At 69.3% G+C, this 99858-nt stretch carries 87 protein-coding genes and 1 pseudogene (1 of these 88 only partly in view); 48 read left to right on the top strand and 40 right to left on the bottom strand.

Translation table 11 applies throughout. From position 1 onward, the window contains the following. The 3 genes and pseudogenes from ABZ420_RS21360 to ABZ420_RS21350 form a co-directional block, all read right to left on the bottom strand. Nucleotides 1–219 (bottom strand): annotated as a pseudogene (locus ABZ420_RS21360) (lytic transglycosylase); the annotation flags it as partial. Nucleotides 220–335: 116 nt separating this feature from the next. Continuing rightward, nucleotides 336–965 carry a DUF1003 domain-containing protein gene (locus tag ABZ420_RS21355; protein WP_357125345.1) on the bottom strand — a complete coding sequence of 210 codons (630 nt, stop codon included), beginning with the start codon at nt 963–965 and terminating at the stop codon, nt 336–338. A gap of 58 nt (nt 966–1023) precedes the next feature. Further along, nucleotides 1024–2304, bottom strand: a complete 1281-nt coding sequence (locus ABZ420_RS21350; RefSeq protein ID WP_357125322.1) for a CBS domain-containing protein — start codon at nt 2302–2304, stop codon at nt 1024–1026. 62 nt (nt 2305–2366) lie between these two features. On the opposite strand from ABZ420_RS21350, the gene ABZ420_RS21345 reads away from it, so the two are divergent. The 3 genes from ABZ420_RS21345 to ABZ420_RS21335 are packed head-to-tail and all read left to right on the top strand — an operon-like array spanning nt 2367 to nt 4412. Beyond that, on the top strand, nt 2367–3323 hold the full coding sequence (locus tag ABZ420_RS21345) for a CoA ester lyase (RefSeq protein WP_357125319.1): 957 nt from the start codon (nt 2367–2369) through the stop codon (nt 3321–3323). Between the two features lie 12 nt (nt 3324–3335). Beyond that, the gene (locus ABZ420_RS21340) at nt 3336–3827 is read left to right on the top strand and encodes a general stress protein (RefSeq protein ID WP_040869460.1); all 492 of its coding nucleotides are present in this window, start codon (nt 3336–3338) and stop codon (nt 3825–3827) included. A gap of 3 nt (nt 3828–3830) precedes the next feature. Continuing rightward, a complete protein-coding gene (locus ABZ420_RS21335) occupies nt 3831–4412 on the top strand; it encodes a suppressor of fused domain protein (protein WP_357125316.1) in 582 nt (193 codons plus the stop codon). Between the two features lie 12 nt (nt 4413–4424). Here ABZ420_RS21335 and ABZ420_RS21330 read toward each other — a convergent pair whose 3' ends face one another. Then, nucleotides 4425–5504 carry a magnesium and cobalt transport protein CorA gene (locus tag ABZ420_RS21330; RefSeq protein ID WP_357125342.1) on the bottom strand — a complete coding sequence of 360 codons (1080 nt, stop codon included), beginning with the start codon at nt 5502–5504 and terminating at the stop codon, nt 4425–4427. A 75-nt stretch (nt 5505–5579) separates the two neighbouring features. Between ABZ420_RS21330 and ABZ420_RS21325 the strand changes: the two genes are divergently transcribed. From ABZ420_RS21325 to ABZ420_RS21310, 4 genes are all read left to right on the top strand, one after another. Continuing rightward, complete coding sequence (locus ABZ420_RS21325) at nt 5580–6434, top strand: PHP domain-containing protein (protein ID WP_357044586.1); 855 nt, start codon at nt 5580–5582, stop codon at nt 6432–6434. Next, entirely contained in the window at nt 6431–6697 is a 267-nt protein-coding gene (locus tag ABZ420_RS21320) for a hypothetical protein (RefSeq protein ID WP_357125313.1), read from the top strand. Before ABZ420_RS21325 ends, ABZ420_RS21320 begins: the two co-directional genes overlap by 4 nt. A gap of 51 nt (nt 6698–6748) precedes the next feature. Further along, nucleotides 6749–8281, top strand: coding sequence for an FAD-binding protein (locus ABZ420_RS21315; RefSeq protein ID WP_357125310.1), 1533 nt, complete (start codon nt 6749–6751; stop codon nt 8279–8281). Between the two features lie 530 nt (nt 8282–8811). After that, complete coding sequence (locus tag ABZ420_RS21310) at nt 8812–9999, top strand: NADP-dependent malic enzyme (protein WP_357125307.1); 1188 nt, start codon at nt 8812–8814, stop codon at nt 9997–9999. An 81-nt stretch (nt 10000–10080) separates the two neighbouring features. Here ABZ420_RS21310 and ABZ420_RS21305 read toward each other — a convergent pair whose 3' ends face one another. From ABZ420_RS21305 to ABZ420_RS21290, 4 genes are read right to left on the bottom strand one after another with little or no spacing between them, the layout of a single operon-like run. Beyond that, nucleotides 10081–10797 (bottom strand): ABC transporter permease, encoded by a 717-nt coding sequence (locus ABZ420_RS21305; RefSeq protein ID WP_357125304.1) that lies wholly within the window; start codon nt 10795–10797, stop codon nt 10081–10083. Then, a complete protein-coding gene (locus tag ABZ420_RS21300) occupies nt 10794–11462 on the bottom strand; it encodes an ABC transporter permease (RefSeq protein ID WP_062976456.1) in 669 nt (222 codons plus the stop codon). The genes ABZ420_RS21305 and ABZ420_RS21300 overlap by 4 nt, the downstream gene beginning before the upstream one ends. A gap of 6 nt (nt 11463–11468) precedes the next feature. Beyond that, a complete protein-coding gene (locus tag ABZ420_RS21295) occupies nt 11469–12617 on the bottom strand; it encodes an ABC transporter ATP-binding protein (protein WP_357125300.1) in 1149 nt (382 codons plus the stop codon). Nucleotides 12618–12630: 13 nt separating this feature from the next. After that, nucleotides 12631–13575, bottom strand: a complete 945-nt coding sequence (locus ABZ420_RS21290; protein WP_357125339.1) for an ABC transporter substrate-binding protein — start codon at nt 13573–13575, stop codon at nt 12631–12633. A gap of 182 nt (nt 13576–13757) precedes the next feature. Between ABZ420_RS21290 and ABZ420_RS21285 the strand changes: the two genes are divergently transcribed. The 3 genes from ABZ420_RS21285 to ABZ420_RS21275 all read left to right on the top strand — a co-directional run bounded on the left by ABZ420_RS21285 (nt 13758) and on the right by ABZ420_RS21275 (nt 17166). Next, nucleotides 13758–14648 carry a glycine betaine ABC transporter substrate-binding protein gene (locus ABZ420_RS21285; RefSeq protein ID WP_357125297.1) on the top strand — a complete coding sequence of 297 codons (891 nt, stop codon included), beginning with the start codon at nt 13758–13760 and terminating at the stop codon, nt 14646–14648. Between the two features lie 329 nt (nt 14649–14977). Then, nucleotides 14978–15673 (top strand): PadR family transcriptional regulator, encoded by a 696-nt coding sequence (locus ABZ420_RS21280; protein WP_357125295.1) that lies wholly within the window; start codon nt 14978–14980, stop codon nt 15671–15673. Between the two features lie 11 nt (nt 15674–15684). Further along, nucleotides 15685–17166, top strand: a complete 1482-nt coding sequence (locus tag ABZ420_RS21275; RefSeq protein WP_357125292.1) for a DHA2 family efflux MFS transporter permease subunit — start codon at nt 15685–15687, stop codon at nt 17164–17166. A gap of 83 nt (nt 17167–17249) precedes the next feature. Here ABZ420_RS21275 and ABZ420_RS21270 read toward each other — a convergent pair whose 3' ends face one another. The 5 genes from ABZ420_RS21270 to ABZ420_RS21250 all read right to left on the bottom strand — a co-directional run bounded on the left by ABZ420_RS21270 (nt 17250) and on the right by ABZ420_RS21250 (nt 24547). Next, nucleotides 17250–19106: a molybdopterin-dependent oxidoreductase gene (locus tag ABZ420_RS21270; RefSeq protein ID WP_357125289.1), complete on the bottom strand. Its 1857-nt coding sequence runs from the start codon at nt 19104–19106 to the stop codon at nt 17250–17252. 232 nt (nt 19107–19338) lie between these two features. Further along, the gene (locus ABZ420_RS21265) at nt 19339–21132 is read right to left on the bottom strand and encodes a long-chain fatty acid--CoA ligase (protein ID WP_357125286.1); all 1794 of its coding nucleotides are present in this window, start codon (nt 21130–21132) and stop codon (nt 19339–19341) included. 118 nt (nt 21133–21250) lie between these two features. Then, complete coding sequence (locus tag ABZ420_RS21260; protein ID WP_357125283.1) at nt 21251–22168, bottom strand: alpha/beta hydrolase; 918 nt, start codon at nt 22166–22168, stop codon at nt 21251–21253. Nucleotides 22169–22190: 22 nt separating this feature from the next. Continuing rightward, the gene (locus ABZ420_RS21255; RefSeq protein WP_357125280.1) at nt 22191–23021 is read right to left on the bottom strand and encodes an SDR family NAD(P)-dependent oxidoreductase; all 831 of its coding nucleotides are present in this window, start codon (nt 23019–23021) and stop codon (nt 22191–22193) included. Next, entirely contained in the window at nt 23018–24547 is a 1530-nt protein-coding gene (locus ABZ420_RS21250) for an NAD(P)/FAD-dependent oxidoreductase (RefSeq protein WP_357125277.1), read from the bottom strand. The genes ABZ420_RS21255 and ABZ420_RS21250 overlap by 4 nt, the downstream gene beginning before the upstream one ends. Before the next feature lie 70 nt (nt 24548–24617). Here ABZ420_RS21250 and ABZ420_RS21245 point away from each other — a divergent pair, with 70 nt between their 5' ends. The 6 genes from ABZ420_RS21245 to ABZ420_RS21220 all read left to right on the top strand — a co-directional run bounded on the left by ABZ420_RS21245 (nt 24618) and on the right by ABZ420_RS21220 (nt 30631). Beyond that, nucleotides 24618–25250, top strand: a complete 633-nt coding sequence (locus tag ABZ420_RS21245) for a TetR/AcrR family transcriptional regulator (RefSeq protein WP_357125275.1) — start codon at nt 24618–24620, stop codon at nt 25248–25250. A 548-nt stretch (nt 25251–25798) separates the two neighbouring features. Beyond that, the gene (locus ABZ420_RS21240) at nt 25799–27772 is read left to right on the top strand and encodes a hypothetical protein (protein WP_357125272.1); all 1974 of its coding nucleotides are present in this window, start codon (nt 25799–25801) and stop codon (nt 27770–27772) included. 388 nt (nt 27773–28160) lie between these two features. Continuing rightward, nucleotides 28161–28481, top strand: coding sequence for a WXG100 family type VII secretion target (locus ABZ420_RS21235; RefSeq protein WP_357125269.1), 321 nt, complete (start codon nt 28161–28163; stop codon nt 28479–28481). A 13-nt stretch (nt 28482–28494) separates the two neighbouring features. After that, nucleotides 28495–28809, top strand: a complete 315-nt coding sequence (locus ABZ420_RS21230) for a WXG100 family type VII secretion target (protein WP_357125267.1) — start codon at nt 28495–28497, stop codon at nt 28807–28809. Continuing rightward, complete coding sequence (locus ABZ420_RS21225; RefSeq protein ID WP_357125264.1) at nt 28806–30284, top strand: hypothetical protein; 1479 nt, start codon at nt 28806–28808, stop codon at nt 30282–30284. The genes ABZ420_RS21230 and ABZ420_RS21225 overlap by 4 nt, the downstream gene beginning before the upstream one ends. 11 nt (nt 30285–30295) lie before the next feature. Beyond that, entirely contained in the window at nt 30296–30631 is a 336-nt protein-coding gene (locus ABZ420_RS21220; protein WP_357125261.1) for a hypothetical protein, read from the top strand. A 140-nt stretch (nt 30632–30771) separates the two neighbouring features. On the opposite strand, the gene ABZ420_RS21215 is transcribed toward ABZ420_RS21220, so the two are convergent. Continuing rightward, entirely contained in the window at nt 30772–31749 is a 978-nt protein-coding gene (locus ABZ420_RS21215; RefSeq protein WP_357125259.1) for an ADP-ribosylglycohydrolase family protein, read from the bottom strand. Between the two features lie 368 nt (nt 31750–32117). Here ABZ420_RS21215 and ABZ420_RS21210 point away from each other — a divergent pair, with 368 nt between their 5' ends. The 9 genes from ABZ420_RS21210 to ABZ420_RS21170 all read left to right on the top strand — a co-directional run bounded on the left by ABZ420_RS21210 (nt 32118) and on the right by ABZ420_RS21170 (nt 36895). After that, entirely contained in the window at nt 32118–33023 is a 906-nt protein-coding gene (locus tag ABZ420_RS21210; protein ID WP_357125256.1) for an aromatic prenyltransferase, read from the top strand. Between the two features lie 131 nt (nt 33024–33154). Beyond that, nucleotides 33155–33346, top strand: a complete 192-nt coding sequence (locus tag ABZ420_RS21205; RefSeq protein WP_357125253.1) for a hypothetical protein — start codon at nt 33155–33157, stop codon at nt 33344–33346. Between the two features lie 22 nt (nt 33347–33368). Next, nucleotides 33369–33707 (top strand): ESX-1 secretion-associated protein, encoded by a 339-nt coding sequence (locus ABZ420_RS21200; protein ID WP_357125251.1) that lies wholly within the window; start codon nt 33369–33371, stop codon nt 33705–33707. Next, complete coding sequence (locus ABZ420_RS21195; RefSeq protein WP_357125248.1) at nt 33704–34003, top strand: WXG100 family type VII secretion target; 300 nt, start codon at nt 33704–33706, stop codon at nt 34001–34003. The genes ABZ420_RS21200 and ABZ420_RS21195 overlap by 4 nt, the downstream gene beginning before the upstream one ends. Before the next feature lie 5 nt (nt 34004–34008). After that, the gene (locus ABZ420_RS21190) at nt 34009–35388 is read left to right on the top strand and encodes a hypothetical protein (RefSeq protein ID WP_357125245.1); all 1380 of its coding nucleotides are present in this window, start codon (nt 34009–34011) and stop codon (nt 35386–35388) included. Nucleotides 35389–35403: 15 nt separating this feature from the next. Beyond that, nucleotides 35404–35700: a hypothetical protein gene (locus ABZ420_RS21185; protein WP_357125242.1), complete on the top strand. Its 297-nt coding sequence runs from the start codon at nt 35404–35406 to the stop codon at nt 35698–35700. Between the two features lie 304 nt (nt 35701–36004). After that, a complete protein-coding gene (locus ABZ420_RS21180; RefSeq protein ID WP_357125239.1) occupies nt 36005–36151 on the top strand; it encodes a DUF397 domain-containing protein in 147 nt (48 codons plus the stop codon). A gap of 94 nt (nt 36152–36245) precedes the next feature. Then, on the top strand, nt 36246–36503 hold the full coding sequence (locus tag ABZ420_RS21175; protein WP_357125236.1) for a hypothetical protein: 258 nt from the start codon (nt 36246–36248) through the stop codon (nt 36501–36503). Next, nucleotides 36503–36895, top strand: coding sequence for a DNA-binding protein (locus ABZ420_RS21170; RefSeq protein ID WP_357125233.1), 393 nt, complete (start codon nt 36503–36505; stop codon nt 36893–36895). Before ABZ420_RS21175 ends, ABZ420_RS21170 begins: the two co-directional genes overlap by 1 nt. A gap of 138 nt (nt 36896–37033) precedes the next feature. Here the strand turns inward: ABZ420_RS21170 and ABZ420_RS21165 are convergent, their stop codons facing one another. The 6 genes from ABZ420_RS21165 to ABZ420_RS21140 form a co-directional block, all read right to left on the bottom strand. Beyond that, a complete protein-coding gene (locus tag ABZ420_RS21165; protein ID WP_357125230.1) occupies nt 37034–40834 on the bottom strand; it encodes a multifunctional oxoglutarate decarboxylase/oxoglutarate dehydrogenase thiamine pyrophosphate-binding subunit/dihydrolipoyllysine-residue succinyltransferase subunit in 3801 nt (1266 codons plus the stop codon). Nucleotides 40835–40940: 106 nt separating this feature from the next. Next, a complete protein-coding gene (locus ABZ420_RS21160) occupies nt 40941–44759 on the bottom strand; it encodes an ABC transporter ATP-binding protein (protein ID WP_357125227.1) in 3819 nt (1272 codons plus the stop codon). A gap of 50 nt (nt 44760–44809) precedes the next feature. Then, a complete protein-coding gene (locus ABZ420_RS21155) occupies nt 44810–45592 on the bottom strand; it encodes an ABC transporter permease (protein ID WP_357125225.1) in 783 nt (260 codons plus the stop codon). Beyond that, entirely contained in the window at nt 45589–46578 is a 990-nt protein-coding gene (locus ABZ420_RS21150; protein ID WP_357125223.1) for an ATP-binding cassette domain-containing protein, read from the bottom strand. Before ABZ420_RS21150 ends, ABZ420_RS21155 begins: the two co-directional genes overlap by 4 nt. Then, nucleotides 46575–47300: a hypothetical protein gene (locus ABZ420_RS21145; protein WP_357125220.1), complete on the bottom strand. Its 726-nt coding sequence runs from the start codon at nt 47298–47300 to the stop codon at nt 46575–46577. Before ABZ420_RS21145 ends, ABZ420_RS21150 begins: the two co-directional genes overlap by 4 nt. Nucleotides 47301–47449: 149 nt before the next feature. Then, nucleotides 47450–48475, bottom strand: a complete 1026-nt coding sequence (locus ABZ420_RS21140) for a glutathione S-transferase C-terminal domain-containing protein (RefSeq protein WP_357125217.1) — start codon at nt 48473–48475, stop codon at nt 47450–47452. A gap of 38 nt (nt 48476–48513) precedes the next feature. On the opposite strand from ABZ420_RS21140, the gene ABZ420_RS21135 reads away from it, so the two are divergent. After that, entirely contained in the window at nt 48514–49308 is a 795-nt protein-coding gene (locus ABZ420_RS21135; protein WP_357125214.1) for an enoyl-CoA hydratase/isomerase family protein, read from the top strand. A 92-nt stretch (nt 49309–49400) separates the two neighbouring features. After that, complete coding sequence (locus tag ABZ420_RS21130) at nt 49401–50648, top strand: long-chain fatty acid--CoA ligase (RefSeq protein ID WP_357125211.1); 1248 nt, start codon at nt 49401–49403, stop codon at nt 50646–50648. Nucleotides 50649–50655: 7 nt separating this feature from the next. Here the strand turns inward: ABZ420_RS21130 and ABZ420_RS21125 are convergent, their stop codons facing one another. Then, on the bottom strand, nt 50656–51402 hold the full coding sequence (locus tag ABZ420_RS21125) for a tyrosine-protein phosphatase (protein ID WP_357125209.1): 747 nt from the start codon (nt 51400–51402) through the stop codon (nt 50656–50658). 416 nt (nt 51403–51818) lie between these two features. Here ABZ420_RS21125 and ABZ420_RS21120 point away from each other — a divergent pair, with 416 nt between their 5' ends. Beyond that, on the top strand, nt 51819–52301 hold the full coding sequence (locus tag ABZ420_RS21120; RefSeq protein ID WP_357125206.1) for a TetR family transcriptional regulator: 483 nt from the start codon (nt 51819–51821) through the stop codon (nt 52299–52301). 43 nt (nt 52302–52344) lie between these two features. Continuing rightward, nucleotides 52345–53523, top strand: coding sequence for an alanine racemase (locus ABZ420_RS21115; protein WP_357125203.1), 1179 nt, complete (start codon nt 52345–52347; stop codon nt 53521–53523). Here the strand turns inward: ABZ420_RS21115 and ABZ420_RS21110 are convergent. Both ABZ420_RS21110 and ABZ420_RS21105 read right to left on the bottom strand, forming a co-directional pair. Beyond that, on the bottom strand, nt 53493–56870 hold the full coding sequence (locus ABZ420_RS21110) for an AAA domain-containing protein (protein ID WP_357125336.1): 3378 nt from the start codon (nt 56868–56870) through the stop codon (nt 53493–53495). The genes ABZ420_RS21115 and ABZ420_RS21110 overlap by 31 nt on opposite strands. Nucleotides 56871–56986: 116 nt before the next feature. Further along, nucleotides 56987–58777, bottom strand: coding sequence for a DEAD/DEAH box helicase (locus ABZ420_RS21105; protein WP_357125200.1), 1791 nt, complete (start codon nt 58775–58777; stop codon nt 56987–56989). A 62-nt stretch (nt 58778–58839) separates the two neighbouring features. On the opposite strand from ABZ420_RS21105, the gene ABZ420_RS21100 reads away from it, so the two are divergent. Both ABZ420_RS21100 and ABZ420_RS21095 read left to right on the top strand, forming a co-directional pair. After that, nucleotides 58840–59694: a carbon-nitrogen hydrolase family protein gene (locus ABZ420_RS21100; protein ID WP_357125197.1), complete on the top strand. Its 855-nt coding sequence runs from the start codon at nt 58840–58842 to the stop codon at nt 59692–59694. A 12-nt stretch (nt 59695–59706) separates the two neighbouring features. Beyond that, a complete protein-coding gene (locus tag ABZ420_RS21095) occupies nt 59707–60330 on the top strand; it encodes a phosphoribosyltransferase family protein (RefSeq protein WP_357044672.1) in 624 nt (207 codons plus the stop codon). Nucleotides 60331–60336: 6 nt separating this feature from the next. On the opposite strand, the gene ABZ420_RS21090 is transcribed toward ABZ420_RS21095, so the two are convergent. From ABZ420_RS21090 to ABZ420_RS21070, 5 genes are all read right to left on the bottom strand, one after another. Further along, the gene (locus tag ABZ420_RS21090) at nt 60337–60861 is read right to left on the bottom strand and encodes a gamma carbonic anhydrase family protein (RefSeq protein ID WP_357125194.1); all 525 of its coding nucleotides are present in this window, start codon (nt 60859–60861) and stop codon (nt 60337–60339) included. A 108-nt stretch (nt 60862–60969) separates the two neighbouring features. Then, the gene (locus ABZ420_RS21085; protein ID WP_357125191.1) at nt 60970–61785 is read right to left on the bottom strand and encodes an ESX secretion-associated protein EspG; all 816 of its coding nucleotides are present in this window, start codon (nt 61783–61785) and stop codon (nt 60970–60972) included. Continuing rightward, nucleotides 61782–63089 (bottom strand): hypothetical protein, encoded by a 1308-nt coding sequence (locus ABZ420_RS21080; RefSeq protein ID WP_357125189.1) that lies wholly within the window; start codon nt 63087–63089, stop codon nt 61782–61784. The genes ABZ420_RS21085 and ABZ420_RS21080 overlap by 4 nt, the downstream gene beginning before the upstream one ends. Continuing rightward, complete coding sequence (locus tag ABZ420_RS21075) at nt 63082–63516, bottom strand: hypothetical protein (protein WP_357125186.1); 435 nt, start codon at nt 63514–63516, stop codon at nt 63082–63084. The genes ABZ420_RS21080 and ABZ420_RS21075 overlap by 8 nt, the downstream gene beginning before the upstream one ends. A 34-nt stretch (nt 63517–63550) precedes the next feature. After that, entirely contained in the window at nt 63551–64267 is a 717-nt protein-coding gene (locus tag ABZ420_RS21070; RefSeq protein WP_357125183.1) for an alpha/beta fold hydrolase, read from the bottom strand. Nucleotides 64268–64375: 108 nt separating this feature from the next. Here ABZ420_RS21070 and ABZ420_RS21065 point away from each other — a divergent pair, with 108 nt between their 5' ends. After that, the gene (locus ABZ420_RS21065; RefSeq protein WP_357125180.1) at nt 64376–65287 is read left to right on the top strand and encodes a hypothetical protein; all 912 of its coding nucleotides are present in this window, start codon (nt 64376–64378) and stop codon (nt 65285–65287) included. A gap of 22 nt (nt 65288–65309) precedes the next feature. Here ABZ420_RS21065 and ABZ420_RS21060 read toward each other — a convergent pair whose 3' ends face one another. Then, nucleotides 65310–66296: a YafY family protein gene (locus ABZ420_RS21060; RefSeq protein WP_357125177.1), complete on the bottom strand. Its 987-nt coding sequence runs from the start codon at nt 66294–66296 to the stop codon at nt 65310–65312. A 97-nt stretch (nt 66297–66393) separates the two neighbouring features. Between ABZ420_RS21060 and ABZ420_RS21055 the strand changes: the two genes are divergently transcribed. Beyond that, nucleotides 66394–67530 carry an epoxide hydrolase gene (locus tag ABZ420_RS21055; RefSeq protein ID WP_357125174.1) on the top strand — a complete coding sequence of 379 codons (1137 nt, stop codon included), beginning with the start codon at nt 66394–66396 and terminating at the stop codon, nt 67528–67530. 85 nt (nt 67531–67615) lie between these two features. Here ABZ420_RS21055 and ABZ420_RS21050 read toward each other — a convergent pair whose 3' ends face one another. Together ABZ420_RS21050 and ABZ420_RS21045 are read right to left on the bottom strand one after the other, a co-directional pair. Beyond that, nucleotides 67616–67963 (bottom strand): hypothetical protein, encoded by a 348-nt coding sequence (locus ABZ420_RS21050; RefSeq protein WP_357125171.1) that lies wholly within the window; start codon nt 67961–67963, stop codon nt 67616–67618. 46 nt (nt 67964–68009) lie between these two features. Then, nucleotides 68010–68699 (bottom strand): hypothetical protein, encoded by a 690-nt coding sequence (locus ABZ420_RS21045; RefSeq protein WP_357125168.1) that lies wholly within the window; start codon nt 68697–68699, stop codon nt 68010–68012. Between the two features lie 205 nt (nt 68700–68904). On the opposite strand from ABZ420_RS21045, the gene ABZ420_RS21040 reads away from it, so the two are divergent. Together ABZ420_RS21040 and ABZ420_RS21035 are read left to right on the top strand one after the other, a co-directional pair. After that, nucleotides 68905–70077 carry an acyl-CoA dehydrogenase family protein gene (locus ABZ420_RS21040; RefSeq protein WP_357125165.1) on the top strand — a complete coding sequence of 391 codons (1173 nt, stop codon included), beginning with the start codon at nt 68905–68907 and terminating at the stop codon, nt 70075–70077. Between the two features lie 9 nt (nt 70078–70086). Beyond that, nucleotides 70087–71211 (top strand): acyl-CoA dehydrogenase family protein, encoded by a 1125-nt coding sequence (locus tag ABZ420_RS21035; RefSeq protein WP_357125162.1) that lies wholly within the window; start codon nt 70087–70089, stop codon nt 71209–71211. A gap of 39 nt (nt 71212–71250) precedes the next feature. On the opposite strand, the gene ABZ420_RS21030 is transcribed toward ABZ420_RS21035, so the two are convergent. Beyond that, entirely contained in the window at nt 71251–71685 is a 435-nt protein-coding gene (locus ABZ420_RS21030; protein ID WP_357125159.1) for a hypothetical protein, read from the bottom strand. Nucleotides 71686–72033: 348 nt separating this feature from the next. Here ABZ420_RS21030 and ABZ420_RS21025 point away from each other — a divergent pair, with 348 nt between their 5' ends. Then, nucleotides 72034–72258, top strand: a complete 225-nt coding sequence (locus tag ABZ420_RS21025) for a hypothetical protein (RefSeq protein WP_051175497.1) — start codon at nt 72034–72036, stop codon at nt 72256–72258. A gap of 89 nt (nt 72259–72347) precedes the next feature. After that, the gene (locus tag ABZ420_RS21020; RefSeq protein WP_357125156.1) at nt 72348–73178 is read left to right on the top strand and encodes a GNAT family N-acetyltransferase; all 831 of its coding nucleotides are present in this window, start codon (nt 72348–72350) and stop codon (nt 73176–73178) included. On the opposite strand, the gene ABZ420_RS21015 is transcribed toward ABZ420_RS21020, so the two are convergent. From ABZ420_RS21015 to ABZ420_RS21000, 4 genes are all read right to left on the bottom strand, one after another. After that, nucleotides 73163–74110, bottom strand: a complete 948-nt coding sequence (locus ABZ420_RS21015; protein WP_357125153.1) for a MerR family transcriptional regulator — start codon at nt 74108–74110, stop codon at nt 73163–73165. The two genes, ABZ420_RS21020 and ABZ420_RS21015, sit on opposite strands and share 16 nt — an antisense overlap. A gap of 33 nt (nt 74111–74143) precedes the next feature. Beyond that, on the bottom strand, nt 74144–75769 hold the full coding sequence (locus ABZ420_RS21010; protein ID WP_357125150.1) for a serine/threonine-protein kinase: 1626 nt from the start codon (nt 75767–75769) through the stop codon (nt 74144–74146). Between the two features lie 3 nt (nt 75770–75772). Further along, nucleotides 75773–77596 (bottom strand): protein kinase, encoded by a 1824-nt coding sequence (locus ABZ420_RS21005; RefSeq protein ID WP_357125147.1) that lies wholly within the window; start codon nt 77594–77596, stop codon nt 75773–75775. A gap of 124 nt (nt 77597–77720) precedes the next feature. Then, nucleotides 77721–78854 (bottom strand): serine/threonine-protein kinase, encoded by a 1134-nt coding sequence (locus ABZ420_RS21000; RefSeq protein ID WP_357125144.1) that lies wholly within the window; start codon nt 78852–78854, stop codon nt 77721–77723. Nucleotides 78855–78977: 123 nt separating this feature from the next. Here ABZ420_RS21000 and ABZ420_RS20995 point away from each other — a divergent pair, with 123 nt between their 5' ends. From ABZ420_RS20995 to ABZ420_RS20960, 8 genes are all read left to right on the top strand, one after another. Next, nucleotides 78978–79748: a deoxyribonuclease IV gene (locus ABZ420_RS20995; protein ID WP_357125141.1), complete on the top strand. Its 771-nt coding sequence runs from the start codon at nt 78978–78980 to the stop codon at nt 79746–79748. A 95-nt stretch (nt 79749–79843) separates the two neighbouring features. Then, entirely contained in the window at nt 79844–80773 is a 930-nt protein-coding gene (locus ABZ420_RS20990; RefSeq protein WP_357125138.1) for a TauD/TfdA family dioxygenase, read from the top strand. A 153-nt stretch (nt 80774–80926) separates the two neighbouring features. Then, nucleotides 80927–82147, top strand: a complete 1221-nt coding sequence (locus ABZ420_RS20985) for a CaiB/BaiF CoA-transferase family protein (RefSeq protein ID WP_062973860.1) — start codon at nt 80927–80929, stop codon at nt 82145–82147. Further along, nucleotides 82144–82311, top strand: coding sequence for a hypothetical protein (locus ABZ420_RS20980; protein ID WP_157106853.1), 168 nt, complete (start codon nt 82144–82146; stop codon nt 82309–82311). The genes ABZ420_RS20985 and ABZ420_RS20980 overlap by 4 nt, the downstream gene beginning before the upstream one ends. Further along, nucleotides 82308–83234 (top strand): hydroxymethylglutaryl-CoA lyase, encoded by a 927-nt coding sequence (locus ABZ420_RS20975; protein WP_357125135.1) that lies wholly within the window; start codon nt 82308–82310, stop codon nt 83232–83234. The genes ABZ420_RS20980 and ABZ420_RS20975 overlap by 4 nt, the downstream gene beginning before the upstream one ends. Nucleotides 83235–83318: 84 nt before the next feature. After that, nucleotides 83319–84095 (top strand): ABC transporter ATP-binding protein, encoded by a 777-nt coding sequence (locus tag ABZ420_RS20970; RefSeq protein WP_357125132.1) that lies wholly within the window; start codon nt 83319–83321, stop codon nt 84093–84095. 34 nt (nt 84096–84129) lie between these two features. Next, nucleotides 84130–86658 carry an FtsX-like permease family protein gene (locus tag ABZ420_RS20965; RefSeq protein WP_357125129.1) on the top strand — a complete coding sequence of 843 codons (2529 nt, stop codon included), beginning with the start codon at nt 84130–84132 and terminating at the stop codon, nt 86656–86658. A gap of 732 nt (nt 86659–87390) precedes the next feature. After that, nucleotides 87391–88212, top strand: a complete 822-nt coding sequence (locus ABZ420_RS20960; RefSeq protein WP_357125126.1) for a phosphatase PAP2 family protein — start codon at nt 87391–87393, stop codon at nt 88210–88212. Nucleotides 88213–88468: 256 nt separating this feature from the next. On the opposite strand, the gene ABZ420_RS20955 is transcribed toward ABZ420_RS20960, so the two are convergent. The 4 genes from ABZ420_RS20955 to ABZ420_RS20940 form a co-directional block, all read right to left on the bottom strand. Continuing rightward, on the bottom strand, nt 88469–89626 hold the full coding sequence (locus tag ABZ420_RS20955) for a VWA domain-containing protein (RefSeq protein WP_357125123.1): 1158 nt from the start codon (nt 89624–89626) through the stop codon (nt 88469–88471). Nucleotides 89627–89761: 135 nt separating this feature from the next. Beyond that, a complete protein-coding gene (locus tag ABZ420_RS20950) occupies nt 89762–92170 on the bottom strand; it encodes a DUF5682 family protein (RefSeq protein ID WP_357125119.1) in 2409 nt (802 codons plus the stop codon). After that, a complete protein-coding gene (locus tag ABZ420_RS20945) occupies nt 92167–93267 on the bottom strand; it encodes an AAA family ATPase (protein WP_357125115.1) in 1101 nt (366 codons plus the stop codon). The genes ABZ420_RS20950 and ABZ420_RS20945 overlap by 4 nt, the downstream gene beginning before the upstream one ends. Continuing rightward, nucleotides 93264–96131 carry an SWIM zinc finger family protein gene (locus ABZ420_RS20940; RefSeq protein WP_357125112.1) on the bottom strand — a complete coding sequence of 956 codons (2868 nt, stop codon included), beginning with the start codon at nt 96129–96131 and terminating at the stop codon, nt 93264–93266. Before ABZ420_RS20940 ends, ABZ420_RS20945 begins: the two co-directional genes overlap by 4 nt. 433 nt (nt 96132–96564) lie before the next feature. On the opposite strand from ABZ420_RS20940, the gene ABZ420_RS20935 reads away from it, so the two are divergent. From ABZ420_RS20935 to ABZ420_RS20925, 3 genes are all read left to right on the top strand, one after another. Next, nucleotides 96565–99009 carry an AAA family ATPase gene (locus ABZ420_RS20935; protein ID WP_357125108.1) on the top strand — a complete coding sequence of 815 codons (2445 nt, stop codon included), beginning with the start codon at nt 96565–96567 and terminating at the stop codon, nt 99007–99009. Between the two features lie 7 nt (nt 99010–99016). Then, complete coding sequence (locus ABZ420_RS20930; protein ID WP_357125105.1) at nt 99017–99505, top strand: hypothetical protein; 489 nt, start codon at nt 99017–99019, stop codon at nt 99503–99505. 116 nt (nt 99506–99621) lie between these two features. Then, a protein-coding gene (locus ABZ420_RS20925; RefSeq protein ID WP_357125102.1) for a YchJ family metal-binding protein crosses the window boundary here: on the top strand, nt 99622–99858 show its 5' portion. Its footprint extends 153 nt past the window's final position; only the first 237 of its 390 coding nucleotides appear in the window; it begins with the start codon at nt 99622–99624; its stop codon lies beyond the right edge, outside the window.

The following is a 99858-nucleotide window of genomic DNA, read 5'->3' as shown; positions in this document are numbered from 1 at the left end:
CTCCTGCAACGGAACCACACCCGCGAACGGCGCCACCCCCGGCGTCACCGCCCGCAACCGCCGCGGCCCCTCCGCCGCCACCGGCAACAACCCCACCTCCCGCGACGCCGCGCCCTGCGCACCCGACGCCGCCGCCAACACCTCCGGCGCCTGCGGCGCCGACACCCCCACCGGCGACTGCACGCCCGAACCACTCACCACCACACCAGCAACAACCAAAGCCGAGACCGTTATCGGAGCAGATACACGCATTCGGCCACACCCAATCCTCGACGTCGTGGGAGCAGCCGTCGCGACAACCCCTGCGCCGGCCACTCTGGACAACGTTGTCCAGGTTACCCACCAGTCAGGTCCTTATTCGGTATTTTCGGTTGATCACTGGTTCCCGACGGTGAAACCGCTGCTGGAGCGGGCTTTCGGCCGGAGCTTTTCTTGCGGCCACCCTTTCCGCCGCTTTCCGTTCGGGTCTCGTGATCAGGGGATTCCCCGTACTCCATTCGGTCCAGAATCCCTTTCAGTTCTTCCAATTCCCGGCGCAGGTAATCGCGGGTGGCAACTTCGCCGACGGCGATGCGCAGCGCCGCGAGTTCCCGGGCGAGGAACTCGGTGTCGGCCTTGGTCTGCGCGGCCCGTACCCGGTCCTCCTCCAGGGCGACCCGGTCCCGGTTGTCCTGCCGGTTCTGCGCCAGCAGGATCAACGGCGCCGCGTAGGCGGCTTGGGTGGAGAACGCCAGATTCAGCAGGATGAACGGGTACGGGTCCCAGCGCAAAGCGACCACGAAGATGTTCAGCAGAATCCAAACCAGCACCAGGATCGTCTGGACCGCCAAATACCGTCCGGTCCCCAGGAATCGCGCCACCCGTTCGCTGCTGCGGGCCAAAGCCTCGGCGTCCCACTCGAACCGGAACCGGCTTTCCACCGGTGTTTCCAAACGCTGGCGCGCCCTGCTGGGACCGAGCCGCACGCCCGGGTCGTTCTCGCTCACGGTGTGTCCTTTCGGGCGTGAGCGGGGCCCCGCGCGGTCACGCCCTGCCCCTCTCGTCGGTCTCTTCCTGGTCGCGCCAGTCCTCGGGCAACAGGTGGTCGAGGACGTCGTCGACGCTTACCGCGCCGAGCAGATGGTTCTCCTCGTCCACCACCGGTCCGCAGACCAGGTTGTAGGTCGCGAAATATCGGGTCACCGCGGCCAAGGGGAGATCGGGGCGCAGCGGCGACAGGTCGGTGTCGAGAATGCCGCCCACCAGGTGGGCGGGAGGTTCGCGCAGCAATTGCTGGATGTGCACCGAACCGAGGTAGCGGCCGGTCGGCGTCGCGGTGGGCGGACGCACCACGAACACCATGGAGGCCAGCGCCGGGGTGAGGTCCGGGTTGCGCACCCGCGCCAGCGCTTCGGCCACCGTCGTCGACGGCGTCAGGATGATCGGCTTCGGCGTCATCAGACCGCCCGCGCTGTAGGGGGAGTGCTCGAGCAACCTGCGCACCGGTTCGGACTCCTGGGGGTCCATCAGGGCGAGCAGCGATTCGGCCTCGCCCTCGGGCAGCTCGCCCAGCAGGTCGGCGGCGTCGTCGGGGTCCATCGCCTCCAGCACGTCGGCGGCCCTGCGCACCTCCAGGTGACCGAGCAACTCGACCTGCTCGTCGTCGGGGAGTTCCTGCACCACGTCGGCCAGGCGTTCGTCGTCCAGCGCGACGGCCACCTCGATCCGCCGTTTCTCCGGCAGCTCGCGCAACCGCTGCGCCACGTCGGCCGCGCGCATGCCTTCGAACTGTTCGAGCAGTTGCGTGACGTCCTGCCCCGGCCTGCCGATCTCGTAGGGCGTCAGGCCGGACACCATGGTCCAGTCCACCACGTGCACCGTGCGCCTGCGGCCCAGCCTGCGGTGCCCGCGCACCGCGACCCGGCTGACCAGCCAGTCCCTGGAACGGGTCTGCTCGATGCCGAGATCGACCACGTGGACGTCCACGTCCGCCAGATCGGGCAGGTCCGGGTCCTCGACCCGCACCACCGAGTCGACGATCTGTGCCATGGCGAGCATCTCGCCGGGTCGCTGGTTGAAACGGCGCAGGCTCACCGTTCCGGTGTTCAGCGTGACCACGCCGGGTTCGATCGCGGTGATCCGCAGGATCGGCACGAAAATACGCCGCCGGGTGGGCAGTTCGACGACCAAGCCGTGCACCCGCGGTTGCTGGCGGTCGGAACGGACGGCCACGACGACGTCGCGAATCCGGCCGATAGACTCGCCGTCCGGTCCCAGCACCGCCAAACCGGCCAGCCTGGCGACGTACACCCTGGTAGCTGCCATGCTGTCAGGCTAGATGTTCGCGGGCGGGTGTTCGCACCCCGCCACGATCGACGGGAGTGATCATGAAGCCGCGCCGTTCGGTGCTCGCCTGCCCGGGCAGCAACACGAAGATGATCGCGAAGGCCAAGACCTTGCCCGTCGACGAGGTGTTTCTCGATCTGGAGGACGCGGTGGCCCCGGTCGCGAAGGCCGAGGCGCGGGCGAACATCGTCGCGGCGCTCAACGACTCCGGGTGGGGAACGCAACTGCGCGTGGTGCGGGTCAACGACTGGACCACCGAATGGACCTACGCGGATGTCATTTCCGTGGTCGAGGGCGCGGGCGCGGCGCTGGACGCGATCCTGCTGCCCAAGGTGACCGACGCGGGCCAGGTGCGCGCGCTGGACCTGCTGCTGACCCAGCTGGAGAAGGCCTGCGGCCTCGACGTCGGGCGGATCGGTATCGAGCCGCAGATCGAGAACGCGGCGGGGCTGCGCGTGATCGACGCGATCGCCACCGCGAGCCCCCGGGTGCAGACGCTGGTCTTCGGCCCGGCGGACTTCATGGCCAGCATCAACATGCGCACCTTGGTGGTCGGCGAACAACCGGAGGGCTACGACACCGGCGACGCCTACCACCACATCCTGATGACCATCCTGCTCGCGGCCCGTGCGCACGGCTTGCAGGCGATCGACGGCCCGTACCTGCAGATCCGGGATGTGGAGGGTTTCCGGCGGGCCGCGGCGCGCACGGCCGCGCTCGGATTCGACGGCAAATGGGTACTGCACCCCGGCCAGATCGAGGCGGCGAACGAGATCTTCAGCCCGCGCCAGTCGGACTACGACCGTGCCGAGGAGATCCTCGACGCCTACGCCTTTCACACCTCGGCGGCGGGCGGCGCGCGCGGCGCGGTGATGCTCGGCGACGAGATGATCGACGAGGCCAGCGCCAAGATGGCGCACGTGATCGCGGAGAAGGGCCGTGCCGCCGGAATGACGCGCACCACGCGTTTCACACCACCGCGGGATGCGTCGGAATAGCAGAATGGAACCATGACGAATCCCTTGGGGAACTCGAGCCGTGCGCGGCAGGGCCTCCCGACACCCCCGTCGGGCTGGCCGGTCGGCTCGTATCCGACCTATGTCGAGGCGCAGAAGGCGGTCGACTACCTGGCCGACAACCAGTTCCCGGTGCAGGACGTGACCATCGTGGGCGTCGACTTGATGCAGGTCGAGCGGGTCCTCTATCGGCTGACCTGGGGCAAGGTGATCGGCGGCGGCGTGGTGTCCGGCGCTTGGCTCGGCCTGTTCCTCGGTCTGCTGCTGAGCCTGTTCACCACCAGTGGCGCTTTGGGTCCGCTGCTCGTCGGCCTGATCGGCGGCGTCATCTTCGGCGTCATCTCGACCTCCATCCCGTACGCGGCCACCAGGGGCCAGCGCGATTTCGCCTCCACCATGCAGTTGGTGGCAGGCCGCTACGACGTGCTGTGCGATCCGAAGTCGGCGGAACAGGCTCGGGACATGCTCGCGCGGCTGGCGATCTGAGGCATGGAAGTACTGGAGACGGTCCGCACCGAGGTGCTGGGCCATTTCGGGGTGGAGGCCGCGCACGTCGACGCCGCGTCGGTCACCTTCCTGGGCTTGGAGCCGATCGAGATCCTGCGCATCGCCGAGGACGATCTGGTGCACTACGTGACGCTCGGCGCCAGCAGGCATCCGATGGGCGATCCCGCCGCGGTGCACGCCGACCCGGTCCGCGGGCCGCGCGCCGAACTGGTGCTGACGTTGCGGTCCGGCGTCGGCGCCAGCTCCGGCCTGGCCAAATCACTCGGCGTGCTCGCCGCGGCTCCGGTCGTGGAAGGCGTTGTGCTGCAGGCGGACGCGCTGCTGGATCTGGGTGAGCCGATGTGGCGCGACGCGCCGTTCACCGCGGTTCTACTCGGCGACAGCGAGATTCCGGCCGTGTCGCTGCCCGACCCGGCCGAGCCGGTGCGGTACTTCGCGGTGACGCCGGTGACCGCGACGGAGGCGGCGTGGGTACGCGTTCGCGGCGCGCAGGCGTTGCGGGAGGCGTGGCAGGAGGCGGGGATCGACGTGCGTGACCCGAGGCGTGGCGCTGCCAGCTTGTGATCCGTCGCCCGGCTACAGCCACTTGTTGCGGCGAAAGGTGAAGAACAAGCCCGTGCAGATGGCGAGGATGAGCACCCACACCATCGGATAACCCCAGACCTGGTGCAGTTCGGGCATGTGATCGAAGTTCATCCCGTAGATGCCCGCGATCATCGTCGGCACCGCCGCGATGGCGACCCAGGCCGAGATCTTGCGCATGTCGGTGTTCTGCTGCACGCCGATCCGGGCCAGCGCTGCGCTGATCAGCGCGCTGAGCGCCTCGTCGAAGTCGTTGATCCGTTCCGCGACGGCGGCGTGCTGTTCCGCCACGTCGCGCAGATAGCGCCGGACCTCCTTGGGCACCGGCAGATCCGGTTTGTGACTCAACTGGTCGAGTGGCGCTGCGAGCGGATTCACCGCGCGCCGTAACTCGACCACCTCGCGTTTGAGCTGGTAGATGGATTCCACGGTGACCCTGCTGCGCGGAGTGAAGATCTCCTCTTCCATCTCGTCGATGTCGTCCTCGACCGACTGGGCCACCTCGATGTAGGAGTCCACCACCCGGTCGGCGATCGCGTGCAGCACCGCGCCGGGGCCGAGCGCCAGTTGCGTGGGGTCCTCCTCCAACGCCTTGCGCACCTCGGCCAGCCCGGAATGCTCACCGTGCCGGACGGCGACCACGAAGTCGGGGCCGGTGAACACGATGATCTCGCCGGTTTCCACGATCTCGCTGACGCTGTTCAACTCGTGCTCGACGTAGCTGACCGTGCGCAGCAACAGCAGCAGCGAGTCGTCGTAACGTTCCAGTTTCGGCCGCTGGTGCTTCTCCAAGGCGTACTCCACGGCCAGCGGATGCAGCCCGAAGGTCTCGGCGATGTCGGCCATCTGCGTGCGGTCCGGATCGTGCAGCCCGACCCAGACGAATCCGTGTTCCTCCCGGGCTCGCGCGAGGGCCGCTTCATGCGTGAAGCGCCCGGACAGGCGCTTGCCGTCCACGTACACCGCGCAGTCGACGATCGCCTGCGCCGTCGGAACCGGGATGAAACGGTGCGCGGGCGTTCGGCTGGATCCACGAAGTGAGGAGAGCGGAGAAAAGGACGGCACCTTGACGATGCTACGTCGCCGCAGGCTGCCGGAAGGTCGCCTGCGCGTGCGGGAAGACGCCGCCGCACTGTAAGACTTGAAGGCGTGCGCATCGACCTCCATACCCACTCGACCGCGTCCGACGGCACCGACACCCCGGCCGAACTCGTGCGGAACGCGGCCGCCGCGGGCCTGGACGTCGTCGCGATCACCGATCACGACACCACGGCGGGCTGGGCGGAAGCGGTCGACGCGCTACCGGCGGGCATGACGCTGGTCCGCGGCATGGAGATGTCGTGCGTCGGCCTCGGCGAGGACGGCTGGCCGGTGCCCGTGCATCTGCTGGCCTACCTGTTCGACCCGGCCCATCGCGGCTTCGCCGAGGAACGCGAGCGGCTGCGCGCCGAACGGGTGGAGCGGCTGCGCGCCATGGCCGAGCGGATGGCCGCCGACGGACTGCCGATCGATCCCGATGCCGTGCTGGCCTCGGCCGGTCCATCGGCGGGGCGACCGCACCTGGCCCGCGCGCTGGTCGCCGCCGGTGTGGTGCCGAGCGTGGACGCGGCGTTCGACGAATTGCTCGCCCCGCACGGCCGCTACTACGCCGAGAAGGCCGATACCCCGCTGCGCCGGGCGGTGCAGATGATCGCGACCGCGGGCGGGGTCAGCGTGCTGGCGCACACCAGGGCGCGCAAGCGGGGCAGGCTGCTCGCGCTCGACGACATCCGCGAACTGGCCGCGCTCGGGCTCGGCGGCCTGGAGATCGCGCACCCCGACCACTCCGCGGCCGACCGCGCGGTGCTCACCGATCTCGCCGCCGAACTCGGCCTGCTCACCACCGGTTCGTCGGACTACCACGGTACGAACAAGACCATCCGGCTCGGCGACTACACCACCGATCCCGCGCAGTTCGAGAAGCTCGTCGGCAAGGCATCCGGCGTGCCGGTGGTCACCCCGTGAGACTCCTACGCGGACTCAGCGGCATCGTCGCCGGGGGCACCGTGGTGGGCATGCTGATCGTCGTCGGCGCCGCTGTGCTCGCGGATCGGCGCGGCTTCCCCGGTCCCGGCGGTGAATCGGTCACCTGGCATGTCGCGGCCGCGGTGGTCGCCCTCGCGGCGCAGATATATTCGGACCGGCACCGTGGGCTGGCCGCCTGCGCCGCGTCCATGATCGTTTTTCTGGCTGCTGGACTATTGCTGTGGACACAATGGTGGAGCTGATTTCCGGGCATTGGTTGCGAGGGAATGAATTGTGCCGGAACATTTTTCTTTGTGACTGAACTCGAGACGGATGTACTGGTCATCGGCGGTGGTCCCGCCGGTGCCTGGGCGGCCGTCTCGGCCGCGGCGGCGGGCGCCACCGTCGTGCTCGTCGACAAGGCGCACTGCGGCTCGAGCGGGCCGACCGCGCGCGGCGCGATCTCCCTGTGGCACATCCCGCCCGGTCCGGCGCGGGAGGAGGCGGTACGGCGCGCGCACGCGCACGGCGGCCGGCTGGGAGATCCCGACCTGATGCACCGCGTGCTCGAGGAGACCCATCAGCGGGTCGAGCAATCGGCCCGGTGGGGTAGTCGCATCGCCGGCGACCCGGCGCGACGGCGGATGCATCTGGACGGCGCCCGCTACCTGCGGCGGATGCGCCGGGTGCTGCGGGAAGCCGGGGTGCGCGTACTCGACCATCACCCCGCGTTGCAATTGCTGGTCGATCGCGAAGGGGTGGTGGCGGGCGCGGGCGGACTGAGCGGGCACGAGGGGTTCCGGCGCTGGAGCGTGCGTGCGGGCGCGGTCGTGGTGGCCACGGGAGGCTGCGCGTTCCTGTCCGGCGCCGCCGGCACCGACGTCGATACCGGCGACGGCCTGTTGTTCGCCGCGGAAGCGGGCGCCGAGCTGTCCGGAATGGAATTCTCCTGCGCCTACGGCCTGACCTCGCCGGGCAAGGCCGAGCAGGCGGCGCTCCGCGGTTTCGTCTCGCGATCTGCCCCCCTCTACGACGAATCCGGCGCCGAGTTGCCCGGCCATCGCTCGGCGGCGCTCGCGGCCATCGCCGATGGACAGCGCGTATTCGCCGCCTTGGACGGCGTGCCGGTCGCCTTCCGGTCCCGGCCGACGCACCAGGGCCACGTCGACCGCGCCACGCGGGTGCCGCTGCGGGCCGTGCTGGAGGGCACCGTGCGCGGCACCGGGGGACTGCGCGTCACCGGGCCGGATTGCGCGACGACCGTCGCCGGCCTGTTCGCCGCGGGCGACGTCGTCAGCAGGGAGGCGATCACCGGCGCGGTGAGCGGATCCGGCGGACTGAGCGGGGCGTGGGCGATCGCGTCGGGCGTGTGGGCGGGCACCGCCGCGGCGAAGTTCGCGCGGACCTCGGATCGCCGCGCCCCGGCGCGCGAGGTGCCGGGAGCCGGGCTGAACGCTGTGGCGCGGATCGATCCCCGAGCGGTGGTCGGCCTCGTCCAGGAGCACACCTTGCCGTTGCGGCGCAGCTACTGGCGCAGCGCGGGCAGCCTGCGCGACAGCATCGGCGAACTCGACGGGATGTGGCCCGGTGCGGAATTCGACCTCGGCGGTAGCGGTGTGGACCTGCTGCGCGCCCGGCAGGCCGCCGCACTGCTCGCGGTGGCGCGCTGGACGAAATACAGCGCGCTCATGCGCACCGAGAGCCGCGGCATGCATCGCAGGACCGATCATCCCGGCGCGTCCGACACCTGGCGGATGCGGCTGATTTCGGGTGGCGTGCGCGGTGTCTGGGTGCGTCCCGACGCGCCGCCGAGCCTGCCGGAGCAGCCCCGCGATATCGTGGCATGATCTTTGCCGGGCGTTGCCGTGGCCACGCCCGCCCGCCGCCGCGCGGGACTCACACCGGCAATGCCGCGAGCGGTGCGATCACTCACCGCGCCGGGCTCGTGAACGGGGAGTTTCCGCTTACCTGAAGGTAATTCCCGCCTCCTACCGTTGGGTGATGGAGCGCGACACGGCCCAGTGGGTAACCGGTTTGGCAACTTGCCCACCGGACTGGCAGAATGTGTCGGATTCCTTACCTCCGCCACCGCCGGGTGAGGGAATCACGGAGGTCTCCGCCTCGCCGACGTACCGTCGCGACCCGCGAGATCACACCGCATGTTCTGTCCGGGCCCACCCGTCCGGTTTCGGTTTCGCGGATCAGTGCCGCGCCCGCCATCGAGATACCGGCAAGTCGTGTTCGCCCGCTCGCATCCGTCTCGAAACATACCGGTCAGCGCACTCGATGAGCGTAGTGAAACGACTTATACCCATTACCCAGGGGTAACCGTCCCCCGGTTTAGCCCGACCTGAGCAGGAGTGAAATCGTGTCACCTGTGACTGATGCACCGAATTCCACCGCAAGCCTGTCCGAAATCACAAACGACGAAATCTTCGCGGGACATCTCGGCGGCAAGCTCTCGGTCGAACTCAGTGCGCCGCTGGAGACCCAGCGTGATCTGTCGATCGCCTACACCCCGGGCGTCGCCCAGGTCAGCCGCGCGATCGCCGAGGACGAGGCGCTGGCGAAGCGCTACACCTGGACCGATCGGCTCGTGGTCGTGGTCAGCGACGGCACCGCCGTGCTCGGCCTCGGCGACATCGGCCCGCGCGCCTCGCTGCCGGTCATGGAGGGCAAGGCGGCGCTGTTCAAGAAGTTCGCCGGCCTGGACTCGATCCCGATCGTGTTGGACACCAAGGACGTCGACGCGATCGTCGAGACACTGATCCTGCTGCGCCCGAGCTTCGGTGCGGTGAACCTGGAGGACATCTCCGCGCCGCGCTGCTTCGAGATCGAGAAGCGCGTCATCGAGGCGCTCGACTGCCCGGTGATGCACGACGACCAGCACGGCACCGCCATCGTGGTGCTCGCGGCGCTCAACGGCGCGGCCAAGGTGCAGGGCCGCGGCATCGAGGGCCTGAAGGTTGTGGTGTCCGGCGCGGGCGCGGCCGGTGTCGCGTGCACGAACATCCTGCTCGCCGCCGGTGTCCGCGACGTCACCGTGCTCGACTCGAAGGGCATCGTCAACCGCGAGCGCGGCGACCTCAACGACGTGAAGGCCGAGCTGGCCACCCGCACCAACCCGCGCGGCCTCACCGGCGGCGCGGCAGAGGCGCTGGCGGGCGCCGACGTGTTCCTCGGCCTGTCCGCCGGTCTGATCGCCGAAGAGCTCATCGCGTCGATGGCGCCGGAGTCGATCGTGTTCGCCATGTCCAACCCGGACCCGGAGATCCACCCCGAGGTGGCGCGCAAGTACGCCGCGATCGTGGCCACCGGCCGCAGCGATTTCCCGAACCAGATCAACAACGTGCTGGCGTTCCCCGGTGTCTTCAAGGGCGCGCTGGACGCGGGAGCCCGGCGGATCACCGAGGGCATGAAGATCGCCGCCGCCGACGCGATCCTCGGCGTCGTCGCCGACGAGCTCGGTCCGGACAAGATCGTGCCCAGCCCGCTGGACCCGCGGGTCGCCCCGGCCGTCGCCGAGGCGGTCGCCGCTGCTGCCCGCGCCGAGGGCGTCGCGTAACCCGCATTCTCACGCAGCTACGAGGACGCCCCGTTCATATCGAACGGGGCGACCTCGGCGTAGGAACGGTGTTCGCCGAACTCAGCCGGTGGTCTGCAACTCGGCGGCGGGTGCGGCCACGGGGCGTGGCGCACGGCGCAACCGGTCCACACCCGGCGCGCTCGCCCACACCGCGAACGCGAGCAGGCCGTCCAGCACCATCGCCAGCACGGCCACCAGCAGCGCGCCGACCAGCACCCGGTCGTAGCGGTAGAGGCTGATGCCGTCGAAGATGTACCGGCCCAGCCCGCCGAGGTTGACGTAGGCGGCGATCGTCGCGGTGGCCACCACCTGCAAGGTCGCGCCGCGCAGCCCGGTGAGCAGGATGGGCAGCGCGTTGGGCACCTCCACCCGGAACAGGATCTGCCGCTCGGTCATGCCCATGGCGCGTGAGGCGTCCACGACGTCGGCGGGAACGTTCGCGATGCCTGCGTACGCGCCCGCGAGCAGCGGCGGAATGCCGACGGTGACCAGGGCGAGCAGCGGCGGGGCCAGGCCGAGGCCGAGCAGCAGCACCAGGAACGTCAGCAGGCCGAGGGTCGGCAGCGCGCGCATGGCGTTGGCGAACCCGACCAGCACCGCCGCCCCCCGCCGGGTGTGGCCGATGATCAGGCCCAGCGGTACCGCGATCACCGCCGAGACGGCGATGGTCAGGAAGCTGTACCAGAGGTGCTGGACGATCCGGGTCCCGATACCGGCCGGGCCGCTCCAGTTGGCGCCGTCGGTGAAGTAGTGCCAGGCGTCGAGGAACAGGTTCATGTGGCAGCGCCTTTCGCCTTCGCCGTTCTGGCATCCGCGCGCACCCACGGCGTCGCCCAGCGGCCCAGCGCGTACACCGCCCGGTCGGCGATCAGCGCAAGCGCGAGCGTCACGATGACGCCCGCGATGATCTCGTCCGGATAATCGCGCTGGTAGCCCTGGGTGAACAGCTTGCCGAGCCCGCCGACGCCGATCAGCGCGCCGACCGAAACCATCGCGATATTGGTCACCAGCACCACCCGAAGGCTGGATACGAAGACCGGCACGGCCAGCGGCATGTCCACGGTGAGCGTGCGCCGCAGCGGGCCGTAGCCGACGGCGTCGGCCGCGTCGAGCACGGTGACGGGCACCGAATCCAGGGCGGCCGGGACCGCGATCACCAGCAGCGCCGTGGAATAGATGGTGAGCGCGATGACCACGTTCAGCGGATCGATGGCCGAGATGCCCACCAGCGGAGGAATGATCACCAGCAGCGCCAGTGAGGGGATGGTGTATGCCAGGCTCGCGGCGGTCACCGTGACCCGGCGCAGCCACGACACCCGCCGCACCAGCGCACCGGCCGGAATCGCGATCACCAAGGCCAGCAGCAGCGGCACCAGCGCGAGATAGAGATGGGTCGCGGTGAATCCCATGATCTCCGAGAAATTCTCGACAAGGTATCTCATGGCCGCCTATCGCACCTGTTCTTCGAAGAAGTGGCGGTTGCGTTCGGCGTCCTCCCGTGCGCGCTGGCCGGCCAACTGCTCGAGTACTTCGGTGGCCAGCACGCCACCGCGCACGGCGCCGGAGTCGTCCACGGCCACGCCCGTTCCGGAGGGCGAGGAGATCGCGGCATCCAGCGCTTGGCGCAGGTCACCGGACGGGGTGAACAGCGAGCCACCCGCCGACATGCTGTCGGCCAGTGCGCGGCCCGCGCGGAACCCTTCGACCCCGGTGACGTCCATCCAGCCGACCGGCTTGTTCGCCGCGTCCACCACCAGCACCCATTCGCCCGCGTCCAGCCGCAGCTCCTTCACCTCGTCCGCCACGGCCGTGCGGATCTCGTGCAGCGGAACGTCGTTCGCGGCACGGAAGGACAAGCCGCGATAACCGCGATCACGGCCGACGAAATCGGCGACGAAATCGGTGGCCGGCTGAGCGAGCAGGCGCTGCGGCGGGTCGTACTGCTGGAGCACTCCGCCGGGACCGAACACCGCCACCCGATCGCCGAGCGTGATCGCCTCGTCGATGTCATGCGTGACGAACACGATCGTCTTGTGCAATTCGGCCTGGAGCCTTTGCATTTCGATCTGCAATTCGGCGCGCACCACCGGGTCGACGGCGCTGAACGGTTCGTCCATCAACAGGACCGGCGGGTCCGCGGCCAGCGCGCGGGCCACGCCGACGCGTTGCTGCTGGCCGCCCGACAGCTGCGCCGGATACCGCTGGGCCAGTGAGCGATCCAGGCCGACCCGGTCGAGCACCTCGAGCGCCGCGGCGCGGGCTGCGCGCCGGGAGTCGCCGCGCAGCACCGGAACGGTCGCCACGTTGTCGACGACCGTCCGGTGCGGCAGCAGGCCGCCGCTCTGGATGACGTACCCGATCCCCAGGCGAAGCCGGACCGGATCGACTGTCGAAATATCTTGTCCGGCAATGGTGATCGTCCCCGAACTCGGAACGATCATGCGGTTGATCATTCGCATCGAGGTCGTCTTCCCGCAGCCGGAAGGGCCGACGAACACGGTGAACGACCCGGATTCGATGCGCAGATCCAAGTCGGTGACGGCGTGGGTGCCGTCCGGATAGGTCTTGCTGATACCGGAGAATTCGATATCGGACAACGGATTCCCCTTCCTAGCCCACCGGCTTGTTCAGCCCCTTGGCGGCGACCCAGGCCGCCGCGGCGGCTTTGGGCTCGGTCTTGCGGGCACCGGAGACGGCCTCGTTCAGCTGGAGCAACTCGTCGGTGGTCAGTTGCGCAGACACCGCGTTCAGCACCGCGAGCGCTCTGTCCGACTTCTTGCTCGCGTTGAGCAGCGGCACCACGTTCTGCGCGGGGAAGTTGTGCTTCGGGTCGCGCAGCGCCACGAGATCGTTCTGCGCGATGGCCGGTGAGGTGGTGAAGATATCGGCCGCGGTCACCTTGCCCTCGACCAGCGCGCGCACCGTGGCGGGACCGCCGCCGTCGGCGATCGGCACGAAATTATCGGCTGCGATGTCGAGGTTGTAGTTCTTCTTCAGACCGGGTAATCCGCCCGCTCGCTCCTGGAATTCGGCGGGGGCGCCGAACTTCACCTCCGCCGAGTGCGCGGCCAAGTCGGCGATGGTGCTCAGGTTCCAGCGCTGCGCGGTGGCGCGGGTGACCACGACGGCGTCCGAATCCTCTCCCGGGGCGGGCACACCGATCGCGAGATCGGAACCGAGGGCCTTGCCGAGGGCGCTCTCCACGTCGGCCGCGCTGGTGGCGGTGGCGTTCTTGTCCAGGTATTGCAGCAGGTTGCCGGTGTACTCCGGGATCACCGAGATGGCGCACTTCCGCAACGCCGGGATATAGGCCTCGCGACTGCCGATATTCAGCTTGGTGTCCACGGTGAAGCCGTTGACGCGCAACGCCTCCGCGTACACGTTGGCGACGGTCTCGGACTCCGGGAAATTCGCCGAACCGACGATCAATCCGTCTCCCGAACAGCTGCCGCCGGTGGCGAGCGGATCGGAATTGCCACAAGCCGACAGGATCATCGCGGCGGCGAGAACGGCTGCGGCGGCGAGGACGCGGGCGGCGCGTAACGTGCCGCGCACGGCGGGCCGCCGACGCGCGGCGGCGTCGGGGGTGCGGGTGGATTTCACGAGAGTCCTTCCGACAGGACGGCGGGCGCGGGCTCGGCACCGAACGGCCGCCGGTACATTCTGGGTGTCCATACTGCCCGCTTCCGGGTTTTCCCGTTGGCTGTGTCGATTCGTCGGAGGGTTGGTGTCGCCGGATGGTGTTGGCCGCGTCACAGCGGGTGCTGGCTCGGTTGCTGGTCGTCGCTTCGGTTGCCTTGGCCGTATCCTGCGGGAACGAGGAGCCGACACCGTCGATCACCGTCGCCGCGGGTGATTCGATCGAGTCGTCGGTACTCGCCGAGATCTACGCGGGCGCACTGGCGCGAACCGGCGCGCGCACCGCGGTCGCCCCGGGCCTGGGCCGCCGCGCGGACTACCTCGCGGCGCTCGACGCCGACCGGGTTCAAGTGGTCGGCGAGCACACCGGGGCGTTGCTGGCCCACCTCGACGAACACGCGACGGTCCGGCGCCCCGAAGAGGTGGTGAAGGCGGTGAGCGCCGCGCTGCCCGAAGGGCTGGTGGTCTCCGACCGTGCCGAGGGCGCCGATCTGCGGCCGCGAGTGCTGCTCACCGCGCAGGCGGCGGCCCAGGACAAGGTGCGGACGGTGGGTGATCTCGCGCCGCGCTGCGGCGGGCTGACCGTGGGTGTGGCGACCACGCCGGGCCTGCTGCCCTCCGCCGGTCGTGAGCGCGTCGACGGGTGCGACTTCGCGGCCACCGTGGCTTTCCCGGATCCGGCCGCGTTACGGAAGGCGTTGCTGGACGGACACGTTCAAGTCGGTCTTCTCGGTGGTCCCCCTGAGCTGGCGCCCGGCGCGACCGACGGATTGGCCGTGCTGGCCGACGACGACTACGCCGTGCGCGCCGAGAACGTGCTGCCGCTGTTCCGCAAAGGCCTGCTCGACCAGCGGCAGATCAAGAAGCTGAACTACGTCGCGGGCGAGCTGATGACCGACGAGCTGGCGGCCATGATCCGCAGCGTCCGGGACGACGGCGCCGCGCCGGGCGAGGTCGCGCGTGCTTGGTTGGACAAGCACGCGCTGTAGTCGCGGGGGTGCGACAGCAACGGCGCTGGACAGGTCGCCGACGGTGTCGACCTTGGGCCGGAGCTGAAATCGAGAGGCCATCGAGAACCTGACGTCTCGATGGCCTCTCGTCGTGTATCCGCGAGGTAATCGGGAACGCGATACGCGAGGCCGGGGATTGTGTGGCTCATCACGGGTCGATCCGTCTTGTCCCCGGACTGTTCCGAGCCGTATATTCCACGTGGAATATTTAGCGTGAAGCATGTCGGTGTCCGGCGATAGCGTGCCGGACGGCGACCGGCCTGCGGCAGCCGAGGGCCGAGACGATTCAGCAACGGAGGTGACCCCGCATGGGGCAAGGGCAGGCGCATCCACCGGTGACTCCGCTGGCCATCGCCGTGCTCGCGCTGCTCGAGGAGCGGCCCATGCATCCGTACGAGATGTTCCAGACGCTGATCGCCCGGCGGGAGGACAGGCTGGTCAAGGTGCGGCCCGGCTCGCTGTACCACACCGTGTCCCGGCTGGCCGACCAGGAACTGGTCCGCGCCGAGGGCGTCGACCGGGCGGGCAACCGGCCCGAGCGCACCACCTATCGGATCACCGGGCGCGGCAGGGACGCGCTACGCAACCGGATCGCCGAGATCGTGCGACGTCCCGTCCCGGAGTATCCGATCTTCCCGGTGGCGCTGGGGGAGTTGCACAATCTCCCCAAGCCGGAGGCGCTCACGCTGCTGCGCGAACGAATCGGCGTACTGGAAACCGAACTGGCCGACACCGACATGCTGAGCGCCTGGGCCGAAGAGCACGTCGTCCCCCGCCGCTACTGGATCGCCCTGCCCTATCTGCGGGCACTGCTCGCCGCCGAACTCGCCTGGGTCAAGGAGTTCACCGCCGAATTGGCCAGCGGCGCACTCGAATGGGAGAACTTCGACCCCGTGACCGGCGCGCGCTCCGCCTCGGACGGCGCCGATTCCGCGGTGTCGCCACCGGTGCCCCCCGGCAGCGTGGCGAAACCCGTCTCGAATTTTTCGGATAATCCGAGTTAGGAACGAAACAGATGTCCACACAACGTAATCCGTGGCCTGCGTTACTGGCGCTGGTTGTCGGCTTCTTTATGATCCTGCTGGATATGACGATCGTCGCGGTCGCCAATCCCGCGATCATGACCAGTCTGCACGCCGACATTTCGCAGGTGATCTGGGTGACCAGCGCTTACCTGCTCACCTACGCGGTGCCGCTGCTGGTCACCGGACGGCTGGGCGACCGATTCGGCCCCAAGAACATCTATCTGATCGGCTTGGCGGTATTCACCGCGGCGTCGCTGTGGTGCGGCCTGTCCGGCAGCATCGCCATGCTGATCGCGGCCCGTGCCGCGCAGGGCATCGGCGCGGCACTGATGACGCCGCAGACCATGGCCGTGATCACCCGGACCTTTCCGCCGGACCGGCGCGGCGCCGCCATGGGCCTGTGGGGTGGCGTCGCGGGATTGGCGACACTGGTCGGCCCGATCCTCGGCGGCGTGCTGGTGGACGGTCTCGGCTGGGAGTGGATCTTCATCGTGAACGTCCCGGTCGGCGTCGTCGCCTTCGCACTGGCGGTCTGGCTGGTGCCCGCACTGCCGACCCACGAGCACAAGTTCGACATCCCCGGCGTGCTGCTCAGCGGCGTCGGCATGTTCCTGCTGGTGTTCGGCATCCAGGAGGGCAACAGCTACGACTGGTCGTTGCGCATCTGGCTGCTGATCGGCGCGGGCATCGTGGTGCTCGCGGTCTTCCTGGTCAACCAGGCCAAGACCAAGGCTGAGCCGTTGCTGCCGCTGAGCCTGTTCCGCGACCGCAACTTCGCGCTGTCCAACGCCGCGATCGCCGCGATGGGTGCGGCGGTGACCTCCCTGATGGTGCCGACGTACTTCTACCTGCAGGCCGTGCGGGAGCTGTCGCCGACCAAGTCGGCGCTGGTCTTCGCACCCATGGCGATCGTGACCGGTTTCTCGGCCCCGCTGGTCGGCAAGTTCGCCGACCGCTTGCACCCGCGGATCGTGCCCACCGTCGGCTTCGGCTTGTTCGCGCTGTCGGTGTTCTGGTTCGCGGCCCTGATGGAACCGCACTCGTCGCTGGCCTGGTTCCTGGTGGCCGCGGCGCTGGCCGGCTTCGCCAACGCCTGCATCTGGGCCCCGCTGGCGTCCACCGCAACGCACAACCTGCCCGTCCAGCAGGCCGGTGCGGGCGCGGGCGTCTACAACACCACCCGCCAGGTGGGCTCGGTGCTCGGCAGCGCGGCGATCAGCGCGCTGGTGGCGGCCCGGATGACGGCGAACGGACTGGGCGGCGGAAAGGTCGCCGAAGGCGGCGCGGGCCAGGGCCCGATCCCGGAGTTCGTCAAGGATTCCTTCAGCACCGCGCTGAGCCAGTCCACCCTGCTCCCCTCCGCCATCCTGCTCATCGGTGTCGCCGCCTCGGTGCTGTTCATCCGCCACGGCAAATCCGCCCCGGCGCAATCCGAGCAAGAACGCGCCAAGGCCGACTCCGTAGCCAGCTGAACTCCCGAAATCCATGCCCCGCAGGAGAGTTTCTTCTGCGGGGCGTTTTCGTCGGATAACCAGGTCGGCGACCGATGTCGTTGTCAGGCCACCTGTACGGTGACGGAAGGGTAGCCGGTGGCGCCGTCGGGGATCACGTCGCGGCGGTCGGCGGTTTGGGTTTCGCCGGAGCCGTCGGTGGCGCGGGCACGGACGGTGTGCGGGCCGGAGGTGGCGTCCCAGTCGAAGACCCACTGGCGCCAGGTGTCGATGGACTGTTCCTCGGAAAGGCGGGCCTGCTGCCAGGGGCCGTTGTCGATCTGGACTTCCACCGCGCGGATGCCGCGGTGCTGGGCCCACGCGACACCGGCGATGGGGACGCGGCCGGACTGGAGGCGGCCGCGGGCGCGGGGGGTGTCGATGCGGGTGCCGGTCTTGATCGGGCCGAGTGCCGACCAGCCGCGGCGCGTCCAATACGCGGTGGCGCGGTCGAAGCGGGTGACTTCCAATTCGGTCACCCACTTGGTGGCCGAGACGTAGCCGTAGAGCCCGGGCACGACCAACCGGGCGGGATAACCGTGCTGCACCGGAAGGGGTTCGCCGTTCATGCCGATCGCGAGCAGGGCGTCGCGTCCGTCGGTGAGCACCGCCAGCGGAGTACCCGCGGTCCAGCCGTCGGCGCTGTGCGAGAGCACCATGTCCGCGTCGGGGTGCGGGCCCGCCTCGGCCAGCAGCCGATCCACGCGGTAGCCGAGCCAGCGCGCGTTGCCGATCAGGTCGCCGCCGATCGGATTCGACACACAGGCCAGCGTGACCAGGTGTTCCTCCACCGGACGATTCGCCAGATCAGCCAAGTCGAGCCGGATCTCGCGCTCGACCATGCCGTGGATGCGCAGCGACCAGCCGTCCTTGGACACCTGCGGCACGATCAGCGCGGTGTCGATCCGGTAGAAGTCGTCGTTCGGGGTCAGATAGGGCGTGAGCCCGGGTACGCGGAGATCGACGCCGGGCGCGACCGGTTCGGCGGGGGCGGAGGGCTCCGGCAGCTGCACCGCGGCGCGCTCGCCGGATACGTCGCTGCGGCGGGCACCGAGCACGCGACCGCCGACGCCGGTGACCACGGCTGATCCGCCGACCACCAGAAGTCCCCGCAAGACTTGCCTGCGCTCCGCAGCGATGGACCGGTTGGTGTCGGCCACCGGCGAGGACGACCCGGTAGCGCTCGATGCCCCCGCTGTTGGTGCGGCTTCGTCGGCCGATGCGGTCGCGTTTGTCACTCCAGCCGGACTTGCTTTGTGCTGTTGTGCGTCAAAAGCTTTCGTGCTCGCAGGAGTTCCCGGCAAATCTCGAGGCGAGCCGGTACCCGTGCCTGCCTGGGCTGCGGCGTCGGACGTATCGCCGACATCGGACGCAGGTCCGGAGCTCCCTCGATTTCCGCCGCCCCTGGTGGACGCCGACTCATCGATCGCGGTCGGCACCTCGGAATCGCCGGTCGGCAGCGTCGCGCCGGTTCGGCTGTCGCCAGAGGGTTTCTCGACCGCCGCATCGATGCGACGGGTCAGCGCGCGCAGCGCGTAGATTCCCGCGGCAACGCCGACGACCGTCGGCAACGCGCCGGACAGACCGGTACGCGTCACCGCCACCCATGCGGTGACCACCCCGAACACCACGAACAACCACGAACCGGCGGCTCGGCCGGTCCGTTCGATCGCACCGGCCAGTCCGGCGACCAGCACGGTGATCACGCCCATGATCAGGTACAGCGCGGCCTTGTCGTTGGTGCCGAAGGTCGTGATGGCCCATTCCCGCAACCCGTCGGGCGTGTGGTCGACCACGGCCGATCCGAGGACGTGCAGCGGCGCGCTGCCGGGATCGAGAACAGCCGTGAGGAGTTCGGCCACGCCCAGCGTCAGGCCTGCCGAGACCATCCCGGCCGGCACGCGCAGTCGCAGATCGGCCATGGCATCGAGACTACTGCGGGTGGGCCGCCGCAACCGCTGACCCGGTCGGCCACCGTCGTCGACGCTCGATCGACGACGAACTCCGACCCGGCCGATTTCGCTCGCGATGCATTCGGTCGCGCTTACGGCGCGTACTCCGGTGGCGGTGGCCGGGCACAGTTCGTCGTGGACGAGCCGGGATATGCGAAAGGCGCTGTCCGCGAACAGCGGACAGCGCCTCGCAGCGATCAGCTCAGTTGTAGATGCTCGCCACGTCGTCGGCGTGCTGCTTCATCACGACCGCGCGCTTGAGCGACATCTTCGGGGTGAGCTCGCCGGTCTCCTGGGTCCAGTCGATGGTCAGCAGACGGATCTTCTTGATCTGCTCGGCGTGCGAGACCTTCTTGTTGGTCTCGGCCACCGCCGCGTCCACCTCGGCGATCAGATCCGGGTTCTCGATCAGCTTCTCGATCGGGGTGTCGGCGGGCAGGTTGTTGCGTTCCTTCCAGCCGGGCAGCGACTCCGGGTCCAGCGTGATCAGCGCGCCGATGAACGGCTGACCGTCGCCGACGACCATCACCTGGCTGATCAGCGGGTGCGCCCGCAGCGAGTCCTCCAGCAGCGCGGGGGAGACGTTCTTGCCACCGGCGGTGACGATGATCTCCTTCTTGCGGCCGGTGATGGTGATGAAGCCGTCGCCGTCGATGGCGCCGAGGTCGCCGGTCTTGAACCAGCCGTCCTCGAACGCGTCCTCGGTGGCTTCCGCGTTGCCCCAATAGCCGTCGAACACGACCGAGCCGCGCAGCAGCAGTTCGCCGTCCTCGGCGATCTTGGCGGCGTGACCCTCGATCGGACGGCCGACCGACCCGACCCGGATCCGCTCCGGGGTGTTCACCGCGATGGCCGCGGTGGTCTCGGTGAGACCGTAGCCCTCGTAGATGGTCACGCCGACGCCGCGGAAGAAGTGACCCAGCCGCGCACCGAGCGGACCGCCGCCGGAGACGGCCGCCTCGCACTGGCCGCCGAGGGCGGCGCGCAGCTTGCTGTAGACCAGCTTGTCGAACAGCGCGTGCTTCAGCTTCAGGGCGATGCCCGGTCCGCCGTTGTCGAGCGCCTCGCTCCACGCGATCGCGGTATCGGCGGCGGCGTCGAAGATCTTGCCCTTGCCGCCGTCGTGCGCCTTCTGCTTGGCGCTGTTGAACACCTTCTCGAACACCCGCGGCACCGAGAGGATGAAGTGCGGCTGGTAGCTGCCGAACTGCTCGACCAGGGTGGACCAGTCGGCGGTGTGCGCGACGATCACCTTCGCGTCGAACGCGGCCAGCGCGACGGCGCGGGCGAAGACGTGCGCCAGCGGCAGGAACATAAGGGTCTTCTTGCCCTCGGTGACGTACTTGTTCAGCGCGATCCGGTCGGACTTGGATTCCGCGTACAGGTTCGCGTGGGTCAGCATGACGCCCTTGGGGCGGCCGGTGGTACCCGAGGTGTAGATCAGGGTGGCGGGCGACTGCGCGCCGACCTGGGCGCGGCGCTCGTGCACGGCCTGGTCGTCCAGTTCGGCGCCGCGGGTGGTCAGCTCGTCCAGCGCCCCCTTGTCGATCTGCAGGGTTTCCCGCAGGTCCGGCAGCGACCCGGATTCGATCTCGTCGATCACCTTGCGGTGCTTGTCGCTGTCCAGGATCAGCAGCTTGGTGGCCGAGTCCTGCAGGATCCACTTGGCCTGCTCGGCGGCGGAACTGTCATAGATCGCGACGGTGCAGCCGCCCGCGGCCCAGATGGCGAAATCGAGGACGGCCCACTCGTAGCGAGTGGGGGCCATGATGGCGACGCGATCGCCGAGTTCGAGCCCCGAAGCGATCAGGCCTTTCGCCACCCCGGTGACGGTTTTCGCGAACTCCGCGGCGGTGACATCCCGCCAGCCGCCACTGCCGTTCGGCACGTTGAACAGCACCGTGTTCGGTGACTGCTCGGCGTGGCGGAAGACGTTGTCGGAATTGTTCGCGTCATCCGGAATGGTGTAGGAAGCCGGGACTTCGAACTCTCGCATCAGTGCCCTTCCACGTGGGTTTACTCGCCAGTAATCTACGACACCTGCGCGAGGGCCGTGAGGTCGACCACCGGAATCGCCTCCGTACATCACCGCAGGCTGGGGACCCGCTCGGGTTTCATCCTAGTTCGCGCAGGTCCGCCGGTTGAATGGCTTCGCGCAGGAACTCCGCGAGTTCGCGCAGCGCGGCCGCCGCGGGCCCCGCCAGCGCGGCCTGCAGCTGAGCGACGTGCCACAAGCCCTTGCTCTCGGTGAAGCGGACGTGTACACCCGCCTCGCGCAGGGCGGCGACCAGTGCGACGCACTGGCGGTGCAGCAGTTCGCTGACGTCCACCTGCACGTAGGTGGGCGGCAGGCCGCGCAGTTCACCGGTCAGCGGGGCGTAGGCCGGGTCGGCCCCGTCGCCGTCGCCCAGGTAGGCGGCCGCGCAGGCTCGTGACCAGGGCTTGTTGATCACCAGATCGCGTTCCCGCTTCGGGATCTCGTTGGGGTCGGCCCAGGGGGCGATCAAACCGAGCGCGGCCGGCGTCTGCCCGTGCCGGGCGATCAGGCGCTGCGCCAGCGCGAGCGACAGTCCGCCGCCCGCGGAATCGCCGGAGACGGCGATCTGATCCGGCCGCAGGCCCGAACTCGCCACGAGCTCCAGGAACGCCGCTTCGGCGTCCTCGAGTGCGGCGGGGAAGGGGTGCTCCGGCGCCAGCCGGTAGTCCAGCACGTAGACGGCGCACCCGGTGTCCCGCGCCAGCCGGGCCGCCAGCGAGCGGTGTGTCGCAGGCGAGCCGACCGCGTATCCGCCTCCGTGCAGATAGAGAACCGCGCCGTGCTCGGAGGTGTCCGCGAAGCCGATCCGCTCGGCGGGCCTGCCGCCGAGGCGCAGGGGCTGCACCACGGCGCCCGCGGGCAACAGCTGCGCCCGCGAAGTGACGTCGAGCAGCCTGCGCTGCATCGTGAACGGCAACCGCTTGTTCAGCGTCACCCGGAAGATCGGATTCAGTATCGCCCGCGCCAGGGGCAGCGGAAGGTCGATGTCACGCATTCGTCGTTCCTCGGGTCCCGGCTCAGGGCAGGAAGCGGCGTTCGACGTTGGCCGCGATCCGCTGGTAGCCCGACGCGGTCACCCGCACGAACAGATCCAGCAGCTTGGCCTCCCAGCCGATCAGCACGCGGCCGTGGCCCTTGCGCACGCCCTCGGTGATGGTCTGCGCCGCCATCTCGGGGGTGTGGATGGCCAGCTTCTTGTCGAACATCGAGGCCGCCGACTTGCTGTCGATGCCCTCGGCGTAGGTGGCGTTGCGCGCGACCGCGGTCTTGATGCCGCCGGGGTGCACGCAGGTGACCTTGACCGGGTGCCGGGCCACCAGCATCTCCTGGCGCAGCGACTCGGTGAAACCGCGCACCGCGAACTTCGCCGCGTTGTAGGCGCTCTGGCCGGGGATCGCGATGAGGCCGAAGAGGCTGGACACGTTGACGATGTGGCCGTCGCCGGACTCGATCACCATCGGCAGGAACGCCTTGGTGCCGTTGACGACGCCCCAGAAGTCGACGTCCATCACGCGCTCGAAGTCCTTGTACTCCGAGCGGATGACTTCGCCGTGGTGGGCGATGCCCGCGTTGTTGTAGACCTGGTGCACGGTGCCGAAGTGCGCTTTCACCGCGTCGGCGTAGAGGATCACCGCTTCGCGTTCGACCACGTTCAGCCGGTCGGACTTGACCTGCGCGCCGAGCTGCTCGCAGCGGCGCGTGGTCTCGGCGAGGCCGTCGACGTCGATATCCGACAGCGCCAGTTTGGCGCCGCGCCGGGCCAGGTTCTCCGCCAGCGCACGGCCGATCCCGGAGCCCGCTCCGGTGATCACACAGACCTTGTTCTTGAAGTAAGCGTCATTGCTCACGATGCCACTGCTTTCACATCGGTTCGGGAAATGGAGATGTCGTATGCCGACACGTCGAATGTCCTGGTCAGGCGACGGAATTCGAAGGTGAAGTCCGGCCACAACGTGGTGTTGTTGCCGTGCTTGTCCAGGTACCAGCTCGAGCACCCGCCGGTCAGCCAGACACTGCCTGCCAGCTTCGCCTGCAAGTCCTTGTTGTAGGCATCCTGCACGTCGCGGCGCACTTCCACGGTACGCAGGTCGAGGCGGTCGATGGTAGCCAGCGCGTCGGCGACGTAGTTGATCTGCGATTCGATCATGTACACCATCGAGGTGTGCCCGAGGCCGACGTTCGGGCCGAGCAGGAAGAACATATTGGGGAAGTTGGCGATCGTGGAGCCCTTGTAGCCCTGCTGGCCGATCTCGTCGAACACCTCCGACAGCGTGCGCCCGTCGCGGCCGAAGATCGTCTCGTAGGTCGGCGAGTCGGTGACGTGGAAGCCGGTCGCCACGATCAGCGCGTCGATCTCCCGCTCGGTGCCGTCCTCGGTGACGATCGAGTTCGCGCGCACCTCGGCGATGCCGTCGGTGACCACGTCGACGTTGGGGCGCGCCAGCGCGGGGTAGTAGTCGTTGGAGATCAGCATGCGCTTGCAGCCGATCCGGAAGTTCGGCGTGACCTTGGCGCGCAACTGCGGATCACGAATCTCGTAGCGCAGTTTCGCCTTCGCGATCGCCTCGAACAGCTGCATCAGGGCCGGAACCTTGGCCAGGCCGACCACCTGGGTCTCGCGCGCGGCGTAGATGGCCGCGCGGGATAGTCGCTGCAGGCCCGGCACGTGCTTGAAGGCGAGTCGCTCGGCCTTCGTGTACGGGCGGTCCAGGCGCGGCAGCAGCCAGGGCGCGGTGCGCTGGTAGACGTCCAGGTGGCCGACCTTCGCAGCGATGGCGGGCACGATCTGGATCGCCGAGGCGCCGGTGCCGATGATGGCGACCCGCTTACCGGTGAGATCGGCGTCGTGATTCCAGCGGGCGGAGTGGAAGATCTCGCCTTCGAAGTCGTTGATGCCTTTGATGTCCGGCAGCGCGGGCTCGCACAGCGCGCCGACCGCCGAGACCACCGTGTCGGCGGTGAAGCTGCCCTTGCTCGACTCGATCTCCCACAGCGCGGTCTCGGTGTTCCAGCGGGCGCTGGTCACGTCGCAGTCGAAGACGTGCTTGTCGCGCACGTCGTAGCGCTCGGACACGTCCCGGATGTACTGCTGGATCTCGCCCTGCTTGGAGAACGACCGCGACCAGTCCGGGTTCAGCGCGAACGAGTACGAGTACAGGTGCGAAGGAACGTCGCAGGCCGCGCCGGGGTAGGTGTTGTCGCGCCAGGTGCCGCCGACATCGCTGCCGCGTTCGAGCACGAGGAAGTCGTTGCGACCCTGCTGGGTCAGCCGGATGGCCAGACCCAGACCCGCGAACCCGCTGCCGATGATGATCGTCCTGGCGTGGCGCGTGGATCGGCCGGCGACAGCTTTGTCTGTAACCTTGCGACTCATGTAATGCAGCCTACGATGCTATTGAGCACGAGTCAACAGTGTATTGACTCCCGTTCAGTAGGATGTGCCGGTGACCAGAACTCAGTCGGACGCCCCCAAGCGCACGCGGCTCAGTCCCGACGAGCGCCGCGAGCAGCTGATCACTCTGGGCGCCAAGATGCTCGGCGAGCGCTCCATCGACGACATCTCCGTCAGCGAGATCGCCGCCCAGGCCGGGATCTCCCGAGGCCTGCTGTTCCACTACTTCCCGACCAAGCAGGATTTCCAGTTGGCGATCGTGCGACACGCCAACGCCGAACTGCTCGAGCGCGTAATCCCGGACCGCTCGCTCGGTCTGTTCGAGATGCTGCGCGACTCCATCGAGCGCTACATCGAGTACGTCACCGAGAACCGCACGTCCTACCTCGCGCTGTTGCGTGGTCCGACCAGCGTCAGCCCCGAGCTGGCCCCGCTGGTCGATCAGACCCGCGACGCCATCATCGGCATCATCCTCGCCGAGACCCCGGTTCCGGTCGCCGAGTCCGACCATCCCCGGCTCATGCTCGCCATGCGCGGGTGGATCGCGTTCGTGGAGGAATCCACGCTCACGTGGTTGCGCACCGAACCCATTTCCCGAGCCGAGTTGATCGACCTGCTGGTCGAATCGTTGATCGCCATAGCGTTCTCGGTGGATCCGGCGCTGGCTTCGGCGCTGCGGGGTTGACGAAGTTCCGGCTTGCTTCTGTCGGATTCGTCAGGTCGACGGTGTGGTCCACAGTGCGCTGATCGGAAGGCGGGACAGCCCCTCGCCGAAAGGAAGCTGCTGGTCGCCGCAGTAGAGGACTAATCCGGCGTGGAATCGATTGCCCAAGCGGCGTTGCAGGGGTCGTCGATCTGCCGAAAAATACGGCGTCGATCTGCCGAAGGGTGTGCCGTCGATCTGCCGAAATTGCTGTCGATAGTCTGCCGAAGGTGTCGGCATGTAGCTGCCAGTGATGTCTGCGAGGGTTACGGAACGTCGGGCATCACGGAGGTGAGAGTGCGCGCCCGGATGTAGCCCCAGTGGGACACCTGCGTTCCTGCGGATCGTCCGAGGCGATACCGCTCGGCTTTGCGATCCAGGCGGAATCACTGTGGCGCTGTCCACACGTCGCACTCCGCATGCCCTTTTGCTGCCAATACCCCGCTGCTCCAGTGTCTTTCGATTTTGCCTTGGATATTCCGGCGCATACCGTTGTGTCGTCCATGGTGTGACGGCGATGGAGGCCGCCGATGTTGGTCATCAACGAACGAACGACGGCACCGCGATCCGAACAGCGTGTGCTCGGCTGGATGCGGTCGTGGACCGGCCAGTACGTCATTGTGGGGCTGGCGATCTCGGGGTGTTACCTACCCGATCGCAAGGGCGAGGCCCGGGAAGCCGATCTGGTGGTGATCACGCCCAGAGCAGCGGTCGTGATCGACGTGCAGGACACCGTGCCGGAAGCCACGGCGGGCGTCCTCTCGGTGCAGGCCAACGGCCGCTGGCGGCTGTCCGGCTTCGCGGGCGACCCGATCCAGCCGCGCCACGACGACAGCAGCCCGTTCGACCGGGTGACGAGCAACGTCGTCAACCTGCAGGCGCTGGTCCGTAAGCAGCACGGCGACGCCTCTGTCGACGGCCTGATCGTCGTGGTGCCACCCGAGGACTCGGCCCTCACGCTGAACGTCGAGTCACGCAGGCGCGGTTGCGCGGTGGTGCTCGGAGCCGGGCAGGCCGACCTGCGCGCCTGGTTCCACCGCACCGCGAGCCGCAAACTCATCTGGACCGCCGAACGCACGCACACCCTGCTCACCGACTTGAACCTGGGCGACCAGGTCACCGTCGACGACCTGGCGGCGGACGGGTTCCCGCTGGAGCAGAAGTTGCGGGCCGGCACGCTGGCGGCGCTCGACAGCGTCACGCGCAAGGCTCCTGAGCTCGAGCACAGGACGTCTACCGCGGGCTCTGACGCCGACGAGTCGGCTGGTTCGGGCGCCCCACCGGCGGATGCCGTGCCCGAGCCGCCGGACGCGGTCCCGGATGCAGCGCGGCTCACCGCATCGCCGCGAGCCGCCGAAAATCCCGACGAGACAGAGGATGTCGACCGTCGTATCTCGGAGGCGGATCAGTCGACTGCGTCGCCCTCTACGCCGAAGCGGAACGACGCGCTGGAACCCGACACCGGGGAGCGCGAGGGCTCGGAGTCCGCGCCGCCACCGCGGTCCGGTGCGGAAGGCGCACCGCAAGTCGACCGATCACCGGCTCGGCCGCCGGTCGTGCATACGGCTGTTACGGACGGCAGCCAGGACGTAACAGCGTCCGAGTCGCATTCCTCGCAGGTGCCCGTTGCCGGGGCGGTGCAGGCGCAACCTACCGAGGCGGATCCTTTCGCACCGGAATTCCTCGCGCCGGAGCCCCCGCCAATGCCTTCGTCGTCGGACACGACAGCTCATTCGTATGCCGGAGAAGTGCGCCAGGCGGCATCGTCTCTCGCGGACGCAGAGCCCGGTGTGCGAGAAGATGATCATTCGCAGCCGCCTCGCTTCGAAGGCCGGCTCGCGGCGAAGTCCGCACAGGAGAACGTAGCCGAGCCGAATTCCTATGTGACGGAACGCTTCGCCACCGGGTACGTGGATTCAATACACCCCTCCGCAGCTGAGCCCACTTCGCCGGAACGAACCGAACCCGGCTTCTCGCCCGCCGACGAGGATTTCGATCCGGCCGCGCAATCGTCGCCCGCACCGTCGTCGTTCACGGACAGTTGGTCGTCGTGGATCGAACCCGAACCCGAACCCGACCGGCCGCTGCGCCCACGTCCGGCGCAGGCGCCTCAGTCCAGCCCGCCCCCAGCGTGGTCCACACCCGCCCCCGAACCGCAGCCACTGCGCCGCCCCGCGCCGGCCGCTGTGCTCGAGCGCCCACGGATCGCGGTTCGCGACCAGATAACCGCACTGTCCGCGCGCATCCCCGGCGGCACCTCCGAGAAATCCAAACCCCGCCGTCACCGCTCGCAACAGCTCGCCGCGATAGCCCTCATCGCGTTCGTGATCGGCACGATCTGGATCCTGGCCGCGTCTTGCTCGACCCCCACCGGCGGCGCAGTGCAACCCACCCAAGCCCCCGTGCTCACCACCGAGGAAGTCCCCCCACCGCCGATCGTCACGGAAACCCCGGGCCGCATGAACCTTCTACCGTTGTGCACTCCGCGCACGCCCAAGTGCTGACTTTCGCGCCGGGCACGCTGTAATCCGCGTATTCCCCCCGTCGGGAGCATACTCGTCGCTGGTATTGACGCAGCGGGGTCGCGATCGGCCCCGACAGCTTCGGTGGCGTCGCATCGTGCGGGAACTCGCGGTGTCCCGTGGCTTTGGAAGCGTCATTCGGTCGTGCACCCGCAGTCGGCGGAAGAAGCTGTCCACTCACGTGTGTTCCGGCACCGGTTCGGGCCCAGTGGATCCCGCGTCTGCTCGAGCATGTCGATGTCGGGCCTCGGCCCCGGATGGAACCGGATGAACGTTAGGTTCGTCCTACTGATCGACTCATCTCGCGCGGACAGGTGGTGAGGTGACCTCGGTCCGGTTCGGGACGGCGAGAAGTAAGGAGAGTCGCGGTATGACAACGGATGGGGCGACGCCGTTCGCGGTGGTGCCGGAGCATGTTTCGGATGCGGGCCGGTACGTCTACGACACGGCGCAAACGCTGATCAGTGGCGTGCGGTCGACCGACGCCGAAGTTGAAGCTCTGCTGGCTACCTGGCGCGGCCCCGCGTCGGATGCGTACGCGGCCGGCTGGAGTGAAGTCCGGCAGGGTGTGGTGGACGTGTTGGAAGCGTTGTCAGAGATGGCCGAGGCGCTCGGAATGGTGAGCACCCGGCTCGACGCGGTCGATCAGGCACGCGTCGAGAGCTTCTCGCTTGATCTGCCCGCATTCTGAGAAGAAGGACACTGTGGAGTACAAGGTGAGTTTGGGGCAGTTGGATGCGATTACGGTGCGGATCGACGCATTGCGGGGATTCCTGGAAGAAAGCTTGATCGAGATCGACGAGCGGATCGCCACGGTTCAGCAGACCTGGAACGGTGCCTCGGCCGCCGCTTACGCCGACGCGCACGCCGACTGGATCGCCGGAGCGCAGAAGGCGGCCCGCGGCATCGAGAAGATGAGGGCCGCTGCGCAGGCCGCGCACGACGCCTACAGCGCGACCGTGACCGCGAACCTGTCGGTGCTGGGGCGCTCTGGGCAGGACGGAGGTCCGGCGCGGTGACCGTGATCGATGTCGATACCGAGGTTTACACCGACTCCGGGCGTGCGCTGATCTCCGCCGCCGAGGCCTGGTTCCGGGCGGTGGACGCGAAATGGACCACCCTGGCCGGCTGCGGGCAGATGTGTGGGTCATATTCGGAGGCGGTCTCCTGGGCGCAGTCCTATGACACTCGCGTCGACGAGCTGATCAGGGGCGCACGGCAGATCGCCGAGGCCGCCGACAACTACGGCCGCATCCTGATCGAACTCGGGCACAATCACGCGATCGGCGATTATTTCGCCACCGTGGGTGCCGGTGGGCAGCCGCCTGCCGCGCCGACCATGCCGCCACCAGCGATGTTCGTGTGCAAAGTACCGCTTCCGGCAGCGGGTGGGCCGGGGCAAGGGCTGGTCGACGGCACCATCGGCTTGGTGGAGAAGGTCGGCATCGTCATCCCGGACGGTGACGCCACCCGGTTGAAAACGGCCTCGGATGCGTGGGCGCAGTTGGCGGCGGCTCCGGAGGTCACGGGGTTCGTCGCGGAGCTGGAGCGCATCGCGGGCATGTTCGCGCCGATCACCGCCCCTGAGCTCGATCATGTGGACGAAGACCTGAGAGCGTTGCGCGCGGCGGCATCAGATGTGGTCACCGGATTCGGCGAAATATCAACGTCGACCACCGAGCACCGTGACGCGCTGGTGGAAATGCGTGACAAAATCGCAGGTTTCCTGGACCAGTTGGCCAAGGACATTGCCCTTGAAATTGCGATCAGCGCCACCATCACGATCGCTGCGTCGCTGGTGACCTTCGGCGCTGCTGCCGCCGGCGGCGCCGCGATCGGCGCGGCTCGGGTCGCGCATATCGTGTCGCGTTATGCGCCGAAGATCCGGCTGCTGGTCGATGCGTTCAAATTGCGCGGGCTCGGGCGCGGATTCTCCGCAGTGCCCGACTTCACCAGACACCGCCAAGAGATGCAGCGACTGCTGGATCTGGGCGCCAAAAACCGGGCGCGTGCCAAGCCTACGAGCTGGGTGAGTGACATCACCGCGCGGGATCGCCACGTGCTCGAACTCGGCCCGGCCGACAGCCGAAGCACCAATCTCACCGAGCTGCTGCGGCGTGGCGATCCCCTCACCCCAGAGCAGCAAAGACACGTCGATGACCTGAATGCGGCGCTGTCCAAGCTGCCCGCGCACGAGGGACCGGTGTTGCGGCATACCAACCTGACGCCCGAACAGCTCGCTCGCTATGAGCCGGGAAAACCGACAACTGAGCTGGGGTTCACGTCTGCATCCAACAAGCCGAGCGGCGTCAATGACGTTTTCGTACAGAACGCCGAGGTCGAGATGCAGATCATCAGCAAGAACGGGCGAGTCTACGGTGACTACGGAACTCCCGACGAGGTGCTGTTTCCCTCGAACACAGAGTTCTTTGTACACAACAAGTTTCGCGATCCCGCCACTGGCAGGATCATCATCCAGATGTCGGAAGTCTAGGAGTGAAATTCATGCCGAAAAAATTCGGAGGCAAACTCTTCTTCAGCAACGCCGAAGCCGCAGCGAGGAGGCCCAGCGACGAGGAGATCGAACGCACCCGCCGACAGCTCGAGGCGTTCAACATCGAACTCCGAGCGGCGGGCCTATCCAGCGAAGGGCATGTCGGTGGGCTCGGCGGAAGGTTCTCCGATGACCTGTCAGGAACGGAGTTCCAAGGCTGGACCTTAGAAGCCGGCACGTGGCGCGACGCGAACGGCGAAGTCGTCTACACGCGGGGCTCGGATGGTGGATGGTATGACGCTGCTGGGAGCTTGGTGTTCGATGCACTCGGTAATCGGCCGCGATGACGGCACCAGCAGCGGAAGTTCTAGTCACCAGGTAGCGCGAAGGCTGCCCAGCGCGGCCATCCACTGAGTTATTTGCCCGGAGCCGTCGAGATAGTGGCAGTGGCAACCCGATGAGGATTACGGCAGCGCCACGGGCGTGCTCACGATGCGCCGGAGAGCCATTGTCGAACGCGGCCGGACGCGGATCTCTTGCGTCGTCGTGTTCGAAGAGTCGGGGTGAACCAGCCGGGCAACGGCTCTCGCGCGGCAAGCCAAGTCTGCGGCACGCCGGCGATCGGAGCGGGGCGGCTTCCGACGCCGGCATAGGCGGCGACGATCCCGCCCACGATGGCGCTCGTGGTGTCGATATCTCCGTCCGCCGCAATACATGTGGTAATCGCGGCCGGGTAGTTGTCCAAATGCGTTGCCGCGACCCACATTGTGAACGGCACGGTGTTCTGTGCGGTTACCAGGGATCCGTTGCCGAGTTCCCTTGCAGCATCCTTCGCCGAGGCTCCGAGCAGGGTGCGAGCACGGCGAATCAGTCGGCTGGTCTCACCGTCGTCGAGGCGGTCGAGGAGGGCAGTGAGGAATCCCTCTGGCGTGGGCGGACTCCCGATCAGGCGAGCACGAGCGGCCTGACCGGCCGCGAGGGCCACCGCGACCGCGCCGAAGACGCCTTCGGGATGCAGATGTGTCACTTGCGCCGACCGTGCCGCCTCGGCGGCGATTCTTTCCGGATCGTCGGCGAAGAAGGCGCCCAGCGGGGCGACTCGCATGGCCGCGCCGTTGCCACAGGAACCCTGATGATCGAAGGCGGCTCCGGCCGCCTCCCGCCAGTGCATGCCATTGCGGATTCGACGCAGGGTGTCGACCGCGAGGAAGCCGTATTCACGGCGCGGGTCGAACCGTTGCGCGAAGGCGGTGGCAAGCCGATCCTGGTCGATCCCACCGTGACTGGAGAGTTGCGCGACCACGGTGCATGCCATCTCGGTGTCGTCGGTCCACCCCCACTGTCGGGCAGGAGGATCTCCTGCCCGAAGATCCGGCATCGACCGGCCCATGATCGAGAATTCCGCGCCCAGCGCATCCCCAACAGACAGTCCATCGAGTGAATCGAGCATCAAGTCAACGTGCATCGTGTCAAATGCTAGCTATGCCGAATGGCGTGTCGCGAATGATTGCGGCGGTGGGGTCGGACCTCGACGGAAGCACGTCGACGCCGGCCTGTCGCCGGTAGTGCCGGTCAGACGCTACTTGTATCGCGGTTGCCCATATAGGTATGGGCAGTCATCCGGGCATCGACCACACCGGCTCGCTCGGCCCGCAACTGGGCCATGCCCTCACCCGCCACCTCCGCTCATCGACCGCGTGACCCTGGAAGGATGCTGCAGCGTAGAGTGCTAGCTGCGGTCCCCGTTCGACTCCAGAATCTGAGTCATGTTCTGCGTAAACCGAATTGGCGGAATCGCGATGTTGCTCGTAGCGCCGATGTCTGGAAGGACGCGTGTTCACCACTACCGAATCCGAACTGGACGATCTCTATGCGGCCATTGAGAAATCCGCGCGGCTATGGGACGTGCCTTGCACCCGAGAAGCTGTCTGGCCCACTCTGACCGCATACGGTGCGATGCTCACGCGCTCCGTGATCTCTTTCCGAGTGGTCACCGACGCCCGCCGCTCGGGCGACCTCGACTACCGCTTCCTGACGCTGCCCAGCGACGTCGACCCTTACGGCATCGCCCTTTCCAACGAACTCGTTCCCGAGACCGATCATCCGGTCGGCGCTCTGCTGGACCAAGTCCGGGAACGGTGCCCCATCCACAGCTACGGGATCGACATCGGTGTAGTCGGCGGCTTCAAGAAAATCTGGCCGTTCTTTCCCGCCGATGGCATGCAGAAGGTATCTGAGCTCGCCGAACTGCCATCCATGCCGCCCGGTCTCGCCGACCACGCCGACATGTTCGCCCGTCACGGCTTGGAGGACAAGGTCGGCTTGCTCGGCATCGACTACCACGACAAGACGATGAACGTGTACTTCCCCGGACTGCCGGCCGACTGCTTCGCACCCCGCGCCATCATGTCGCTGCACCGGGATGCCGGACTTCCGGAACCGAGCGACCAATTCCTCTCGCTCACCGAGAAAGCATTCGATATATACGCCACCTTCAGCTGGGAGTCGCGCCGGATCGAGCGCCTCTGCTTTCCCGTGATCACACCGGACCCGACAACGCTTCCGGTTCGGATCGATCCGCGCTTCGAGCAGCTCGTCGACGAAGTCCCGATCAACACGACAGACCGTCGGTTCACCTATGCCGCCACCTCGTCGCCCGACGGAGAGTCCTATAAATTCAGTTGGTTCTACCAGTGGCAGCCCAGGATTCTGGACCGGATGAAGACTGGGGTTTCATAATCCCGACCGTGTGGTCCGCCAGCTCGGCGCAAACGACGCCCAGCGCATCGACGGCGCCAGCGGTCCCCGCCTGGTCGGTTTCTCCGATCAAGCGCAACCTGCGTATCCTCCCGTGCACCCCAAGCGGCGCAGTGGATCTGGTTTACGCCGACCACGGCCGACGAAGCCCGCATCGCAGCGTTCGAACCGCTCCAGCGAATCGGCATCACCTGGCCCGAGTCGACATCGCCGACACCTCGACCGTGCTGCACGACTCGACCGCCGTCTTCCCGATCGCCGCGGAGATCACCGACCGCACAGTCGTACTGGATCTCGGCGCATGAGGCATCGGTTAGGATCCGCGTCATGAGTGATGGGGGGACACCAGCCTCTGGACAGAACCTCGCGGTGGTGCCCGAGAAGGTGCGCGAGGTCGGCAAGTACGTCTACGAGTTGGCCGAGGCATTGCGCGCGGCATTGGACTCCACCGCGAAGGACGTCGCTTCGCTGACCGATGGCAGCTGGACCGGCGACGCGGCCAACGAATTCTCCGAGGGCTGGACCGACGTCCGCGACGGCGGCGCCAAAATCATGACCGCCCTGACTGGGATGGCGGAGAAGCTCGGCGTCACCGCAGAGACCTATCAGGCACGTGATGAGAGCAACGCTGCATCCTTGAACACTTCGAGTTTGGATCTGCCATGAACTCTCGGTTTTCGGTCGACCTGGAGCATCTCGATGAGATCGTGGTCCGTCTGTCGAGTCTGGCCGGGTTCATCGGCGAGCATCTCGATGAGATCGATGACCGGGTTGCCACCCTGGCCGGCAGCGGGTGGGAAGGCGTTGCCGCCCAAGCGTATGCCGATGCCCATGCTCAATGGATCATCGGAGCAAGGGAATTCGTCGAAGGTGTGAAGGATGTCAGCGACGCGGCGAAGGCGGCCCATGCGCGCTACACCACCGCCCACGCCACGAACTACAAAATGTTCTCCCAGGAATAAGAAACATGGGTGTACTGGTTATCGACTGGCAGACTTACTACGATGCCGGTAAGAAATGCCACGCCCTAGCCACCGACCTACGTACCGCCGACAAACCGGTCCACGACGCGGTCAAAGGTGAATGCGCGGGCATGGCCGGTAATACTGCGGGGTGCGAACAATGGGGAAACACCTACGACCGCGTCGCACAGGAAACGATGCAGACCTGCACGAACCTGGCCGACGCGCTCACCAACTTCGGCAACATGCTCTACGCTGCCGGGTACAACTGGGCACTGGCCAATAACTCCAACCCGATGCCCGACCGGCCCACCGTGACGGCGATGTCGGAATACAAGGTGACCATCCCGACTTCGGTCGGCAACAACGGTGACGGTGTCACCGAGGGAAAGGGCAGTGTCCCCGGATTCTACGATGCCCTGGTCGGAAAGGTCCAGGAAGAGTTCGGAAGCAAGCTGCCCAACGGCAACAAAGAAAAACTCGCCAAGGCCGCGTCGACCTGGAAGACGTTCGCCGAACACAAGTCCATCACCGATGCCGCATCCAGGATCACCGAAGTCATCAACCTGTTCAGCGATATCCAGGACAAAAAAGGCCTCGACCCCCTCCTCGGCCACCTCGATACCCTCAACAGTGGCGCCACGCAACTTGCCTCCGCATCCCTCAACCTCGCCACACCTGTCGCGGAATACAGCACCGCCACCTCCGAAACCCGGGACAAATTCCGGGACGCGGTCACCAATGCGTTGATAGCAGCCGGAACCACTGTCGTCATCGGCGTCGCCGCCTCCTGGATCACCGCTGCCCTCAGCGACGTCGCCGCCGGCGTGGGCGTCGTAGCGATCGCCGGAAATACCGCCAGAGTGCTCAAAAGCACCTACGACACCAGCAAACTCATCAAAATAATCGGCACAGCCTCCGCGGTGGCGGGTACAGCGGCCTTCACCGTCACTGCGTTCGAAAAAGTCCCCAGCCTCACCGATATCGCGCTCAAACTGGGCGCCATCATCGCCATGAAGGTTTACATCGATGACGCGGACAAATTCGAGAACTTGCCGCTGGCTCCGGATAACCCGGCTCCGGGTATGACTGATGAAGTTGAAAAGTACATCCTTGGGAAGCATGTCAAAGGCGCTCCCAACTATAATCCTTCGAAAGGCACCTGGCCTGACATGATTACCGGTGAGGAGCTCGACGAGCTGGCCGAGGCAGCCGAGAATTCGCCGGCACGAGGACCGAATCACGACGGAAATTTTGAACGCGAGGTTGACGCCGGTAAAGTCATCGGCAGCGTGTCGGAGCAGTTGGGCGGTCATGCCACCAGTCGATACAAGATCATTACCGACCGATTCGGCGGCATTATTACCATGTATCCGATCCCGTAGATGTCAGGAGTTGAATTGGGAATCGACATCATCATTCAAAATCAGATCCACGAAAGGATCGGCCTAGTATATGGAGACGCGGAAGATACGCTTGTCAAGTATCGAGAGAATGCTCCGACGGGCTCGATACTCCGGGGTCTTCACGCGCACGCGGACACGATGTTCAACACAACTCAGCTCGCCATGCTGCTAGATGAGATAGCAGATGCTCTGCCGAACAACGACAAAGAAGCGGAGATGCTCTCCGTATTGCGCGATGCCGCCGAAACCGCTATACGGAGGAACGGGTATCTTTGGTTCAGCGGGGACTGAAGTCGTGATCGCATGCCCGGCATAACGGCCGGTATTATTGCCCTTGCGAACGGTACGTTCGAGGCCGGCTCGGGTTCCCAACAGCGATCATCTGCTGCGGTTTTGTATTGAACAGCCGAAATGCAATTTGTGCAATTGTTTCACAGTCGGGGGTGATCACGCTCGAGACATCGGAGCGCTAAGGGTTCGGCTCGGCCGTTCGCAGCAACTGCAGGAGCCCGGTGGCTGCGGCGAACTGTTCTTCCTATGAAGCAGGACTGGAACGAACTGGACTGGCGGAAGTCGAGCTTCACCAGCCGGAAACTTGCGTAGAGGTTGCCGCGCTCCAGGGGGCGTACTGGTCCGCAACAGCAGCGCACCTGACGCCGGGACACTGGAGTTCACCCGAGCCGAGATTGCCGCTTGGCTGGAGGGATGTAAAGCGGGAGAGTTCGACGACCTCGCTGTCTGATGTTGTGGGCGGCATGAGTTTCGCGGCTCGCTCCGATGGCGGAGGGGCTGATCGACGCCACTCAGACGTTACCACCAGTGGTATCATCAGTCGTATGGCTGGTAGTAAGAAATACTCGATCAGTCTGCCGGAAGACCTTGCCGAGCAGGCTCGGGCCTACGTCGGCCCGGGTGGGTTCTCCGCCTACGTCGCGGAGGCGTTGGAACAGCGCGTCGCGATGGACAAGCTCGGTGAATTGGTGGCCGATTTCGAAAAGGACAACGAGCCGCTGACGCGCGCGGAAATCGATGAGGCGCGGGCGGAATTGGGTTTCGAGCGGCGTCGTCGGGGTTCGCGCGGATCGGCCGCCTGATGCCGGATGTGCTGTTTCTCGACAGCCAGGGGCTGTCGATGCTGTATCGGAAGGATCGCCGAATGCTCGCGTGGGTGCAGGCGGCCAAAGAAGACGGCGTGCGAGTGGCAACCACAGCGATGACGACGGTGGAAGCCGACTACAGCAAAGTGCATCCTGCCCGAATCGCCTGGACGCTGTCGCAGATCGATGTCCATGCCGTCACTCGCGAGTTGGCCGCGCGAGCTGCCGCGCTATTGCGGGAACACGGTCTGGCAGGCCATAAGTACGCGATTGATGCCGTTCTCGCGGCCTCGGCCGGCTCGGTTCGAGGTCTGGTGACGGTGGTGACGTCGGACCCGGAGGACATGGCCTTGCTGTGCGGCCCGGAGATCGAGATCGTAAAGGTCTGAGCGCAACGATCCTGGCTCAACGCTCTTCGCTATGGCAGCGAAAGTCGGTTCGGCGTCCAGAACTCGTGTTCGCGAAATGCAAGACCGGGCCGGAGCGCTCTTTCAAGAGAGCGATCCGGCCCGGTCTCGGGTCGAGAACTAGCTGGTCGGCTCGAACGACTCCGCGATGATCTCCGCCTGTTCCACCGCATGCACCTTGCTGGACCCCGAGGACGGGGCCGACATCGCCCGGCGGGAGATGCGGCGCAGCTTGGTGTTGGCGAAGCGGGCGGGGAGGGTTTCGGGGAGGTTGAGGCCGAAGAAGGGCCAGGCGCCCTGGTTGGCCGGTTCCTCCTGGACCCAGGCCAGGTCGGTGGCGTTGGGGTAGCCCTCCAGGGCCTCGTTCAGGCGGCGGACGGGCAGCGGGTAGAGCTGCTCGATGCGCACGATCGCCACGTCTTCGCGCTTCTGCTTGGCCTTTTCGGCGGCCAGCTCGTAGTAGAGCTTGCCGCTGGTGAGCAGGACGCGCTTGACCTTGCTGCGGTCGCCGATGCCCTGCTCGTAGGCCGGCTCGTTGAAGACCGAGCGGAACTTGCTCTCGGTGAAGTCCTTCAGGTCCGAGACCACGGCCTTGTTGCGCAGCATCGACTTCGGGGTGAAGACGATCAGCGGGCGGCGGATGCCGTCGAGTGCGTGGCGGCGCAGCAGGTGGAAGTAGTTGGCCGGGGTGGACGGCACCGCGACGGTCATCGAGCCTTCCGCGCACAACTGCAGGAAGCGCTCGATGCGGCCGGAGGTGTGGTCCGGGCCCTGACCCTCGTGGCCGTGCGGCAGCAGCAGCACGACGTCGGAGAGCTGGCCCCACTTGGCCTCGCCGGAGGAGATGAACTCGTCGATGATCGACTGCGCGCCGTTGACGAAGTCACCGAACTGCGCCTCCCACAACACCAGCGCGTTGGGGTTGCCCAGCGAGTAGCCGTACTCGAAGCCGACGGCGGCGAATTCGCTCAGCGCCGAGTCGTGCACGGCGAACCAGCCCGGGTTCTCGCTGCCGATGTTGTGCAGCGGGGTGTACTCCTCGGCGGTCTTGCGGTCGATGATCACCGCGTGCCGCTGGGTGAACGTGCCGCGGCGGGAGTCCTGACCGGTCAGGCGCACCGCGCGCCCCTCATCGATCAGGGTGCCGAAGGCGAGCAGCTCGGCGAAGGCCCAGTCGACCTTGCCCTCGTAGGCCATCTCACGGCGCTTCTCCAGCACCGGCTTGACGCGCGGGTGCACGTTGAAGCCGTCGGGCACGTTGAGGAAGGCGTCGCCGATGCGCTGCAGGACGGCCTTGTCCACAGCCGTCACGACGCTCGCGGGCACCGGCTGGTCGTCTTCGACCGACGCGCTCGGTCCCGGCGAGTATTTCTCCAGTTCGCGGACCTCGTTGAACACCCGCTCCAGCTGGCCCTGGTAGTCGCGCAGCGCGTCCTCGGCCTCTTTCAGCGAGATGTCGCCGCGGCCGATCAGGCTCTCGGTGTACGCCTTGCGGACCGAGCGCTTGGTGTCGATGACGTCGTACATCCACGGCTGGGTCATCGACGGGTCGTCGCCCTCGTTGTGGCCGCGCCGGCGGTAGCAGATCATGTCGATGACGACGTCCTTGCGGAACTTCTGCCGGAAGTCGACCGCCAGGCGCGCCACCCAGTCGCACGCCTCCGGGTCGTCGCCGTTGACGTGGAAGATCGGCGCGCCGATGAACTTCGCGATGTCGGTGGAGTACTCGGTGGAGCGGCTGTTCTCCGGCGCGGTGGTGAAGCCGATCTGGTTGTTCACCACGATGTGGATGGTGCCGCCGACCCGGTAGCCGCGCAGGCCCGACAGGTTCAGCGTCTCGGCGACCACGCCCTGACCGGCGAACGCGGCGTCACCGTGCAGCATCAGCGGCACGACCGAGAAGCCCTCGGCCCCGTCACCCTTGTCCAGCAGGTCCTGCTTGGCGCGGACCAGGCCCTCCAGGACCGGGTCGACCGCCTCGAGGTGCGAGGGGTTCGCGGTGAGCGAGACCTCGATCTCGTTGTCGCCGAACATCTGCAGGTAGGTGCCCTGCGCGCCGAGGTGGTACTTCACGTCGCCGGAGCCGTGCGTGGCGGCCGGGTTCATGTTGCCCTCGAACTCGGTGAAGATCTTCGAGTAGGGCTTGCCGACGATGTTGGCCAGCACGTTGAGCCGGCCGCGGTGCGGCATGCCGATGATGACCTCGTCGAGGCTGTGCTCGGCGCACTGGTCGATCACCGCGTCCATCATCGGGATGACGGCCTCGGCGCCCTCCAGCGAGAAGCGCTTCTGCCCGACGTACTTGGTCTGCAGGAAGGTCTCGAAGGCCTCCGCGGCGTTCAGCCGGTTCAGAATGTACTTCTGTTGCGCAACAGTCGGCTTCGCGTGCTTCTGCTCGACCCGCTCCTGGATCCACTGCAACTGCTCGGGTTCGAGGATATGGGTGTACTCCACACCGACGTGGCGGACGTAGGCGTCGCGCAGGACGGACAGCACGTCGCGCAGCTTCATCTGGTCCTGGCCGTGGAAGCCCGCCACATTGAACGTGCGGTCCAGGTCCCACAGCGTGAGGCCGTGCTGGGTGACGTCCAGGTCCGGGTGACTGCGGAACTTCTCCTTGACCAGCCGCAGCGGATCGGTGTCGGCCATCAGATGGCCACGGTTGCGGTAGGCCGCGATCATCTCCAGCACGCGCGCGCTCTTGTCGACGCCGCGTTCGCGGATGTCCTTGCGCCAGCGGATCGGCTCGTACGGCACGCCGAGGCCGTGGAAGATCTCGTCGAAGAAGTCGTCGGAGATCAGCAGCTGGTGGATCGTGCGCAGGAAGTCGCCGGACTCCGCGCCCTGGATGATGCGGTGGTCGTAGGTGGAGGTGAGCGTCATCAGCTTGCCGACGCCCAGATCGGCGATGCGCTCGTCGCTCATGCCCTGGAACTCGGCGGGGTACTCCATCGCGCCAGCGCCGATGATCGCGCCCTGCCCGTTCATCAGGCGGGGCACCGAGTGCACGGTGCCGATGGTGCCCGGGTTGGTCAGCGAGATGGTGACGCCGGAGAAGTCCTCGGCGGTGAGCTTGCCGTCGCGGGCGCGGCGCACGATGTCCTCGTAGGCGGTGTGGAACTGCCCGAAGGTCATCGCCTCGCAGCCCTTGATGGCCGCGACGACCAGCGACCGGCTGCCGTCCTTGCCGGGCAGGTCGATGGCCAGGCCGAGGTTGGTGTGCGCGGGGGTGACCGCGTTCGGCTTGCCGTCGACCTCGGCGTAGTGCCGGTTCATGTTCGGGAAGGCCTTGACCGCCTGCACGATGGCGTAGCCGAGCAGGTGGGTGAAGGAGATCTTGCCGCCCCTGGTGCGGGCGAGGTGGTTGTTGATGACCAAGCGGTTGTCGATCATCAGCTTGGCCGGGATGGCGCGCACGCTGGTCGCGGTGGGGATGCTCAGCGAGGCGGCCATGTTCTTCGCCACCGCCGCCGCGGCGCCACGCAGCACCTTCGACTCGTCGGCGGCGGTGTCGGCCTGCTTCGGGCCGGAGGTCGGCGCGGCGTTCGACGTCGGCGCCGGGGTGGTCTGCGGGGTGCGCGCGTTCACCGCGGCCGGCTTGGCGGCGGCCGGTGCGGGCTTTGCGGCGGCCGGTGCGGGCGCTTTCGGAGCCGCGGGGGAGGCGGGCTTGGTGCCGGCGGGCTTGGCGTCGTTGCGCTTCGCGGCCGCTGGAGCCGGTGCGGGAGCGGCGGCCTGCGCGGGGGCGGACTGGTTGTTGCCGGAGTCGCCACTTACCTCAGGCGTGTAGTCGGCCAGGAATTCGTGCCAGCTCTCGTCGACCGAAGATGGATCTTGCTTGAACTTCTGATACATCTCATCGACTAGCCACTGGTTCTGTCCGAACTGGGAAGTTGAGCTGCTCACAGCAGGTGTTCGCCTCATTTCGTTCTTCGCGCTGCGACGTTTGTGACGTGCCCGGCACGGGGATCAGCGGATTGCGCGCCGATGCGCCCTATCTGAGGATAGGCCCAGCAGCGAATCGGCGAATTCACCGACCACCCGACACCCCCGACCCTATTGGTGATGACCCGGCGTCACCTGAGAATATTCCCTCCGACGCCTGCGCCGCTGCCCACAGCCGGGTATACGGGCCGCCCGCCGCGAGCAGCTCCGCGTGGGAGCCGATTTCCACGATTCGCCCATGATCGACGACGGCGATCCGGTCGGCGCGTGCGGCCGTGCCGAGCCGGTGCGCGACGAGCACCGTGGTGCGGTCCCGGCTCAGCGACCGGCTCGCTGCCAGCACCGATGCCTCGGCGTCCGGGTCGAGCGTCGCGGTGGCCTCGTCGAGCAGCAGCAAGTCCGGAGCGACCAGTTCGGCGCGGGCGAGGGCGATCAGCTGCCGCTGCCCGGCCGACAGGCCGCGCCCGCGCTCACCGACCGGCTGGTTCATCCCGAGCGGAAGGGCGGCGATCATCTCCGTCGCGCCCACCGCGGCGGCGGCCGCGGCGATCTCCTCGGGTGTCGCGAATGGTTTCCCGAATGCAATGTTGCTCGCCACGTCGCCGGTGAACAGGTGAGCTTCCTGGGGGACGATGCCCAACCGAGAGCGGTATTGGGCGAGGCGGTAGTCGCGCACGTCGACGCCGTCCACCCGGATCGCGCCTGGGGCATGCGGGACTACGCCGGCTTCGCTTTTCGATGCGGCGGCCGCAGGCCCTGCCTCACCGGCGGAACCGGAGTCCGGGGGCAGGTCGTACAGCCGTGCCAGCAGCTTGACGACGGTCGACTTGCCCGCGCCCGTCGGCCCGACCAGGGCCAGGGTGGAGCCCGCCGGAATGTGCAGCGAGACGCCGTCCAGCGCGGGAACGCGACTGCCCGCGTAGTGGAAGCGGACGTCGTCGAACATCACCTCACCGCGCAGCCCGCCGTCGATGAGCACCGGGTCGGCCGAATCGGCGGCGATCGAGGAGGGCGTGCGCAGCAGGTCCCCGATCCGGCGCAGGCCGACCCTGGCCTGCTGGTAATTGTCGAAGACTTGGGACAGCTGCAGGATCGGCACGAACAGCAGCTCCAGATACAGCACGAACGCCACCAGAGTGCCCGCACTGGTGGCGCCGGTGGCGACTTCGCGCGCCCCGAAGTACACCACCACCGCCAAGGCCACGTCCGCCCATCCGACGACGAACGCGAAATACAGCGCGATCGCCCGCTGGGCCCGCAACCGGCTGTTGCGGTACCGCTGTGAGTACTCGGCGAATCGACGGGCGGCGCGTGGCTCGTGCAGGTTGGCCTGCACCGCGCGCAAGCCCGTCACGTTCTCCTGGAAGTCGGCGTTGACCGCCGACACATGCTCGCGCGACACGGTGTAGGCGGTGGACGACACCCGCCGGAACAGCACCGTCGCGATCGCCAGGGCGGGCACCGTCGACAGCACGGCCAGCGCCAGTGAGACGTCGATGACCAGCAGCGCGGCCGTGATGCCGACCAACGTCAGCAGGCCGATCAGGCTGGTGGCGACTCCGGTCTGCAAGAAGGTCGACAGCGCGTCGACGTCGGTGGTCATCCGCGTCATGATCCGCCCGGACAGCTCGCGCTCGTAATAGTCCAGGCCGAGCCGTTGCAGGTGCGCGAAGCTGCGCACGCGCAGGGCGAAAAGCACCCGTTCCCCGGTGCGGGCGGTGAGCATTGTGGTGGCCGCGCCGACCGCCCAGCCCGCCCCGGCCAGGACCGTGCCGAGCAGCGTCGTGCGGACCAGCGCCCCGGCGTCGTCGCCGAGCACGCCGCCGTCGATCGCGTAGCGCACCAGCGGCGGGAAGGCGATCGCGATGAGCGCGTCCGCGGCCAGCAGTGCGATCACCGTCAGTACCAATGTGCGGACCGGCCGCAGCAAGCGGGTGAGCCGGAACGCCGGATCCGGCTCGCGGAGCCGCTCCGCGTCTATGCCCGGCTGCTCGGTGGCGGGCGGCAGGAGCTCGATGGTCTTGCGCAGCTCGGGTGTCTCGCTGATGTCGGCCGCCGCGCTGCCGAAGCGCCGACCGGAGGGACCGTCGAGCGCTCGCCCCTGGGAGACCGGCGTCGCGGCCGGGTCCGGCTCGGTAGCGAGGTGCCCGGCGGGAGCGGGCAACCGGATCACGCGGTCGGCGTGGGCCAGCGTCGACTCCCGGTGCGCGAGGATCAGCGTGGTCCGTCCACCGTTGTCGGGCAGGGCATCGAAGATGGCGGCCTCGGTGACCGCGTCCACCGCGGAGGTGGCGTCGTCGAGCACCAGGATGCGCGGGCGGGCAAGCAGCGTTCTGGCCAGCGCGATCCGCTGGCGCTGGCCGCCGGAGAGGGTGAGGCCGCGCTCGCCGACCACCGTGTCGTAGCCGTCGGGCAATTCGGCGATGAATTCGTCGGCCGCGGCCTGGACGGCGGCCTGCCTGATCTCCTCGTCGGTGGCTTCCGGCCGTCCGAGGGCGATATTGGCCGCGATGGTGTCGGAGAACAAGAACGGATCGTCGAAGACGACGCCGATGGCGGCGCGTAGGTCGGCGGCGCGCACGTCGGCGATGTCGACGCCGACCGTTTCGGTCACGGCGGGCGGGTTTGCCCGGATGTCGGAGCCGGCGTGCGAGGCAGTGGCGTCGGTGAACAGCCGGATACTGCCCGCGTCCGGTGCGTAGAAGCGGGGAAGCAGCAGGGCGAGGGTGGACTTGCCCGATCCCGCCGGGCCGATGACCGCCACCGTCTCGCCGGGCCGCACGCGCAGATCCAGCTCGCGCAGCACCGGCCGGTCGGGGTCGAAACCGAAGCTCAGCGCATCGATCTCGATGCCGAGCGGTCCGTCCGGCAGTTCCACCGGGTGGTCGGGCTCGGCGATGACCGGCGCGGTGTCGATCACCTGGAACACCCGCTCGGCCGCCGCCCTGGTCAGCTGGGCCATGACGATCACCGAGGAGAGGATGCGCGCGGTGCCGGTCATGACGGCGACATACGCGGCGAACGCGACGAAGGTGCCGATGCCGATGCTGCCGCGCAGCGCCAGCAGTCCACCGAGCGCGATGACGGCGACCATGCCGATCTGCGGAATCGTCGCGACCGACGGCGCGAACCCGGCATCGATCCGCGCGGCGCGCATCCGCTCCGCGAACAGCTTGCGACCGTGCCGCTCGAGCAGATCGACCATCCGCGCTTCCTGGCCGAACCCTTTGACCACCCGCACGCCGGTGACCGTCTCCTCGACGTGCTGGGCGAGATCGGCGGCGCGCTGCTGCGCCGACCAGGTCGCCGCGTGCAGGCGCGGCCGCATGCGGTAGACCACCACGCCGATCGCGGGGACCACCAGCAGCGCGACGGCCGCCAGCGGCGGGGACAGCCAGATCATGACCGCGGCGGCCGATCCGAACTCCAGCAGTGCCATGCCCGACAGCGGCACCATCGCCAGCAGGCCTTGGACCAGCTGGAGATCGGTGATCGAGCGCGACACCACCTGCCCGGTACGCAGCGTGTCCTGTCCGACGCCGTCCAGCCGCTGCAAGGCGCCAAGCAGCTGCACGCGCAGCGTGTGCTGCACGTCCAGGGACAGTCGCCCGGCCAGCCAGCGCCGCCCGAACCCGGCAGCGGACCGGCTGACGGCCAGTAGCAGGATAAGTCCGGCCACGGCGCTGATCGCCGCCGTGTCACCGATCCCCGCCGCGTCGACGGCCCGTTTCGTCAGCAGCGGCCCAGCGGTCTCGACGACCGCCCCGCCTGCCACGGCCGCCGCCAGCCCGCCCAGCACCGCGCGGTGCGGTAGGCATTCGGCCCACAGCCTGCGTATCCAGCCGGGTTTACGTCCCCCGTCCACGTCGTTCGCTCGCCCCCTTTGTCGTACCGCGTTCGTCATCGACGGTACCGACACCGGCCGACAAGCCGTTGTTCCCTACCGGCCGCGGATCACAGGTCGCGGGTGCGCAGGCTCCACCAGCTCGCGGCGCCCAGGCCGATGGTCCACAGCAGCAAGACCACGACGGCGGCCGGGGTGGGGGCGAGTAGATCGCTGTCGGGGTAGGAACCCACCGCCACGGTGCCGACGGTCGCGGAGACGGGCAGCAGGGTGACCACGCCCGGAATGCCGAGGCCGCGTGCGATCAGCCAGATCAAGGGTTCGGCGAGCACGATCCAGCCGAGCAGCAGCGGCACGGCTCTGGTCGAGGATTGCAGCAGGATGCCCGCGCTCGCGCCGATCAGCGACCAGCAGACCGCGGCGAGCAGCCCGCCGCCGAGTACCGCGAAGAACTCCCCGGTGACGACGATCTTGCCGTGTCCGACGCCGAACAGGGCCCCGACCGACACCAGCTCGACCGCTACCGCCGCCGCCAGCGTACAACATCCGATGACCAGGAATTTCCCGGCGGCGAGCCGGTCGCGGTCGGCGGTGAACAGCGCGGTCACCGCCATGCTGTGGTACCGGTACTCGGCGCCGGTGCCCACCGCGCCGAAGACCGCGGCCGCGAGCACGACCAGCGCCAGCGCGACGTAGAGGCCGATCGTCGCCGCGCCGGTGGCGGGCTGGCCGCGCGGATCCGGCGGCCCGGCCAGGCTCGCCGACACGAGGCTCGCGAACAGTGCCACGGCGAGCAGCGCGGCGGCGAGCGTCCTGGCGCGCGGCATCGTGACGACCTTGCGCACCTCGGAGTTGACGTTCGGCACCAGGTCCGCGGGCAGGATGGTGATCATCGTGGGATTCCGTAGGGCGTCGGCGAGGGTGGCTGGGCGCCGGGCGCGGAAAGACCCGGGTAGTGCGGCGCGGGCGCGGCGGTGGGTTTGGTCAGCGACGCGAGCACGCGGTCGGGATGGATCGGGTCGGCGACGATGCTATCGATGCGCACCTGCGCCGCGGTGGCGGCCGTGCGGATCTGCGCTTCGCTCGCTTCGGCGACGGCGAGGCGACCGTCCGGCCGGATCACCGCGTCGGTGAATCCCTGTGCCGCGAGCATGGTGGCCAGCGCGATAGGTGTGGACGCCGCGACCACCAGACGGTCCGGGTGCCCGCGCCGCAGCCGCGCCGGAGTGCCCTGGTACACCACAGTGCCCTCGTGCAGGACGACCAGCTGGTCGGCGGCGGGCAGTACGGCGCCGAGGCTCTCGCTGGTCAGCAGGACACTGCCGCCGCGGCGGGTGTGGCCGCGCAGGAAGTCGTGCAGCCAGCCGCGTTCGGCGGCGTCGAGCCCGTCCATCGGATCGTCGAGCACCAGCAGCGGAGGATCGGCGAGCAGCGCGGTGGCCAGGGCCAGCCTGGTCTGCTGCCCGATCGACAGGTCGCCGGTCTTGGTCGTGGCGTGCTCGTCCAGCCCCACCAGTTCGAGTACCTCGGTCACCCGGCTGTCGGCGACGTTCGCCGCGGCGGCGTGGATCCAGAGGTGCTCTCGCGCGGTACGGGCCGGAGGCAGTCCGCGGGGGGAGAGGACGCCGCCGATCACGCTCGCGGAGCCCGTGCCGTCGCGCCGGGCCCCGGGCCCACCGACGGACGCGGTTCCGGAGGTGGGGACGACCAGTCCGAGCAGCACCCGCAGAATCGTGGTCTTGCCGGCGCCGCGCGGACCCACCAGCGCGGCGATGGCTCCGGAGGGCACGGTGAAGCTGACGTCCGCCACGGCGGTGGCCAGTTCGTACCGCTTGGTCAATCCCTGGACCGCGAACGCGATCGGCAGCACCCCGCTCATCGTGGCTCGGCCGGAGGTCGCGGCTTGGCCGGGTCGATCGCGGTGAACGGGTCGGCGTCGATGATCAGGTGCCCGGGCCAGGTGGCCGGCGGCTTCCCGAATGCCTTGCGCGCGTTGTTGATCGTGGCCTTGCCCAGGGCACGGTTGCCCGCGCCGCCGATCACGGCGCCGATGCCCGCGGGCAGCACCTTGCCCGCCATCAGCGCGGCGCGCTTGGTGATGAACCGGATGATGAACCGCTTCAGCAGCGAATCGTTCATGCTCGACAATCCGGGGATGCGGTTGGCGAAGGCCGAGCCCCAGTTCTTCGCGGAACTGCCCACGCTCTTCTGCACGATCTGCATGCCGCTCTCGCCGAGCACGACGGCCAGCACGAGCGCCCTGCGCTGCTCCTGGTCCTCCGGCGAGATGCCGTGCACCGCGGCCACCGCCAGGGTGAACACCGCCGAGGCCTCCATGAAGAAGGTGGTCTCGGCGCTGACGGCGGCGATGGCCGCGATGGTGCCGACGCCGGGAACGGCCGCCGTCGCGCCGACCGCGCTGCCGCTGCCGGTCACCGCGAGCAGGTACTGCTTCTCCAGCCGGTCGATGATCTGCGCGGGGCTGTCATCCGGATGGGAGCGACGAATTCGGTCCACGTACTTGGCGACCGCGGGGGCCTGCAGGCGGGACCCGGTGTCGAGCAGTTCGACCACCGTCTTCTCGAACGCGCCTTTGAGCATCGGCGGCATCCTCCTCTTCCGGTCTGCTGGGTAGAACTGTATGGCACCGGTTGCCGTCAGCTCGTCATGACAACGAAGTACCCAGCCGCATCGGTTCCACCGGCGGCTGCCTCGCTTTCGTCCGGACGGATGTCGTCCGGGTGCGCCCGTTACGCGGGAGTGCCGATCGCGGGCACGCGTTCGCCCGACGGCGGAGGGGGCGGCGGGGTTCCGTCACCGAACGGCCTGCCGCCGAGGGCCTCCCGGCCGTGCGGGGTGAGCCAGTTCGCCAGATCAGGGCCTTTGGGAACTATCCCGGTCGGGTTGATGTCGCGGTGCACCACGTAGTAGTGCGTCTTGATCTGACCGAAGTCGATCGTGTCGCCGAACCCGGGGGTCTGGTACAGATCACGCGCGTACGCCCACAGCACCGGCATCTCACTGAGCTTGGACCGGTTGCACTTGAAGTGCCCGTGATACACCGCGTCGAAGCGGACCAGCGTGGTGAACAGTCGGACATCGGCCTCGGTGATCGTGTCGCCGACCAGATACCGTTGCGCGGCAAGGCGTTCGGAGAGCATGTCCAGGCGGTGGAAGAGCCGGTCGTAGGCGGCCTCGTAGGAGTCCTGCGCCCCGGCGAACCCGCAGCGGTAGACGCCGTTGTTGACGTCGCGGAACACCGCGAGGTTCACCTCGTCGATCTCCGCGCGCAGCGGCTCCGGGTACAACTGCGGCGCGCCGGGCCGGTGGTGCGCGGTCCACTCGGTGGAGAAGTCGAGCGTGATCTGCGCGTAGTCGTTGGTGACGACCTGCCCGGTCGGCACGTCGACGACGGCGGGCACCGTGATACCCCGCGGATAGTCCGGGAACCGGGCCAGATAGGCGTCGCGCAGCCGGGGGATGCCGAGTACCGGGTCGACGCCGCCGGGGTCCAGATCGAAGGTCCAGCTGAGCTTGTCGTGCGTGGGCCCGCACAGTCCGAGCGAGAGCACCGGCTCCAGTCCGAGCAGCCTGCGCACGATCAGCGTTCGATTGGCCCACGGGCAGGCGCGCGCCGCGACCAGCCGGTAGCGCCCCGGCTCGACGGGGTAGCCGTCGCGGCCGTCGGCCGTGATCCGGGTGGTGATGTAGTTCGTGTCCCTCTTGAACTCGCCGGGTTCGACGTAGGAACCGCGCTGGCTGGCCGACTTGGTCACATCGACAGTCTTCCAGATCGACCTCGTACGCTGACCGGATGAGTGAAACGAAGGCCACCCGGCTGGACCGAGTCCGCACCGACGCCGGCGCGGAGGTGGCGACCCTCACCCTCGCCCATCCGCCGCTCAATCTCTTCGATCGGGCGATGCTGGACGCGCTGATCGCCGATATCGCCGAGCTGTCGGCGCGGCCGCCGCGCGCCCTGCTGCTGCGCGCCGAGGGCAAGGTGGTGTCCGGCGGGGTCGACGTGCACGTTTTCGACGGCCTGACCCCGGAGCAGGGCGCCGAGCTGTGGCGCACGCTGTTCGCGCAGATCATCCACCCGCTGGAGGCGCTGCCGTGCCCGGTGGTGTTCGCCGCGCACGGGTTGACCCTGACCGCCGCCTTCGAGATCGCGCTCGCCTGCGACATCCTGCTCGCGGCGCCGAAGACCCGGTTCGGATTGGTGGAGATCGTGGTGGGGCTGACCCCGTCGATGGGCGGGCCGCAGCGCCTCGCCGAACGCGCGGGCTCCGGACGGGCCCGCGAGTTCGTGATGACCGGCGACCTCTACGACGCGGCGACGATGGCCGAGTGGGGCGTGGTCAACGCCGTGCACGAAGACCTCGACGCGGCGGCGAAAGCGCTGACCCACCGGCTGGCCGATGGCCCGACGAAGGCGAACGCGGCGACCAAGAAGATCATCGAGGCCTGGCGTTCCGGCGGTGTGGCACACGCTGATTCGGTGACGCCCGAGGTGTCGGGAGCGCTGTTCGACACCGAGGACCTGAAAGGCGGGGTGCGCAGTTTCCTCGAGCAGGGTCCGGGGAAGGCTCGCTACTCGGGGCGGTGACAGCTGGGACACGTTCATCGCCTATCGCAGCGAAGTTGTGACATGCGTCATATAGTCGCAGTGCCTGAAACCTCGAGGCACGCGGAGGACGAATGTCGCAGTTGCTCGTCGAATATCCCCTCACCGGCCCGCACGCCTGGGACAACCCGCTAGCCCGGGGCGTCGACGGGGTGCTGCGCTACGGAAACCTCACACCCGCGCTGACCGAACTGCTGGATCTGCAAGTGCACGCCTTCGGTAGCCGCGAAGCCGTGGTGGAGATCGGCGGCCCGCGCCTGACCTACCGCGAGCTGTGGCACTGCGCCTCCCGGATCGCGGGCGGCTTGCAGGAGCACGGCATCGGATACGGCGACCGCGTCGCGGTGCACATGCCCTCCGGCGCTCGGTGGGTGCAGGCATTCCTCGGCGCCTTGCTCAGCGGCGCGGTACCGGTGCTGGTGCACGATGGGTTGCCCGAGGCGGTGGCCGAGCGCGTGATCGCCGACAGCCGTGCCGATTTCGTGCTCGGCCCCAAGGGCGCCGAGCTGCCCGACGGCGCCGCCTACATCGACGACGGCGCGGCGCTGGGCGACCTGGCACTGCTGAGCTACACGAGCGGGACGTGCACGCCCAAGGGCGTGGAATTGACCAACGAGAATCTGCTGTCGGCCGTGCGCTCGGTGGTCGCGGCGCTGGACCTGCCCACCGACGGCCTGCGCAACCTGGTGCTGCTGCCGTTGGCGCACGCCAGCGGCTGTGTCGATCAGCTGTTGCCGACCTTCGCCGTCGGCGGCACCGTGGTGCTCACCCGGGACGCCCGAGGCATGGCCGAGGCGATCGCCGCCGAGCGGATCGACATGGTCTCCGCGACGCCGCGGATCTTCGCGAGCTTGCTGCCCGAACTCGCCGAACTGCGCGCCGAAGGGCTGTGCACCGAGGGCATCGCGCGGATCAGCAAAGCCGGTCATCGCGCCGAACGCGCCGCGTCCCCGGTCGCTCCCGTCGAGCTCACGGCCGAACTGCGCGGCGTGTTCCCCTCGGCCAGGCAGTGGTCGGTGTGGGGTGCGACCGAAACCAGCGGCATCGGTCTCGCGGTCGACGACGCCGAGCGGGCGGACTCGTCCGACGCGGCCGCGGTGCTCGGGTTTCCTTTCGGCGGAACGGAATTGGCGCTGTGGGGGCCGCGGGCGACGGCGGGCCGCGGCGAATTGCTCTGTCGCGGGCCGAATGTGACCCCGCGCTACTGGAACGACCCAACCACCACGGCGGCGCGGTTCACCGGGACCTGGTTCCACACCGGCGATCAGGTGACGATCGACGCCGACGGCTTGGTACGCAGGGGAGCGGTGCCGGTCGAGTGATCGGTTCTCACTCCAGCATTCGCTCGCGCAGCCGCGTGAGCAGGTCGGGCGTCAGCCCGATGGTCGCGAGGTAGCCGTCCAGGTCGCCGTGCAACTCGCGCATCGACGCGGTGGCGATGTCCAGGTACTCCTCGCGCACGCCGAGCAGGTCGATCGACAACTCCTCGCCGGCCAGCAGTTTGTCCGTCATCAGGGCGCGCAGCGCGGGGACGGCCCCGTTGCTGAGCAGGTAGTCGGCCTGGACGTCGGCCTCGCTCACGCCGACCGCGCGCAGCAGCGTGGCGACGGCCCAGCCGGTGCGGTCCTTGCCCGCCGCGCAGTGCACCAGCACGGCGCCTTCGCCGCGCAGGATGGACTCGGCGAGCGAAGCGATGGCGGCGTGCGCCTCGGGCAGCGCCGGGAACATCCGGTAGACCTCGAGCATGTGCGTGTAGGCGGTCCGCGCGGTCGCCTCGTGCGGCGGCGCCTCGGCCATCCTGGAGTCGAACGGAGTGATGGTCAGCCGGACGTCCGCGGGCAGCCGGTCGGCGCCGATGTGGTCGATCTCGCGCTGTCCGCGCAGGTCGTGGACGTCGCTGATGCTCAGTTCCCGTAGCGCGGCGTGGCCCGCGTCGTCGAGTCCGCTCAGCTGGGCCGAGCGCAGCAGGACACCCGGGCGAACCTTGGCGCCGTCATGGGTGCGCAGCCCGCCGGTGTCGCGGAAGTTGAACGTGCCGGAGAGGAAGTACTGGTCGGCGGGGGGCGAGAGAGTCACCGATCCAGGCTATCGGGCACGCGGAACGAAACGGTGTCGGGCGCGGATCGAACCCCGCACGTTATGCTGACCGATTCGCGCGGTTTCACTGTGGCATTTGCCACAGGATTTGGGTTGCCGACGGCTCGGACCGTACCGTTGTCAACGGTCTGTCGGGCGAAGGTGTAGGCCCAGATCCCCCGTCATAGCGGGATTTCCGGCCGGCACGGCATGATCGCGCTGCGATCCCGGTTGGGTAACAAAACATTCTTTCAGTCTGGAATTACCCATCGAACCCGTTCTCAAACCCCGAAAACGCACTACCATTGGTGAACGTTGGACCGGGCAGCCCGAGTATTTCCCGATGGTTGCCCGCCCTGTTCAGCGAGTCGCGCCGACGCAGGTGCGTGAGTTCTTTCGCCGAGAGGGAGTCGTCGTTGAGCGCACGTGGAGAAGTGATAACAGAAATCCGGCTACGCCCCGCCGTCACCGAGGCGGTCGAAACGGCGGCCGCCACGCTCGACTACACGGGCCTGCGCGCGCTGCGGGTGTTGCTGCACGCGGGGGTCAGTGCCTACTGGCCGCTGGTCAAGGCCACCCCGAACAGGCAGATCAAGTCGTATGAGATGACCTTGCAGGCGCTGCGCGCGCGCTGGGAGCACACGACCGATTGCTTCCCGGATCCGATCGCGACGGAGTTCTATCGCGAGAAGGACGCCGAGGTCACCGCGTTCTTGAAGCTGTGTGCCGAGCGGTCGGGAACGCAGTGGCTGGAGCCGGTGGAGGCGATCGCCTGCAACGTGGTCTCGATCGTGCAGGGTACGGTCCTGCGCTGGCTGGCCGATTGCAATGACGAGACCATGCTGGTGGTGCTCGACGAGATGGTCAGTGGTCTGGCCACCAAGGCCGCGGAGATCTGACAAATACTGGACGTTTGACCAACTTGGTGGTTGAGTTGTCCTGGTGACCGAGACGTCGCCGATCGCGGGGCTGCACGCGGCCACCGCCGAACTCGACCCGCCCCTGGCCGCCCTCGACCTGCCCACCCTGCGCGCGAACGCCGCTGACCTGGTGCGTCGCGCGGCGGGCACCCCGATCCGAGTGGCCAGCAAATCCGTGCGCTGCCGCGCCGTGCTCGCCGAAGTCCTCGGCGCCGATCTCACCGCCGCGGGCGGCTTCGCGGGCGTCATGTCCTACTCCCTGCGCGAGGCCCTCTGGCTCGTGCGCCACGGAGCGCGCGATGTCCTGCTCGGCTACCCGACCGTGGACCGCGCGGCGCTGGCGGAACTTGCCGCCGACGACATCGCGTCGCGATCGATCACGCTGATGGTCGACGATGCCGCGCAACTCGACCTGATCCGCGCCGCCGTGGGCACCGATCGGGTACGGCCACGGGTCTGTCTGGACATCGACGCCTCCCTGCGCATCGGCCCACTGCATCTCGGTGTGCGCCGTTCTCCGGTCCGCACGCCGCAGCAGGCGGCCGCCCTGGCGGATGCGGCGCTGCGGCGGGGCTTCGACGTGGTGGGCGTGATGACCTACGAGGCGCAGATCGCGGGGCTTCCTGATTCGAATGTCGCGGTGCGCTTGGTGAAGCGGGCGTCGGCGGCGGAGATTCGCAAACGCCGGGCCCAGGTGCTCGACGCGGTCCGTTCGGTGACCGGTGAACTCGAGATCGTCAACAGCGGCGGCAGCGGGTCCATCGAGGTCAGCGTCGCCGATCCGGACGTCACCGAGGTGACCGCCGGGTCCGGGCTGTACGTGCCCACCCTGTTCGACGACTACCGCGCGTTCACCCCCAGACCCGCGCTGTATTTCGCCATGCCCGTGCTGCGCAGGCCCGCGGCCGATATCGCTACCGTCTTCGCGGGCGGCTACATCGCCTCCGGCCCCGCCGGATCGTCGCGGGTGCCCAAGCCGGTGTGGCCGCGCGGATTGAAGCTGCTCGGCGCCGAGGGCGCCGGTGAGGTGCAGACCCCGCTGTCGGGGGCCGCGGAACTCCGGATCGGCGACCGGGTGTGGTTCCGGCACGCGAAGGCCGGTGAATTGTGCGAGCGGTTCGACGCCGTGCAGTTGGTCGACGAGGACGGCTCCCGCGTCGGCGTGCCGACCTATCGGGGCGAGGGCGTCTGCTTCGGCTGACCCGCGTCGGTCAGCCGCAGGAACGCACCGAGATCGGCGAGTTCGTCCGTGCTCGCGGGCAGATATTCGGTGAGCAGCGGCGAGCGGATGACGATCGCCTTCCACATGGCGCGGCACAGCGCGTGGATCAAGCCGCGCGACAACAGCGACGGCATGCCGTAGGGCGCGTCGGCGGGCGAGGAGGTGGTCATGGACAGCAGCACCACCGCCGCCTCCCGGCCGCGGAAGCGATCCGGCGTGCCCACGAGGACGTCCTCGATCTTGGCGCGGGCCAGCAGGGTGCGGATGCGCGCCACCTGAGCGGCGTACGGCGCGACCACGAAGATGTCGTGCGGGTGCAGCCTGCGCGTGGTCGCGCCCATCGTCCAGGACATGCCGAGCAGGGCGCGGACCCGGCGCACCACCTCGCGCGCCTCCGCCGGTGACTCGGTGGCGTTGCCGTAGTGCTCCACCAGGACGGTGTCCACGCCGGGCTGCTCGCCGTCCAGGCGACGGGCCAGCGTGACCGTCTCGTTGGCGCGCAACCGCCCGTCGTAGTAGAGGCGGGAGACGGGTTCGCAGACCGCCGGGTGCATCCGCCAGGTGCGGTCCAGGAAGTAACCCCGCTCGGTGGGCAAGGTCTGGCGTCCCTCGGCCAGCCAGCCGAGTACCGATTCGCCGATCGGGGCGGGGTGGGCGCCGCGTGCGCTCGACGCGACCGGGTCACCGAGCAGCAACAGGTTGCGTGCGCACGCCGCGACGGAGACGGTCTCGGCCAGCGGGAAGCGGCCCGCGTCGGCGACGACGAGCAGGTCGAGGCCCGCACGCGGCACCAGATCCTCGTTCGCGAAATCGGCCGGATCGCCGCCGAGGACGCAACCGCTGATCGCGTTGTCCAGGAATCGCGGATAGCGGGCGGCGTCGATCACCACCCACTCCGGGGCGACCGCCGCCGCGTCCTTCTTGGCGACCAGTTCCGGCAGCACGCCCGCCCGCACGACCGCGTCGAGCAGGTTCTCCACGGTGGCGGCCTCTCGCGCGACGATGCCGATCCGCCACTTGTTCCGTGTGATCAGCCGCTCCAGCACCCGGGCCGCGGTCGCGGTCTTCCCGGTGCCCGACGGGCCCTGCACGGCGACGTAGGAGTCGTCGAGGGCGCACAGCGCGGCGGTGATCGCCACGGCGTAGTCGCCGTGCACCTCGGGCAACCTGGCCTCGCCGCGCAGCCGCGGCGGACGGCGGGCGAGGATGTCGAAGACGGCCGAGCGCGGGGCGTCCGGCAGGGTCATCAGCAACTGCTGCGCCGCGAGTTCGATCGCCAGTTCCGCGTTCTCGTCCCAGTCCGGGAGGCCGGGCGCGATCGCGGAGGGCAAATCGTCGTAGGGTTCGCAGTCCTCGGGCAGCAATTCCTCCAGCCGGACGGCGTCGTCGAATTCGGTGTCCACCGAGCAGCCGAGCACCGTCGCCGTCGCGGTGGCCCGCAGGCCCGCCCCGGTGACCATGCCGTCCGGCATCGGCTGGTCGTAGAAGGTGTAGACGGTGGTGCCGGGGGTGAGTGTGCTCGGGCCGGGTGCGCCGCTCGAACCGGTGCCGATCCGGCCGGTCAGGGTCAGGTAGCGCCGCATCGCCGGGCGGTCGGGGCGCCGATGCCACTTGGTGTCGACCGTGCCCCAGTCTGCGACCAGAACGCCGGGAGCCTCGGCCCATTCGTCCACCGGATGGCTGAGCCGGTCGGCGTGCGCCCACCACAGCGGCTGCCGCTCACGCCGGTGGTAACCGAGCGCCGCGGCCATCATCGCGGCGGGGTGCAGCGGATCGCCCTGCGCGGCGGCGTATTCCGCGAGCGCGGCCTCCAGCGACGACGGCCGGGACGACGGCGGCGGCGCGGGCTCACCGGGGACCGCGGCGCACCACGCGTCCGGCCGCCCCGGCGCCACGGCCCGCGTGGCGATGCGCTGCTCGCCCGCGCGATCGAGCAGCCAATCGCGTAAGCGCAGCACCGTGTGGCAATCGTGTTCGGAGGCGGTCGAATCGGGAAGCAGTCGCCGCAGCCCGCTGAGCCGGTAGGAGGACTCCCCGATGAGCAGCGCGTTACGAAGGATCGGATACAGGTCGACCAGGACGCCCTCGCACAACAGCTCGTCCACGAGTTCTTCGTTGACGCCGTGCCGTCCGGTACAGCGCAGCAGTGCCGTGCGCACCATGGCCGAGTAGTGGTAGACGTGCAGGTCGGGATAGATCCGGCGGCGCTGGGTCAAATAGTCGAGCACCTGCTCGAGCACCCGGCGTTCCGCGGCGGCGGCCGCGCGGGGTTCGCTCGATCCGCTCGGCCCGCGCAACGAGAGGTGCACCGTGTCCGGCCCGCCGACCTCCACGACGAGCGGAGTGCGGCCGCCGCCCGCGATGGTGAGCGAGAGATCGCCGGGGGAGGGCGCGGGCAGCGCCCCGAGCGCGGCCGCGTCGAGCAGCGCGTAGCTGGGCTCGCCCGAAACTTCGCGCCGCAGCTGGATTTCCGCCTGGCGGCGCAGCGCGGAGACGGTGCGCGGCGGCACGCCTGGCACCGCGATCTCCGAGGTGGCCAGCCGGTCGAGAGTGTTCACCCCCGCTTCGCGCAGCCGGGCGCGCGCCGCGGGCGGCATACCGGCCACGAGCAGCAGATCACGCGCGGCGGACAGGGCCTCGACGCAGGTGCGGCAGCGGCCGCAAGCGAGATAACGGGGATCGCCCCACTGCACGGGCAGCAGTTCGCCGAGCTTCTCCTCCACGATGCGTTCGACCCTGCGCCTGCGCGCCCGATGCAGCGGAAGCAGCTCGCTCAGCGCCTTGGCGCTGCTCTCCTCGCCCAGGTGCAGCCGCACCAGCGGCGCGGTGAGCGCGCCCGAGCGGTCGAGAGCCTCGGCGCAGGCGGCGAGTTCCAGTGCGGCGGCCACCCGGTCCGCGGTGGTCGGCGCGATGCCGTGCACGGTGTAGCGAACGCGGTGTTCGGCCCGCACCAGGAAGTCGGCGGAGCACTGGAACCGGCCGTCGAAGAAGGTCGCGCCGTGCACCACGTGTGCGCCCGAGCGCAACGCGGCGACCGTGTCGGCGTGCGCGGCGGTCAGTGCCGCGACGTGGCGGGCCGGATCGCCCGGTTCGTCCGGCGGACGGTCGATCTCGACCACCGCACCGCCGAACCGTGCGCGGTAGTCGGTGAGAAGGCGTTGCCGCACGTCCTCGGTTCCCCGCGCGGCCTCCTGGCCCGCCGCGGTGCTTCCTGGTTCGGCCGGGATGGTGCCCAAGTCGGCGTCGAGGGCACGCAGCAGCGCGAACTCGCAGTGCGCCGCGCGGACGAGATCGACGGTGGTGCAGACGACACGATCACCGAACACGAACAAACGCGGCCCTCCTGTGTCTTGGCGGGACACCCGCTACCGGCGTGCGCCGAATTACACACGGACCGCAACACTGTAGCTAGCGCGCCTGACCTCGGCCTACCCTCCCCGGCTCAGGAACGCGGCTTACGGCGCTCCGTCCGCTTGACGCCCTCGCGCTCGCGGCGCGGGCCGCGGGTGAACGAGCGTTGCTGCGGCGGGCCCTGATCCAGTTGCAGCTGAATGAGCACACCGCTGATCCGGGTGCGCCGCAACGCCTCCAGCGTCTCCTCAGGCAGCTGCGCGGGCAGCTCCACCAGGCTGTGGTCGGGACGGATGCTGATGTGCCCGAAGTCGCTGCGGCGCAGGCCGCCTTCGTTGGCGATGGCGCCGACGATCGCGCCGGGCACCACGCGATGCCGCTTGCCCACGCTGATTCGGTAGGTCGCCAGCTCGGTTCCGGTGGCCCGGTGGTGCGCACCACCCTGCCGGTCCTCGTCGAAGTGCCGGACGGGCCGCTCGCGCGGGGTCCGCTCGCGATGCGGGCGCTCGACCGGCTCCGGCTCGGGCTCCATGAAGAAGGTGTCGCCGTCGTAGGAGCCCATCGCCAGCGCCGCGGCGATGTCGGCCAGCGGGATGTTGTGCTCGCGCTCGTAGTCCTCGATCAGTTTGCGGAACAGCGGAAGATTCGCCGAGGTGAGGTTCTCGGTGATGGCGTCGCCGAACTTGGTGACCCGCTGCGCGTTGACGTCTTCCACGCTGGGCAGTTGCATCTCGGTCAGCGGGTGGCGGGTCGCTCGCTCGATCGACTTGAGCAGGTGCCGCTCGCGCGGCGCGACGAACAGCAGAGCTTCGCCGCTGCGCCCGGCGCGGCCGGTGCGGCCGATGCGGTGCACGTAGGACTCGGTGTCGTGCGGGATGTCGTAGTTGACCACATGCGAGATGCGGTCCACGTCCAGCCCGCGCGCGGCCACGTCGGTGGCGACCAGGATGTCCAGGGCGCCGGACTTGAGCTGGCCGATGGTGCGCTCGCGCTGGTTCTGCGCGATGTCGCCGTTGATCGCGGCGGCGGAAAAGCCCCTGGCCCGCAGCTTTTCGGCGAGTTCCTCGGTGGCCTGCTTGGTGCGGACGAAGATGATCATCGCCTCGAACGATTCGACCTCGAGCACCCGGGTCAGCGCGTCCAGCTTGCGCTGATGCGAGACCTGCACCCAGCGCTGGGTGATGTTGGTGGCCGTCGAGGTCTTGGCCTTGACCGTGATCTCCACCGGCTCGCGCAGGTACTGCTTGGAGATCTTGCGGATCGCCGCGGGCATGGTGGCCGAGAACAGCGCCACCTGCTTGTCCGCCGGAGTGTCGGCGAGGATGCGCTCGACGTCCTCCTGGAAGCCCATCTTGAGCATCTCGTCGGCCTCGTCGAGCACCAGGTACTGCAACTGCGACAGGTCGAGCGTGCCCTTCTCCAGGTGATCGATCACCCGGCCCGGCGTGCCGACCACGACGTGCGCGCCGCGGCGCAGGCCCGACAGCTGCACGCCGTAGCTCTGCCCGCCGTAGATGGGCAGCACATGCAGCCCGGGGATGTGCGCGGCGTAGCGGCCGAACGCCTCGGCGACCTGGATCGCGAGTTCGCGGGTCGGGGCGAGCACCAGGGCGCGCGGGGTGCGGCCGGTGGCTTCGAGCCCCATCAGGATCGGGATGGCGAACGCCGCTGTCTTGCCGGTACCGGTCTGTGCGAGACCGACGACGTCGGCGCCGGAGAGCAGCGGCGGAATCGTCGCCGCCTGGATCGGCGAGGGCGATTCGTAACCGACATCGGCGATGGCCGCGAGAATGCGGTCATCGATGCCCAGATCGGCGAACGACGGGCCGTCGGTGTCCCTGTCGTTGTCGCCAGAAACGCTGTCGACCTGATTGGTGCTCATTGACCAGGAGTTTACTGCCTCGTGCTGGTCGCACCGGTCACCGCCCCAATACGGTGAGACCTATGCAACTGGACAACTCGCCCGCGCGGCAGGACGCGACGCCGGATCAGCTGGACGTGGCGGTCGTCCAGTTCGCCCCCTCGACGGACCCCTCGGCGAACCTCGCGGCGCTGCGCGAGCACGTGCGCACGGCCCGCGAGCGCGGTGCCCGCGTGGTGGTCGCACCGGAATACTCGATGTTCGCCGTCACCCGGCTCGACGAGCGGGTCGTCGCCGTCGCCGAGCCTCTGACCGGCCCATTCGTCACCGGCCTCGGGGAGATCGCGCGCGAGTTCGACGTGTTCTTGGTCGCCGGAACGGTGGAGCAGGTCGCTCCCGGCGGCGACCGCATCCGCAACACCCTGGTCGTGCTCGGCCCCGACGGATCCCTCGTCACCCGCTATCGGAAGGTCCACCTCTATGACGCGTTCGGCCACCTCGAATCCGACGTGGTCGAGCCGGGCGCGATCGAGGCGCCGGCCACCTTCGCGGTCGGTGATGTGATTTTCGGCATGCAGACCTGTTTCGATCTGCGCTTCCCCGAAGGCGTCCGCCGGGTCGCCGCGGCGGGCGCGCAGGTGCTGCTGCTGCCCGCCCAGTGGATCCCCGGACCGGGCAAGGTCGACCAGTGGACCACGCTGGTGCGGGCGCGGGCCATCGAGAACACCGTGTACGTGGCCGCCGCGGACCAGGCCGCACCCCGGGGCGCGGGCGCGTCGATGATCGTGGACCCGGCCGGTTCGGTGCTCGCCGGACTCGGCGACGAGACGGGCGTGCTCACCGCCGGAATCGACCTGGCGTACCTGAGCAAGGTGCGCACCGCCAACCCGAGCCTCGCGTTGCGGCGATTCGCGATCACCGAGCGCGGACCGGAGTAGCGTTCGACATCGATGATGTACGCCGATCGGACCTCGGCCGGTCACGCGCTGGGTGAGCATCTGGAACACCTACGCGCGTCGAACCCCTTGGTGCTCGGTCTGCCGCGCGGCGGAGTGCCGGTAGCGGCGGCGGTGCGCGAGGTGATCGGCGGTGACCTCGACATCCTTCTGGTCCGCAAGCTGGGTGTGCCGTGGCAGCCGGAGCTGGCGCTGGGCGCCGTCGGCGAGGACGGGGTCCGGGTGCTCAACCCGGATGTACTGGCGCACACGGGGTTGACGCCGAGGAAGGTCGACTCGATCGAGGCGCGGGAGCGCGCCGAACTGGAGCGGCGCAGGCAGGTGCTGCGCGGAGCGTCGCGGCCGATCCCGCTGGCGGGGCGCACGGTGGTGATCGTCGACGACGGCATGGCGACCGGCGCCACGGTCGTTGTCGCCTGCCGGGTCGCGCACCTGCACCAGCCCGCGCGAGTCGTCGCCGCCGTCCCGGTCTCCTCCACGGAGGCGATGCGCCGGGTCGCCGACGAGGCCGACGAGGTGGTCTGCCCGTGGGTGCCGCGCTCGCTCGGCGGCGTCGGCGGCGCCTACCGGGATTTCCACCAGCTCGAGGACGCCGAGGTCACCGCGCTGCTGTGCTGACGGCGGTCAGATCTCGACGATGCCCTTGCGGTGGCGCTGCGCCAGTTCCGCGTAGAAGCCCGGGTTGAGCCGAACCCACATCTGCGCCTGAGTGCCCTCGATCGGCCGTTTCACCTCGGCGGGAGATCCGGCGGCGAGCACGCCGTCGGGAATCTCCGCCCCGGGTGGCACCAGCGAGTGGGCGGCGATCATGCTGCCCGCCCCGATCTTGGCCAGATCCAGCACCGTGGTCCCGTTGCCGACGATGGCCTCCGCGCCGACCGCGGCGCCGTGGAAGACCACGCTGTGCGCGATCGTCGCACCGGGCCCGATCTCCATCGGCACGTCCGGCGGCACGTGCAGCACCGCGTTGTCCTGGATGTTGGCGCGTTCCCGGATGACGATCGGCGCCAGGTCCGCCCGCAGCACCGCGCCGTACCAGATGGAGGCGCCCGCCTCGACCCGGACGTCACCGATCAGGGTCGCCGTCGGCGCGATGAACGCCGTCGGATCGACCTGCGGTCGTTTGCCTTCGAATTCGTAGAGTGGCACTCGTACACCGTAAACGGTCCGGTCGCGCCGTTGCCGGAGGCGTTGGGAACCCGCCGTAGAAGGTCGACCCCTGGAGGCGGTTGACCGCGTAACGGGCCGCCGAGATGTTCAACGCCCGGCGAAAGCCGTCGACGTGCGCGCGGCCGCGGTGACGAGCGGTCGCAGGTGGGCGGCGAAACCCTCCGCGGTCACCGCGACGACATCGACGTCCGTGCCGGTGCGCACCGCGTACCGGCCGTCGGCGAGCACATCGATCCAGCACAGCACGCCGAACGGACGCAGTTCGCCCTCGCCGCGTCGCGCGGAGACCACCATCTGGCCGATGCCTTCGCGGGGCTGTTTGAGCAGCTTGCGGATCCGGGACGAGGTGGAGGGCCCGGCGACCGGAACGGTGACCAGGTTGCGACTGTCTTCCCCGACCTGGGCCAGCGGAGCGGTCATGCGCGGGAGCGTGCCGGGAGCGTTGTCCGGCAGCATCGAAACGATCCGCGCGCAGAGGCTCTTCGAGCTGCCCGCGAACAGCCGCACGTCGCCGCCCCGGTCGGGCGTCGCGCCGGGGCGCTGCGCCGCGACCACCGCGATGTTCCCGGCGGCGGCGCCGAGGATACGGATCGGGCGCGCCGGTTCGCTTTCCGCGGATACGACCGACGGCGGGCCGCCGTTTCCCCGTGCGGGCGGGCCGGGCGCCGCGTCACGCTGACCGAACACCTCCACTCGCAGATCCGGCTGGGCGAGGATGCGCAGCGCCGCTTCGAGGTCGGCATCCAGCACCTGAGCACACCAGTGATCGAGCGCCGGAAGCTGCGCGGCGCGCTCACCGCTGTCGCGTGCCGACAGGCGCACGGCCAGCGGATAGGGGATGCGATCACCGTCGGTGCGCGACCAGGCCAGCGCGAACTGGTCCGGGGTCAGCGTCCAGTTCACTCGTACTCGGACCATTCACCGAGCACGGGCGGCGTGGTCGGATCGAGGGATCCGATGAGTTCGCCGCCGTCGTCGGAGGGCTCGAGGAAGGTGGGGAGATCGTCGAGATCGAACTCGTCGTCCTCGTCATCGAGCGGCGCCGAGCGCGCGGACACAGCGTTCGCGGCCACGCTCGAACCCGTGCGCGGGGTGTCGACCGCGGCCACCGCACCGCCCATCAGGCCGCCCATCGCGCCCGCGCTCAGGCCGGTGACCGCCGCGTCGCCGCTGTCGTTGTTCTTGCGCCGCTCGTCGCGCTTACGTTGGTCCTCGGGGGGCACCTGGCTCCCCACGCCCGGTACGGCGGGCGTTGTCATCGGCTCGCTCGTCGCCGAGGCGGATGCGGTGGTCGGTCCCGCCGCGGCCGCGGCGGGCGCGGTGCGCAGAAGGGATGCGGCCGCCGCCACCGTCGGGAGCGCCGCCGTGGCGGCGGATACGACCCTGGGCGCGGTCGTCGCCGGTGTCTCGGCCGTGATCGGGGCGGTGGCGGGCTCGGCAGCGGCGGCGGACGTGGTCGGAGTCTCCGCGGCGGGCGCCTGATCGGCGGGCGCCGTGCCGATGCTCCGCTCCGCTGCGCCGTTCGGTTCCTGCGCGTGCGTTCCCAGCGATATCGGCCGCGCGTCGGGGGAGGGCTGCACGGTCCCGACGAGCTTGCTCGCCGGTGCGGGCGTGGGCGCCGTGGCGGTCGGCCGGTCCGCTTCGTCGGGGTACGCGGGCACGTCGGTGCCGGTCTGCACGAACACACCCGCGTAGATGTCGTTCATCGCTCGCACGACGTCCTGGCGGGCGTGCTCACTCGCCTTCTGTCCTTCGACATTGCTGGTCGCCCGGGACGGATCCAGCAGCGCCCCCGCGAGATCCGGTGCCGCGGTGGGCGGCTCGGTCACCGCGGCGCGCAGCGCTTCCGCCGCGTCGCTCGCTTGCCCGAGACGCTGCGAGACCACCGCGAACACGTCGGCCAAGTCCTGGCCGCTCTGTTCGAATACGCGCACCACCGCGTCCGCGCTCTTCGCCGCGGAGCCGCGCCAGCCGTCGGCGATGGCTGCGCGAATCTCGGTGTGCGCCTGGAAGACCGCGTCGGCGAGGTGCGCCGCCGCGTCGCTCCATGCCTGCGTGCCGCCCGAGAGCACGGCCGGGTCGAGCAGCTGCACCTTGGCGTGGATCTCGGTGTGTGTGAGGTTGTCGAACACCTCGACGTTCGGCGCGTACGCGGGGTCGGTGCGCCGGTGGGTGGCCCGCTCACCAGCGCGCGGCATCTCACGCATGCGCGGCTCCCGTCACGTCGATCCGTTCGACCGCCTGCGCCAGCGCCTCGTCGGCCTGCTGGTAGGTGGCGGCCGCGGCGCGGAAGGTCTGGGCGAGATCCCTTGCGGCGGAGGCATATCCGGTCAATCGCGCGATCGCGCCGTCGGCCTTGCGCTCGAAACCGGCGCGCAGCGCGTCGCCGGAGGCGAATCCGCCGAATCCCGGCAGTCCGGTGGCGGCGCTCAGGATGCGGATCTGCTCTTCGACCCGGTCGGCGAGCAACTCGTACTGGCGCGCGCAGCGTTCGTGCGCGCCGTCGGCGACCAAGAGGCCGTCGATCCACAGCGAGCCGTCGTCGACCGCTCGGTTCAGTGCGGCGATATCGACACCGGGTGCGGTGACCTCCGCGGGCGGCTCCCCGCCGAACCCGTTCTCCTGTGATGGCATCTGCGCCGTCCCCCTTCCTCGTCCGAAGAGCGGTTCACGGATGTCGCGCCAACCCCACGACGACACCCTGCATCCAATCCGCGATGTCGGCAGTGACCCGCGCGTGCACCGGCTCGTGCAACAGGTCGTGCCCTGCGTCGATGTACTCCCGTAAATCTACCGATTCGTGGCGGCTAGTCCAGACCCTGATCGCATCGATCGGCGCGCGGCGATCGTCCACACCGTGCACGGCGAGCACCGGAAGTTCGCGCGGCAGTGGCGTTCCCGGCGCGCCCGGCGCACCACCGCCCAGCGCGCGCTTCGGAACGCCCGACAGCACCAGGCCCGCCAGGGCGCCTGCGGGCAGCGCGGGCCGCAGCGGGTAGTCCCGTTCGAGTACCGTCGAATGCGTTGTCGCATCGGCGGGATCCGGCACCGCCGCGCCGAGCATGCCCAGCGCGGTCACCGCGCCGAGCGAATGGCCCATCAAGATCAGCGGCCGATCCGCGCGAGCCAGCTCGACCAGCCGCAGCGCGTCCGCCACCAGTTCGGCCAGCGTGCTGGGCCGTTCCGGATCGCCCTCGCTCAACCCGTGCCCGGCGGTGTCCAACGCCCATACCTGCGCCCCGCTGGGTTGCAAGGCGCGCGCGAAACGGTGGTAGTGCCCGCTGTGCTGGCCGATTCCGGGCAGCAGCACCACGGTGCACAAGGAGTTCTCGGTCGGCCACCGCCGATAGTGCATCCGGCCGCGCGCGCCGTCGAAGAATGGCATTCACCGATAGTGCCAAAGATCGTGTCGCGGATGGGACCGCACGATTCGGCGTCGAGAGCGGTTAGGATCCGCGGCGACTCCCACCTACCCGAGCCCGAGGTGCCCGCGTTGAGAATCCTCCGCCGTCCAGGCGCTCTTCTTCTGTCCGCCGCGACGTCGACACTCACCGCGATACTCGCGCCGGGCGCGGGCGCGGCGCCGCCGGTCGCCGCCTGCGACCCCGCGGTGGCGGTCACGGCCGTTCCGGCGCCCGTTCCGGTGCTCGACTGGTCGGAGAATCTGGGTTACGACGCGCAGGGCAACCTGTGGGTATCGCGGCTCTATCGCAACGAGGTCCAGCGCTACGACGCCGCGGGCACGCTGACCGCGACCGTTCCGGTGGAATTTCCCGGCGCGGTCCGGCTCGGTCCCGACGGGCTGCTGTATGTCGTCTACGGTGACGCGCCGGTCAGCGTCGTCCGGCCGGGCGGCGTGGTCCGGTTCGATCCGGCGGCGGCCGTGCCGAAGCCGGAGATCTTCGTCTCCGGCTACACGATGCCCAACGGCGCGGCCTTCGACCCGAGCGGCAACCTCTACGTCGCGACCGTGTCCGGCGTGGTCAAGATCCGTCCCGACGCGTCCGTCGACACCGCGTGGGGCGCGCCGCTGGCAGGACTGGCCGCCAACGGCGCGGCCGTGCACGACGGCGCGCTGTATGTCACCGCCAACGGCGGCCCGCTCGGCCGGATCGTCCGCATCCCGCTCGACGACCCCGCGGCCCGCGCCGCCGTGACCGACTTGTCCTCGCGGCTGCCCGGCCTCCCGGATTTCGCCGACGACCTGCTGATCGACTCGGCCGGCATCCTCTACGTCACCACCCTCACCGGCCGTTTGATTCGCGTCGATCCCGCTACCGGCGTGGCGTGCGCCGTCCTCGAAACGCAGCCGCTCACCGCCGTCGCCGCCACTCCGGCCGACCCCGGACAACTCATCGCAGGCACCGAATCCGGCGCTCTCCTCCGCATCGACCTTTCCCGCTGAGCCTTCGGGCCGCGCCGGATGCTCAGGCATCGGCACGGGGTGGCGGATTCCCGCCGCTCGCACGCCCGGCGCGTTCGGCGATGGCGCGCAGGTGTGCGATCAATTCCGGCGGTTCGTGCACCTGGAAGTCCGCTCCCAGCCCGAGCAGCCGGTGCGCCAGCCATTCCGGCGCGTCGTCCCGCGGGGTATCGATCCGGCAGGTGTCGGCATCGATCGCGACGACCTCGCCCGGGTTCTCGCCCAACCGTCCCGCGACCAGGTCGGCGGGAGCGTGGATGGTGAGGCGAAGACGGAAGGTCGGTGAACCCCAGTCGGTGCGGCGGCCCGCGACGTAGGCGGCGGCATCGGCGGCGGGGAGCGGGCGCGGGGTGAACCGGGCGGCGGTGGGCTGCGGACGGTCGATCCGGTCGACGCGGTAGACCCGCCAGCCGGCGCGGTCGAGGTCGTAACCGACCAGATACCAGCGCCGCCGGGCGGGGACAAGGCCCACCGGCTCGGCATTGCGCTTCGTTTCCGCCCCCGCCTCGTCACGATAGGCGAAACGCACCCGCTCCCGGTTGGTCACGGTCGCCGCGAGTGTGGTGAGCACGTCGGGGTCGGCGGCGGGCCCGCCGCCGGTGGACGGGGTCAGGGCGGTGGCGAGGACCCGCACTCTGCGCCGCAACTTCGCGGGCAGCACCTGCTCCACTTTGGCCAGCGCCCGCACCGACGCCTCCTCGATCCCGGCCACCCCGGCCCCGGCGGCGGCGCGCAACCCGACCGCGATGGCGACGGCCTCGTCGTCCTCCACGAGCAGCGGAGGCATCGCCGCGCCCGCCACCAGGCGATAGCCGCCCGTCGCGCCGAGCGTCGCGGTGACCGGATAGCCGAGTTCACGCAGCCGGTCGATGTCACGGCGCACCGTGCGATCGGTGACGCCGAGACGTTCGGCCAATTCACTGCCCGGCCATTCACGCGGCGTCTGGAGCAGCGACAGCAGACGAAGCAGCCGGGCGGGTGTGTCGTTCATGACGTCGATGATGCCGGAAATCTAGGACCTGATCAGTCCTAGATGGTCCTTAACGTCGTCGTCGTACCGCAGGACCGACCGGCAAGGAGCCGACCGAATGACCGACATCCGCCCGTTCCGCATCGAGATCCCGCAGGCCGACGTGGACGACCTGCACGACCGGCTCGCCCGCACCCGCTGGACCGCGCAACTGCCCGGCTCCGGCTGGGATCGCGGCGTGCCGGTCGGCTACCTGCGTGAGCTGGCCGAGTACTGGCGGACCGGATTCGACTGGCGCGCACGGGAAGCGGCGCTGAACGAGTTCCCGCAGTTCAAGACACGCATCGACGGGCTGGACGTGCACTTCCTGCACGTGCGCTCGCCGGAGCCGGACGCGACGCCGCTCATCCTCACGCACGGCTGGCCCAACTCGTTCGTCGAATTCTCCGAGACCATCGGGCCCCTTGCCGACCCGCGGGCGCACGGACTCGATCCGGCGCAGGCGTTCCATGTGGTGGTGCCCTCGGTCCCGGGTTTCGGCTTCTCCGAAGGGCCGCGCGAACCCGGCATGACACCGGCGACGGTGGCCGGGATGTGGCTGACGTTGATGGACCGGCTCGGCTACCGGCGCTTCGGCGCACAGGGCGGTGACCTCGGCGCGTACGTGACGCCGGAACTCGCCATCGCCGCACCGGACCGGGTGATCGGCGTGCACCTCGACGGGGGGATCGGGATGCCGACCGAGGCGGACGTGCCCACCATGACGCCAGAGGAACGCGCCGAGTGGGACCGGATGCAGCAGTGGATGACCGGCGGCGTGAACCATCACGTCCTGCTGCGCGCCGCCCCGCAGACCTTCGCCCACGCGTGGACCGATTCGCCGGTGGGTCTGCTCGCCTGGCTGATGCAGAAGTTCACCGAGTTCGCCCCGCTCGCCGACCGGGTGGAGGACGTGATCAGCCGCGACCATCTGCTGACCGATATCAGCCTGTACTGGTTCACCGACACCGTGGCCTCGTCGTCGTGGCCGATGTACAACGGCCTCGGCGACGGGGGATTCGTCTGGCCGAAAGGCCAGAAACAGGTGCCGACCGGCACTTACGGCGGCGGTTCCGCGCTGATGCGGCGGCTCGCCGAACGCGACAACACCATCGTGCACTGGCCGCAGGGCAACACCGGCAACCACTTCATCGCGATGGAACGCCCCGACGCGCACGTCGCCGACATCCGCGCGTTCTTCGCCGCCCTGGATTGAGTCGCGCGGCGAGACACGAAAGGCTGGACGCATGTCAGTTCTCCCGTATGACTCCGTGGCGACGTCGACGGACTTCCACCTCGGTCTACACCACGTCCAACTGGCGATCCCGCCGGGTAGTGAGCCGGAATGCAGGCGGTTCTACGTCGAGATACTCGGCTTGCGGGAGGTGCGCAAACCTCCTGTGCTCGCGGCTCGCGGCGGCTTGTGGGTTCGTGGCGACGGGCTCGAGATCCACCTCGGTGTCGAACAGGATTTCCGTCCTGCGCGCAAGGCTCATCCCGGCATTCTCGTGGGACGTCTCGACGAGTTGGCCCAGAGGTTGACCGAAGCGGACGTCGAACTCTCGTGGGACGAAGAATTCCCGGGATTTCGTCGGTTCTACGCATTCGACTGTGTGGGCAACCGGCTGGAATTCATGTCCCCGCTCCATGAGTCGGCACCGGAACATGAAAGGGCGTTCGCCCCGCCGGTCCCGGCTAGGGAGCGGGCGCGGGCTGCGGGGCCGCCGGGGCCGGCTGGGGTGCCGCGGGCGGCGGAGCCGGGAAGTCGGGGACGGTGAACAGGCCGACGGTGGGGGTCATCACGCAGTGGGCGAACGGGTAGTCGATGATGCCCCACATCGAGGCGAGAACGGTGCCCGGGCCGCTCTCGACCGTCTTGGACAGCGTCGGCAGGCGGTACTCGGTCACGTCGTCGAGCGGGTCGAGGCCGCTGGCGCCGGTGTTCACGTTCACCCAGGCGACGACGAGCCCGGAAGCCAGGGGAGCGCCGGAGTGCGAGGGTGTCGCGCTGAACCGCAGTTCGCCGGGCGCGACGTTCAGGTCCCGGCCGTTGCCCGTCCCCTCGGTGGTCGCGGCCGCGATGATCGTGGTGATCGGCCCGTTGCTGCCGCAGCCGAAGGTGGGCGCGGCGTAGGAGAACGGCGTGAACACGCTGGAGACGTCACGCAGGTGCGCGGCGTCGATCAAACCGGCGTATCGCGTGAGCGCGGCGACGCCCTCCTGGGCGGAGGGGTCGGCGCCCGCGATCTCGGTCAGATGGGCCAGGCCGGAGTCGACCGGCGCCTGGTTCTGCTCCGCGCCGGCCGGCGCGGAGAACGTCAGCACCGCGCCGATGCCGAGGGATGCCGCGGCCGCCGCGGCGCGTGCGATGGTCCTGCCGTTCACTCGTTCTCCTCGATACCGAAGCCTGTGGGACCCCGACCCACGTGCAGCAACGTACCAGCTCGCCGCTATCGCCGTCCCGGCGAGCAGCGGGGGAATCCGGCCTGGTGACCGGCCCCGGCGGCCCGCTCCTGTGATCCACTCGACAACGGACGATTACCGAGGGGTAGGTTTGTCTCGGACGTACGAGACACGCAGGGAGATGCGTATGAAACTATCCTTGTCCCCCGACGACGTCGCCTTCCGCGACGAACTGCGCAAGTTCTATCGGACCGAGATCCCGGCCGACATCCGCGAGCGCGTCCGGGACGGCCGTGAGCTGTCCCGCGACGACATCGTCACCGCGCACAAGATCCTCAACGACCACGGTCTCGCGGTGCCGAACTGGCCCGTGGCCTGGGGCGGCAAGGACTGGACGCCGATGCAGCGCCACATCTGGCAGGACGAGATGCAGCTGGCCTCGGTGCCGGAGCCGCTGACGTTCAACGCGCAGATGGTCGGTCCGGTGATCGCCCACTTCGGCTCGCAGGAGCTGAAGGAGCGTTTCCTGCCGCCCACCGCGGCGTTGGACATCTGGTGGTGCCAAGGCTTCTCCGAGCCGGACGCGGGCTCCGACCTGGCTTCGCTGCGCACCACCGCGGTGCGCGACGGTGATTCCTACATCGTCAACGGCCAGAAGATCTGGACCACGCTGGCCCAGTACGCGGACTGGATCTTCTGCCTGGTGCGCACCGACCCCAGCGCGGCGAAGAAGCAGGCGGGCATTTCCTTCCTGCTGTTCGACGTGAAATCGCCCGGTGTCACCATCCGCCCGATCAAGCTGATCGACGGCGGGTACGAAGTGAACGAGGTGTTCTTCGAGAACGTCCGGGTGCCCGCCGATCAGCTGGTCGGCGAGGAGAACAAGGGCTGGACCTACGCCAAGTTCCTGCTCGGCAACGAGCGCACCGGCATCACCGGTGTCGGCCGCACCAAGGTAAAGATCGGCGTGGCCAAGCAGTACGCGGCGAAGACCAAGTCGGGCAACGGCACGCTGTTGGAGGACCCGGTGTTCGCGGCGCGGGTCGCCGAATTGGAGAACGAGCTGCTCGCGCTGGAACTCACCCAGCTTCGGGTGGTCTCCAACTCCTCGGACGGCAAGCCGAATCCGGCCTCGTCGGTGCTGAAGCTGCGCGGATCGGAACTCCAGCAGGCCGCCACCGAGCTGCTGCTCGACATCGCGGGACCGGACGCCATCCCGGTCGGCGCGGACGACATCGCCTCGCCCGGGTGGGCGCAGCGCAGCGGCCCCGCCTACCTGAACTACCGCAAGACAACCATCTACGGAGGCTCCAGCGAGGTGCAGCGCACCATCATCGCCTCCACGATCCTCGGATTGTGAGGCGACACCATGGATTTCGATCTGACCGATGAACAGGTCATGCTCCGCGACACGGTCCGTGACCTGCTCGCCCGCAACTACGACGCGGAGTCACGGCTGAAGGTCGTCGACTCCGAACTCGGCTGGAGTCGCGACGTGTGGCGCCAGTTCGCCGAACTGGGCGTGCTCGGCCTGAGTTTCGCCGAGGAGGACGGTGGCGTCGGCGCCGGTCCCGTGGAGACGATGGTGGTGCTCGAGGAGGTGGGCCGCAGGCTCGCCCCCGAACCGATCCTGGACGCGGTGCTGGTGCCCGGCGGGCTGGTCGCCGCCGTGGGCAGCGCCGAACAGCGTCAGCGGATCCTGCCCGAGGTCGCGTCGGGTACGAAGCTGCTGGCCTTCGCCCACTCCGAGCCCGGTGTGCGCTGGTCGTCGAGCGAACTGACGACCACCGCCGCGGCGCAGGGTGATTCGTACACGCTGACCGGTGTGAAGAACCCCGTCCCGCACGGCGACAGCGCCGACGAGCTGGTGGTCAGCGCCGCGCTGCCGGAGGGCGGTGTGGGGCTGTTCCTGGTCGCGCCCGACGCGACCGGTGTGGTCCGCAAGTCCTACCGCACGGTGGACGGCCAGCGCGGGGCACAACTCGAGCTGACCGACGCGCCCGCCGAGCGGCTCGGCGGGGCGGACGCGGCCGAGGCGATCGCGTCCGTGCTGACGCACGCGCAGGCGAGCCTGTGCGCGGAGTCGGTCGGCGCGATGGAAGAGGCGTTGCGGCTGACCGCCGAGTACCTCAGGCAGCGCAAGCAGTTCGGCGTCACGCTGTCGAAGTTCCAGACGCTCACCCAGCGGGCGGCCGACATGTACGTCTCGCTGGAGCTGGCGCGCAGCATGAGCCTGTACGCCACGGCGTCGCTGGCCGACGGGGCCGCCGATCCGGTGACCGCGTCGCGCGCGCGGCTGCAGGTCGGCCGCGCGGCCCGGCACATCGGGCAGGAGGCGATCCAGATGCACGGTGGCATCGGCGTCACCGCGGAGTACCCGGTGAGCCACTACGTGGCCCGGCTGACCGCGATCGAGCGCACGCTCGGCAGCGGACTGGAGCACCTGCGCGTGCTCAGTTCCCGGGTCGGCGACTACGAGCAGCCCGAACTGTAAGGGGTGCCGCGGTGGTGCGTGCTTGCGCACCACCGCGTCTCACTCGTCGTCGCCCGGCGTGGTCCGCAGTTGCGTGGGCGCCTCGCCGGTCGATTCGTTGGTGGGCGTCCGCGCGGTGCTCGTCCTCGGTTCCTCGGCCGGTGCTGCCGCCTGCGAGGTGTCCTCGTGCGGATTGCGTGGGGACGGCTCGGCGGTGGTGCTGCTGACGAAGCCCGCGAACGGGGTCGGGTGCTTCTGATCGGCCGGCGCGATCCGCCAGGTGGGGGATGGCGGGATGACGACCCTCGGGGTCGTCGAGCCGCCGGTAGTGCTTTCGTGGACCACCGGCTCGGCGTACTCGCCCGCTTTCAGCGGCGGGGGCGGCACGTAGGTGTCCTGTCTACCGACGCCACAGGCGCCGATCAGGACGAGTCCGATGGAAACCGCTCCCGCGGCGATCGCCGGACCGGCGATCTTGGCCCTGCTGCTTTCCAACGGTGACACTCCTCGTGTGTATCGAGTGGACTCACCTTAATCGAGGCCCGTCGGCCAGGCGAGGCGAGAGGTCGCTGGGGATACGCCGCTCGGCGCATATAAAACGGCACTAATTCAGATATCGAATTGGTCTCTTCGGCGTGTCGTGGGCACGTGTCGCTATCTTCCGGCGTCCCGGAGTCGTAGCGTGTGTGAGCAAAGTTACGCGTGAGACGCCGGTTTCAGGATGAGAGACACGTTGTGTGAGAACGTGATAGTGGTTCTCTTACCGGCGTCATCGAGGAGTTGATGATGGGAGCTTACTCGACAGCGTCGCGGCGTGGTTCATCCCGCGCCGCCGAGGATGTGGTGTCGGCAACGGCACAGCATCCCGCGTCGAACCAGCAGGGGCGCACGCTGTCCACGATTGTGTCGCGGACGCTCGCCTGGTTGATCTTCATCGGCGGACTCGTCGGGGCGGTGCTCGGCATCGCCGGACTGCACGTCGAAATCACGGTCGCCGGACTCATTCTCGCGTGCACCGCGGGACTGGTTCTGCTCAAACTGCGCGAGGGTGGCGGCGAAGCCGACTGAGGCGAACCGGCCGGTCGCCCGGTAGCCGGTCTCGGATCGGCCGCGAGAAAGCAAGGCGCGCAACACTTCAGGCGCCTACCGTGATTTCCATGAGGATCGAGATCACCACCGACGCCGCCGAGTTCCGCTCGGTCGCGGGGTCGTTCCTGCTCCGCGATCCGTTGCGGCACACGGTGCTCACCACGACCGTCGCCAACCACGTCATGGGCATCGACGCCCCGGCCGAAGTATCGCGATTTCTCTCCGTCCGTGGCGAGGACGCCTCGGTGGTCGGTGCCGCCATGCGCGTAGCCGGTCGCGACGTGTATCTCGGCGCGCTACCGCCCGACGGCATTCCCGCGGTGGCTCGCGCACTGGCCGACGTCGTCCCCGAGAGCGCGGGTGTGGAGGGCGTCGTCGCCGACGCCACCGCTTTCGCTCAGCACTGGAGCGCCCTGCTGGGGAAAGGCTTCCACCAGTCCTACCTCACCCGGCTGTACCGGCTCGGCGCGCTGCGCATCCCGGACGTGGCCGGAGCGCCGCGTCGCGCCGTGGCATCCGATGTCGCGCTGTGCGGGGACTGGCTGAGGGCCATGCGCGAGGAGTCCGGAATGGCGTCCGGGCTGGACGAGGCCGCGATCCGGCGTCGTGTGGACTCGGGCCGGTGGTGGCTGTGGGAACGCTACGGGAGACCGGTCGCTCTGGCCGCGCACCACGTTCCGATCCAGGGCTGGGCCCGGATCGGGCCGGTCTACACCCCGCCGGACGCGCGCGGGCACGGTTACGCCGGCGCGCTGACCGCGCATGTCGCCGAACTGCTGCGGGCCAAGAGCCTGGACGTCTGCCTGTTCGCCGACACCGCCAACGCCACGGCCAACCGGATCTACCGGACGATCGGCTTCCACCCGACCCACGAGTTCGCGCACTACGTCTTCGAGTAACCCGCCAGGACGGTGCGCAGGGCCGCGGTGAACCAGGCGAACACCGGCGCGAGACTCGGCGGTGCGGGCCAGCCGTTGATCACCGCGAGCAACTGCCAGTACCGCTCCACGCGTGGGTCGTCGGCCACCTCCAGGCGCGCCAGCATCCACTCGCGCAACGCGCGATCGTCGGGCCTGCCGAAGGTGGCCGCGTAGCGCGCCGCGAGATCGGCGACCACTTCGGCCGCCGCGGGCGACTCCGGCGCGACAGCTGCCCGGAGGGCTGATCCGACCCGGTCGCGCACGGCCTCGGTGAGATCGTGGTGCAGACCGGTCGCGTCGCCGTCGGCGCGCTCGCGCGCCTGATACTCGGCCATCCGCCGGATCGCCGCGCGAAAGTCCGTGTCGGAGGTCAGTTCCGCCAGCTCCACCCATGCCGCCACCTGCTCGGGTGTCGGGTCGTCGGGCAGTTCCGGCAGCGCCGTCCGGATCAGTTCGGCCAATTCCGGGTTGGCGTCCAATCCGCCGAAGGTGGCGTCCACGAAATCCTCGATCAGCCGATGACGTCCGGCGGCCGACAACGTGACCAGCTTGTGCATGAGATCCAACTCCTCTGGGGTCGAGCCCTGCCCGGCCACCGTGCGCAGAACCGCGCGCCGCTGCCGCAGGATCCGGATCTGGGTGTCGAGAGCGTCGGCGTGCGCCGCGGCGACCTCGGACAGCGGCAGCTCGTGCGCGAGCACGCGCCGGACGATGGCCAGGCCGAGTCCGAGATCGCGCAGCGTACGTACCAGATCCAGTTCCGCCAGCGCGCGGGTGTCGTAGAGGCGGTAGCCGGTAGGGCTGAGTTCGGTGGGCAGGACGATGCCCTTGTCGGCGTAGAACCGGATCGTCTTGACACTGAGACCGGTTCGTTCGGCTACGGCTCCGATGGTGAAGCGAGTGTCGTCCATGTTCCTACCCTCGCGTCTCCCCCTGGGGGAAACTCAATTCAGCGGAGCGGATTTCCACCAATCCATGAACTCGGCGTCGGTGGCGATGAATCCGGCGCTGTACATCAGCATGGCTGCCCGGCCGGGATCAGAGGGGAACGCGGTGACCATGCGCGGGCGCAGGTCTCGGCTGCCGCGCAGGGTGTAGTTCGGGTAACTGCGGCCGCTGTCGGTGGTGGCGGTCGCGTGGTCGTTGGCGGGTAACGCGGCGAGCACCGCCTGCGCGTCGGCGGGCGAGCCGTAGAGGTAGAAGTCGAAGGACGCCTTGTTCGGCCCGCCGAAGCAGCTCCACATCACCAGCCAGGCACCGAAATCGGGGTCTTCCGGGTCGCCGGGCGCCGGGGAATCCGGTGTGTGGGCGAAACAGCCCGCCTTGTTGTATCCGGTTCCGGAGTGCACCAGGCGCTGGGCCGAGGTCTCCGGCAGCATGTCCGGGAACGCCGCGCTCAACTCGGCCGCGCGGGTGCCGACGGTGGCACGGTCCGTGGTGGCCGCGACGGTCGTGGCCGGACGGCCGGTGACCGAGGGCGCGGGGGACGCGGTGTTCCGCGGGCGGGAGGTCGTCGTCGGTGCGGCGGTACCGGAGGAATCAGGACTGCTGAGGGCCATCGCGACGGCGCCGCCGAACAGGGCGACCACCAACAGCAGGCCGATCCAGCCGCCCACCGAAGCGTGCCAACGGGAACGTCGTGCCGGGCCGAGGTAGGCGCGCGCCGGACGCTGCGGGGTGGCCGCGTCGGCCAGGGGCGGAGACGAATTCGGCGGGGGCGGTGGTGGCCACGGTGCGGGGGGCGCGGTCAGCGCCTGCCACGCGGCGGCGGCGAACTCCGTGCACGAGTCGAAGCGGTCGGCCGCGTGCTTGGCCATCGCCTTGGCCAGCACGCCGTCCAGTGCCACCGGCAAGCCGGGCCGCAGCCTGCTGACCTGCGGTGGCGGTGCGCTGAGATGTCCATGGATCACCGCGACCGGATTGGTGGCGTCGAACGGCACCGTGCCGGTCAGCAGGCGGAACAGCGTGCAGGCCAGCGAATACTGGTCGGCGCGGTGATCCAGCGGCGCACCGGACAGCTGCTCCGGGGCGGCGTAGGCGAGGGTGGCGGTGAAGGTTCCGGTCTGGGTGAGCCGTCCGGTGTCGTCCCGGAATCGGGCGATGCCGAAGTCGGAGAGGAAGACGCGCTCCTGCCCGCCTTCCACCCGCTCCAGCAGGATGTTCGCCGGTTTCACGTCGCGGTGCAGCACGCCGCGGCTGTGCGCGAAGTCCAGCGCCGTAGCCGTCTCGGCGATGATCTGCACCGCCCGCTGCGGCGGCAGCGTCCACGCGTCCAGCGCGGCGGCGTCGGTGCCGTCGATGTAGCGCATGCTGATCCACAGCCGATCGCCCTCGACGCCCCGGTCGAACACCGTGACGATGTTCGGGTGGTCGAGCCGCGCGACGAGGTCCGCCTCCCGCTCGAAGCGGGCGCGGATCTCCTTGTCGTCGAACAGCTCCGGGTTCAACAGCTTCATCGCCGTCAACCGGGGCAGCCGCGGATGCCGGGCGAGGTACACCGATCCCATCCCGCCGCGGCCGAGCAGGCGTTCGATGGTGTACCCCGCGAAGACCTCGCCGGTGCGCAGCATCGGTCAGTTCAGCGGCGCCGAGCGCCACCAGCGCAGCGCTTCGTCGATAGTGGTGTGGGCGAAGCCGTCGGTGTACATCAGGTATTGGGTCCGATCCGGGTCGCCGGTGAACGCGGTGACCAGCTTGGCGCCCTCGTCGACGTACTTGTAATTGGTGTAGGTCTTCCCGCCGTTGGTGTCGCTGGACTTGGTGGCCGACGAGGGCAGCGTCTTCAGCACCGCCTGGACGTCGGCCGGGGTCTTGTAGACGTAGATGCGGTAGTACGGATCATCGTTGTTGCCGCCCTTGAAGCAGCGCCACTGCGCGGCCCAGTCGCCGAAGTCCGGGTCGCCCTTGGACGGCGAGGGCGGCGAGCTCGGTGAGGCCAGCCAGCACTCCGCGCCGTTGTATCCGACATCCTCGGTCTGGGAGGCGGGCACCATCCGCGGGAATTCCGCGCTGATCGACTCCGGTGTCGCGTCGACGAGGTTCGGTTTCACCGCCGACGTGGTCGTGGTGCCCGCGTTGTTCGAGCCCGAATCGGAGACGGCGCCGATGATGCCGAGCACCACCAGGATCAGCACGACCACGCCCACCGCGAGACCGACGATCAGCCCGGTGTTCTTCTTGGGCGGCGGTGGGGCCGACGGGTGCAGGTGCGCGCCGTGCGGGGGTGCCGGTGGGGCGGCGAAGCCGGAGAACCCGGATTGCTGCCGGCTGTAGGGGTTGGTGGCCGTCGGCTGCGGCGCGGGGCCGGTCTGCGGCCGCGAGTTCACCACCGGCGCGGGCGGCGGAGTCGCTGGTACGGCCGAGGCGGCGAGTACGTTCGGTCCGCTGGTCTGCGGAGTGTGCACCTGGTGACCAGGGCCGCTGACGTAGTGACCCGGTGCCACCGGATACGGCGAGCCGGTCGTCGGGATCTGCGGCCCGGTCGTCGGGCGCGGCCCCGCGGTCGGGTGCGGCGGCCCGGTGACCGGACGCGGACCGCCCACCACCGGCATCGACGGCGCGCTCGAACCGGTCAGCGCCTGTTTGGCGGCCGCGGCGAATTCCGCGCAGCTGCCGTACCGGTCGTCGGGCCGCTTGGCCATCGCCCTGGCCAGGACGCCGTCCAGCGCGAAAGGCAATCCCGCCCGGACGCCGCTCAGCGCGGGCGGCGCTCCTTGCAGATGTCCCTGGATGACCGCGGCGGGGTTCGTCGCGGAGAACGGGCCGGTGCCGGTGAACAACCAGAACAGCGAGCAGGCCAGCGAGTACTGGTCGGAGCGGTGGTCGAGCGAGGCGCCGGTGAGCTGCTCGGGGGAGGCGTAGGCGAGCGTCGCGGTGAAGGTGCCGGTCTGGGTGAGATGACCGGTGTCGTCACGCAGCCGCGCGATGCCGAAGTCGGTGAGATACACCCGCTCACCGCGACCGGCGGTGGAGCGGGCCAGCAGGATGTTGGCGGGTTTCACGTCACGGTGCAGCACCCCGTTGCCGTGCGCGTAGTCCAGCGCGTCGGCGGTCTCCTTGATGATCTGCACCGCGCGTTCGGGCGGCAGCGACTTCGGTTCCACCGATGCGGCGTCGATACCGTCGACGTACTGCATCGAGATCCACAGCTGCTCGTCGTCGAGCCCGCGGTCGTAGACCGTGACGATGTTCGGGTGATCGAGCTGGGCGACCAGATCCGCCTCCCGTTCGAACCGCGCCCGCACCTCCTTGTCGAAGCACATCTCCCGATTCAGCAGTTTCAGCGCGGTCATCCGCGGCAGCCGCGGATGTTTCGCCAGATAGACCGAGCCCATGCCACCACGGCCGAGTTGCCGCTCGATGACATAGCCGGCGAAAACGTCACCGCTGGCCAGCATGACTGCTCCACTTCCCGCCGCCCGCCGGGACCCACCGGCGAACAGGCGTACAGCATAAGAATGCGTGGCCGGAATGGGCCCGACCACGGAAAACATCGAAACCATAGCAGTAGTCGCGCGCCGCCTATCGCTCGTCGAACATGGCGACGTGCGGGCGATCGGCGTGGGCCGGACCGCCCGGCGGTGGCCGGGGGTCCTGAGGTTGCTGGTGCTGTCGCACCGCGGATCCCGGGCGCATGGCCAAGTTCGGCAACTCGATCAGGCCGGGATGAACGGGACGGCGCGGCGGCAGGAAACTCGGCAGCGGCCGAGCGGTTTCCGGCTGCCTCGGCCGCGGCGGCGGCGCGGCAGTGCGGTGCGTCGGCTCGGCCGCGCGCCCGTCGGCGTCGATGGCGCGCGGCGGCGCCGCCCAGTGCCCGGCGGGTTGTCCGCCGAGAGCATGTTTCGCCGCGGCGGCGAACTCGGCGCAACTGGCGAATCGGTCCGCGGGCCGCTTGGCCATCGCGCGAGCCAGCACCGGATCCAGTGCGGGCGGCAATGCGGGGCGCACGCGGCTCGGTACCGGGATGGGTGCGTACAGATGGTTGTTCACCACGGCCGCCGGGTTGGCGCCGGGATACGGCGGCGCGCCGGTGAGCATCCAGAACAGTGTGCAGGCCAGTGAGTACTGATCGGCGCGATCGTCCAGCGGCTGTCCGATCAGCTGTTCCGGAGCGCCGAAGGCGAGTGTCGCGGTGATCGTGCCCGACGAGCCGATCGTGGACTCCGAGCCACGGATGCCCGCGATCCCGAAATCGGTGAGCAGCACCCGCTCCGGCTGTCCGATCGGCGCTTTCGCCAGCAGGATGTTGGCCGGTTTCACATCGCGGTGCAGTACCTGGTTGGCATGGGCGAAATCCAGTGCCGCGGCGGTATCGGCGACGATCTGCACCGCGCGGCCGGGCGCGAGCACGTCGACGTCCGCGCAGGAGGCGTCCGCGCCGGGCACGTACTGCATGGAGATCCACAGCTGCTGATGCTCGGCGCCGCGATCGAACACCGTGACGATGTTCGGGTGGTCCAGGCCTGCGACCAGATCGGCCTCGCGCTCGAAGCGGCGGCGAATGCCGGTGTCGGCGTAGAGCTCCCGTTCGAGCAGCTTCAGGGCCGTCAGGCGGGGCAGCCGAGGGTGCTGGGCCAGGTACACGGTGCCCATGCCGCCCCGGCCGAGGACGCGTTTGATGACGTAGCCCGCGAAGACATCGCCGGTCTGCAACACCGCTACACCCCCTTCTCGAGTCGAGCGCGCGAACACTACCCATGTATCTCGGCGAGCAATGGGGACGTAACAGTCGCGGCGCAACTTCGATTGTCGTCGGTAGCTGCCAGTATGGTGGCCCGCATGCGCATTGGAGCACACGTCCGGCTCGACAGCGACCCGATCGGCTTCGGTGAGAAACTCGGCGCCGACGTCATCCAGATGTTCGTGGTCGATCCGCAGAGCTGGGACAAACCCACCCCGCATCCGCGGACCGAGGAGATTCTCGCCAGCCCGATCGAGGTGGTGGTGCACTCCTCCTATCAGATCAACGTCGCGAGCCTGAACAACCGGTTGCGCATGCCGTCCCGCAACGCGGTGGCGCAGCAGGCGAAGGCGGCCGCCGAACTCGGCGCGTTCGGCCTGGTGGTGCACGGCGGGCATGTGCGTTCCGACGCCGAGCTGGCGACCGGGATCGACAACTGGCGCAAACTGTTCGAACGCCAGCAGGACAAGGGCGGATTCGCGGTGCCGATCCTGATCGAGAACACCGCGGGCGGCAATCACGCCATGGCCAGGCATTTCGATTCCATCGCCCGGTTGTGGGACGCGGTCGGCGACTACGGCGCGGGCTTCTGCCTGGACACCTGCCACGCCTGGGCCGGCGGTGAGGAACTGATCGGCGTCGTCGACCGGATCAAGGCGATCACCGGGCGGATCGACCTGGTGCACCTGAACTCCTCGCGCGACGAGTTCGACTCCGGCGCCGACCGCCACGCCAACTTCGCCGACGGCACCATCGACCCGCAATTGCTCGCCGAGGTGTGCCGGACGGCAGACGCGCCGGTGGTCCTGGAAACCCCGGGAGACGGCCTCGCGGAGGATCTGGCGTACTTGCGCGAGCACTGTGTCTAGTTTGCGATCAGCACGACGAAAACCCTGGTCAGTGGGGTGGTCTCGGTGATGTGCTCGAGGGAGCAGTAACCGATATCGACAGCGAAGGTGATCTCATGACGGTCGCACCCGCCACCCCATCCACCGCCGTGGTGACCAAGCTCGGCGCCCGTATCGGCGCGCGCATCGACAACGTCCGGCTCGGCGGCGATCTGGATCCGGTCACCGTCGAAGTGATCCGTCAGGCACTGCTGGAGCACAAGGTGATCTTCTTCCGCGGGCAGGAGCACCTCACCGAGGACGCGCAGTACGAGTTCGCCGAGCTGCTCGGCTCACCGACCACGCCGCATCCCACGGTCACCTCGCACGGTGTGAAGAGCCTGGCGATCGATTCCGAGCACGGCCGCGCCAACAGCTGGCACACCGACGTCACCTTCGTCGACCGCATCCCGAAGGCGTCCATCCTGCGCGCGGTGCGGCTGCCCTCCTACGGCGGCGCCACCACCTGGGCATCCACCGTCGCGGCCTACGAGTCGCTGCCGGAGCCGCTCAAGCGGCTCGCCGAATCCCTGCGCGCCGTGCATACCAACGTCTACGACTACGCCCGCGTCGAGGAGACGCCGCGTCCCAACACGGCCGCCTACCGGGCGGAGTTCGAGTCCACCTACTACGAGACCGAGCACCCGGTGGTGCGCGTGCACCCCGAGACCGGGGAGCGCGCGCTGCTGCTCGGCCACTTCGTCAAGCATTTCGTCGGGCTCTCCAGCACGGAATCGCACGCGCTGTTCCGGCTGTTCCAGGACCGGGTGACCCGGCTGGAGAACACCGCTCGCTGGAACTGGGCGCCGGGCGACGTCGCCATCTGGGACAACCGCGCCACCCAGCACTACGCCATCGACGACTACGACGACCAGCCGCGCAAGCTGACCCGCATCACCCTGGCCGGCGACGTCCCGGTCGGCGTCGACGGCTCGACGAGCACCACCATCGCGGGCAACGCGGAGCACTACTCGATCATCGAGGACACGCAGCTGCTCGCGTCCTGAGCAAGGACCCCGCATGGTTGCCGGATCTTCCGGTTGTTGAGGGGCCATGCGGTGTCTTCGGGTTCCAGGTTCCGCTGCCGCCGGACTTCTCCGGGCCGCGAACACGCGGCGCCGCGAAACCGACACGGCAGCTCATGGTCCAGACTGGTTGCCATGAGTATTCGGCCGCTGGACGGGGTGCGCGTCCTGGAACTCGGCAATTACATAGCCGCGCCGACCGCCGGGCGCATTCTCGGCGACTTCGGCGCCGAGGTGATCAAGGTGGAACGCCCGAAAGCGGGCGACGAGCTGCGCAACTGGCGGCTCTACGGCGGCGACACCTCGATGCTCTACCGGACGATCAACCGCAACAAGAAGTCGATCACGCTGGACCTGCGCACCGAGGCGGGGCGCGGGATCGTGCTCGACCTGGTCCGCCGTTGCGACGTGCTGCTGGAGAACTTCCGGCCCGGCATGCTGGAGAAGTGGGGCCTGGGCCCCGAGGTGCTGAACGAGGCGAATCCGGACCTGGTGATCACCAGGATCTCCGCCTACGGGCAGACCGGGCCGCTGTCGGAGCGTCCCGGCTTCGCGGCGGTGGCGGAGGCGGTCGGCGGGCTGCGTGAACTGGTGGGCGATCCGGACCGTCCCCCCGTACGCACCGGCGTCTCGATCGGCGACTCGATCGCGGGCATCTACGCCGCCTTCGGCACCGTGATGGCGCTGTTCCAGCGCGAGCGCCGCGCCGAGCCGGACGCGCCGGTCCCGCTGCGGGAGCGGGTGATCGACGTGGCGCTCAACGAGGCGATCCTGTCGGTGATGGAGTCGCTGGTGCCGGACTATCTCGCCTACGGCATCCAGCGTGAACGCGTCGGCGGCCGGATGGAGGGCATCGCGCCGAGCAACGCCTACCCGTGCGCGGACGGCACCAGCATCATCATCGGCGGCAACGGCGACGCCATCTTCCAGCGCTACATGGCGGTCATCGATCGGCCCGATCTGGCCGCGGACCCGGAACTCCAGGACAACGCGGGCCGTTGGCGCCACCGCGAGCGGCTGGACGCGGCGATCGGCGAGTGGACGGTCCGGCACACCCGCGCGGAGGCGCTGAAATTGCTCGACGCCGCCGCGATCCCGTGCGGCCCGATCTACACCGCGGCCGACATCGTGGCCGACGAGCAGTATCGGGCCCGCAACATGATCCAGCCGTTCGCCGTGGATGTCGGCGCGCCGGAGCCGAAGGTCGTCGGCTTTCCCGGCATCGTCCCGGTGATCGGCGATCAGTCCCTGCCCATCCGGACCGTCGGCCCCGACCTGGGTGAGCACACCCGGGAGGTGCTGTCCGGTCTGCTCGGCCTGAGCGAGGCCGAGATCGACGCGTTGGAGGCGCGATGAGCACGCAGCCGCACGACCGGAGGCGTCCGAAGGGACGCGGCGCGCGGGAGCTGCTCTCGCCGGGCACCAGCAGGCCCGCCGTCCAGCCGAATCCGACCGGGGCGGGCGAGAAGCCCTGGGGCGGCGTGATGTGCGGTCACCACCGGGCTCGGGAGCAGCGATGACCGCGCCGGTGCTGCGCGACGTCACGTTGCGCGACGGACTGCAACTGACCGGCAAACTGCTGTCCGTGCAGCGCAAGGTGGACATCGTGCGCCGCCTGCTCGCGCTCGGGGTGCCCGCGCTGGAGATCGGCTCGATGGCGCGCCCGGACCTGGTCGCGCCGATGGCGAACACCATGGAACTGGTCGCCGCGTTGACGCCGGAGGAGCTGCGCCGCTGCTGGGTGTGGGTGGCGACGCCGCGGCATGTCGAGAAGGCCGCCGCGGCGGGCGTGCGCAATTTCCAGTACTGCTTCTCGGTCTCCGACGCGCACAACCGGGCGAACATCGGGCGCGACACCGCCGACAGCGTCGCCGCCATGCCGGACGCGGTGCGCCTGGCCCGCGAGGCGGGCGGGTCGATCCAGCTCTGCTTGGCGACGGCCTTCACCTGCCCGTTCGACGGCCCGGTCGACCCGGAGCGGGTGCTGGCCATCGCCCGCGACCCGCGCACCGAGGGCGCGGACGACATCGTCCTGGCCGACACGCTCGGTCAAGCCCATCCCGGCGAGGTCGCCGCGCTGGTCGCCGCGGTCCGGGACCGGACGCCACCGCGCCGCGTGGTCTTCCACGGTCACGACACCTGGGGAATGGGCGTGGCCAACACCCTCGCCGCCGTCGCGGCCGGCGCGGACATGGTCGACGGCGCACTCGGTGGACTCGGCGGCTGCCCATTCGCCCCCGGCGCGAGCGGCAACACCGCATCCGAGGACATCCTCTTCGCCACCAGACCGGACTGGTTCACCCCCGCCACGCTGGCCGCGTTGGTGAGCATGTCAGAGGAGCTACTGGCCGAACTCGGCGAACCCAACCGCTCGCGGGCCCTCGAAGGCGCCCGTTCGAAAGCCTCGGCCTTCGAGTGGGTGGTCGGCGGAAAGTCGGAGTAGTCCGGCAGCGCCGCAGGCGCTGGAAAACCAACACGGGGTCTTCCCTGATGGCGTGGGGCCGCGAAGCCGGTAAGACTGGACGGCATGACTTCCCAAGCCTTGGGCGCCGACATCGCCGACCTGGCGGCATCGACCGATGTCGCGGCCCACGCTATCGAACTGACCAAGGTCTACGGATCGGGTGACACCCAGGTCAGGGCATTGGACGGAGTGTCGGCCGAGTTCGCGAAGGGAGAGTTCACCGCGATCATGGGCCCGTCCGGATCGGGCAAGTCGACCCTTATGCACTGCCTGGCGGGGCTGGACAGCGCCAGTTCGGGCACCGTCCGCATCGGCGACACCGACCTGACCAGTCTGTCCGACAAGCAGATGACGCGCCTGCGCCGGGACCGGATCGGCTTCGTCTTCCAGGCGTTCAACCTGGTGCCGACGCTGACGGCGCTGGAGAACATCACGTTGCCGCTGGACATCGCTGGGCGCGAGCCCGACCAGGAGTGGCTGGACACCGTGCTGCGGCGGCTGGGGCTGATCGATCGGCTCACCCACCGTCCCAGCGAGCTGTCCGGCGGACAGCAGCAGCGGGTGGCCTGCGCCCGTGCGCTCGCGGGCAAGCCGGAGATCATCTTCGGCGACGAGCCCACCGGCAACCTGGACTCCCGCGCCTCGGAGGAGGTGCTGTCGATCCTGCGCGCCGCAGTGGACGAGTTCGGGCAGACGGTGGTCATCGTGACCCACGAACCGCATGCCGCCGGGTTCGCCGACCGGGTGGTGTTCCTGGCCGACGGACGCATCGTCGACGAGATGCGCGATCCGACCGCCGACACCGTGCTCGACCGGATGAAAGCGCTGGAGCAGGCGTGAGCGGGGGTTCACGGGAGAATCGGGGGCGGGCGTGATGGCCGGAAGTCCGATGCGCAAAGTCGCGCTGCGCAATCTCGCCGCGCACAAGGTGCGACTCGCGCTGACGCTGTTGTCGGTGGTGCTCGGCACCGCGTTCATCGCGGGTTCGTTCGTGTTCACCGATACGTTGCAGAGCACCTTCGACGGGATCTTCGCCAACGAGGCGAAGGGCGTCGACGTACGGGTGAGCCCGAAGGAGCGCCAAGCGCAGGGCGTCCCGAACAACGTGGTGGACGAGCTGGTGAAGTACCCCGGCGTCCGCACGGTCGCGCCCAGCGTGAACGGACCGGTGGTGCTGCTCGATCCCACGGGCAAGAAAGCGGTGCAGACCGGCGGGGCGCCTACGTTCGGCAAGTCGTACCTGCCGCCGGAGAAGGCCGTCGCGGAACCGGAGAAGTTTTTGCAGGGCGTCCCGCCCGCTCGCCCCGGCGAGGTCGCGCTCAACACCGGCGGCGCCGAGCGGGCCGGGCTGAAGATCGGTGATCGGACCAAGATCCTGATCCCATCCCAGCCCGATCCCATCGACGTGACGCTCACCGGTGTCTACGAACTCCCGTCCGATACCGGCGGTTTCATCGGGGTGCTGTTCGACGACACGCAGGCGCGCAAGCTGTTCACCGACGGACTGCACGTCGCCTACGTGGACCTCGCGGCCACCGGCATCCCGGGGGACGAACTGCGCGACAATCTCGCGAAAGAGCTGACCGGCTACAAGGTGCAGAACGGCGACCAGGTGCGTGCGGATCTGAAGAAGGAGATCTCCAACGCGCTGAATTTCATCAACTACTTCCTGCTCGCCTTCGGCGCGATCGCGCTGATCGTGGGCACGTTCATCATCTACAACACGTTCTCCATGATCGTCGCGCAACGACTGCGGGAGCTGGCGCTGCTGCGCGCCGTCGGCGCGAGCAGGCAGCAGGTCGGCACGTCGGTGGTGGCGGAGGCGTTCGTCATCGGATTGATCGGCAGTGCGATCGGCCTGGCGGGCGGCGTCGGGCTGGCGTTCGGATTGTCGGCGGTGCTCAACGCTTTCGACCTCGGGTTGCCGACCGGATCGATGGCGGTGCGGCCGCGCACCATCGCGGTGGGGCTGCTGGTCGGTCTCGCGGTGACGATGGTGAGCGCCTACGCCCCCGCCCGCCGCGCATCGCGGATTCCGCCGGTGCAGGCCATGCGCGAAGAGTTCGCGTCGGCGGGGGAGTCGCTGCGCCTGCGCACGATCTGCGGCGCGGTGCTCGCCGTGCTCGGAGCGGGGTTCGTCGTGCTCGGTGCGCAGCGCACCGGTGGCACGGCCGCCGCCACGGTCGGTGTCGGCGCGCTCGGGCTGATCTTCGCCGTGCTGCTCGCCGCGCCCGCGCTGTCGCGTCCGCTGGTCGGCGGGCTCGGAGCGCTGGTGCGTCCGTTCGGGCCGATCGGCCGTATGGCGCGCAACAACGCGGCGCGCAATCCTCGCCGCACCGCCGCCACGGCGTTCGCGCTCACCCTGGGACTGATGCTCGTCTCGGCGATCGGCATGCTGGGCGCCTCGGCGAAGGCCAGCGTCGGCGTGCTGGTCGACAAGGGTGTCCGAGCCGACTACGTGCTGGCGGGACCGCAATTGCTCGGCGTGCCGTTCGGCGCTGCCGACGCCGCGCGCACCGGGGTGCCGGGCGTGGAGCAAGCGGTGGGGATGCGGGGCGCGGGCTTCAAGCTCGGCGGCGAGCAGGTGTTCGCCACCTCGCCGGACGGTCCGCTGGCCGGTGTGCTGAACTACGAGATCGTGCGCGGCAGTGACACGCTGGGCGCCAGGGACGTCCTGGTGTCGGAGGACGAGGCCGGTGACCGGGGATGGAAGGTCGGCGACCAGGTGACCCCGACCAGTGTGGACGGCAAGAAGGTGCCGCTCACCGTGACCGGGGTGTACAAGAAGAACCCGCTGCTCGGTCCGATGGTGGTGTCGCAGACGGTCTACGACGAGGTCGTCCCGCTGAACTTCCGGACCAACTTCCTGGTGCTGATCAAGGCGCAGCCGGGCGCGAACCTCACCCAGATGCGTGCCGACCTGGAGAAGGCCACCGAGCAGTTCGTGGTGGTGCAGGTGCAGGACCGCGAGGAGTTCAAAGGCGCGCAGGGCAAGCAGATCAACACCCTGCTGGCCATCCTGTACGGCCTGCTCGCCTTGGCGGTGGTGATCGCGATCCTCGGCATCGTCAACACGCTCGCGCTGTCGGTGGTGGAGCGACGCAGGGAGATCGGCATGCTGCGCGCGGTCGGTATGCAGCGCGCCCAGGTTCGCCGGACGATCTATCTGGAGTCCATGCTGATCGCGGTGTTCGGCGCGATCGTCGGCATGCTGCTCGGCCTCGGGCTCGGCGTCGGTTTCCTGCGCACGCTGCGTGAGTTCGGCCTCGACCAGATCGCCATCCCGTGGAGTCAGCTGGTGCTGGTTCTGATCAGTTCGGCGGTCGTCGGGGTGCTGGCCGCCCTCTGGCCGGGGGTGCGGGCCGCGCGCACGCCGCCACTGGCGGCCATCGCCGACATCTGAGAGCCCGTGCGGCGCACGTCCAGCGTGCGCCGCACGCGGCGGTCAGCGGCCCGGGCCACGGCCCGGAACAGGCGGGTTCGCACCTCGCGACGCATTGGGGTGAGCAACGGCGACTCGGGTGCGTTCGCCGGCGTTGCGCCGAAACGAGGGAACAAGCGGTGGCGTTCGCGCGGTGGGTCGCCGACCCGGGGGGCGGTTTACCGCCGAGATCTCGCATCGTTGCGAAGACGTCCACGCCCTCCCGGATCGCTCGGTGACTCGGTCGTCGGCGAAGCGGACGAGGAACATCGCGTTGTCGGTGACGGATCAGCCGGTCGGTGGCAGGCCCCGGTACTCGCCCGGGGTGTGCCACGGTGACCGTGTTCCCCAAGACGACTTCGTCCCCTCGGCGATCACATCGTCGGTCGGCCGGAACCGCCGCCGATCCGGGACTCCGTCGCGATCATCGGTAACGGCATCAGGGCAGTCCCCTTCGCGCGGGCACCGGACGGCGATAGCTCGCTTCAGCACAGCTCCGTATACCCGGTAACACCATTGCCGACGCTCTCCGAGCGGGCAGCATGAATCGCGAGTTCACTTGTGTCGCAAGTGAACTCGTTCCGCGGCGTGCCGGTGTCTGTCCCGTCACATCTTGCTGAAGTTGTCGGTTTCGTAGTGTTAGTTTAAACGGAGGTTACCACTCCACTTAATTCTCGGTAAACGGCCTGATTCAACGGGGAAGGAGGCCGCGCGATGGTCGCTGTGGACTTCGGCGCCGGACTGGAGTTCGCGCCGGGCGGAGTCGTCGAACGGGTGCGGGCGGCTGTTCGCGGTCGCGGCGGCGAGGCGGTCGGGCAGCTAGTCCTCATCACGGTGCTCTACGTCGGCTATCGCGCGGGACGGCTGGTCACCGCCGACGACACCGGGCGCGCCATGGTCAACGCGCATGGTCTGCTCGGCTTCGAAAGACGGCTCGGCCTGCCGGACGAGCGCACGGTTCAGGCGTTGTTCCTGGACCGCGAGTTCCTCGCCGTTCCGGCCAACTTCTACTACGCCAGTGCGCATTTCACCGTAGCCGTCGGGGTCCTGCTGTGGCTGTGGGTGTTTCGCCCGGGACACTACCGCTGGACCAGGAACCTCATGGTGGCGCTGACCGGCGCCGCGCTCGTGGTGCACATACTGGTTCCGCTCGCGCCGCCGCGCATGCTGCCCGATCAGGGTTTCATCGATCTGGCCGCCCGGTACGGCCAATCCGTCTACGGCGACGCCGATTCCGGCGGGCTGTCCAATCAGTTCGCGGCCATGCCTTCGCTGCATGTCGGCTGGGCGCTGCTGCTCGGGGTGTCGGTGGTCGCCGCGACTCGCACGTCGTGGCGCTGGCTCGCGCTGGCCCATCCGGTGCTGACCACGGTCGTGGTGGTGGGCACCGCCAACCACTACTGGCTGGACACCGTGGTCGCTGTTGGATTGCTGGCGGTGTCCGCCGCCCTGCATCCCTTCGTGGTCCCTGCGGCGGCCACCGCTTGGGGCGTGATGGGTCCTGTCTCGAAGGAACCCGTTTTGATCCGCTCGTAGTGGTTGCGCACACGCCCGGCGGCGCTGCCCGGAAAAGCTCGCCGCGGCGCGTACGATCGCAGGGCCGTCCTGTTCGCCCTGCCCGGACAAGGAGTTGCCATGGAGCCGATGACGATCCCGAATCTGCTGTCCTGGCTTGCCATCCAGGTGTTCTCCCTGCTGGGGGGATTCCCCGGCGGTTACCCCGGCTGACCCCTTCCGGCCGCGGCTTCCGCGCCCTTCGTCCCCTGTCCGTCGTCGCGGTGTGGCGGCCGATTCAGTGGTGGGCGGCGTTGGCGTGCGCCCAGGACTGGACGTCGCCGCGGTCGAGAGCCAGCGCCAGTAGCTCCGGGAATTTGTCGGGCGTGCAGGCGAACGCCGGAATGCCCAGCGCGGCCAGTGCCGCGGCGTTGTCGTGATCGAAGGCGGGCGCGCCGTCGTCGGACAGCGCGAGCAGCACGACGACCTGCACGCCGGACTCCTGCATCGAGCGGACGCGGCGCAGCATCTCGTCGCGGATGCCCCCCTCGTAGAGGTCGGAGATCAGGACGAACAACGTCTCGGCCGGGCGGGTTACCAGGGACTGGCAGTAGGCGAGAGCCCGGTTGATATCGGTGCCGCCGCCCAGTTGCGTGCCGAACAGCACCTCCACCGGGTCGTCGAGTTTGTCGGTCAGATCGACGATCTCGGTGTCGAAGACCACCATCGAGGTGCGCAGCGACCGCATCGAGGCGAGCACCGCGCCGAACACCGACGCGTACACGACGCTGGCGGCCATCGACCCGGACTGATCGATGGCCAGCACCACATCGCGCCGCACCGCCTGAGCCTTGCGGCCGTAGCCGACCAGGCGTTCGGGCACCACGGTGCGATGCTCGGGCAGGTAGGTGGCGAGGTTCTTGCGAATCGTGCGATCCCAATCGATGTCCCGCAATCTCGGCCGGGTGACGCGGGCAGCGCGGTTCAGCGCACCGGAGACCGCGGCGACGGTCTGCGCCGCGACGCGCTGCTCGATCTCCCGCACCACTTTCTCCACCACCATGCGCGCGGTCGCCTTGGTGGTCTCGGGCATCACCCGGTTCAGGCTCAGCAAGGTGCCGACCAGGTGCACGTCGGGCTCCACCGCCTCGAGCAGTTCCGGCTCCAGCAGCAACTGGGTGAGGTCGAGCCGTTCCACGGCGTCGCGCTGCATGACCTCGACGACGGAGGCGGGGAAGTAGCTGCGAATGTCGCCGAGCCAGCGGGCCACTCGCGGGGCCGAGCCCTGCAAACCGCCGGTGCGCTTGCCGGGCGAGGTCTCGTCATCGGTGTTGTACAGCGCCGACAGCGCCCGATCCATGGCCGCGTCCGTGCCGGAGCCCAGCCCGCCCAGTCCTTCCTCCGCGGCCGCGCCGAGCACCAACCGCCATCGCCGAGACTGTGCTTCGCTGGTCATGCCCTGTCCTCCCCGATGTGAGTGAGGACTCCGCGGCCGTATCGCCGCGCTGCCTGATCACTCATGCTCTGTCCTTCCCGGCAGGGCCGAGGCACTCGGTGGTTGGGCTGCGCTGCCGCCTCCGGCCCTGACCTCTCATACCCCTACTCCCAAGATCTCCGCCGCGGTGCGCACCGCGGCTGTGGCCCGGTCGACGTCGACGCCCGCGACGGACGACGCGGCGGCGACGGATCCGCCGTCGCGGACCGCCTGCCCGATCGCGCGGCGCTCACCCGATTCGAACGCGCCGAAGGTGCGGCGCAGCAGCGGCAGGGTTTCGACGAAGGTGTCGTCGCCGAGGCCGCGCAGCCAGTCGTCGATGAGCCGCAACAGTTCCCGGTCGTGCACCAGCAACAGACCGCGACCGCCGAGAAACCCGTCGATCCACGCCGCCTTGGCCGCGGCGGTGGCGCCCACCGACAGCGCCGCGGAAAGTCTGCGCGCGGCTTCGGCGTCGTCGATGCGGCCGGCGTCGGCGAGCAAACGGACGGCACGCCCCACCAGCGCGCCGTGCACGTCGTCGCGGTCGGCGACGCGGCGCAGCGCGGCCAGCCACTCGCCGGTGGCCCAATCGTCGTCCCTGGTGTGGATGGCGGTGTGCGCCGCGTCCAGGAGACCGCGCAACTCGGTGGCGGCGTCGGTGTCCAATCCGGTCACCGCCGCCGACAGGCCCGCGCAGATGCGCACCAGCAGCCCGTCGGCGACATGGGCCAGCGCCTTGGTGTCGGTGCCGCGCACGTCGCCGTAACGCAGCGTCCGGATCAGGCCGGGCAGCGCGGCCAGCAGGTGGGTGACGTCGTGGTCGAGCGCCGCGGTGGATTCCAGCCGGGCGATCAATCCGTCCGTGGCGCCGCCCAGGTCGGCCAGCAGCGCGACTTCCAGCGCGGCGGTCAGTTCGCCGACCGAGCGGTCGGCGCGGCTCGCGGTGTCGAGGATCTTCGACTCCGCCGCACTGCGGATGGTGGTGCCCCAGCGCGAGGCCTCGATGATCGAGATCGCGTACTCGGGATGCCATTGCAGCGTCCAGGTCTCCCGGAAGGTGCCGGTGCTGCGGACCTCGCTGGTGGTGAGCGTGCCCCACTCGATGTCCAGGACCCGCAGCCGGTGCAACAGACGCGACCGCTCGACCTCGCGTTCCTTGCGCAGATCCAGGTCGACGGTGCGGATCGAGGGCTCCTGCTTCATCCGCAGCGACCGGATGGTGGCGCGCAGGTCGGCGTCCAGCGGCACGGTCGGCGTCTGCTCCGGAACGGCGCCGAGCGCCTCGCCGACGACGAGTTCACCGATCACCAACCGCAGCATCGTCTCGTCTCCGCCGCACAGCACCGACCGCGTGGCCTCGGTGACCTCCGACAGACCGGCGAGCGGGCGGGCGCGCAACGCGGCGAGGGCGTCGGCGAGCCGGACGGCTTCGATGACGTGCGCGCTGGAGACCGGCAGATCGTGGGCGCGCAGCACACCGGCCACCTTGGTCAGCCAGCGGGCGATCGGCCGCTCGGTCGCGGTGAACAGATGGTGGTACCAGCCGGGGGAGGTGACCCCCGCGCCGTAGCCGGAGGACGTGGACAGCCGCGAATGTGTCCACGGCACCCAGGTGAGCCGGGCTTTGGTCTTCGGCAGGCGTTTGAGCAACCGGGCGTCCGGCGCGGCGGGACCGAGCGCGCCGGTGAGCGCGGGTGCGTGCCACGCACCGCACACCACCGCAAGCCGCCTCGCTCCGTCCTTGAGCGCCTTGCGCATCGTCTGGCGCATATAGGCCTCGCGCCGCAGCGTGTGGGCGTCGACCACGAGTGGTTCGGACGGTGATTCGCGCGACGGCGATTCGGCAACCGCTTCCGCGACCGAATCGGGCTCGGGCCCCAGATCGTCCGCAAGCTTCCCGGTGAGTTCGACCGCCGGCGGGTTCCGGACGGTCTCGACGTCCTCGCCGCTCGACGGGTTCTCGTTCGCGTCCGGTGGGCCGGTTTCCGGCATCATGTCGCCCTGGCCACCGGTGTGCTCGACGGATTCGCGCAGCGCGCCCATCGCCTCGGTGATCGCCTCGAACGCGTCGGCGTCCGGGACGGTCTCGACGACGGCGTCCCACCAGCGTTCGGCGTCGTCGTAGCCGCCCGCCTCGGCGAGCGCGGCCAGCGGATCGAACCGGTCGCCGGGCTCGTCCTCCGTCGCGAGCGTGACGGTGGCGGGCAGATCGCAGAACCGCACGGGCACGTCGTTGTCCACGGCGTAGCGCAGCGCCTGCCATTCGGGGGAGAACACCGCGTAGGGCCAGAACGCGGCCTTGGCGGGTGCGTCGGGGACGTAGGCCAGCAGGGCGACCGGCGGGGACATCCCTTCGGCGGCGACGAGGCCCACCAGCGGATCGGCGTCCGCGGGCCCCTCGATGAGAATCATGTCGGGCCGGAAGGCCGCCAAGGCCAGCCGCAGCGAGCGCGCCGACCCCGGCCCATGGTGGCGGATGCCGAAAACCCTGGTCGTCGCGGCGGTTTCGGTGCCGGAGGTCACCCGCTGACCTCACGGCAGGCGCGGTAGAAATCCGCCCAGTCGGGGCGCTCGCGGACCACGGCCTCCAGGTACTCGGTCCACACCACCGCATCGGAAACCGGATCCTTGATCACCGAGCCGAGCACCGCGCCCGCGATGTCGGAGGCGCGCAGCACGCCGTCGCCGAAGTGCGCCGCGAGCGCGATCCCGTTGGTGATCACCGAGATCGCCTCGGCCGTGGACAGTGTTCCGGACGGCGACTTGAGCTTCGTTCGGCCGTCGGCGGTGCTGCCGGAGCGCAACTCGCGGAAGACCCGCACCACCCGCCGCACCTCTTCGGCCGCCGCGGGCACGGTGGGCAGTTCCAGGGCCGCGCCGAGCTGCTCGACCCGCCTGCTGACGATGGCGACCTCCTCGTCCTCGCTCGCGGGCAGCGGCAGCACCACGGTGTTGAACCGGCGGCGCAGCGCGGAGGACAACTCGTTCACCCCGCGGTCGCGGTCGTTGGCGGTGGCGATGACGTTGAAACCCTTGGCGGCCTGCACCTCGATGCCGAGTTCGGGCACCGGCAGGGTCTTCTCGGACAGGATGGTGATCAGCGCGTCCTGCACGTCCGACGGGATGCGGGTGAGCTCCTCGAGCCGGGCGATGGAGCCCGCCCGCATGGCCGTGAGCACCGGCGACGGCACCAGCGCCGCCTCGCTCGGCCCCTCCGCGAGCAGCCGCGCGTAATTCCAGCCGTAGCGAATGGCCTCCTCGGCCGTGCCCGAGGTGCCCTGCACCAGCAGCGTCGACGCACCGCTGATGGCGGCGGAAAGATGTTCCGACACCCAGGTCTTGGCGGTGCCCGGCACACCGAGCAGCAACAGCGCCCGGTCGGTGGCCAGCGTCGCGACCGCCACTTCCATGAGCCTGCGCGGACCGACGTACTTGGGGGTGATCACCGTGCCGTCGGGGAGGGAGCCGCCGAGCAGGTAGGTGACCACCGCCCAGGGCGACAGTCGCCAGGACGGCGGGCGGGGCCGGTCGTCGGCGGCGGCGAGGGCGCGCAGCTCGTCGTCGTATGCCTGTTCGGCGTGGGGGCGCAGCAGATCCGGCGCCGGGTCGGTGGTGGTCACTGCAGCTCCTCGAGCATCATCGAGCGGTGGTTGAGGTCATGGGCGAGCTGGGCGAAGGCCCGCTCCCAGGCTGGATCGTCGCATCGGCGGGCCACCGCGGTCAGTGTGCCCGCGGCGGCGACGGGAAGGTGCACCGCGGCCGCGGCGAGCAGCGACCGGTGCGCGTTCGGTGCGGCGCCGTGCGTCTCCGGACGCCGCGCCGCCGCCCGCGCCCGCTCGAACAGCAGCAGGACCACGTGCTGGGCCAGCGCCTCCGGCCACGGATGGCCCATCGCAGGCAGCAGCGCCTCGATCTCGGAGAGCCACGAGCCGTCCAGCCGCGTCAGGTGCGCGGTCCGATCCGGCAGCGGCAGCAGCGCGAACAGCTCTCGCCTGCGCAGCATCGCCAGGTCCGTGGGCACGCCCGCGTCGAACAGCGCTCGCGCCCACGCCGAATCACGTTGCGCCAGCGCGGCATCCACCCATCCGTCGAAGACCGGCTGCCGGAACCGGTCGTCGATCGTGGCGCGCACCGCCTGCTGCGGCGTGCCGAGCACGCCGGCCCAGTGCGCGAGCGGGGTGGCGGCGACCACCTGCCGGAGCCGGGCCGCGGATACGTCGGGCGCGCCGTTCCAGCGGTAGGCGAATTCGGTCGTGCGGTCGGTGATCCCATCGCGCTGTGCGGAGGCGTCGAGCGTATCCGGCAGTGTGAGCAGCACGTTCGTGTGCAGCATCCGGTGCTCGGCGCGGATCCACGCGTTCGCCCGCTCGCGCATCCGCTGGGTGAACGCCGATTCCGGCAGCAGGGCGAGCAGTCCGGCGGCGGTGCGGCGCACGTCCGCGCGCCGGTCGTCCAGCGCCGCTTCCAACAGGGGCTCGTCGTCCGGGCCGAGCCGGTCGGCGAGCACGGCCAGCAGTTCGGCCTTCAACGGCCCGGTTTCCTTCGGCCACGCCGCGGTCAGTGCCGCCCTGGCCGCGGCGGAGTCGTCGCGCCGGAGTTCGGCGAGCCAGTCGCGGCGCTCGGGCGGCCGGCCGAACAGCCACGTGTCGGCGGAGCGCTCGGACGCGGTGGACGGCTGCCGGACCAGGTCGCGCCAGTCCGGATGCCGGGCCGCCAGCCAGCTGCCGCGGGCGCCCGCGAACCGGAGCAGCGGCTCGCGCAAGGTGGCGTTGATCTTCGCGTGCTCGAGCAGTTGCTCGCAGAGCGCGTCCGGCGCCCGGTAATCGTGCGGCCGCGCCGCGTCGAACCATTCGGGAAGAAATGCCGAGCGCTCCCGCAGCATGCGGGACAGGCGTGCCGCCGCGGCGCGCGGCAACGACGGGCGCGGATCGTCCGCGGCGGGCTCGGGTGGGGCCGCGGTGGCAGGTTCGAGGCCGCCACGGAGGAAAAGGTCTTGCAGCGCGGCTGTTTCGAGGAGCCGCACCGCGGGATCGCTCGGCAATCGATTCGCCGCGCGCGCGATCGACGGCGCGAGCGCGGCGAGATCCGGCGCTCGGCGTGCGGTGCCCAGCAGGGCGACGGACGTGAGGTCAGCGCCCGCGGTCGACCCGGCGGGCGAGTGGGACGAATCGGATCCGAAAACCTCGGTGCGCACCAGGTCGACGACCGCACCGGCAGTGAACACCGAAATCGGCTCCAGCCCGTCGGCGCTCCACTCGCCGACCACGGTCACCGGATGACCACCGGAGACGGCCAGCAGTGTCCACGGTTGCTCGCCCGGCCGGATCGGCAGCGCCGTACCGTCGGATTCGGTGACGTACCAGCCTTCTTCGGTGCGGGTGGGCACCACGTCGGCCAGCAGCATCGGCCAGGAACGCAACCACGGATCGGCGCCCAGCGCCGACGCGTGCGCGGCCAGCGCGGCGGCGATCGTAGCGGGACTGTCGGCGGCGGGCAGTGTGGTGAAAGGTTCGGCGGCGCTGTGCCGTTCCCCCCACAGCGCACGCAGCGGCGCGGCGCCCGGATAGAAATGCAGCTGCGCGTCGGCCATCTGCCCGAGCGCGGGAACGTCGGCGGGGAAGCCGGGGGACCCGAAGGAATGGTCGACCACCAGCGCCCAGCGTCTGCTTGCCCTCCCGTAAAGCCAGGTCCGCCGGGTGTAGAGGCGCTCGTCCTCGGTGATCCGCGATCCGAACACCATCCATCGGTCGCGGGCCGGAGGTTCGGCGCGCACCGCCTCGGCCGGGTTGGGATAGCCGACGTGGGTTCGGATGCTGGCGCGCAGCGCGGGAGCCACCGAGTCGAGCTGCCGGTGCGCGGCGATCAGCAGGTGCATCCGCGAGTACTCGCGCAGCACCACATCGGGCCAGTCGGTTCTGGTGGCGATGGCGACCGGGAGCCTGCGCAGGGCGGAGGCGAGGCCGGGGGCCTGCGCGTCGACCATTCTGGCGGCCACGGCCTCGAAGGCGCGATACGAGCGATCGGCCTGCGCGAGCCCGGTGCGCACCTGATCACCGAGCCAGACGTCGAGTTCCTCCAAGCCTGCCGTCACCCGCACCCGCCGCTGTTCGGCGGTGGCCGGGTTCGCGGTGCGCGGCCGGTCCGCGGCCGCGGTGGCCCGCGCCGCACGGCCGCCGATCCACGACGCCGCGTAATCGGCGGTCTCGGGAACGACGGCGACCTCGCCCGAGGCCCAGCGCAGCAACAGCGACAGCGCGTGTTTGCAGGGGAACTTGCGGCTCGGGCAGGAGCACCGATATGCCGGGCCGGACAGGTCGACGATCGTCTGATACGGCGTGGCGCCGCTGCCCTGGCACTGCCCCCACAGCGCCGTGCCGTGCTGCCCGCACTCGCGCCAGCGGCTCACCAGCTTGCGGGCCGCCGACAGCGAATTCGCGTCCGGCGCCAGCGCCGTGACCTGGTCTTCGGTCCACGGCGTCGTCATCGGGAGGCTCCAGCTCGGTGGTGGCTCATCGCCTTCCTTCGTTGCTCGGTTGACCGGATTTCTACCGCAGCGCACCGACAAGTGCCGCCACCGGTGCCCGGCCGCGCGCGGAACGGCTTGTCCCGGCGCCGTATTCGCCACCCGAACGAATCTTGCGCCGATCGTGGCGCTCTGGCATTCTGTCCTGTTCGGCTCGACCGAGCCACCCGGAACGGGTGTTGACACCATCGAGCTGCCCGCCGGGGTTGGCGAGGGGTGGACATCGAGACGCGGCGCAGGCGTTTCGATGACCATATCCATCCCCGCGGGCAGATTCGCCTGGGTGCGGTGGGCGATCCCGATGCCATCGGGTAGCGTTTCGCACAGCTTCGACAGGCGCCGCGCACGGGGTCGGAGGACGTGTGGCGGCTCGATGGTGGAGGGGATTTTTCGCATGCGCCTGGATCCCGACGCTGTCCAGGCCGCCGGCTCCGCGGACGCGCCGCCCCGGCTCTCGGAGGTGGTCACCCGGCGCCTCGCCGAGGATCCGGCGGTCACTCCCTCGGTCACGCGGACCGTGCTGCGCGCCCTCGGCGCCGCCGAATCGGACGACGCGGCAACGGCGTTCGATCATTCCGGGATCTTCCTGAGCGCCATCCGGGTGTGCGGATTCCGCGGCATAGGCCCCGAGACGACGCTACAGCTGCCGCCGGGGCCGGGTCTCACCCTCGTGGTCGGCCGCAACGGCAGCGGCAAATCCAGTTTCGCCGAGGCCGCCGAGTTGGCGCTGACCGGCGGGAACCGCCGGTGGGACGGGCGATCGGCGGCCTGGCGGGAAGGCTGGCGCAACCTGCACGACGGCACGGCCACCCGGATCGAGCTGGAGATGCTCACCGCCGGTGACGCGCCCCGGCTCACCATCACCAAGGAATGGGCGGCCGACGCCGACCTGCCGGACGCACACTGGACCCAGCGGTATCCGCCCGCGGCGCCCACGGATTTCGACATGGACCGGTGGACGGCCCAGCTCGAGCTCTACCGCCCCTTCCTGTCTTACAGCGAACTCGGCGCGCTGGTGGACGGGAAACCGAGTGATCTGTTCGACGCGCTGCACCAGCTGCTGGGCCTGGACGAACTCACCCTGGCGCAGGAACGGATCCGGATGCGCCGCCTGGAACTGGAACGCGCCGTGCGGGATTCGCGTCAAGAACGGCTGGAACTGCTGGAACTGCTCGCGTCGGTGGCCGACGACCGCGCGATCCGGGTGGCGGGGTTGCTGCGGCCCGCCCAGCCCGATCTCGCCGCGGTGGGCCGCGAAGTGCTCGGCGTGGTGGACGATCCGGCAGGCCCGGACGGCTTGCGCGCGATCGTGCGGCTCGCGCTGCCCGACGACGCCGAAGTCGACGCGGTGGCCACCCGGCTGGAAGCGTGTGGCGCTGCCCTCGCCGAGGGCACGACCGCAGACGCCGAATCCGATCTGCGCCTGCTCGAACTGCTGCGCAAAGCCCGCGAGCACCAGGCGGCGAGCGGAGCATGCCCGTGCCCGGTGTGCGGCCGCGGCGCATTGGACGAGACGTGGGTGCGCGAGACCGATGCCACCATCGAGCGACTCGCCGCCCGGGTGGACGCGCTCACCACCGCCCGCATCGAACTCGGCGACGCCGTGCGCGCCGCGCGGGCGCTTCCCGACCTCGTGCCCGCCGAATTGGAATTCGACCCGCGCAACCCTCCGTCGGTCGACACCACGGCGGTGCGCGAGGCCTGGGCGGAGTGGGCCGCGCTGACCGCCGCCGAATACACCCCGGACCTGCCCGGCAGGCTGCGCAGCGCGCACGCGCGGCTGGTCGACGAGCTCGACCTGCTGCAGAAGGGCACCCGCAAGGAACTCGACCGCCTGGACGAGGTGTGGACGCCGCTGGTGCCGCGGATCGTGGCCTGGCTGGAGGGCGCGCGCGAGGTGGCCGCGCACGCGGCGGAACTGCGCACGGTGAAGAAGGCCGAGGACTGGCTGAAGTCGGCCACCGCGGGCCTGCGCGGCGAGCGCATGACGCCGCTGGAGACGACGGCCCGATGGGTGTGGCGCACGCTGCGGCAGCAGAGCAACGTGGAACTGGGCGCGATCCGATTGCAGGGCAACGCGGGCACCGCGCGCCGCGTGCTGCTCGACGTCACCGTGGACGAGGTGGACGGCGCAGCCCTCGGCGTGATGAGCCAGGGCGAGTTGCACGCGCTCGGTCTCTCGCTGTTCCTGCCGCGAGCCACCGTGGAGCAGAGCCCGTTCCGCTTCGTCATGATCGACGACCCGGTGCAGGCGATGGACCCGGCCAAGGTGGACGGCTTGGCCCAGGTGCTCGCCACGGTGGCCTGGACCCGTCAGGTGGTGGTCTTCACCCATGACGAGCGCCTCGCCGAGGCGGTGCGGCGGATGCAGCTGGACGCGACCGTGCTCGAGGTGCAGCGGCGCGACCGCTCGGTGGTCGAGGTGCGGGTGTCCAGCGATCCGATCCGCCGCTATCTGGACGACGCCCGCGCCTTGGTGCGCACCCCGCAGCTGCCCGCGGCGATCGCCGACGAGCTGGTGGCCACGTGCTGCCGTTCCGCGGTGGAGGCGGCCAGCCTGGCGAGGGCGCGGCGCACGCTGCTCGCCGCGGGCATGAATCACCGCGAGGTGGAGCGCCATATCGACGCCGCGCAGTCCACCAGGGCGAAGGTGGCGCTGGCGGTCTTCGGGGTCGGCAGCAAGGTCGACGATCTGAACCGGAACCTCATCGCGGCGGAAGGACGGTGGGTGGTGGACGCACTGCGCGACGCCACGGCGGGCGCGCACGTGCCGATCGGGCGCGACATGCGCGAGTTGATCGGCGAAACGGAGAAGTTCGTGGCGTGGCTGGCCCGGTGAGGCGCCGATGAGCGGGCGGCGTCGGCCGGTCGGCGCACGTCGCGGCCCCGCGGGCGGCGGCAGCGCGTCCCGGCCCGGGCAGCGTGGGCGCAACGACGGAGCGCACCGGCCGCGCGGGAATCGGCCGTCGGTCGCCGAGCGGCTGGAGACGGTCGATCTGCTGCTCGCCGGATCGGTGACCGACGCGGGCGGGCTGTGGTCCCGGGCGACGGCCTGGATTCTGCGGATCGCTTTGGAGCAAGCCGTGGACGAATTGTGGCTGCGGCTGGCGCCGCCGCTGGTCCGCTGTCCGATGCGGGCGCAGCTGATCGCGCTGCGCGCCTTCGCGGGCCCGGACGAGGCGGCGCGCGTGGCCGTGCTCTGGGCGGCACTGTCGCGCGCCGCGCACCACCACGACTACGAACTCGCGCCGAGTGTCACCGATCTGCGGCGCTGGCGGGAGCAGACCGTCGCCCTGGCCGCGGACCTGGCGGCGGTGCAGGCGCGCCGGGAGTGACCGGCCATCATGTCCCGTCGGCAAGATCGGCCGGAACGGGCACGATGGAGCGGATCAGGACAAGCGGTGGCGAACGTGACCATGGACGGCGCCGCTCGGACCGGAAAGGACGTGGCATGAGCGGAGCACGGCGCTGCCCATGTGGGCGTGGCGAGGCCTTCGACGACTGTTGTGGTCCGGTGCTTCGCGGCGAGCGTCCCGCTGCCACCGCCGAAGCGTTGATGCGCTCGCGCTACACCGCGTTCGCGGTGGGAGATGTGGCCTACCTGCTGCGTTCCTGGCATCCGCGCACCCGACCGGCCGATCTGACCCTCGACCCCGCCCAGCGCTGGCTGTTCCTCGAAGTCACTCGG

The sequence above is a fragment of the Nocardia sp. NPDC005745 genome, from assembly GCF_040630775.1.
Taxonomy (GTDB): domain Bacteria; phylum Actinomycetota; class Actinomycetes; order Mycobacteriales; family Mycobacteriaceae; genus Nocardia.
Note: the sequence above shows the minus strand (reverse complement) of the source record. Positions and strands in the feature narration are given on the sequence as shown.

Coding starts and splice junctions, on each gene's coding strand:
- ABZ420_RS21040 (WP_357125165.1), top strand. CDS start 68,905: ATGAAACTATCCTTGTCCCCCGACGACGTCGCCTTCCGCGACGAACTG.
- ABZ420_RS20930 (WP_357125105.1), top strand. CDS start 99,017: ATGAGCGGGCGGCGTCGGCCGGTCGGCGCACGTCGCGGCCCCGCGGGC.
- ABZ420_RS21350 (WP_357125322.1), bottom strand. CDS start 2,304: ATGGCAGCTACCAGGGTGTACGTCGCCAGGCTGGCCGGTTTGGCGGTG.
- ABZ420_RS21005 (WP_357125147.1), bottom strand. CDS start 77,596: ATGCTGGCCAGCGGTGACGTTTTCGCCGGCTATGTCATCGAGCGGCAA.
- ABZ420_RS20980 (WP_157106853.1), top strand. CDS start 82,144: ATGAGCACGCAGCCGCACGACCGGAGGCGTCCGAAGGGACGCGGCGCG.
- ABZ420_RS20935 (WP_357125108.1), top strand. CDS start 96,565: ATGCGCCTGGATCCCGACGCTGTCCAGGCCGCCGGCTCCGCGGACGCG.
- ABZ420_RS21285 (WP_357125297.1), top strand. CDS start 13,758: ATGGTGTTGGCCGCGTCACAGCGGGTGCTGGCTCGGTTGCTGGTCGTC.
- ABZ420_RS21195 (WP_357125248.1), top strand. CDS start 33,704: ATGAACTCTCGGTTTTCGGTCGACCTGGAGCATCTCGATGAGATCGTG.
- ABZ420_RS20995 (WP_357125141.1), top strand. CDS start 78,978: ATGCGCATTGGAGCACACGTCCGGCTCGACAGCGACCCGATCGGCTTC.
- ABZ420_RS21020 (WP_357125156.1), top strand. CDS start 72,348: ATGAGGATCGAGATCACCACCGACGCCGCCGAGTTCCGCTCGGTCGCG.
- ABZ420_RS21080 (WP_357125189.1), bottom strand. CDS start 63,089: ATGCGTGAGATGCCGCGCGCTGGTGAGCGGGCCACCCACCGGCGCACC.
- ABZ420_RS21305 (WP_357125304.1), bottom strand. CDS start 10,797: ATGAACCTGTTCCTCGACGCCTGGCACTACTTCACCGACGGCGCCAAC.
- ABZ420_RS21130 (WP_357125211.1), top strand. CDS start 49,401: ATGTCGCAGTTGCTCGTCGAATATCCCCTCACCGGCCCGCACGCCTGG.
- ABZ420_RS21275 (WP_357125292.1), top strand. CDS start 15,685: ATGTCCACACAACGTAATCCGTGGCCTGCGTTACTGGCGCTGGTTGTC.
- ABZ420_RS21145 (WP_357125220.1), bottom strand. CDS start 47,300: ATGCTCAAAGGCGCGTTCGAGAAGACGGTGGTCGAACTGCTCGACACC.
- ABZ420_RS21280 (WP_357125295.1), top strand. CDS start 14,978: ATGGGGCAAGGGCAGGCGCATCCACCGGTGACTCCGCTGGCCATCGCC.
- ABZ420_RS21175 (WP_357125236.1), top strand. CDS start 36,246: ATGGCTGGTAGTAAGAAATACTCGATCAGTCTGCCGGAAGACCTTGCC.
- ABZ420_RS21135 (WP_357125214.1), top strand. CDS start 48,514: ATGAGTGAAACGAAGGCCACCCGGCTGGACCGAGTCCGCACCGACGCC.
- ABZ420_RS21270 (WP_357125289.1), bottom strand. CDS start 19,106: ATGGCCGATCTGCGACTGCGCGTGCCGGCCGGGATGGTCTCGGCAGGC.
- ABZ420_RS21060 (WP_357125177.1), bottom strand. CDS start 66,296: ATGAACGACACACCCGCCCGGCTGCTTCGTCTGCTGTCGCTGCTCCAG.
- ABZ420_RS21250 (WP_357125277.1), bottom strand. CDS start 24,547: ATGAGTCGCAAGGTTACAGACAAAGCTGTCGCCGGCCGATCCACGCGC.
- ABZ420_RS21190 (WP_357125245.1), top strand. CDS start 34,009: ATGGGTGTACTGGTTATCGACTGGCAGACTTACTACGATGCCGGTAAG.
- ABZ420_RS20940 (WP_357125112.1), bottom strand. CDS start 96,131: ATGACGACGCCGTGGACCGAAGACCAGGTCACGGCGCTGGCGCCGGAC.
- ABZ420_RS21155 (WP_357125225.1), bottom strand. CDS start 45,592: ATGATCACCATCCTGCCCGCGGACCTGGTGCCGAACGTCAACTCCGAG.
- ABZ420_RS21260 (WP_357125283.1), bottom strand. CDS start 22,168: ATGCGTGACATCGACCTTCCGCTGCCCCTGGCGCGGGCGATACTGAAT.
- ABZ420_RS20955 (WP_357125123.1), bottom strand. CDS start 89,626: ATGACCAGCGAAGCACAGTCTCGGCGATGGCGGTTGGTGCTCGGCGCG.
- ABZ420_RS21335 (WP_357125316.1), top strand. CDS start 3,831: ATGGAAGTACTGGAGACGGTCCGCACCGAGGTGCTGGGCCATTTCGGG.
- ABZ420_RS20965 (WP_357125129.1), top strand. CDS start 84,130: ATGGCCGGAAGTCCGATGCGCAAAGTCGCGCTGCGCAATCTCGCCGCG.
- ABZ420_RS21105 (WP_357125200.1), bottom strand. CDS start 58,777: ATGAGCACCAATCAGGTCGACAGCGTTTCTGGCGACAACGACAGGGAC.
- ABZ420_RS20970 (WP_357125132.1), top strand. CDS start 83,319: ATGACTTCCCAAGCCTTGGGCGCCGACATCGCCGACCTGGCGGCATCG.
- ABZ420_RS21200 (WP_357125251.1), top strand. CDS start 33,369: ATGAGTGATGGGGGGACACCAGCCTCTGGACAGAACCTCGCGGTGGTG.
- ABZ420_RS21100 (WP_357125197.1), top strand. CDS start 58,840: ATGCAACTGGACAACTCGCCCGCGCGGCAGGACGCGACGCCGGATCAG.
- ABZ420_RS21235 (WP_357125269.1), top strand. CDS start 28,161: ATGACAACGGATGGGGCGACGCCGTTCGCGGTGGTGCCGGAGCATGTT.
- ABZ420_RS21170 (WP_357125233.1), top strand. CDS start 36,503: ATGCCGGATGTGCTGTTTCTCGACAGCCAGGGGCTGTCGATGCTGTAT.
- ABZ420_RS20975 (WP_357125135.1), top strand. CDS start 82,308: ATGACCGCGCCGGTGCTGCGCGACGTCACGTTGCGCGACGGACTGCAA.
- ABZ420_RS21220 (WP_357125261.1), top strand. CDS start 30,296: ATGCCGAAAAAATTCGGAGGCAAACTCTTCTTCAGCAACGCCGAAGCC.
- ABZ420_RS21050 (WP_357125171.1), bottom strand. CDS start 67,963: ATGGAGCGGGGACATGAATTCCAGCCGGTTGCCCACACAGTCGAATGC.
- ABZ420_RS21345 (WP_357125319.1), top strand. CDS start 2,367: ATGAAGCCGCGCCGTTCGGTGCTCGCCTGCCCGGGCAGCAACACGAAG.
- ABZ420_RS21075 (WP_357125186.1), bottom strand. CDS start 63,516: ATGCCATCACAGGAGAACGGGTTCGGCGGGGAGCCGCCCGCGGAGGTC.
- ABZ420_RS21015 (WP_357125153.1), bottom strand. CDS start 74,110: ATGGACGACACTCGCTTCACCATCGGAGCCGTAGCCGAACGAACCGGT.
- ABZ420_RS21055 (WP_357125174.1), top strand. CDS start 66,394: ATGACCGACATCCGCCCGTTCCGCATCGAGATCCCGCAGGCCGACGTG.
- ABZ420_RS21160 (WP_357125227.1), bottom strand. CDS start 44,759: ATGACGAACGCGGTACGACAAAGGGGGCGAGCGAACGACGTGGACGGG.
- ABZ420_RS21010 (WP_357125150.1), bottom strand. CDS start 75,769: ATGCTGCGCACCGGCGAGGTCTTCGCGGGGTACACCATCGAACGCCTG.
- ABZ420_RS20960 (WP_357125126.1), top strand. CDS start 87,391: ATGGTCGCTGTGGACTTCGGCGCCGGACTGGAGTTCGCGCCGGGCGGA.
- ABZ420_RS20990 (WP_357125138.1), top strand. CDS start 79,844: ATGACGGTCGCACCCGCCACCCCATCCACCGCCGTGGTGACCAAGCTC.
- ABZ420_RS21035 (WP_357125162.1), top strand. CDS start 70,087: ATGGATTTCGATCTGACCGATGAACAGGTCATGCTCCGCGACACGGTC.
- ABZ420_RS20985 (WP_062973860.1), top strand. CDS start 80,927: ATGAGTATTCGGCCGCTGGACGGGGTGCGCGTCCTGGAACTCGGCAAT.
- ABZ420_RS21240 (WP_357125272.1), top strand. CDS start 25,799: ATGTTGGTCATCAACGAACGAACGACGGCACCGCGATCCGAACAGCGT.
- ABZ420_RS21340 (WP_040869460.1), top strand. CDS start 3,336: ATGACGAATCCCTTGGGGAACTCGAGCCGTGCGCGGCAGGGCCTCCCG.
- ABZ420_RS21215 (WP_357125259.1), bottom strand. CDS start 31,749: ATGCACGTTGACTTGATGCTCGATTCACTCGATGGACTGTCTGTTGGG.
- ABZ420_RS21070 (WP_357125183.1), bottom strand. CDS start 64,267: ATGCCATTCTTCGACGGCGCGCGCGGCCGGATGCACTATCGGCGGTGG.
- ABZ420_RS21165 (WP_357125230.1), bottom strand. CDS start 40,834: ATGAGGCGAACACCTGCTGTGAGCAGCTCAACTTCCCAGTTCGGACAG.
- ABZ420_RS21265 (WP_357125286.1), bottom strand. CDS start 21,132: ATGCGAGAGTTCGAAGTCCCGGCTTCCTACACCATTCCGGATGACGCG.
- ABZ420_RS21095 (WP_357044672.1), top strand. CDS start 59,707: ATGATGTACGCCGATCGGACCTCGGCCGGTCACGCGCTGGGTGAGCAT.
- ABZ420_RS21300 (WP_062976456.1), bottom strand. CDS start 11,462: ATGAGATACCTTGTCGAGAATTTCTCGGAGATCATGGGATTCACCGCG.
- ABZ420_RS21150 (WP_357125223.1), bottom strand. CDS start 46,578: ATGAGCGGGGTGCTGCCGATCGCGTTCGCGGTCCAGGGATTGACCAAG.